Origin of the sequence: Brachybacterium sp. GCM10030252, assembly GCF_042666535.1 — a bacterium.
GTDB lineage: Bacteria > Actinomycetota > Actinomycetes > Actinomycetales > Dermabacteraceae > Brachybacterium.
The window spans coordinates 223,145-336,427 of sequence record NZ_JBHTDM010000007.1 but is presented as its reverse complement, the minus strand read 5'-3'; the positions used below and the strand labels follow the sequence as shown (position 1 = coordinate 336,427).

The 113,283-nt window shown below is 72.3% G+C and carries 91 protein-coding genes, 2 tRNA genes and 1 pseudogene (1 of these 94 running past the window's edge); 52 read left to right on the top strand and 42 right to left on the bottom strand.

Annotation, left to right across the window (positions count from 1 at the left end):
• Positions 1–101 precede the first annotated feature (101 nt).
• Positions 102–1,553 (bottom strand): NAD(P)/FAD-dependent oxidoreductase, encoded by a 1,452-nt coding sequence (locus ACFQRJ_RS07845; protein ID WP_377018425.1) that lies wholly within the window; start codon positions 1,551–1,553, stop codon positions 102–104.
• Positions 1,554–2,068: 515 nt separating this feature from the next.
• On the opposite strand from ACFQRJ_RS07845, the gene ACFQRJ_RS07840 reads away from it, so the two are divergent.
• The 3 genes from ACFQRJ_RS07840 (at position 2,069) to ACFQRJ_RS07830 (ending at position 9,012) form a co-directional block, all read left to right on the top strand.
• Positions 2,069–4,672 carry a 5'-nucleotidase C-terminal domain-containing protein gene (locus tag ACFQRJ_RS07840; RefSeq protein WP_377018424.1) on the top strand — a complete coding sequence of 868 codons (2,604 nt, stop codon included), beginning with the start codon at positions 2,069–2,071 and terminating at the stop codon, positions 4,670–4,672.
• A 176-nt stretch (positions 4,673–4,848) separates the two neighbouring features.
• Positions 4,849–7,599, top strand: coding sequence for an ExeM/NucH family extracellular endonuclease (locus ACFQRJ_RS07835; RefSeq protein ID WP_377018423.1), 2,751 nt, complete (start codon positions 4,849–4,851; stop codon positions 7,597–7,599).
• A 39-nt stretch (positions 7,600–7,638) separates the two neighbouring features.
• Positions 7,639–9,012, top strand: a complete 1,374-nt coding sequence (locus ACFQRJ_RS07830) for an APC family permease (protein WP_377018422.1) — start codon at positions 7,639–7,641, stop codon at positions 9,010–9,012.
• 96 nt (positions 9,013–9,108) lie between these two features.
• Here ACFQRJ_RS07830 and ACFQRJ_RS07825 read toward each other — a convergent pair whose 3' ends face one another.
• Together ACFQRJ_RS07825 and ACFQRJ_RS07820 are read right to left on the bottom strand one after the other, a co-directional pair.
• Positions 9,109–9,804, bottom strand: a complete 696-nt coding sequence (locus tag ACFQRJ_RS07825; RefSeq protein ID WP_377018421.1) for a hypothetical protein — start codon at positions 9,802–9,804, stop codon at positions 9,109–9,111.
• Positions 9,805–9,956: 152 nt separating this feature from the next.
• The gene (locus tag ACFQRJ_RS07820) at positions 9,957–11,459 is read right to left on the bottom strand and encodes a dihydrolipoyl dehydrogenase family protein (RefSeq protein WP_377018420.1); all 1,503 of its coding nucleotides are present in this window, start codon (positions 11,457–11,459) and stop codon (positions 9,957–9,959) included.
• Between the two features lie 118 nt (positions 11,460–11,577).
• On the opposite strand from ACFQRJ_RS07820, the gene ACFQRJ_RS07815 reads away from it, so the two are divergent.
• Together ACFQRJ_RS07815 and ACFQRJ_RS07810 are read left to right on the top strand one after the other, a co-directional pair.
• Positions 11,578–12,762 carry an exonuclease SbcCD subunit D gene (locus ACFQRJ_RS07815; protein WP_377018419.1) on the top strand — a complete coding sequence of 395 codons (1,185 nt, stop codon included), beginning with the start codon at positions 11,578–11,580 and terminating at the stop codon, positions 12,760–12,762.
• The gene (locus tag ACFQRJ_RS07810; RefSeq protein ID WP_377018418.1) at positions 12,759–15,857 is read left to right on the top strand and encodes an AAA family ATPase; all 3,099 of its coding nucleotides are present in this window, start codon (positions 12,759–12,761) and stop codon (positions 15,855–15,857) included. The genes ACFQRJ_RS07815 and ACFQRJ_RS07810 overlap by 4 nt, the downstream gene beginning before the upstream one ends.
• Positions 15,858–15,936: 79 nt before the next feature.
• On the opposite strand, the gene ACFQRJ_RS07805 is transcribed toward ACFQRJ_RS07810, so the two are convergent.
• Positions 15,937–16,605, bottom strand: coding sequence for a VanZ family protein (locus ACFQRJ_RS07805; protein WP_377018417.1), 669 nt, complete (start codon positions 16,603–16,605; stop codon positions 15,937–15,939).
• Positions 16,606–16,746: 141 nt separating this feature from the next.
• On the opposite strand from ACFQRJ_RS07805, the gene ACFQRJ_RS07800 reads away from it, so the two are divergent.
• From ACFQRJ_RS07800 to ACFQRJ_RS07760, 9 genes are all read left to right on the top strand, one after another.
• Positions 16,747–17,883, top strand: a complete 1,137-nt coding sequence (locus ACFQRJ_RS07800) for a VanZ family protein (RefSeq protein WP_377018416.1) — start codon at positions 16,747–16,749, stop codon at positions 17,881–17,883.
• 358 nt (positions 17,884–18,241) lie between these two features.
• On the top strand, positions 18,242–19,228 hold the full coding sequence (locus ACFQRJ_RS07795; RefSeq protein ID WP_377018415.1) for a beta-ketoacyl-ACP synthase III: 987 nt from the start codon (positions 18,242–18,244) through the stop codon (positions 19,226–19,228).
• Positions 19,229–19,343: 115 nt separating this feature from the next.
• Positions 19,344–19,856, top strand: a complete 513-nt coding sequence (locus ACFQRJ_RS07790; RefSeq protein WP_377018414.1) for a DUF456 domain-containing protein — start codon at positions 19,344–19,346, stop codon at positions 19,854–19,856.
• Positions 19,853–22,099 carry an ABC transporter ATP-binding protein gene (locus tag ACFQRJ_RS07785; protein WP_377018413.1) on the top strand — a complete coding sequence of 749 codons (2,247 nt, stop codon included), beginning with the start codon at positions 19,853–19,855 and terminating at the stop codon, positions 22,097–22,099. The genes ACFQRJ_RS07790 and ACFQRJ_RS07785 overlap by 4 nt, the downstream gene beginning before the upstream one ends.
• Entirely contained in the window at positions 22,096–23,988 is a 1,893-nt protein-coding gene (locus ACFQRJ_RS07780; RefSeq protein WP_377018412.1) for an ABC transporter ATP-binding protein, read from the top strand. Before ACFQRJ_RS07785 ends, ACFQRJ_RS07780 begins: the two co-directional genes overlap by 4 nt.
• Before the next feature lie 91 nt (positions 23,989–24,079).
• Entirely contained in the window at positions 24,080–24,415 is a 336-nt protein-coding gene (locus ACFQRJ_RS07775; RefSeq protein WP_377018411.1) for a hypothetical protein, read from the top strand.
• Between the two features lie 29 nt (positions 24,416–24,444).
• Positions 24,445–25,368, top strand: coding sequence for a class I SAM-dependent methyltransferase (locus ACFQRJ_RS07770; RefSeq protein WP_377018410.1), 924 nt, complete (start codon positions 24,445–24,447; stop codon positions 25,366–25,368).
• Positions 25,369–25,463: 95 nt separating this feature from the next.
• Entirely contained in the window at positions 25,464–26,168 is a 705-nt protein-coding gene (locus ACFQRJ_RS07765; protein WP_377018409.1) for a hypothetical protein, read from the top strand.
• 143 nt (positions 26,169–26,311) lie between these two features.
• Entirely contained in the window at positions 26,312–26,710 is a 399-nt protein-coding gene (locus ACFQRJ_RS07760) for a hypothetical protein (protein ID WP_377018408.1), read from the top strand.
• A gap of 91 nt (positions 26,711–26,801) precedes the next feature.
• On the opposite strand, the gene ACFQRJ_RS07755 is transcribed toward ACFQRJ_RS07760, so the two are convergent.
• Positions 26,802–27,479, bottom strand: a complete 678-nt coding sequence (locus ACFQRJ_RS07755; protein WP_377018407.1) for a DUF6318 family protein — start codon at positions 27,477–27,479, stop codon at positions 26,802–26,804.
• 140 nt (positions 27,480–27,619) lie between these two features.
• Between ACFQRJ_RS07755 and ACFQRJ_RS07750 the strand changes: the two genes are divergently transcribed.
• From ACFQRJ_RS07750 to ACFQRJ_RS07720, 7 genes are all read left to right on the top strand, one after another.
• Entirely contained in the window at positions 27,620–28,555 is a 936-nt protein-coding gene (locus tag ACFQRJ_RS07750) for a PfkB family carbohydrate kinase (RefSeq protein WP_377018406.1), read from the top strand.
• Between the two features lie 266 nt (positions 28,556–28,821).
• Positions 28,822–29,655: a DUF2306 domain-containing protein gene (locus tag ACFQRJ_RS07745; protein WP_377018405.1), complete on the top strand. Its 834-nt coding sequence runs from the start codon at positions 28,822–28,824 to the stop codon at positions 29,653–29,655.
• Between the two features lie 5 nt (positions 29,656–29,660).
• Positions 29,661–31,007 (top strand): sensor histidine kinase, encoded by a 1,347-nt coding sequence (locus tag ACFQRJ_RS07740; RefSeq protein ID WP_377018404.1) that lies wholly within the window; start codon positions 29,661–29,663, stop codon positions 31,005–31,007.
• Complete coding sequence (locus ACFQRJ_RS07735; RefSeq protein ID WP_377018403.1) at positions 31,004–31,720, top strand: response regulator; 717 nt, start codon at positions 31,004–31,006, stop codon at positions 31,718–31,720. The genes ACFQRJ_RS07740 and ACFQRJ_RS07735 overlap by 4 nt, the downstream gene beginning before the upstream one ends.
• 152 nt (positions 31,721–31,872) lie before the next feature.
• Positions 31,873–32,805 carry an ABC transporter substrate-binding protein gene (locus ACFQRJ_RS07730; protein WP_377018402.1) on the top strand — a complete coding sequence of 311 codons (933 nt, stop codon included), beginning with the start codon at positions 31,873–31,875 and terminating at the stop codon, positions 32,803–32,805.
• Positions 32,802–33,785, top strand: coding sequence for an amino acid ABC transporter permease (locus tag ACFQRJ_RS07725; protein WP_377018401.1), 984 nt, complete (start codon positions 32,802–32,804; stop codon positions 33,783–33,785). Before ACFQRJ_RS07730 ends, ACFQRJ_RS07725 begins: the two co-directional genes overlap by 4 nt.
• Complete coding sequence (locus ACFQRJ_RS07720) at positions 33,785–34,642, top strand: amino acid ABC transporter ATP-binding protein (protein WP_377018400.1); 858 nt, start codon at positions 33,785–33,787, stop codon at positions 34,640–34,642. Before ACFQRJ_RS07725 ends, ACFQRJ_RS07720 begins: the two co-directional genes overlap by 1 nt.
• Positions 34,643–34,837: 195 nt before the next feature.
• Here the strand turns inward: ACFQRJ_RS07720 and ACFQRJ_RS07715 are convergent, their stop codons facing one another.
• On the bottom strand, positions 34,838–35,143 hold the full coding sequence (locus ACFQRJ_RS07715) for an endonuclease domain-containing protein (RefSeq protein WP_377018399.1): 306 nt from the start codon (positions 35,141–35,143) through the stop codon (positions 34,838–34,840).
• Between the two features lie 1,005 nt (positions 35,144–36,148).
• Entirely contained in the window at positions 36,149–38,413 is a 2,265-nt protein-coding gene (locus ACFQRJ_RS07710; protein ID WP_377018398.1) for an HAD-IB family hydrolase, read from the bottom strand.
• 161 nt (positions 38,414–38,574) lie between these two features.
• On the opposite strand from ACFQRJ_RS07710, the gene ACFQRJ_RS07705 reads away from it, so the two are divergent.
• The 7 genes from ACFQRJ_RS07705 to ACFQRJ_RS07675 all read left to right on the top strand — a co-directional run bounded on the left by ACFQRJ_RS07705 (position 38,575) and on the right by ACFQRJ_RS07675 (position 45,237).
• Positions 38,575–39,351, top strand: a complete 777-nt coding sequence (locus ACFQRJ_RS07705) for an SDR family NAD(P)-dependent oxidoreductase (protein ID WP_377018397.1) — start codon at positions 38,575–38,577, stop codon at positions 39,349–39,351.
• 3 nt (positions 39,352–39,354) lie between these two features.
• Positions 39,355–40,275 (top strand): lysophospholipid acyltransferase family protein, encoded by a 921-nt coding sequence (locus ACFQRJ_RS07700; protein WP_377018396.1) that lies wholly within the window; start codon positions 39,355–39,357, stop codon positions 40,273–40,275.
• Positions 40,272–41,978 (top strand): FAD-binding oxidoreductase, encoded by a 1,707-nt coding sequence (locus ACFQRJ_RS07695; RefSeq protein ID WP_377018395.1) that lies wholly within the window; start codon positions 40,272–40,274, stop codon positions 41,976–41,978. The genes ACFQRJ_RS07700 and ACFQRJ_RS07695 overlap by 4 nt, the downstream gene beginning before the upstream one ends.
• Before the next feature lie 2 nt (positions 41,979–41,980).
• Positions 41,981–42,604: a histidine phosphatase family protein gene (locus ACFQRJ_RS07690; RefSeq protein ID WP_377018394.1), complete on the top strand. Its 624-nt coding sequence runs from the start codon at positions 41,981–41,983 to the stop codon at positions 42,602–42,604.
• The gene (locus ACFQRJ_RS07685) at positions 42,601–43,017 is read left to right on the top strand and encodes a hypothetical protein (protein ID WP_377018393.1); all 417 of its coding nucleotides are present in this window, start codon (positions 42,601–42,603) and stop codon (positions 43,015–43,017) included. Before ACFQRJ_RS07690 ends, ACFQRJ_RS07685 begins: the two co-directional genes overlap by 4 nt.
• A 248-nt stretch (positions 43,018–43,265) precedes the next feature.
• Positions 43,266–44,030, top strand: a complete 765-nt coding sequence (locus ACFQRJ_RS07680; RefSeq protein ID WP_377018392.1) for a ThuA domain-containing protein — start codon at positions 43,266–43,268, stop codon at positions 44,028–44,030.
• Positions 44,020–45,237, top strand: coding sequence for a Gfo/Idh/MocA family protein (locus tag ACFQRJ_RS07675; RefSeq protein WP_377018391.1), 1,218 nt, complete (start codon positions 44,020–44,022; stop codon positions 45,235–45,237). Before ACFQRJ_RS07680 ends, ACFQRJ_RS07675 begins: the two co-directional genes overlap by 11 nt.
• Positions 45,238–45,268: 31 nt before the next feature.
• On the opposite strand, the gene ACFQRJ_RS07670 is transcribed toward ACFQRJ_RS07675, so the two are convergent.
• Positions 45,269–46,402, bottom strand: coding sequence for a cation diffusion facilitator family transporter (locus ACFQRJ_RS07670; protein WP_377018390.1), 1,134 nt, complete (start codon positions 46,400–46,402; stop codon positions 45,269–45,271).
• Between the two features lie 90 nt (positions 46,403–46,492).
• Here ACFQRJ_RS07670 and ACFQRJ_RS07665 point away from each other — a divergent pair, with 90 nt between their 5' ends.
• Entirely contained in the window at positions 46,493–46,840 is a 348-nt protein-coding gene (locus ACFQRJ_RS07665; RefSeq protein WP_377018389.1) for an ArsR/SmtB family transcription factor, read from the top strand.
• A gap of 86 nt (positions 46,841–46,926) precedes the next feature.
• Here the strand turns inward: ACFQRJ_RS07665 and ACFQRJ_RS07660 are convergent.
• From ACFQRJ_RS07660 to ACFQRJ_RS07650, 3 genes are all read right to left on the bottom strand, one after another.
• A tRNA-Arg gene (locus tag ACFQRJ_RS07660) sits at positions 46,927–46,999 on the bottom strand.
• 109 nt (positions 47,000–47,108) lie between these two features.
• Entirely contained in the window at positions 47,109–48,032 is a 924-nt protein-coding gene (locus tag ACFQRJ_RS07655; protein WP_377018388.1) for an LppM family (lipo)protein, read from the bottom strand.
• 191 nt (positions 48,033–48,223) lie between these two features.
• A complete protein-coding gene (locus tag ACFQRJ_RS07650; protein ID WP_377018387.1) occupies positions 48,224–48,862 on the bottom strand; it encodes a cell division protein CrgA in 639 nt (212 codons plus the stop codon).
• Positions 48,863–48,977: 115 nt separating this feature from the next.
• Between ACFQRJ_RS07650 and ACFQRJ_RS07645 the strand changes: the two genes are divergently transcribed.
• Genes ACFQRJ_RS07645 through ACFQRJ_RS07635 form a run of 3 tightly spaced genes read left to right on the top strand, consistent with a single transcriptional unit; the run spans position 48,978 to position 50,829 of the window.
• Positions 48,978–49,784 (top strand): DUF881 domain-containing protein, encoded by an 807-nt coding sequence (locus tag ACFQRJ_RS07645; RefSeq protein WP_377018386.1) that lies wholly within the window; start codon positions 48,978–48,980, stop codon positions 49,782–49,784.
• Positions 49,784–50,635, top strand: a complete 852-nt coding sequence (locus ACFQRJ_RS07640) for a class E sortase (protein WP_377018385.1) — start codon at positions 49,784–49,786, stop codon at positions 50,633–50,635. The genes ACFQRJ_RS07645 and ACFQRJ_RS07640 overlap by 1 nt, the downstream gene beginning before the upstream one ends.
• Entirely contained in the window at positions 50,635–50,829 is a 195-nt protein-coding gene (locus ACFQRJ_RS07635) for a hypothetical protein (RefSeq protein WP_377018384.1), read from the top strand. Before ACFQRJ_RS07640 ends, ACFQRJ_RS07635 begins: the two co-directional genes overlap by 1 nt.
• Before the next feature lie 17 nt (positions 50,830–50,846).
• Here the strand turns inward: ACFQRJ_RS07635 and ACFQRJ_RS07630 are convergent, their stop codons facing one another.
• The 9 genes from ACFQRJ_RS07630 to ACFQRJ_RS07590 all read right to left on the bottom strand — a co-directional run bounded on the left by ACFQRJ_RS07630 (position 50,847) and on the right by ACFQRJ_RS07590 (position 61,519).
• The gene (locus tag ACFQRJ_RS07630; protein ID WP_377018383.1) at positions 50,847–51,506 is read right to left on the bottom strand and encodes an anthranilate synthase component II; all 660 of its coding nucleotides are present in this window, start codon (positions 51,504–51,506) and stop codon (positions 50,847–50,849) included.
• Positions 51,496–53,712, bottom strand: coding sequence for a Stk1 family PASTA domain-containing Ser/Thr kinase (gene pknB / locus ACFQRJ_RS07625; RefSeq protein ID WP_377018382.1), 2,217 nt, complete (start codon positions 53,710–53,712; stop codon positions 51,496–51,498). The genes ACFQRJ_RS07630 and pknB overlap by 11 nt, the downstream gene beginning before the upstream one ends.
• Positions 53,709–55,181 carry a serine/threonine-protein kinase gene (locus tag ACFQRJ_RS07620; protein ID WP_377018381.1) on the bottom strand — a complete coding sequence of 491 codons (1,473 nt, stop codon included), beginning with the start codon at positions 55,179–55,181 and terminating at the stop codon, positions 53,709–53,711. Before ACFQRJ_RS07620 ends, pknB begins: the two co-directional genes overlap by 4 nt.
• Positions 55,178–56,623: a peptidoglycan D,D-transpeptidase FtsI family protein gene (locus ACFQRJ_RS07615; protein WP_377018380.1), complete on the bottom strand. Its 1,446-nt coding sequence runs from the start codon at positions 56,621–56,623 to the stop codon at positions 55,178–55,180. The genes ACFQRJ_RS07620 and ACFQRJ_RS07615 overlap by 4 nt, the downstream gene beginning before the upstream one ends.
• Positions 56,620–58,032, bottom strand: coding sequence for an FtsW/RodA/SpoVE family cell cycle protein (locus ACFQRJ_RS07610; protein WP_377018379.1), 1,413 nt, complete (start codon positions 58,030–58,032; stop codon positions 56,620–56,622). Before ACFQRJ_RS07610 ends, ACFQRJ_RS07615 begins: the two co-directional genes overlap by 4 nt.
• The gene (locus ACFQRJ_RS07605) at positions 58,032–59,363 is read right to left on the bottom strand and encodes a PP2C family protein-serine/threonine phosphatase (RefSeq protein ID WP_377018378.1); all 1,332 of its coding nucleotides are present in this window, start codon (positions 59,361–59,363) and stop codon (positions 58,032–58,034) included. Before ACFQRJ_RS07605 ends, ACFQRJ_RS07610 begins: the two co-directional genes overlap by 1 nt.
• Positions 59,360–59,887, bottom strand: a complete 528-nt coding sequence (locus ACFQRJ_RS07600) for an FHA domain-containing protein (RefSeq protein WP_377018377.1) — start codon at positions 59,885–59,887, stop codon at positions 59,360–59,362. Before ACFQRJ_RS07600 ends, ACFQRJ_RS07605 begins: the two co-directional genes overlap by 4 nt.
• Positions 59,888–59,902: 15 nt before the next feature.
• Positions 59,903–60,616 carry an FhaA domain-containing protein gene (locus tag ACFQRJ_RS07595; RefSeq protein WP_377018376.1) on the bottom strand — a complete coding sequence of 238 codons (714 nt, stop codon included), beginning with the start codon at positions 60,614–60,616 and terminating at the stop codon, positions 59,903–59,905.
• 156 nt (positions 60,617–60,772) lie between these two features.
• Positions 60,773–61,519 (bottom strand): peptidoglycan-binding protein, encoded by a 747-nt coding sequence (locus ACFQRJ_RS07590; RefSeq protein WP_377018375.1) that lies wholly within the window; start codon positions 61,517–61,519, stop codon positions 60,773–60,775.
• A gap of 311 nt (positions 61,520–61,830) precedes the next feature.
• Between ACFQRJ_RS07590 and ACFQRJ_RS07585 the strand changes: the two genes are divergently transcribed.
• From ACFQRJ_RS07585 to ACFQRJ_RS07560, 6 genes are all read left to right on the top strand, one after another.
• Positions 61,831–62,634: a serine hydrolase domain-containing protein gene (locus tag ACFQRJ_RS07585; protein WP_377018433.1), complete on the top strand. Its 804-nt coding sequence runs from the start codon at positions 61,831–61,833 to the stop codon at positions 62,632–62,634.
• Positions 62,631–63,446 carry a serine hydrolase domain-containing protein gene (locus ACFQRJ_RS07580; RefSeq protein ID WP_377018374.1) on the top strand — a complete coding sequence of 272 codons (816 nt, stop codon included), beginning with the start codon at positions 62,631–62,633 and terminating at the stop codon, positions 63,444–63,446. Before ACFQRJ_RS07585 ends, ACFQRJ_RS07580 begins: the two co-directional genes overlap by 4 nt.
• A 140-nt stretch (positions 63,447–63,586) precedes the next feature.
• Positions 63,587–66,760 carry an alpha-mannosidase gene (locus ACFQRJ_RS07575; RefSeq protein ID WP_377018373.1) on the top strand — a complete coding sequence of 1,058 codons (3,174 nt, stop codon included), beginning with the start codon at positions 63,587–63,589 and terminating at the stop codon, positions 66,758–66,760.
• Positions 66,761–67,090: 330 nt separating this feature from the next.
• Entirely contained in the window at positions 67,091–68,239 is a 1,149-nt protein-coding gene (locus ACFQRJ_RS07570; protein ID WP_377018372.1) for an NAD-dependent epimerase/dehydratase family protein, read from the top strand.
• Positions 68,240–68,249: 10 nt separating this feature from the next.
• On the top strand, positions 68,250–69,368 hold the full coding sequence (locus ACFQRJ_RS07565; protein ID WP_377018371.1) for a glycosyltransferase family 4 protein: 1,119 nt from the start codon (positions 68,250–68,252) through the stop codon (positions 69,366–69,368).
• Positions 69,365–69,994 carry a GNAT family N-acetyltransferase gene (locus tag ACFQRJ_RS07560; protein WP_377018370.1) on the top strand — a complete coding sequence of 210 codons (630 nt, stop codon included), beginning with the start codon at positions 69,365–69,367 and terminating at the stop codon, positions 69,992–69,994. The genes ACFQRJ_RS07565 and ACFQRJ_RS07560 overlap by 4 nt, the downstream gene beginning before the upstream one ends.
• A gap of 27 nt (positions 69,995–70,021) precedes the next feature.
• Here ACFQRJ_RS07560 and ACFQRJ_RS07555 read toward each other — a convergent pair whose 3' ends face one another.
• Complete coding sequence (locus ACFQRJ_RS07555; protein WP_377018369.1) at positions 70,022–70,681, bottom strand: pentapeptide repeat-containing protein; 660 nt, start codon at positions 70,679–70,681, stop codon at positions 70,022–70,024.
• 59 nt (positions 70,682–70,740) lie between these two features.
• Positions 70,741–70,814: transfer RNA gene (locus ACFQRJ_RS07550), tRNA-Met, on the bottom strand.
• A 271-nt stretch (positions 70,815–71,085) separates the two neighbouring features.
• Between ACFQRJ_RS07550 and ACFQRJ_RS07545 the strand changes: the two genes are divergently transcribed.
• Positions 71,086–72,822, top strand: a complete 1,737-nt coding sequence (locus tag ACFQRJ_RS07545; protein ID WP_377018368.1) for an HNH endonuclease — start codon at positions 71,086–71,088, stop codon at positions 72,820–72,822.
• Positions 72,823–72,852: 30 nt separating this feature from the next.
• Here the strand turns inward: ACFQRJ_RS07545 and hemL are convergent, their stop codons facing one another.
• From hemL to hemE, 8 genes are all read right to left on the bottom strand, one after another.
• Complete coding sequence (gene hemL, locus ACFQRJ_RS07540; protein WP_377018367.1) at positions 72,853–74,166, bottom strand: glutamate-1-semialdehyde 2,1-aminomutase; 1,314 nt, start codon at positions 74,164–74,166, stop codon at positions 72,853–72,855.
• A gap of 97 nt (positions 74,167–74,263) precedes the next feature.
• On the bottom strand, positions 74,264–75,292 hold the full coding sequence (gene hemB, locus ACFQRJ_RS07535) for a porphobilinogen synthase (RefSeq protein ID WP_377018366.1): 1,029 nt from the start codon (positions 75,290–75,292) through the stop codon (positions 74,264–74,266).
• Positions 75,293–75,332: 40 nt separating this feature from the next.
• On the bottom strand, positions 75,333–76,112 hold the full coding sequence (locus ACFQRJ_RS07530) for a uroporphyrinogen-III synthase (protein WP_377018365.1): 780 nt from the start codon (positions 76,110–76,112) through the stop codon (positions 75,333–75,335).
• A complete protein-coding gene (gene hemC, locus ACFQRJ_RS07525) occupies positions 76,112–77,062 on the bottom strand; it encodes a hydroxymethylbilane synthase (RefSeq protein ID WP_377018364.1) in 951 nt (316 codons plus the stop codon). Before hemC ends, ACFQRJ_RS07530 begins: the two co-directional genes overlap by 1 nt.
• Positions 77,059–78,294: a ferrochelatase gene (locus ACFQRJ_RS07520; RefSeq protein WP_377018363.1), complete on the bottom strand. Its 1,236-nt coding sequence runs from the start codon at positions 78,292–78,294 to the stop codon at positions 77,059–77,061. Before ACFQRJ_RS07520 ends, hemC begins: the two co-directional genes overlap by 4 nt.
• A 42-nt stretch (positions 78,295–78,336) precedes the next feature.
• Complete coding sequence (hemQ, locus tag ACFQRJ_RS07515; protein ID WP_377018362.1) at positions 78,337–79,083, bottom strand: hydrogen peroxide-dependent heme synthase; 747 nt, start codon at positions 79,081–79,083, stop codon at positions 78,337–78,339.
• Positions 79,083–80,501 carry a protoporphyrinogen oxidase gene (hemG, locus tag ACFQRJ_RS07510; RefSeq protein ID WP_377018361.1) on the bottom strand — a complete coding sequence of 473 codons (1,419 nt, stop codon included), beginning with the start codon at positions 80,499–80,501 and terminating at the stop codon, positions 79,083–79,085. Before hemG ends, hemQ begins: the two co-directional genes overlap by 1 nt.
• Positions 80,498–81,532 (bottom strand): uroporphyrinogen decarboxylase, encoded by a 1,035-nt coding sequence (gene hemE, locus ACFQRJ_RS07505; protein WP_377018432.1) that lies wholly within the window; start codon positions 81,530–81,532, stop codon positions 80,498–80,500. Before hemE ends, hemG begins: the two co-directional genes overlap by 4 nt.
• Positions 81,533–81,796: 264 nt before the next feature.
• Between hemE and ACFQRJ_RS07500 the strand changes: the two genes are divergently transcribed.
• Positions 81,797–83,305, top strand: a complete 1,509-nt coding sequence (locus ACFQRJ_RS07500; RefSeq protein ID WP_377018360.1) for a glutamyl-tRNA reductase — start codon at positions 81,797–81,799, stop codon at positions 83,303–83,305.
• A gap of 105 nt (positions 83,306–83,410) precedes the next feature.
• Complete coding sequence (locus tag ACFQRJ_RS07495; RefSeq protein WP_377018359.1) at positions 83,411–83,950, top strand: MOSC domain-containing protein; 540 nt, start codon at positions 83,411–83,413, stop codon at positions 83,948–83,950.
• Between the two features lie 15 nt (positions 83,951–83,965).
• Here ACFQRJ_RS07495 and ACFQRJ_RS07490 read toward each other — a convergent pair.
• From ACFQRJ_RS07490 to ACFQRJ_RS07480, 3 genes and pseudogenes are all read right to left on the bottom strand, one after another.
• Positions 83,966–84,370: pseudogene (locus ACFQRJ_RS07490) on the bottom strand (LysE family translocator); the annotation flags it as partial.
• A 77-nt stretch (positions 84,371–84,447) separates the two neighbouring features.
• Positions 84,448–84,936: a hypothetical protein gene (locus tag ACFQRJ_RS07485; RefSeq protein ID WP_377018358.1), complete on the bottom strand. Its 489-nt coding sequence runs from the start codon at positions 84,934–84,936 to the stop codon at positions 84,448–84,450.
• Positions 84,937–84,943: 7 nt separating this feature from the next.
• The gene (locus ACFQRJ_RS07480; RefSeq protein ID WP_377018357.1) at positions 84,944–85,705 is read right to left on the bottom strand and encodes a uroporphyrinogen-III synthase; all 762 of its coding nucleotides are present in this window, start codon (positions 85,703–85,705) and stop codon (positions 84,944–84,946) included.
• 176 nt (positions 85,706–85,881) lie between these two features.
• Between ACFQRJ_RS07480 and ACFQRJ_RS07475 the strand changes: the two genes are divergently transcribed.
• Complete coding sequence (locus ACFQRJ_RS07475) at positions 85,882–86,148, top strand: hypothetical protein (protein WP_377018356.1); 267 nt, start codon at positions 85,882–85,884, stop codon at positions 86,146–86,148.
• 30 nt (positions 86,149–86,178) lie between these two features.
• Here ACFQRJ_RS07475 and ACFQRJ_RS07470 read toward each other — a convergent pair whose 3' ends face one another.
• The 5 genes from ACFQRJ_RS07470 to ACFQRJ_RS07450 form a co-directional block, all read right to left on the bottom strand.
• Positions 86,179–88,359 carry an acyltransferase family protein gene (locus tag ACFQRJ_RS07470; protein WP_377018355.1) on the bottom strand — a complete coding sequence of 727 codons (2,181 nt, stop codon included), beginning with the start codon at positions 88,357–88,359 and terminating at the stop codon, positions 86,179–86,181.
• Entirely contained in the window at positions 88,353–90,470 is a 2,118-nt protein-coding gene (locus ACFQRJ_RS07465; protein ID WP_377018354.1) for an acyltransferase family protein, read from the bottom strand. The genes ACFQRJ_RS07470 and ACFQRJ_RS07465 overlap by 7 nt, the downstream gene beginning before the upstream one ends.
• A gap of 15 nt (positions 90,471–90,485) precedes the next feature.
• Entirely contained in the window at positions 90,486–91,826 is a 1,341-nt protein-coding gene (locus tag ACFQRJ_RS07460; protein WP_377018353.1) for a M18 family aminopeptidase, read from the bottom strand.
• Entirely contained in the window at positions 91,823–93,826 is a 2,004-nt protein-coding gene (locus ACFQRJ_RS07455; RefSeq protein ID WP_377018352.1) for a DUF6541 family protein, read from the bottom strand. The genes ACFQRJ_RS07460 and ACFQRJ_RS07455 overlap by 4 nt, the downstream gene beginning before the upstream one ends.
• An 86-nt stretch (positions 93,827–93,912) precedes the next feature.
• Positions 93,913–95,925: an acyltransferase family protein gene (locus ACFQRJ_RS07450; protein ID WP_377018431.1), complete on the bottom strand. Its 2,013-nt coding sequence runs from the start codon at positions 95,923–95,925 to the stop codon at positions 93,913–93,915.
• Between the two features lie 743 nt (positions 95,926–96,668).
• On the opposite strand from ACFQRJ_RS07450, the gene tgt reads away from it, so the two are divergent.
• Complete coding sequence (gene tgt, locus ACFQRJ_RS07445; RefSeq protein WP_377018351.1) at positions 96,669–97,964, top strand: tRNA guanosine(34) transglycosylase Tgt; 1,296 nt, start codon at positions 96,669–96,671, stop codon at positions 97,962–97,964.
• A gap of 7 nt (positions 97,965–97,971) precedes the next feature.
• Complete coding sequence (locus tag ACFQRJ_RS07440; RefSeq protein WP_377018350.1) at positions 97,972–99,588, top strand: PQQ-binding-like beta-propeller repeat protein; 1,617 nt, start codon at positions 97,972–97,974, stop codon at positions 99,586–99,588.
• A 25-nt stretch (positions 99,589–99,613) separates the two neighbouring features.
• Here ACFQRJ_RS07440 and ACFQRJ_RS07435 read toward each other — a convergent pair whose 3' ends face one another.
• Complete coding sequence (locus ACFQRJ_RS07435) at positions 99,614–100,396, bottom strand: hypothetical protein (RefSeq protein ID WP_377018349.1); 783 nt, start codon at positions 100,394–100,396, stop codon at positions 99,614–99,616.
• A 115-nt stretch (positions 100,397–100,511) separates the two neighbouring features.
• Here ACFQRJ_RS07435 and ACFQRJ_RS07430 point away from each other — a divergent pair, with 115 nt between their 5' ends.
• Positions 100,512–101,054, top strand: a complete 543-nt coding sequence (locus ACFQRJ_RS07430; protein ID WP_377018348.1) for a nuclear transport factor 2 family protein — start codon at positions 100,512–100,514, stop codon at positions 101,052–101,054.
• Between the two features lie 97 nt (positions 101,055–101,151).
• Positions 101,152–102,699, top strand: a complete 1,548-nt coding sequence (locus ACFQRJ_RS07425; protein WP_377018347.1) for a DUF3375 domain-containing protein — start codon at positions 101,152–101,154, stop codon at positions 102,697–102,699.
• 32 nt (positions 102,700–102,731) lie between these two features.
• Here the strand turns inward: ACFQRJ_RS07425 and ACFQRJ_RS07420 are convergent, their stop codons facing one another.
• Positions 102,732–103,100: an MGMT family protein gene (locus ACFQRJ_RS07420; protein WP_377018346.1), complete on the bottom strand. Its 369-nt coding sequence runs from the start codon at positions 103,098–103,100 to the stop codon at positions 102,732–102,734.
• A 93-nt stretch (positions 103,101–103,193) separates the two neighbouring features.
• On the opposite strand from ACFQRJ_RS07420, the gene ACFQRJ_RS07415 reads away from it, so the two are divergent.
• Together ACFQRJ_RS07415 and ACFQRJ_RS07410 are read left to right on the top strand one after the other, a co-directional pair.
• The gene (locus ACFQRJ_RS07415; protein WP_377018345.1) at positions 103,194–104,264 is read left to right on the top strand and encodes a YeeE/YedE family protein; all 1,071 of its coding nucleotides are present in this window, start codon (positions 103,194–103,196) and stop codon (positions 104,262–104,264) included.
• Positions 104,265–104,354: 90 nt separating this feature from the next.
• Positions 104,355–104,585 carry a sulfurtransferase TusA family protein gene (locus ACFQRJ_RS07410; protein WP_377018344.1) on the top strand — a complete coding sequence of 77 codons (231 nt, stop codon included), beginning with the start codon at positions 104,355–104,357 and terminating at the stop codon, positions 104,583–104,585.
• Between the two features lie 153 nt (positions 104,586–104,738).
• Here the strand turns inward: ACFQRJ_RS07410 and ACFQRJ_RS07405 are convergent, their stop codons facing one another.
• Positions 104,739–106,181 (bottom strand): MFS transporter, encoded by a 1,443-nt coding sequence (locus tag ACFQRJ_RS07405; protein WP_377018343.1) that lies wholly within the window; start codon positions 106,179–106,181, stop codon positions 104,739–104,741.
• Between the two features lie 103 nt (positions 106,182–106,284).
• Between ACFQRJ_RS07405 and ACFQRJ_RS07400 the strand changes: the two genes are divergently transcribed.
• Positions 106,285–107,166 (top strand): helix-turn-helix transcriptional regulator, encoded by an 882-nt coding sequence (locus ACFQRJ_RS07400; protein ID WP_377018342.1) that lies wholly within the window; start codon positions 106,285–106,287, stop codon positions 107,164–107,166.
• 64 nt (positions 107,167–107,230) lie between these two features.
• On the opposite strand, the gene ACFQRJ_RS07395 is transcribed toward ACFQRJ_RS07400, so the two are convergent.
• Positions 107,231–108,415, bottom strand: coding sequence for a hypothetical protein (locus tag ACFQRJ_RS07395; RefSeq protein ID WP_377018341.1), 1,185 nt, complete (start codon positions 108,413–108,415; stop codon positions 107,231–107,233).
• Between the two features lie 169 nt (positions 108,416–108,584).
• On the opposite strand from ACFQRJ_RS07395, the gene ACFQRJ_RS07390 reads away from it, so the two are divergent.
• The 3 genes from ACFQRJ_RS07390 to ACFQRJ_RS07380 all read left to right on the top strand — a co-directional run.
• A complete protein-coding gene (locus tag ACFQRJ_RS07390) occupies positions 108,585–109,301 on the top strand; it encodes a DUF4194 domain-containing protein (RefSeq protein WP_377018340.1) in 717 nt (238 codons plus the stop codon).
• A 213-nt stretch (positions 109,302–109,514) separates the two neighbouring features.
• Positions 109,515–111,356, top strand: a complete 1,842-nt coding sequence (locus tag ACFQRJ_RS07385) for an SIP domain-containing protein (protein WP_377018339.1) — start codon at positions 109,515–109,517, stop codon at positions 111,354–111,356.
• A 73-nt stretch (positions 111,357–111,429) separates the two neighbouring features.
• On the top strand, positions 111,430–113,283 hold the 5' portion of the coding sequence (locus ACFQRJ_RS07380) for an ATP-binding protein (RefSeq protein WP_377018338.1). Its footprint extends 1,545 nt past the window's final position; only the first 1,854 of its 3,399 coding nucleotides appear in the window; it begins with the start codon at positions 111,430–111,432; its stop codon lies off the right edge, out of view.

The window sequence follows — 113,283 nt, the reverse complement described above, 5'->3', positions numbered from 1 at the left end:
GCGAACCCCGAGAAGCACCCCGTGAACGCCGAAGCGGGGGCACCCACCGGCCAGTGGATGCCCCCGCTTCACCCTGCACACTTGACAGAAGGACCTACATATCAGTCCTTGACGGGGTCAGAGACGTCGCGTGCGCCGTGCTCGCCTTCCTGCGCGGCGGCGATCCGGTCGGACTCGGAGGCGCCCTGGGCATCGCGGCCGAACTTGCGGTGCTTGGCCTGCTCCTCGAAGATCCGGGCCGCGCGCACCGAATCGACCTCGCCGACGACGGGGTTGGGCTGGTGGGTCGCGCGGGTGCCGCCGTACAGCGTCAGCAGGTTCATCGCGACCGCGCGCCGGTTGCGGTGGCCGATCATCTTGGCCACGTGCACGCCCAGCCACGCCGCCCAGCCGACCGATCCCGTCAGGCCCGGCATGTGCGGGATCTCCGCGATCGCGGCGTGACGGCCGATGGTGGCCATGGTGCCCAGATCGGTGTACTCGAACTTCTTGCGCGGCTTGCCGGCGACCTCCGCGGCGATCGCGGCGGCCGCGGCCTCGCCCATCTGCACGGCGGGCTGGGCGAGCTGGGGGAGCGGATCGTCCTGGGCGGCGATGTCACCGGCCGCGTAGACCCCCGGCAGGCCCTTGACCTGCAGGTAGTCGTCGACCTGGATGCGGCCGCGCTTGTCCTGCGGCAGCCCCCACTCCGAGACGATCTCCGGCACGGTGACGCCCGCGGCCCAGATGGTGATGTCCGATTCGAGGATGGTGTCGTCGTCGAGGACCACGTGGTCATAGCCCACCGACTGCACGCCCTTGCCCAGCTGCAGCGTGACCCCGCGCTCGCGCAGCTCCTCGGCCGCGTACTCGCGGAACTCGGGACGGAACTCCTTGATGAGGTCCTCACCGCGGTTCAGCACGGTGATCTGCAGCGTGCCCGGGTCCATCTCGGGGTAGAGGATGTCCAGCTCCTGCATGCGGAAGTCCGCCAGCGCGCCGGCGATCTCCACGCCCGTCGGCCCGCCGCCGACCACGCACACGTGCAGCCGGTCCACGCCGGCCTCCGCCTCGCGGCTCGAGCGCTCCAGCTCCGAGAAGACCCGGTCGCGGATCGCTATCGCCTGCGAGCGGGTGTACATCGGCATGGCGTGCTCTTCGGCGCCCGGGGTCCCGAAGAACGTGGTCGTGGCGCCGTTGGCGACGATCAGGTAGTCGTACTCGAGCTCATGGGTGCCCTGCTGGCCCTCGTCGATGGTGACGGTCCTGTGCTCGGGGTCCACGCCCGTGACATGGCCCTGGCGGTAGCGCATGTTGGGCACCTTCAGCGAGAGCCCGCGCAGGAACATGGTCACGTCGCCCGGGTTCAGGCCGGCGGTGGCCACCTGGTACAGCAGCGGCTGGAAGGTCTTGTACACGTTCCGGTCGATCAGGGTGACGCGCACGCGGGCGTCCCGCAGCGCCCTGACGGCGTGTGCCCCGGCGAATCCACCACCCAGGATGATCACGTGCGGCCAGCTGTGGCCATCCTTCGCGGGAACGGTGGGACGACGGCTGAGGAACGGCATGACCATGGTCAGGACTCCTAGGGCGACGAGGACGGCCACCCGGCCACCGCTCGTGCGAGCCGGGAACCGCGCCTGCATCTGGAACGGGGAGAGGCAGAGGAGCGGGCGGGCTGCGGGCGGGCCGGCGTGCGACTCGGGAGGCGAGCCCGAGGTCATGCCGGGCCCGGAGCCTGAGAAGGGTTCGCAGGGACCGGCTCGTCCGAAGTCCCCACCGATGCTACCCACTCCGGCGGCGTGCCGTCACCGCAGGCCGGGACAGTCGGTCGGGCACCACACGGGAAAACGGTCGCCGGCGACGAGGCAGCACGTTCGGGGCCGGTCCGCTGCGGGCGGCACTGTCAAGCGGCGGCAAAGCTGACATTACGGTCCCATCACAGCGCACAGCCGGATCGGGACGGTAGATGAACATCGGATGACATGTCGCGGCCCGGACGGGGAACGGATGGGCGTGTCTCGGCTCCGGTGCGGTGAGATGGACCGCAGCGTTCCGCGTTCTTCCACTTCTCCTTCAGGAGCCATTCATGTTCGATTCCTCCGCACGCCGCATCGCGCGCGGCGCGTCCGTGGGCCTGGGCACCGTCGCGATCGCGTTCGCGTCGGCCGTGGTGCCCCTCGGCGCCGCAGCCGCCGATCCCGGCGACCAGGTCGACCTGCTCACCTTAAACGACTTCCACGGCGCCCTCCCGGCCGGGGACGCCTTCGCCTGCACCGTCGCCAACACCCGCGCGGCCAGCGAGAGCGGCAACACGGCGCTGCTGTCCGCCGGGGACAACGTCGGCGGCTCGGCCTTCGAATCGGCCGTGCAGAACGACGAGCCCACGATCGACTTCCTCAACGCTCTCGGCGTCGACGCCGCGGCGATCGGCAACCACGAGTACGACCAGGGCTACGAGGACCTCACCGGCCGCATCGCCCCGCGCACCGACTTCCCCGACCTCGCCGCGAACGTCTACCAGTCCGACGGCACCCTCCTGCACGACGCCTGGGCCGTGGTCGAGGCCGGCGACGTGAAGGTCGCCGTGATCGGCGCGGTCACCACCAAGACGACCGGCAAGGTCAGCCCCGCCGCCATCGAGGGCCTCGAGTTCCGCGACCCGGTCGACTCCGTCAACGACGCCGTCGCCGACCTCGAGGCATCCGGCGAGGACTACGACGTCGTCGTCGCCTCGTACCACGAGGGCGCCAGCGGCAACGGCGAGGCCGGCCAGGCCCCGGAGAACAGCGACCCGATCTTCGACAAGATCGTCGAGGAGACCTCCCCCGAGGTCGACGCCATCTTCAACGGCGACTCCCACCAGACCTACGCCTACACCGCGCCGGTGCCCGGCCAGGACGGCGAGATGCGTCCCGTCATCCAGGCCGGAGCCAGCGGTGAGTTCCTGGGCTCGACGAGCCTGCAGCTGGGCGAGGACGGCGACTGGGACGTCACCGGCGAGCCCGAGCTGATCGCCACCGAGGACGCCGATCTCGAGGCCTGCGCCGACGATCCCGCCTACCAGGCCGCCTCCACGGTCGCCGCCGACGCCATCGAGGACGCCGCCGAGGTCGGCGCCGAGCCCGTCGGCACCATCGAGGACGACATCACCACCTCGTGGGCCGGGGACAAGGCCGAGTACGTCGACGGCGTCCGCAAGCCCAGCGACCCGGTCACCGACCAGGCCACCACCAAGGGCGACAACCGCTCCCGCCATTCGGCCGCCGGCAACATGCTGGCCGACTCCATGAAGTGGTACCTCGAGGAGCGCGGCACCACGGACGAGCACGAGGTCATCGGCTGGATGAACCCCGGCGGCATCCGCGCCGAGCTGTTCCACGAGGCGGCCGGGAACGAGGGCGACGGCGTGGTCACCTACGCCGAGGCCAACAACATGGTCCCCTTCGGCAACACCCTGAACTCCGGTGAGGTCACCGGTGCGCAGTTCGTGCAGATGCTCGAGGAGCAGTGGCAGCGCAACGCCGGCGGCGAGCCCACCAGCGAGTTCTACGCCTTCAGCGTCTCGAACAACGTCGAGTACGTCTTCGACACCGAGCGGGAGATGGACGACCGCATCGTCGAGGTGCGAATCAACGGTGAGCCCATCGACCCCGAGGCGACCTACACGATCGTCACCGCGAGCTTCCTGTTCGAGGGCGGCGACAACATGCACACCCTGGCTCAGGCGCAGAACGTCAGCGACACCGGCGTGCTGGACCGCGAGGCCTTCGTCGAGTACCTCGGAGCCCACGAGAACCTCGAGCCCGACTACTCGCAGCGACAGGTCGAGGCCCACATCCTCGAGGGCGAGCAGCCCACCCTGCGCCTGCGCGGCCTGGAGTCCGAGAGCCTCGGCGCCCCGCAGATCACGACGGTCTCCGTCGACGCCGGCGAGCTCGGCACGTTCGAGGCCCCGTACGAGCTGGATTCGGACAGCGGCCGCTACACCGCCGAGGTCGCCCTGGGCGAGGACTTCTGCGTGCCCGAGGGCGAGTCGGTGCCGCTGACCGTCACCGCCCAGCCCGACACCGGCACCGCCGTCACCTACGAGGTCACCGCCGTCGGCGGCGAGGACTGCGGGACCCTCGAGTTCAGCGACGTGCCCCCGTCGAACATGTTCTACGACGAGATCATGTGGATGGCGAACGAGGGCTACTCCACCGGATGGGACGACGGCACCTTCCGCCCGCTGGAGCCCGTCAACCGCGACGCGATGGCGGCGTTCCTGTACCGCATGGCCGGATCGCCGGAGGTGAACCACCCGCGCAGCGAGCCGTTCACCGACGTCGAGAAGGGCGACGAGCACTACGACGCGATCATGTGGGCCTACCAGCAGGGCATCACCACCGGCTGGTCGGATCGCACCTTCCGCCCGACCCAGCCGATCGCCCGCGACGCGATGGCCGCGTTCGTCTACCGCTACGCGGGCTCGCCCGACGTGGAGGCCCCGACCTCGCCCGTCTTCAGCGACGTGCCGGCCAGCACCATGTACGCCAAGGAGATCGCGTGGATGGAGTCCGAAGGCATCACGACGGGCTGGCCGGACGGCACCTACCGTCCGCTGAACCCGACCAACCGTGACGCCACCGCCGCGTTCCTGTACCGCATGAACACGGAGCAGGGCATCACCTACCTGTCCGAAGCGGACTGACCCCGCACGGCGGGCCGGGGAGTGATCCGCTCCCCGGCCCGCCGCTGTGTGCGGGTCGAGCAGCACGCCCGCTCCGCCAGCTCGCCGCACCATCAGAGCACCCGCACCCCCGATGCACCGCACCCCCAGTGCACCGCACCCCACCACGCATCCCGCCTCTTCAGGAGAACCCCGCCATGAGCATTCGTCCGCACGGCGACGGCCTGCGCCCGCGCCTGACGCGCGTCGGCATCGCCGCAGCCGCCCTCACCCTCGGGATGTCGGCCCTGCCCGGCATCGCGCCCACCGCCCAGGCCGCCGTGGTCACCCCCGGCGACCTCCAGATCAGCGAGGCCTACGGCGGCGGGGGCAACTCCGGTGCCAGCTTCCAGAGCGACTTCGTCGAACTGCGCAACACCTCCGAGGCCGACATCAGTCTCGACGGCTGGTCCCTCCAGTACGCCTCGAAGACCGGCACCTTCAACAACACCGTCTCCCTCAGCGGCACCGTCCCCGCCGGCGGCCCCTTCCTCATCGAGCTCGCCTCCGGCAACGGCAACGGCGAGCCCCTGCCCGCGGCCGACCTCACCGGCGGCATCAACGCCTCCGGCAGCGGCGGCGTGTTCGCCCTGTCCGACGCCGAGGGCAACCTCGAGTGCCACGGGACCACCTGCGCCGAGGACCCGGCCGTCGTCGACCTCGTCGGCTGGGGCGCGGCGGAGACCTTCTCCGGGGACGCCCCCGCTTCCGGCACCGACAACGCCACCTCCGTCTCCCGCGTCGAGGCCACCGGCGAGAACTCCACCGACTTCGTCGAGGGCGCCCCCACCCCGACCCCCTCGGGCGCGGAGGAGACGGACCCCGACGAGCCCGAAGAGCCCGGTGAGCCCGAGGAGCCCGCCGATCCCACCGAGGCGAGCATCGCCGAGATCCAGGGGACGGGCGAGGCCAGCCCCCTGGAGGGCGAAACTGTCGTCACCGAGGGCGTCGTGACCGCGGTCTACGCCACCGGCGGCCTGGACGGCTACGTCATCCAGACCCCCGGCACCGGCGGGGCGCTGGACTTCTCCACGCACACCGGCTCCACCGCCGTGTTCGTCTACTCGCCCGACACCGTCGGCGACGTCGCCATCGGCGACTCCGTGCGCGTGACCGGCGAGGTCTCCGAGTACTACGACGCCACGCAGGTCACCGTCGGCGCCGACGGGCTCGAGCAGCTGCCCGAACCCCTCGGCGAGGTCGAGCCCCTCACGATCGAGGGCGGCTTCCCGACCGAGGAGACCGAGCGCGAGAGCATCGAGCACATGCTCTACCTGCCGGGCGAGGGCGACTTCACCGTCACCGACGTCTACGGCACCAACCAGTACGGCGAGGTGGGCCTGGCCATCGGCGACGAGCCGCTGAAGCAGGCCGGCGACATCATGGAGCCGGGCGAGGAGGCCACCGCCTACTTCGAGCAGCAGGCCCAGAACCTGGTGCTGCTGGACGACGGGAAGTCGACCAACTTCAGCAGCAACCCCGAACAGCCGATGAGCTGGCTGACCACCGAGGAGCCCGTGCGAGTCGGCGCGTCCGTCGAGTTCACCGAGCCCACCGTCGTGGCCTACTCCTTCGACCAGTGGCGGCTGAACACCACCACCCCGTGGGAATCGGCCGAGACCGACGGGGTCGACTTCGAGAACACCCGCAGCGCCACGCCCGACGAGGTCGGCGGGGACCTGCAGCTGGCCACGTTCAACGTGCTGAACTACTTCACCACCCTCGGTGAGGACACGCCTGGCTGCGAGCCCTACACCAACCTCCACGGCGAGGGCACCAACGTGCGCGGCGGCTGCGACCTGCGCGGGGCGTGGGGAGCCGACGACCTCGAGCGCCAGCAGTCCAAGATCGTCGAGGCGATCTCGGGCACCGAGGCCGAGGTGGTGGGCCTGATGGAGATCGAGAACTCCGCCCGCCTGGGCGAGGAGCCCGACGAGGCCACCGCCACCCTGGTCGCCGCGCTGAACGAGCGCGACGGCGAGGGCACCTGGGACTACGTCCGCACCGGTGAGGCCTACGCCGAGCAGGGCCTGGACGGCGGCAGCGACGTCATCACCAACGCGATCATCTACCGCACCGCCGCCGTGGCCCCGCAGGGCCAGGCGCAGATCCTCGCCGGCGACGAGGCATTCGACAACGCCCGCGAGCCGATCGGGCAGGTGTTCGTGCCCGTCCAGGGCTCCGGCGAGGAGCAGGTCGAGGGTGAGCCGTTCTTCTTCACCGTCAACCACTTCAAGTCCAAGGGTTCCCAGGACGCCGAGGATGCCGAGCTGGAGGAGGACCCGGTCCAGGGCAACGCCCGCACCTCCCGCCTGCAGCAGGCCGAGGCGCTGCTGAGCTGGAGCGAGGAGACGGCCGCGGAGCTCGGCGTCGAGGACGTCTTCCACGGCGGCGACTTCAACGCGTACACGCAGGAGGAGCCGCTGCAGACGTTCTACGACCAGGGCTACATCGACCTCGGCGAGACCTACGATCCCGAGGGCTGGTCCTACAGCTACGACGGCATGGTCGGCTCGCTCGACCACGTCCTGGCCAATCCCGCCGCCGCCGAGCGCCTCACCGGTGGCACCCACTGGCAGATCAACGGTGCCGAGTCCGTGATGACCCAGTACTCGCGGTACCACAACAACACCGTCGACCTGTACGAGGACGGCGTGTTCGGCTCCTCCGACCACGACCCGATCATCGCCGGCCTGGATGCCGGGTTCCCCGCAGGCGGTGGGGACGACGAGGATGACCAGGATGACGACGAGGGTTCCGGTCACCCCGGCAAGGGCAAGGGCCACGGCAAGGGTCACGGCAAGGGCCACGACAAGGGCCACGGCAACGGCCATGGCAACGGCAACGCCCACGGTCATGACAAGGGCAAGGCCAACGGCAAGGCCAAGGGCCACGGCAAGGACGACTGACGTGCCACCTGCTCCGGCCGACGGCGCCGGGCTCATCTCATGACGAGCCCGGCGCCGCCCGGCCCGGATGCCCTGGCCCGCCGGCTGCGGCTGACCGACGCGGTCATCATCGGCCTGGCCGCGATGATCGGGGCCGGCGCCTTCGTCTCCCTCGGCGCCGCCCAGGACCTCGCCGGGGTGCTGGCACCGCTGGCGGTGCTGGTCGCCGCCGTGGTCGCCCTGTGCAACGCCACCTCCACCGCGCAGCTGGCCGCTCAGCACCCGGCCTCCGGCGGTGTGTACCACTTCGGGGGCAAGCAGCTGGGGCCCTGGTGGGGCTTCCTCGCCGGCTGGTGCTTCGTCATCGGCAAGACCGCCTCCTGCGCGGCGATGGCCCTGGTGATCGCCGCCTATCTGGTGCCCGAACCGGCCCAGCGCCCGGTCGCCGCCGCAGTCGTCGTGGTGCTGACCGGCGTGAACCTGGTCGGCATCACCCGCACCGCGGCGCTCGCCCGAGTGCTCGTCACGATCGCGGTGACAGCACTGGTGCTCACCGCGGCACGCCTGCTCGTCGGGCTCGGTGGGGGAGCGGACAGCACGTCCGACGGGGCCCAGGGCTTCGCCGCCGGAGCCCCCGGCCCGCTCGCCGGGGCCGACGCAGGACTGTGGGACGGCGGCCTCGCCGCGGTGCTCGGCGCCGCCACCGGAGGGCCCCTCGGCCTCGCACTCGTGGTCGCACAGGCCGCGGCGATCATGTTCTTCGCCTTCGCCGGATACGCGCGCATCGCAACCCTCGGCGAAGAGGTGATCTCCCCGCGCCGCACCATCCCGCGCGCGATCCTGCTGGCGCTCGCAGCGGTGTTCGTGCTGTACGTGGCGATGTCGATCGTGCTGGTCGCCGTGGACCCCGCCCCCGGCGACCAGGGATGGGGGCCGGCACCGTTCCGCACCGCCCTCGACGGGGTCGGAGCCGGCGCCGGCTGGCACCTCATCGTCACCGTGGGTGCCGTCGCCGCGGCCGGTGGGGCGCTGCTCGCCCTGGTCGCGGGGATCTCCCGCACCATGCTCGCGATGGCGCGCGAGAGCGACCTGCCCCGCCCGCTGGCACAGGTGAACCAGCGCTTCTCGGTGCCGCAGCGCGCCGAGATCACCGCCGCGATCGCCATCGTGCTGCTGGTGCTGCTGGCCGGCGACGTGCTGGTGGCAGTGGCCGCCTCGTCGTTCGGGGTGCTGCTGTACTACGGGGTCGCGAACCTCGCCGCCTTCACCCAGCGCGGCCAGTGGCGCCTGTTCCCCAGGGCCCTGCAGGTGCTGGGCCTGATCGGCTGCCTCGCGCTGGTGGCGGCGCTGCCGGGGCGGACGATCGTGGCCGGCGTGGGGCTCGTGCTGGTCGGCGTGGCGTATCGCGGCGCCGTGCTGGCCCTGCGGCGCTGAGCTCGCCCGCCTTCGCACTCGCACCCGCATTCGCACCCGCATCGGCGCCCGCGCCGGCACCGGCGCGGGCTCGGGCGGAGCACCATCCCGCCGGGCTCAGGTCCAGGCGGTCCAGGTGGTGTCGGCGTCGATCAGCCAGTGGTGGCGCAGGGTCAGGGCGCGTTCGGTCGCCGCGAGAGCGCCCGCGACGAGCAGTGTGGTGTTCGCCCACGCGGGCAGGCTGATCGGGGAGGTGAAGGTGCCGATCCGCTCTGCGACCACGTCCACGCTCGTGACCAGCTCCGCCAGCTGCGGGACCATCGTCACGAGGCCGATCAGCAGGATCACGATCGCGACCATCCCGATCGCGGCGCTGGCCCGCGGATGGCGCCGGTCGAGGCGTGCGCGCAGGCCCTCCATCGAGCGAGGGTGCGAGCGCAGGGGCTGCGACTGGGTGCCGTCCTCCGGCACGTGGTGCATCCGGGTCAGGCCGTACATGCTGGTGGCCACCTCGATTACGCCGCCGGGGACGTCGAACGCGACCGGCGGGTTCGCGATCTGGATCTGTCGGCCGTCACGATAGAGCTCGACCGGGGCGTGCCGCGCGCCCTCGGCGATCTTGCCGCCCTCGAGCTCGGCGGCGAGGTACCGCACGTCGACGGCGTACTGCGAGGTGCGTCCTGCCCCGTCGTCCGGATCCAGGAAGAACTGGGTGCGGGTCAGCAGCTGCCACCAGCGCAGCGTCGTGAGCGCCCTGCCGTCGCCGGGCTTCGCCCGACGCTGACGGAGCGAGCGCTGCAATCTCCTGAACATGATCCTCCCCGGGGCGGCGCGAGGCCGCGAGTCGTCGCTGCGAGGCGTCGTCGCCTCCATTCCAGCGGACGCCTCGCCCCGGGGCCAGTGCGATCTGTCATCTCCTCCCAAGGAAGGAGCCACGCGGCACCAGCCGCGCCCGAGTCCGAATCTCAGCCGGCCCGCATCTCCCGCGGCAGCTCTTCCAGCAGCTGCAGCCACAGCTCCGAGGCCGTGGGGAAGCTCGGCACCGCGTGCCGCAGCACGTGCACCGGCACCTTCCCGACGATCGCGATGGTGGCAGCGTGGATCATCTCCGAGGCGTCGGGGCCGACGAACGTCGCGCCGACCAGCTGTCTCGTGCTCGCATCGACCACCAGCTGTGCGGTGCCGGTGACATCGTCCCGCAGCAGAGCGGAGCCCGCCGCTCCGCCGAAGGGGACCTGCGCGGTGACCACGTCGATCCTCTGCTCCCGGGCCTGCGCTTCGGTGAGGCCGGCCGAGGTGACCTGGGGCTCGGTGAACACGACCTGGGGAACGGGCACGTGATCCGGGATGGGCTCGAGAGCTTCACCGGTGGCCCCGGCGCGAATGCGCTGGCCGATCACGCGGGCGCGGTACTTGCCCCAGTGCGTCAGCGGCGCCTGCCCGCTGGCATCTCCGACGGCATGCAGCCAGTCCGGCAGCGCTGTCTCGGCGGCATTGTCAGACGTGGGCTTCGCGGCGGAGGTGACGTCGTCGGCCGTGAGCCCGATCGCATCGAGTCCGACGCTGCTCAGCCGGGGACTGCGGCCGGTCGCGGCCAGCACCTCGTCCCCGGTGACGTCGCGCCGCCCGTCGGCATCCTCGACCTGCAGGGTCACCGCGCCGCCGTGCAGCCGGCCCAGCCCGGTCCGCCGTGCATCGGCGCGCTCGCCGGAGACCACGGACGTGCTCAGCTCCACGGTGACACCCAGGTTCCCCAGGGCCTCCAGCACGTGCTCGCCGGCGAAGGGCTCGTAGCCGCTGAGCAGTCCATCTCCGCGCACCAGCATCGTCACCTCGCTGCCCAGCGCGGCCATCCACGTCGCGGCCTCCACGGCCACCACGCCGCCGCCGACGATCAGCAGCTGGCCGGGAACCTCCCTCACCCCGGTGACGTCGCGCGAGGTCCACGGGGCCAGTGCCTGCAGCGGTTCGGGGATCCTCGCCTCCGAGCCGGTGGCGAGCACGACTGCCCGCTCGGCGTGGACGAGTGTCGGCCCGCTGCCGTCCTGGCCGTCGGCGGGCTCGACGAGCACCTCGCGCTCGCCGACGAGCCGGCCGTGCCCGCGCACCACCTGGATCCCGGCACCCTCGGCCCACTGCACCTGGCCGGAGTCGTCGTAGTTCGAGACCCACGTATCGCGTCGTGCCAGCAGGGCGTCGCGGTCGATCTCGGGATCGCCGACCCCGTCGAGATGAGCGGCGGCGCCGGCCACGGATGTCGGCCGCAGCAGAGCTTTCGAGGGGATGCAGGCGTAGTACGAGCATTCGCCGCCCAGCAGTTCACCCTCGATGATCACGGCGCTGAGGTCCGTGCCCTCGGTGGCGTACTGGGCGGCGTTCTCACCGACGGGGCCGCCGCCGAGCACGACGACGTCGGCGGTGATCTCTGTGGTCGGGGCGGCGTCGGTGGCGTTCGCTTCGTGGGCCATGACGGCACGCTACGCCGCCCGGCGGCCGACGTCACGGGGTGTTCCTCCCCAGTGCCGTCCGTCCACAGCGCCGCGCGGCGCGCCCGGGTTGTCGGCGGCGGTCCTTAGAGTCGGAGCCATGAGAATCCTGCACACCTCGGACTGGCACCTGGGGCGCACCCTCCATGAGGCCGATCTGCACGATCACCAGGCCGACTTCCACGACTGGCTGGTCGACCTGGTGACCGAGCGCGAGGTCGACGTGGTCGTCATCCCGGGTGACGTGTACGACCGCGCGGTGCCTCCGGTGCGGTCCGTGGAACTGCTGGGGCGGACTCTGCGGCGCCTGGCCGACGTCGCCACCGTGATCCTCACGCCCGGCAACCACGATTCCGCGAAGCGTCTCGGCTTCGGCTCGGCCCTGATGCGCGACGGGGTGCACATCCTCGCCGATGCCCGCACCGCGCTCGAGCATCCCGTCGTGGTGCCCGATGCCCACGGTGAGGTGCTGTTCTTCGCTCTGCCCTACCTCGAGCCCGACATCGCGCGCTTCGCCCTCGCGGCCGACGAGACCCAGCCGCTCGGCCGCAGCCACGAAGCTGTCACTCGCGCCGCGATGGAGCGCATCGCCACCCGGATCGCCCAGCACGCGGAAGCCGCCGGGCCGGGACCGAGGGCACGATCGGTGGTCCTGGCGCACACCTTCGTCGCCGGCGGCTCCGGCAGCGACTCCGAGCGGGACCTCAGCGTCGGCGGCGTCGACTCGGTGCCGGCCGATGCGCTGCGCGGCGTCGACTACGTGGCCCTCGGTCACCTCCACGGCTGCCAGGATCTCTCCGCCCAGGCAGGCACCACGGCCTGGTACTGCGGGTCACCGCTGGCCTTCTCCTTCTCCGAGAAGGACCATCGCAAGTCCGTGCTGCTGGTCGAGCTCGACGCCCCCGGGGAGGTGTCCGTCCAGCGCATCGCCACCCCGGTGCCGCGGCGCCTGAGCGAGCTGAAGGGCACCCTCGAGGAGGTCCTCGCCCAGGCCGAGACCCACGGCGAGGACTGGGTCAAGGCGGTGATCACCGACCCGCATCGGCCGCCCCACCTGCTCGAACGCCTGCGCGGCGCGTACCCGCATCTGCGCCATACCGAGCATCGTCCCCAGGGGCGCGAGGACAGCGACCTCACTCCCGTGGTGCGCCGTGAACAGGATCCGATGGAGGTCATGGGCCAGTTCCTGGAGTACGTCACCGGGACGGAGGCGACCGACGCGGAACGTGACGTGCTCGAGCAGGCCTACCAGAGCGTGCGCACTCAGCGGTCGGAGGCCTCATGAAGCTCCACCACCTGCGCCTGACCGGCATCGGCCCCTTCCGCGACACCGTCGACATCGACCTCGCCTCCCTCTCGACCAGCGGCATGTTCCTGTTGGAGGGGCCGACGGGATCGGGCAAGTCCACGATCCTCGACGCGATCGTGTTCGCCCTCTACGGCACCGTGGCCGGCAGCGAAGCCAGCGGCGAACGGATCCGCTCCCAGTTCGCCGACCCCACCGCCCCCAGCGCCGTCGACCTCGTCTTCGAGACCGGCCACGGGATCTACCGGGTGCGCCGCCAGCCGCAGTACGCCCGCGCCAAGCGCCGCGGCACCGGGACCACCAAGGAGAACGCCCGGGCCATCCTGTGGCGGCTCAGCTCGCCCGAGCTGATCCCCGCCGCCCTCGCCGACCGCGCCGGGGACGGGGCCGGCGTCACGCCGATCTCGACCCGGCTCGACGAGATCGGCGGGGAGATCACCCGTGCCGTCGGCCTCTCCCGCGAGCAGTTCACCCAGACCGTGCTGCTGCCGCAGAACGAGTTCGCCCGCTTCCTGCGCGCCGGCACGGGCGAGCGCCAGACGGTGCTGCAGCGCGTGTTCGGCACCGAGATCTACCAGAACGTCGAGAAGCAGCTCGAACAGATGCGGCGCGAGGCCGCCACGGAGGTCACCGCCGCCCGCAACGACGTCAGCAAGGCCGTCGCCCGCTTCGCCGAGGCCGCCGGCCTCGAGGACGAACAGCGCAGCGAGCTCGACGACCACGCCGCGAGCGGTCGCCGGGACGAGCTGAGCGTCGCCGTTACCAGCATCGAGAAGGCCCTCACCGCCCGGGCCGAGGTCGCCGCCGAGGCCGCCACCGCCGCCACTGGGCGCGAGACCACGGCCCGCGAGCACGCCGACCGCGCCGCCACCCACCGCGCACGGATCACCCGCCGCCGCGAGCTCGATACCCTGGCAGCGCGCCTGGCCGAGGAGGAACCGGCAGCCCGCGCGGCGCAGCGCCGACTGACCTGCGACGACGCCGCCCGGCCCGCCGCCGTCGCGCTGCAGCGGGCGAGCCAGGCCGCCCAGCGGCTGAGCGACCTGCGCGCTGCCCGGGAGGACGTCGCCGCGACGCACCGGGAGTCCCACCCGGACCTCGTCGAGCTGCTGGACGGTGAGGATCCGCTGGAGGCCCTGGCCGCCGCCGCCGAGGACGCCACCTCGGCCGCCGGGGCCCTGGGGGACCTCGTCGACCTCGAGAAGGCCCTGCCCCAGCGCGCGAGGGAGATCGAGGCCCGCCGCCAGGCCGATGCCGAGCTGGCCACGAGCATCCAGGCGCTGACCGAGCAGCTCGCCGCCCGCCCTGAGGCCCGCCAGGAGCTCGTCGCCGAGCGCACCACCGCCCAGGCCGCCGCGGAAGCACTCGGCGATGCCCGCGCCGCCCGCGTGACCGCCGCCTCGCACCTGGCCGCCGCCCGCGACGCGGACCGGCTCGCGAAGGAGGTCACCGCGGCGGAGAAGACCGCCACCGATGCGCTCGCGGCCGCGCGACGGGCCGCCGACGAGGAGAAGACGCTGCGCGATCGCCGCCACGCCGGCATCGCCTCCGAGCTCGCCCTGCAGCTCGCCCCCGAGGAGGCCTGCCCCGTCTGCGGATCCACGGAACATCCCGCACCCGCGGAACCCGCCGAGGACCACGTCGGCCCCGAGCAGATCGAGGCCGCCGAAGAGCACCGCCGGCGCGCCGACGAGGCCGCCTCCCGCGCCGCCGAATCGCTCACCGCCGTGCGCACACAGCGCGACAAGGCCCTGGCCGACGCCGGCGGGCTCACCCTCGAGGACGCCCGCACCGCCGACGCCGACGCCCAGCAGGCCGTCGAGAAGGCGCTGGCCGCTCAGAAGCGCGCCGAGACCCTGGAGAAGGAGCTCGAGGCGCACGACGCCGAGACCACCCGGCTGACCCAGCACCGCAGCGCCCAGGAGCGCGAGCTGGAGGGGCGAGCCGCCTCCCTGCGCGAGGCCGAGACCGCCCTGGCCAAGGACACCGAACGGGCCCGCGAGGCCCGCGGCGAGCATGCGAGCGTGACCGAGCGTCGCGCGGCCCAGCTGACCAGAGCCAGAGCCGCGACCGCACTGCGCGAGGCGCACCTCGCGGCGGACCAGGCCGCCGCTCGCCTCGCCGAACTCGAGGAGGAGGCAGCCGTCGCCCGCGCCGAGGCCGCCGAGCAGCTTACCGCCGCCGGGCACACTCCCTTCGCCACGGACGACGAGCTGCGCGCCGCCGTCCTGGCCGAGGGCGAGCGGGCAGAGCTGACGACGCTGCTCTCGGACCGCACCGTGAACCAGGCCCGATACACCGATGGCATGGCCGAGGAGGGCATCGCCGAGATCGACGCGAGCGAAGACGCGGCCGGCGCAGCGGACCAGACCGTCACGGCCGCAGCCGAAGCCCTCACCCTTGCCCGCACCGCCGCCCGGGAAGCCGGCGACCACGCCGCGAGGCTGCGCGCCTCCGCCGAACGCACCGCCGGTGCCCGCACCGCGCTGGACGGGGCGCTGGACCGCCTGGCACGTCTGGACAGCACCGCCGGGGCCATCGTGCGCGTCGCCGACCTCGCCACCGGGCGCTCCTCCGACGGCACCCGTATCCAGCTGTCGACCTACGTGCTCATGCGCCGCTTCGAGGAGGTCGTCGCCGCGGCCAACACCCGCCTGGCCCAGTTCTCCGACTCCACCCTGGAGCTGCTGCGCGACACCGGGGCCCGGGGCGCCAAGAAGACCGGACTGGATCTGCTGGTCATCGACCACCGCACCGACCAGCACCGGCTGCCCGAGACCCTCTCCGGCGGCGAGACCTTTTTCGTCTCCCTCGCCCTCGCTCTCGGCCTGGCCGACATCGTCACCGCCGAGGCCGGGGGAGTGCAGATGGAGACACTGTTCATCGACGAGGGCTTCGGCAGCCTCGACCCCGAAGCCCTGGAGCGGGTGGTCGCCGAGATCGGGCGCCTGGCCGAGCACGGTCGCACCATCGGCATCGTCAGCCACGTGAGCGAGATGAAGGCCCAGATCGCCGAGCAGATCCATGTGCGGCGCCTGCCGGACCGCTCCTCGACCCTGTCGGTGACCGCGTGACCGCGTGACCGCGTGACCGCGTGACCGCGTGAGGGCGTGACCGAGCCGCGCTACAAGGGGAGCGGCCCGCCGGTCGCCGTCACGGCCACGGGTCCTCATCCGCGGCGCCCTCGTGTCCACCCTCGCGGCCGCGATCATCGTCCAGCGGTCGCTCATGGACGAACAGCGGCACTCCCAGCCGGGTGAACACCGGGGCGATCAGCGCCCCCAGCAGTGCACCGAGGGAATTGGCCAGCACGTCGTCGATGTCCGCGATCCGCACCCCGCACGGATACAGCCCCCACGCCCCGGTGTACTGCGTGGCCTCGATGAGCACCGACAGCATCACCCCGATGGCCAGCGACGTCGTCGTATCCAGCCGGAACACCCCGCGCAGGATCGCCCCCAGCGGCACGAACAGCACGATGTTCATGCCCAGCTGCAGCACCGGCCAACTCAACAGCAGGCCCGGCCCGGTGGTGCCCTCGGCATGGACCGCGAGGATCTCGCCCACCGCGTTGAAGGGGTAGGGCCGCAGCTCGCCGCCCGCCCGGTTCTGGCAGGTGCTGGCCACCTCGTAGGCAGGAGCGACCGTCAGACCCGCCAGCGTCATCGTGTACACGCAGATAACCAGCACACCGACCAGCCGCAGCGGCCGCACCCGGCCGAAGCGTCGTCGCTGCAGCAGCACGGCGGGGAGCAGGATCGCGACGAACACCCCCACGCCGCCTGCGATGCCCACCAGGGCCAGGCGCACGAATTCGGTCACAGGAGCACGCTATGGCCAGTTGCTGGACGCTGCACAGGAACCGTCGGATGACCCTCCCGGGACCGGCTCCACCCACGGTAGGAGCGACGCAGACCCATGGGCCCATCCCCCTGGAGCCCCCTGCGACCTTAGGGTTCAGCCATGATCGACGCATGGGCCTGGCAGATCCCCTTCAGCCTGCTCGGCGGCACACTGTGCTTCCTCGCGGTCCTGCTGCCGATCCTGATCATCCAGTACTACGCCTACGGGCGCCTCAGCCCCGCCCGCCTCATCGGAGCCGCCGGCGTCGCGATCTACGCCGTCGCCCTGGTGGCATACACACTGCTGCCGGTTCCTGACCCCTCGGTCTGCGCGGGCGGCGGCGGGACCTCGCTGCAGCCGATACCGCTGGCGACCCTCGGCGACATCGGCCGGCTCGCCGGGCAGTACGGCCTGGGCTCGACCACCACCATCGCGGCGATCGCCCAGCCCATCCTGAACGTCGTCCTGTTCATCCCCCTGGGCGTGCTGATCCGCGTGATGGCCGGCCGCGGCATCCTCACCGCCAGCCTCACCGGCGTCGCCGCCTCGCTGCTGATCGAGACCACCCAGTACACTGGGCTGTGGGGCCTGTTCGACTGCGCCTACCGCGTGGCGGACGTCGATGACCTGCTGACCAACACCGCCGGAGCGCTGATCGGCGCACTCCTCGCCCCGGTGGTGGCCGGCTGGATCCCCGAACCCACCGCGCTCGCGACGCTGCCGCCGCGGCCCGTGACCCGGCTGCGCCGCCTGCTGGGGATGGCGATCGACGCTGCGGTGATCTCGGCCCTGCCCGGGCTGCTGCTGACGGCCGGACTGCTGACCTACGTCGTGGTCTGGACCCTGGCCAGTGATGGGGGCGAGGTGCCCAATCCGCCCGGCCATGCGGCGGTGCTGCCGCTGGCCTCCATCCTCATCGGGGCGCTGCTGAGCGTGATGCTGCCGGCGCTGATGGGCAGCGGCGCCTCGCCCGGGCAGCGGATGGTGGGGATCGTGCCGGTCTTCGACGGCCGACGGGGCAGCGCGGGCCGGCGGCTGACGCGCGCCCTGTCCGTGGCCGGCCTGTACGCGGCCCTGGCCCCGATCGGCGACGTGCTCGAGGGCCTCGGGGTGCCCGTCCTGCCCGTGCTGCTGCGCCTCGCCTCGGGCGGCCTCGTCCTCGCCGCTATCGCGATCGTGCTCTTCGTCGACCGGCGGGGCCTCTCGGGCCTGATCAGCGGGGCCGACCTCGTCGACCGCCGCGCCGCCCGCCGCTGACGACGCGGGGCACCCCGTCGACGCCCCGCGCTCCCTCACCCGCCGGCACCCAGCACTGCCGCCACCCCTTGCCGCCGCCACCGCTGCCGCCATGCTGTCCGCTCCCTCACCCGTCGGCCGCGTGCCGAGCCGGCAGCGGTAAGGTGCTCGGCGCGCTCGCCGCACCGACCACACCGCTCCTGCTCACCCCACACTCCGGACCCCAGAGCCCACCGGGCCGACCCACCCGCGTCCCGGCTGACCCGGCGCATCCGGGACCTGCTCAACGGGACCTGCTCAACGGGACCTGCCGGAGAGGCGTGAGGATGTCGATCCCCGGCGGGCGGCACATCTCGACACCAGAAAGCAGACCTTGCCGATGAGCCAGCCGGATACCCCCGCACCCTTCCACTCCCCGACCCCCGCTGCCGGGTCACGGATCATAGGGACCGGCCACTATCGCCCCGCCCGGATCCTCACCAACCATGACCTCGAGCAGCTGGTCGAGACCAGCGACGAGTGGATCCGCCAGCGCACCGGCATCGAATCGCGGCGGATCGCCGGCGAGGACGAGACGGTCGCGAGCATGGCCACCGAGGCCGCCCGCGCAGCCCTCGCGGACGCCGGCATCGACGCCTCCGAGATCACCCAGGTCCTCGTCGCGACCTGCTCGAACGATGAGCACTCACCCAGCGCCGCCGGCCGCGTGGCCGAGGCCCTGGGCCTGCCGGCCCCGGCCGCGTTCGACGTCGGCGCCGCCTGCTCCGGCTTCAGCCACGCCCTGGCCCTGGCCGATCAGTCGATCCGGGCCGGGGCCTCCACCACGACCCTGGTGATCGGGGCGGAGAAGCTCTCGACCTACACCGACTACACCGACCGCACCACCTGCATCCTCACCGCCGACGGGGCCGGCGCCGTGGTGCTGCGCGCGAGCGAGCGGCCCGCCGTCGCGCCCGTGGTGTGGGGGACGGTCCCCGACCTCGCCGATGCCGTGACGATCACCGGCCCCGGGCCGTACTTCGCCCAGCAGGGACGTGCGGTGCTCGGCTGGGCCCTGCGCGAGGCCCCTGCCATCTGCCACCGGATCGTGGAGGCCGCCGGGGTGACCATGGCCGATATCGACGTCTTCGTCCCCCACCAGGCGAACCTGCGGATGATCGAACCGCTCGCGAAGTCCCTCGGGCTGCGTGAGGACGCGGTGATCGCCGACGACGTCATCACCAGCGGCAACACCTCCGCGGCGACGATCCCGCTGGCGATCTCCCGGATGCGCGAGGCGGGCCGGATCCGCGCCGGGGCGACCGCCCTGCTGATCGGGTTCGGCGGCGGGTTCTCCTGGGCCGGCCAGGTGGTGCGACTGCCCTGAGGGCCCGACGGGCGGACGAGCGGCGGCGGGACGGCGCCGATAGGATGGTCACGGCCCGGCGCACCGCTTTCCCAGCGGTGCCGCGCCCCCACCCTCGACACTCCCCGGAGGACCCGTGGTCGACTCCCTGACCATCCAGATCATCGTGACCGTGCTGGTCTGCCTCGCCTACATCGTGGGCCTGGTGGGGATCGTCGTCCCCGTCCTGCCCGGCACGATCACCATCGTGATCGCCACGCTGATCTGGGCGATCGTCACCGGCGGCTGGATCCCGTGGATCGCCTTCGCGATCATCCTGGTCCTCGGGGCGATCGGCATGACCACCAGCTACGTGCTCACCGGGCGGCGCCTGCACCAGCACGAGGTGCCGATGTGGCCGATCTACGTCGGCATCGCCTCCGGCATCGTCGGCCTGTTCGTGATCCCCCTGCTGGGCCTGCCGATCGGCTTCGTGATCGGCCTGTACGTCTCGGAGTCGCTGCGCCTGCAGGACTGGAGGAAGGGCCTCGGATCCGCCTGGGTCGCCGTCAAGGCCCTGGGCATCGGGATCATCATCGAGTTCACCCTCGCCATGCTGGCCACCATCGTCTTCGCCATCGCCGTCGTGGGCCACTTCGTCTCCGTATGACCAGCACCGACGCCTCCGCCACGAACCGATCCGCCCACGAGGGCCCGGGCGCGACCCGCTCCGGCCACCCCCGCCCCGGCAACCACCCGCACGACGACCGCACGGGCAGCTCCCGGCCCGCAGGCACCGCGCCGCCCGCCGCACCCGCACCCCAGCACCCCGCCGTGCTCATCCCCGGCATGAAGCGCCTGCTCACCGGTGCCTGGGAGAAGCGCAAGTGGTTCATCCCCGCCGTCCTCGGGGCGCTGCTGTTCTCGGTGCTGCAGATCGCGACCTCCGCGATCATCGGCCGCGTCACCGAGGAGGTCATCGTGCCCTCCTTCCAGCGCGGCGAGCCCGTCATCCCCGTCGTCCTCGGCGGCGGTCTGGCCATCCTCGGCATCGGCGTCGCCCGCGCCGTCTCCGTCATGACCCGCCGCATCTTCGCCGCCGCCACGCAGTTCGACCTGTTCGGCCTCTACCGCCGGCGACTGGCCGCCGTGTACGCGAAGGTGCCGCTGCTGTGGCACCGCCGCCAGTCCACCGGCACCCTGCTCTCGGCGATGTACGCCGACATCGAGGCCACCTTCTTCGCGATGGCGCCGTTCCCCTTCGCCCTGGCCACGATCGCCATGCTGGTCTACGCGACCGTGGTCGTCGCCCGGATCGACCCGGTGATCCTGCTGGTCATGCTCGCCCTGATCGTCCTGCTGATCGTGGCGAACGTGCTGCTGCAGCGGTTCGCGACCCCCTTGGCGATGCGCTCCCAGCAGCTGCGCGCCGAGGTCGCGGAGATCGCCCACGAGTCCTTCGACGGCGCCAACGTCGTCAAGTCCCTGGGGCGGGAGGACGTCGAGCAGGAGCGCTTCGACCACTCCGCCGAGCAGCTGCGCCGCACCGGCATCCGCTTCGGTTACGTGCGCGGCTGGTTCGATCCCCTGATCGACGCCCTGCCCAACCTCGGGATCCTCGCCGTGGCCGTGCTCGGCGCCTGGCGCATCGGGGACGGGCACCTCACCACGGGCCAGCTGGTCGAGGTCTCCTACCTGTTCACGCTGATGGCGCTGCCGATCCGCTCCTTCGGCTGGGTCCTCGGCGACCTCTCGCGCACCGTCGTCGGCGGCGGCCGCGTCCAGCAGATCCTGGACGTGAGCGAGCAGCGCACCTACGGCCCCGACCCGCTGCCCGACGGGCCCGGTGCGTTCGAGATCGACCGGGTCTCCTTCGTCTACCGCGACGACCCCTCCCAGGTGATCCTGGGCCGCGACGTACGCCCCGAGGACCAGCAGCTGCGCGAATCCCGGGCCCTTGACCAGGTCTCCCTGCGCGCCGACCCGTCGGCCGGCACCCGCGTGCTCGCCGTCGTCGGGGCCACCGGCTCGGGCAAGTCGACCCTCGCGCTGCTGGCAGCCCGCCTCGTCGACCCCACCGAGGGCAGCATCCGGCTCGACGGGGCGGACCTGCGCTCGCTGACGGCCGACGCGCTGACCGCCGACGTCGCCCTGGTCCTCCAGCAGGCCTTCATCTTCGATGCGAGCGTGCGCGAGAACGTGACCCTCGGCGAGGACATCGACGAGGACACCGTGCGCTGGGCGCTGCGCGTCGCCCAGGCGGAGGGCTTCGTCGACGCCCTCAGCGACGGCCTGGACACCGAGCTCGGCGAGCGCGGCGGCTCCCTCTCCGGAGGGCAGCGCCAGCGCATCGCCCTGGCCCGCGCGCTCGCCCGCCGCCCCCGGCTGCTGATCCTCGACGACGCCACCTCCGCCTGCGACCCCAGCGTCGAGCTGGCCATCCTCGACGGCATCCGCCGCGAGATGACCTCCTCGACGCTGCTGTCGATCGCGTACCGCAAGTCCACGATCTCCCTGGCCGATCAGGTGGTCTTCCTCGACCACGGCCGCGTCGTGGCCACCGGCACCCACGAGGAGCTGCGCTCGACGAGCCCCGGGTACCGGGCCCTGGTCGACGCGTACGACGAGGCCGCGATCTCCCACAACCTGCTCGAATCCAAGGGGCCCCAGCCCAGCGACGGGCCGGACCCGAGCATCGCCGTGCCCGCCGAGCGCGCCCGCACCGTGGCCGATGCCGTCGAGCGTCACGGCGCCGGCCGCTACCGGCGCGAGGACGTCACCTCCGAGTGCGAGGAACCGGACACGAGCACGGGGGCGACGCCCGCCCTCGGCGCGGGCGAGGACCGCACCGCTCACGGCGCGGGCGAGGACCCCGCCGCACGCTCCGCCCGTGAGCAGGAGGAGGGACGATGACCGCCGCACCCGCCGCCCGCGCCGCTCAGAACTCCTCGGAGCTGGGCACCGAGACCACCACCGATGAGTCCGCCCTCCACACCATCCGCCGCGGTCTCTCCCTGACCCCGCAGCTGCTGCGCGGACTGTGGATCACCCTGCTGCTGGCCGTGGTCGCCACCGCCGGCAAGGTGGTGGTGCCCATCGCGGTCCAGTCCATCCTCGACCGCGGCATCATCGCCCCCGAGCAGCCCGACGTCGCGTTCGTCGCCGGCGCCGCCGGACTGGCCGCACTGCTGCTGCTGATCACCGCGGGCTGCAACGTCATCATGAACCGGCGCCTGTTCCGCCTGGCCGAGACGTCGCTGGCGACCCTGCGCAAACGCGCCTTCCGCCACATCCACGACCTCTCGCTGCTGACCCAGGGCACCGAGCAGCGCGGCGCCCTGGTCTCCCGCGTGACCAGCGACGTCGACACCGTCAGCCAGTTCATGAGCTTCGGCGGCATGATGCTGCTGGTGATGAGCATGCAGCTGGTGCTGGCCACCGGTGTGATGGTCTTCTACTCCTGGCCGCTCGCGCTGGCCGTGTGGCTGTGCTACCTGCCGATCCTGTTCATCATGAGCAAACTGCAGCGCCGCATCCGCGCCCGCTTCCAGACCGTCCGTCTCAAGGTCGGGCAGATGCTCGGGACCGTCTCCGAGGCCCTCGTCGGCTCCGCGACCGTGCGCGCCTACGGCATCGAGAACCGCACCCGTGACGACCAGTTCGACCGGATCGACCAGGTGCGCAACGCCCAGTTCGCCGTGCTGCGGCCGCAATCGGCCTCGATGTTCCTCTCGGAGACGGCCGACGGTCTGGCCACCGGCGTCGTCGTCGTGGTCGGCGTGCTGCTGGGTACCCAGGCCCTCGGTGCGAACCTGCCCGGCGCGGACCTCACCGCCGGTGGCGTGATCGCGTTCGTCTTCCTGGTCTCCCTGTTCAGCCAACCCGTGCGGATGGGCATCGAGATGCTCTCGGAGGCCCAGAACGCGGTGGCCGGCTGGCGGCGCGTGCTCGGCGTGCTCGACACCCCGGCCGACGTCGCCGACCCCGGCGGCGCCATGGACCCCCACACCGGCCGGCGCCTGGAACCGACCGACGGGGCGACCGCGCTGCCCGAGGGTCTGCTGGACATCGAGGTGCGCGACCTCCACTACCGCTACCCCTCCGGCCCGGAGGTGCTCCACGGCATCAGCGTCGACATCCCCGCCCGCAGCCGGATCGCGATCGTGGGGGAGACCGGCAGCGGCAAGACCACCTTCGCCAAGCTGCTGACCCGCATGATGGACGCCACCAGCGGTGAGCTCACGATCGGCGGTGTGCCCCTGCACCTGATCACCTATGCCTCGCTGCGCAAGCGCGTGGTGATGGTCCCGCAGGAAGGGTTCCTGTTCGACACGACCGTCGCCGGCAACCTGGCCTACGGCAAGCCCGACGCCACCGCCGAGGAGATGCGCCGCGCGCTGGACGAACTGGGACTCGGCGGCTGGGCCGACGACCTGCCCGAGGGCCTGGACACGCCCGTCGGCCAGCGCGGCGAGTCGCTCAGCGCGGGGGAGCGGCAGCTGGTGGCCCTGGCCCGCGCCTACCTCGTCGACCCCGACGTGATCGTGCTGGACGAGGCGACCAGTGCGGTCGATCCCGCGGCCGACGTGCGCCTGCAGCAGGCCATCGACGGCCTCGCCCGTGGTCGAACCACCATCACCATCGCCCACCGGCTCTCCACCGCCGAGCGCGCGGACCGGATCATGGTGCTCGATGAGGGGCACCTGGTCGAGCACGGCACCCACGACGAACTGGTGAGCCTGCCCGACGGCATCTACGCCGGCCTGCATCGCTCCTGGGTGGCGCACCGCCAGGCGCGGTGAGCGCGGCAGGAGAGGACGGGATATGAGTTCCGGGCGGTCGCAGAGGCCTTCGGCATCGGCTGCGGGTGGGCGCCGCCGCGCCATTATCGCCGTGCTCTCCATCGCCCTCGGCGTGCTCGGCGCCGTGGCGGCAGGTCTTGTCACCGCGTACGTCATCGCCTCCGCCCGGATCACCTACTACCTGCCGCCGGCGCCCGGCAGCACGGAGCCGTCGACGCACCACGACGTCCACGAGCCGATGCTGATGCTGGCTCCGGTCGGCGGGCTCGGCCTCGCTCTCTCGATCATCGCGATCGCCCTGGGTGCGTGGGGGCTCGCACGCCGGCGGGGCGCGCGGGCCTGGACCCTCGCCGTGCCCTGCGCGGCGCTGCTGATCGTGCTCATCGTGCTGGTGATCGCCGGCAGCATGACCATGCCGGTCTACTGAGCGTGCCCACCGGCCCTAAGATCCTCGGCGTGGCCGATTCGCTTCACCCGCCGATCCCTCCGGTCTCCTCGCGTGAGGAGCCCCGGTTCGCCAGTGCGGCGCGCAAGCGGGCGCTGGCCGCCGCCTTCGAGGAGCAGGGCGGGGAGTACGACCGGCTGCGTCCCGGCTATCCCGATCCGGTGCTCGAGGCGATGCTCGCACCGGTGCCACGCCCGATGAGCGGAACCCCCGCCCGGGCGATCGATCTGGGCGCCGGCACCGGGAAGCTGTCGTGGGCGCTCGTCGCTCGGGGCCTGGACGTCATCGCGGTGGACACCAGTCGCGCCATGCTCGAGACCGCGCTGCGCCGGGGGCCGTCGGCCGGCTCCGGGCCTCCGCGGCCAGGCGCGGCCTCGCCTACCCTCCCGGCCGGCCACGACGTCGACCAGGTGCCATCCGCCGCGCCCGCACCCGACCTCACCACGCACCTCGCCCCGGCGGAGGCGACCGGCCTTCCCGACGCATCGGCCGACCTGGTCACCGTCGCCCAGGCCTGGCACTGGTTCGACGCCCGCGCCGCCTCCGCCGAGGTCGCGCGGCTGCTCGCACCCGGCGGGGTGCTGGCGCTGGTGTGGAACACGCTCGATGTGCGGATCCCGTGGGTCCACCGCCTCTCGCGGATCATGCACGCCGGGGACATCCATCGCGAGGACTTCCGTCCGACCGTCGGCGCCGAGCTCGCGCTCGTCGAGCGCAGCGTGCACGAGTGGGAGGACCCGATGCCCACCCACGACGTCATCGACCTCGCCCGCACCCGCAGCTACGTCATCACCGCTCCCGAGGAGCGCCGCGCGAAGGTGCTCGCGAACCTCGACTGGTACCTCCACGACCATCTCGGCCATGAGCGCGGGGCCGTCATCGGCGTCCCGTACCGCACCGACCTGTTCCTCTACCGGAGTGGGCGCGCGTCGTGACGCGAGGGCGGCCTTGGGAAGCGGAACGCCTTCTGCGGCTCCGTCCGTTGCGACAGCTAGTGTCGATGTCCGAGCCTGGCACGGGAGGGGTGGAGATGAGCGGAGAAGCTGGCTTCCGCGCCGCCCGCCGTCACGCCGGCGAACTCGGCAGGCCTCTCGAGGTCTACGCGGACCGTCCCGGCACCGTCGTCGTTGGCGCAATCGTGTTCGTCTGGCTCATCTTCACGGGGCTCACGCTGATCAACCCGGCGGAATCCCCCGTGCTCATCGCGGCACCCGGCATCATCTTCGCGCTGCTCGCAGCGGGCATCCTGGTGCTGATCAGCGGCGAGCGGCTGATCGTGTGCGAGCGAGGACTGCTGGTCGGGAGCGTCGCGCCGGGGATGCGCCCCTACATCGTGCGCTACGAACAGATCGTCCCGGGCAGCCTGGTGCCCGTCACTGGGGCCGGCCGCTACGCTCGCGAGACCGGGACAGGTGGGTTCCCGCAGTCGACGGTCCGGCGTTCGGCCTGGACCCGGCAGGGCATCCACTTCGTCGGTCCGTCGGCCCAGGCAGCCCGCCGGCGTCCGGCCCTGATCGCGGCTCTGCAGGATCCGCCGCCGCGTTCCGTCGACGGCCGCTGGGTCTGGTTCGCCGGCACCGGGCGCACGTCCCCGGAAACCGTCACCGCGCGGATCGCGCAGGCCGCGGGCGCATCCGGAGCCCAGCAGCTTGCCCGGGCGACGGCCTCGGCTCCGGTCCGCACGCTCAGCGGCGACCCGGCGGAGGCCGCTGCCCATCTCCCCGGATTGCCGTAGCCCAGGGTCTCTGCCGACGGCCGGTGGCGCTTCGCGGGCAGGGGCTGCGATGGCCGGCCCCGCGGCTGCCCGGTTCCAGAACCGCAGAGCACCTGGCCGGCTACGCGCCACGCCTGCTACGTCGCCGTGGCATGGTGAAGTCCATGAACGCCCGTCCGCGCACTCGCACCCGTCGCACGGTCCTCGACCGTGTCGCCGTGGTCCTGGGTGCTCTGTGCCTGGTCGCGGCGGTGCTCTCGGGGATCAGCATCGTGGCCTCGAGCCACGTCGGCCCCGACGGTCCGGAGTCACCGTTCGTCGTGGGTTCGTGGGATCTGCGGCGCTCGACCCCTTTCCTCGGGGTGCCGGTGGCAGCGTTCCTCGGTGCGTGGGCCGTGCGCCGAGGCGCGGGCCTTGGGGATCCTGGCCGCCCGCACGGTCGTGCCGGCGACGCTGCGCACGCGAGCCGCCTTCATGTCGGCCTCGCGCTGGTCGGTCTCGTGATCGCCTTGCGCATGGCGATGTACGCTGGCGGGTTCGGCTTCTTCGGCCTCACCTTCTGATCGGGGGACCGCCCTGACGAGCGCGCGCTCCGCCCCGATTCCCTCGTGAGCTCCGCACCGGGACCGGCAGGTGCGCGGCCGCCCGCGCCGCTCAGCCGCCGACGCCCGCGCCGCCGGCGTCGCTGGCCCCGCCCGCGTCGCTGGCGCCCGTGCCCTCGGGGGCGATGCTCATATCGGTTACGCGCCAGCGCTCGCCGTCCCAGGCGATCTGGGCCACGAGCTGGCCGGAGACCTCGGGCAGCTCGTTGGCCTGGAGGTTGGGATCGTCGACCAGGATGCTGGCCTCCTGGGTGAAGTCCGCGACGACCTCCCCGCTCGCGGGCGGGTCGCCCTTGCCCTCGAACGTCGTCGAATGCACCGCGAAATCGCCATCGACCAGGTAGCCGTCCTGCTCGGCGAGCAGCTGGGCGTTGTCCAGGAAGGACATGCAGACCTGGCACTGCGGGTCGATGGAGCTCTCCCACACGGAGACGTCACCGGTGGTCATCATGTAGGTGTACGACTCGAGCAGGTAGGTCACCGTCTCCTGCGCACCCTCATCGGTCTGCTCGGTCAGGCCCGCGGGTTCCTCGGGGCGGGGCACCTCGGGCTGCGGCGGCTGGTCGGCGGGGTCCGCCGTCGGCCGGTTGTCCGGGTTCTCGACCGCGGTCGGGTCGGCCTGCTCACCGCCGTCGTTGCCCAGCAGCTGGCCGATCCCGATCACGCCGATCGGGACCACGAGCACGAGGGCCAGGACGATGATGATGATGCGTTGGACAGGTCGGTTCACGCGGGCCACGGTAGACGACGCGCCTCCGTGGGCACTGGACCGCGCCGTGACCACCGCGCGGCGGCCGGACCGAGCTCAGCGCCACCCACCATTCGGTCCGAGGTGCGGTGCGGGAGCCGAGCTGGTGGTAGGCAGAAGACATGGTCCACAGCCACGGCGCGCACAGCGATCCGGCACACGCCACGACGGCCGGCGGCGTCCTCGTCGTCGGCCAGATCGGGCGCGACCTGGTGCTCTCGGCCGACCGGGTTCCCGAGCCCGGAGCGAGCGTCGACGTCTCCGAGCGCCTCGAGATGTGGGGCGGCAAGGGCGCGAACCAGGCCGTCGGCATGCGCCAGCTCGGCACGCCGGTGGGGCTGCTCGGCGTGGTCGGCGAGGACGAGGTGGGGGAGCGGCTGCTCGCCTCGGCCCGCGCAGACGATATCGATGTCCGCGCCGTGGTGCGTCGTGGTACCAGCGTCCTGCTGGTCGACGTGGTCGATGCCGAGGGCCGGCGTCGCCTCTTCGAGCACGTCCCGGCCGAAGCGCTGCTGACCGGGGGTGACGTGTACAGCGCCCGGGAGGCAGTGGCACGGGCCGACACGGTGTGCCTGCAGCTGCAGCAGCCTGAACCGGCTCTGCTGGAGGCGGCGCGGCTCGCGACCGCGACCGGCGCCGACCTCGTCCTGGACGGCGCCCCGCAGACGCCCGAGGTGCGTGCACTGGTCGGGCAGGCCCGCGTGGTCCGCGCCAACGCCCACGAAGGCGAGCTGCTGACGGGGTTCGCACTGGACACCGAGGAGGCGGCACTCTCCGCGGCACGCGGGGTGCTCGAGGAAGGCGTCGAGGTGGTGGCCTTCGGCGTTGCCGACGCCGGTGACCTGGTCGTCTGGGCCGAGGGGCACCGCTTCCTGCCCCACGGCACCCAGCGCGTCCTCGACCCGACCGGGGCGGGCGATGCGTTCCTCGCCGGGCTCGTCACGGGCCTGCGGAACGGAGCCGCCCCGGCGCGGGCAGGCGAGCTCGCCGCTGACTGCGCGGCCTCGACGGTTCAGCGGTTGGGAGGCCGGCCGGACCTGTCCGCGCTGCGACCATGACGTCGTCTCGGTAACGGCCCTCGTCGGCCGTACCCGAGCCCATACACTCCAAGAATGACCCCGGGCCCGCCTCGCCGCCGCGCAGCAGCCCCTCGCCCTGCAGCAGCCCCTCGCTGTGCAGCAGCCCCTCGCTGTGCCGCGGCACCGCACCGCGCACCGGCCCCTCCTCGGCCTGCGCCCCCGGATGCACGAGCAGCGGCGGTTCTCGTCGAAGTTCGGCCACATGGCCGAAGCGGGCAGGGCCCGTGCCGGGGGAGCGTGGCCGCATGGACACCACGCCGCCCCTGCCCGACGCGACTCCTGCAGCCGACGCAACGCCCACGGCCGGCCCGATCCCCACGCCCGCTGCCCGCACGCCTCGCAATGGGCCCCGAAAGTCCAGGCGGCCGCGGATCCCGCGCCGTGAGTGGCTGCTCGGCGCCGGCCTCGCCCTGCTCGCGGCCATCCCCTCCATCGCCGGCGCCGTGAAGCTCGAAGGCCTGGCCACCGGCGTGCCTGCGACTCCCGAGACGGCGCGCTTCGTCGAGATGCCCACGCCCGTCGCGATCCACATCGTCGCGGCCATCGTCTATTCGTACGTCGGCATCGGACAGTTCCTGCCCACCGTGCGCCGCCGCAACCTCGGCCTCCATCGCGCGATGGGCCGGTATGTCCTGGTCCCGGCCGGATTCGCCGTCGCGCTGACGGGCCTGTGGATGAACGTGGCCTATGAGTTCCCGGCGATCGACGGTGTGGGTCTGCTGATCTCCCGCTACGTGGTGGGGATCGGCATGGCCGTGGCTCTGGTGCTCGCGCTGGTCGCGATCGGCCGACGGGACGTTCCGACCCACGCGGCCTGGATGATCCGCGCCTACGCCCTCGCCCTCGGCGCCGGCACCCAGGTGCTGACCTCCGCCCCGCCGATGATCCTGTTCGGCCCGCCCGACGAGCTCGGCCGGCTGCTGCAGATGGACGCCGGGTGGCTGATCAACATCGTGGTCGCCGAGCTCGTGATCGCCCGCTGGATCCGCCCGCGCCGCCGACCCTCGACGACCTCCGGCCACCGCACGAAGACGTCCCGCCGTGCCGGCACGGCCCGCCCCAAAGCCGCGCAGGCGTGAGCGCGATGCCCCCGTCCGTGCCCTCGACATCGGCGTCATCGGCCGCGGATCCGCCGGGTCCGGGCGTCTCGAGCGCGGGCTTCTCGAATCCGAACTCCACAGGCCCGGCCCCGTCACCGAGTCGCGCTCTCCCGCCCTGGGCGGACGGGCTGGTCACGACACCCGCCGCCGGTCCCCGACCCCGCGACGCCCTGCTGCTGATCCCCTTTACTCTCATCGCCCTGGCCGAGGGCATGCTGCGCACAGACCTCCCTCTGCCCGCGCTCACCACGGCCGCGGCGATCGCCATGATCGCCGGACTGCCGTGGCGTCGCCGCCATCCGCTGCTGGTGCTGACCTGGATCACCCTGCTCGGCGCTGTACTGGGCATCGTGCAGGCCGCGTCCGGGCACGTCGCGGTCGGTATGGGAGCGATGGTCGTGCTGCTCACCGTGCCGTACGCACTGTTCCGTCACGGAACTGCTCGCATGCGCGTCGTCGGCGGGACACTGCTGGCCGCCGGCCAGGCGCTGACCCTGCTGCAGAGCCGCGCCGCGCTCGCCGACGTCGTCGTGGGGATTGCCGTGCTCGGCGCCACCGCGCTGAGCGGTGCGCTGGTGCGCGAGCGCGTCCAGGCCCGCGCCCGAGAGATCGAGATGGCGCGATCGCGGGAGCGTGAGGCCCTCGCGCGGGACCTGCACGACACCGTCGCCCACCACGTCACCACGATCGCCATCCGCGCCCAGGTCGCCTCCGCCATGCCGGAGGACCGCAACCAGGTCGCCGAATCCCTCGCCGTCATCGAACGCGAGGCGCAGAACGTGCTCGCCGAGACCCGCGCCCTGGTTCGCGCGCTCCGGGAGCCGACGGGTGGTTCCGGGGCCACGGGGAGCCCGGCCGCCGGGGCTGCCGCCTCCGATCCCATGCCCGCCGACGTCGACCTGCCCGAGACGGAGCTGGCCCCCGCCGCCGGCCTCGCCCAGCTCGAGGCGCTCGCCGATCCCGGCCCGCCGCAGGTCACCGTGCGGATCACCGGCACCGACCAGCTCGCGGGCGAGATGCCGCAGATCGTGCAGTCGACCCTGTTCCGCATCGCCCAGGAGGGCGTGACCAACGCCCGGCGCCACGCCCGCGGCGCCCGCGCGATCGACGTGAGAGTGAGCGTCCGCGACGCCCGCACAGTGCTGGAGGTGCGGGACGACGGCCCCCGGGACGTGGCCCCGCACCGGGCCGACGGATCCGGTGGCGGTCACGGTCTGCTGGGGATGACCGAGCGCGTCACCCTGCTCGGCGGCACCCTCGAGGCCGGCCCCGTCCCCGACGGCGGATGGCTGCTGCGCGCCCAGGTCCCGTCCACTCCGGAGGCGGCATGACCAGTCCTGATGACGCGTCAGGAGCCGACGCACCGAGTCCGGCCGGCTCGCCCCGCCCGCTGACAGTCCTGATCGCCGACGACCAGGAGCCGGTCCGCACCGGGCTGCGCCTGCTGCTGGGCACCCGGCCCGGCATCGACGTGATCGGGGAGGCGGCCGACGGGATCGAGGCTGTGACCATGGCCCAGCAGCTGCGCCCGGACGTGTGCCTGGTGGACATCCGCATGCCCGGGCTCAACGGGATCGAGGTGACCAGGAAGCTCTCCGGGCCCGCCGTCTCCGACCCGCTCGCCATCGTCGTGATCACCACGTTCGACCTCGACGAATACGTCCACGGCGCCCTGCGCGCCGGGGCACGCGGATTCCTGCTCAAGGACGCCGGCCCCGAACTGCTGGGCGAGGCGGTGCGGGCCGCCGCGGCCGGGGACGCCCTGATCGCGCCGAAGATCACCGCCCGGATGCTGGGGGAGTTCTCCCGTCGGCCCGTCGCCCCACCCCGCGCCCCGACCGACCCGCTCTCCCCGCGCGAGGAGGAAGTCCTCGCCCTGCTCGCCGCCGGCCGCACCAACACCGAGATCGGCGCCCAGATGCACCTGTCCCTGGGGACCGTGAAGACCCACATCGGCGGGATCCTCACCAAGCTCGGCGTGCGCAACCGGGTCGAGGCCGCGATGTGGGCGCACGAGACCGGGCGCGTGCGTGCCGAGGACTGATCATCCGCGCGACGGGGCACGGGCACGGGGCACGGGGCACGGGGCGCGGGCACGGGGTCCGGGGCAGGGGCGCGAGCCGCGCCCGCATGCCGCATCGGTGAGCCATACGACAACGATTGGTTTTCATGCAGTGGCATGAATAGTATTCACGGGTGACTTCCACTCGTCCCCGTCGGCGCAGCCTGCTGCGTGCCGCGCCGCTCGCACTCGCCGTCGGCGCCCTGACCCCTGCGCTGGCCTCCTGCACCCGCGCCTCCGAGCGCCTGGACGCCGAAGCGAACGCGGTGCCCGAGGTGGACCTCTCGGAGATCACCGAGATCCCGGAGCTCGCCGAGCTGGTCCCGGCCGACATCCGCGAGCGCGGCGAACTGATCAACGGCGCCGCCCTCAACTACGCGCCCGGCGAGTTCGTCGGCTCCACCGGCGAGGCCGTCGGCTACGACATCGACATCCTCGCCGCGATCGGCGGGGTGCTGGGCCTGGCCACACGTACCGAGGCCGCGGTGTTCGCACAGATCATCCCCGCTGTCGGCTCGAGCTACGACGTGGGTATCTCCAGCTTCACGATCAACGAGGAGCGCCTGGCGACGGTCACCATGGTCTCCTACTTCCAGGCGGGGATCTCCTACGCGGTCAAGGCCGGCAACCCCTTCGACATCCACCCCGACGACCTCTGCGGCAAGCGGGTCGCGGTGCAGGTCGGCACGTATCAGGAAGAGCTCTCGAACGAGCGCTCCCAGCAGTGCCGAGAAGCGGGGAAGCGTGGCTACGACCTGCTGGCCTACGCCTCCAACTCCGACGCCGCGACCAACGTCGCCGGCGGCAAGGGCGACATCCTCATGGCCGACTCCCCGGTGACCGCCTACGCCATCGCCCGTTCCCGCGGGAACCTCGAGGCGATCGGCGAGATCGAGGAATCCGCCCTGAACGGCATCGTCGTCTCCCCGGACCAGCCCGAGCTGGCCGAGGCGATCCGCGCCGCCGTCCAGCACCTCATCGACTCCGGCCACATGCAGCGCATCCTCGCCGCATGGGGCAACGAATCCGGCATGATCCCGACCGCGGAAGTGAACCCCCAGCCGTGACCAGCACCGAGACCGCCCCCACGCCCGCGCCCGCCGGCCCGGACGGCTTCACCCCGATCCGTGCCAAGGCCGCCCCGCGCCCGGGCACCTGGATCTCCGCGATCATCGTCGCCCTGCTGGCCCTGGGTCTGCTCACCTTCCTGGTGCGCAACCCGGTGCTGGAATGGGGCACCGTCGCCACGTACCTCTTCGACATCAAGGTCGTCCAGGGCGTCGGCTGGACGCTGCTGCTGACGGTGCTGTCGATGGTCCTCGGCACGATCGTCGCCCTGCTGGCCGCGGTGATGCGCCGCAGCGACAATCCGGTCCTGCGTGGCGTCTCCTGGGTCTACATCTTCGTCTTCCGCGGCATCCCGGTGTACACCCAGCTGGTGTTCTGGGGCCTGTTCACCGTGATCGTGCCCAAGATCGCCGTCGGCGTGCCCTTCGGGCCGGAGCTGCTGAGCTTCTCCACCCGTGACCTGCTGACCGCGTTCTGGATGGCGGTGATCGGCCTGGGCCTGAACGAGGGCGCCTACCTCGCCGAGATCATCCGATCCGGCCTGAACAGCGTGGACCGTGGCCAGAGCGAGGCCTCCAAGGCGCTGGGCATGAGCAACGGGACGATCCTGCGGCGCATCATCGTGCCCCAGGCCATGCGGGTGATCGTCCCGCCGCTGGGCAACGAGACCATCGGCATGCTCAAGACCACCTCGCTGGTGCTCGCCGTGCCGTTCACGCTGGATCTGACCTTCGCCACCAACGGCATCGCCAACAAGCTGTTCACCCCGATCCCGCTGCTGATCGTCGCAGCTCTGTGGTACCTGGCGATCACCAGTGTGCTCATGGTCGGCCAGTACTACCTCGAGAAGTACTTCGGTCGCGGCTTCGACGACCGCACCCCGGCCGCTCCTCGCCGCGGTTCGACCGCCTCGCGCCAGGCGGCGGTCAACCGCGCCGGCACCACCCCGCACGACCCGCTCCCGGAGGTGGAGCTGTGATGACCCAGAACCCCGCTGCTTCCGGCTCCCCGGAGCCCGCACCGTCGGACCCCGCCGCCCCGTCCCACCCCACCGGCGCGCCGGACGCCCCGCCGGTGATCGAGGTCGAGGGCCTGCACAAGGCCTTCGGCGACCTCCACGTCCTCAAGGACTGCGACCTCACGGTGCGCTCCGGTGAGGTCGCGGTGCTCGTCGGCCCGTCGGGCTCCGGCAAGTCCACGCTGCTGCGCTGCCTGAACCAGCTCGAGGACGCCACCGCCGGCACCGTGCGCATCGAGGGCGAGCTGCAGGGCTACGCCGAACAGCCGCTGCCCGACGGCAGGCTGCAGAGGCTCTCGCCCAAGCAGATCGCCGCCCAGCGCTCCCGCATCGGCATGGTCTTCCAGCGCTTCCACCTCTTCCCGCACCTCACCGCGCTGGGCAACGTCATGGAGGCACCCGTGCAGGTGCGCGGCGTGTCCAAGGCCGAGGCGGAGAAGAAGGCGCGAGAACTGCTGGCCCGGGTCGGACTGGCAGATCGGGCCGACCACTACCCCTCGGAGCTCTCCGGCGGTCAGCAGCAGCGGGTCGCGATCGCGCGCGCCCTGGCCATGGACCCCGAGCTGATGCTCTTCGATGAGCCCACCAGCGCCCTGGATCCCGAACTGGTCTCCGAGGTGCTCGCCGTGCTCAAGGATCTGGCGGCCGACGGGATGACCATGGTCGTCGTGACCCACGAGATGGGCTTCGCCCGCGAGGTGGCAGACCAGGTCGTGTTCATGGACGAGGGCCGCATCATCGAGCGCGGCACCCCCGAGCAGGTCATCGACCATCCCCGCTCCGAGCGACTGCAGGGATTCCTCGCCTCGGTGCTCTGAGCCGTTCCCCGCAGCAATCAGCCGCGGCACTGCAGCTGCGCCCCGCCGCTCGGCAACTCTTGCACTCCGCCGCTCCGCAACTTTCACCCGCCGCTCCGCAACTTTGTGGACCCCAGCGCCGAGTCAGCGCACTCAGCGGGGTCGAGGATGCGCAGACGTCCAACTAGTTGCGGCCTGCCCCGCAGCCGTCCCGGTTCAGATCAGCTGAGCAACCTTGCGTCGCCCCAGTGGGCCCACCTGCTCGATGGTCTCCAGGAGAGCCTTCAGCGTGTGCTCCCATGTCCGCCAGGTCTGGGCGTAGCTGAGGCGGATCAGCTGCAGACCGTGCCGCCGCACCGCGAGGTCTCGCTGCCGGTCCGCCTCGAAGGCTTCGGGGGAGCTGTGATGGGCGCGTCCGTCGATCTCCAGGAATACCCCTGCGACGTAGGCGTCGACGTATCCCGCGCCCTCGACGAAGACCTGCTGCTCGACATGGAACCCGCGCCGTCGGAGAGCTCGCACCACACGGGTCTCCGAGCCCGAGTCGCTCGCGGTGGAGATTCTTCCGACGCGCGAACGAGGCCGGGTGGGCAGCTCGTCGAGGAGCCCCTGCACCGCGGCCGGCTCCTGCAGCCCGCGTTCGATCGCTGACTCCAGGAGGATCGCTGCCGATTCGCCGTCCAGGCAACGGACGACGTGCTGGAGAGCAAGAGGGAGGGATGCGACCGGGTCCGGCTCGGGCCACGCGCGAAGCCCGGCACTGTGATCGACAGCCCACGGCGGGCACGCGACGCATCGCCGGTTCCGGTACACGTGGAGTCGGCGGGCGTCGGCGCCCGCTCGGTGAGGCGTCCACAGGCCGTGCATCTCCACCGCGTCGAGACAGGTCAGGCGGTAGCCCGCGGAGAGTGCGCGAACCAGGCGGGACTCTGCGTCGGGGTGTGCGTACCACCCGGGGGCTATGCGCCGGAGGGACGTGTTACCCGCTCTCGCGCGCAGCTGGGACCTGGAGAACCCTGCATCCAACAGCTGCCGACGGCTGATCACCGAGGTGCTTCGCGGAGGAAGGCGAAGGGTTCCGCGCACCTGACCGCGAGGCCGACCGGGCGGGTGCGCACCGGCGGGGACGACGAGGTCGCTGGCCGTGTGCATGGGGCCGAGCCTGCCCGGGGACGGCCGGGTGTCGCCACCACGGACTCCCGGCTGGGGATGGCGGATCGATGGGGAGGAACCGTCCAGGGCGCAGACGCGCCACGAGGGTCGGGGGAGTCGGCGCCTGGTTCCTCACGGGCGGGGCCGGCGCAGCTTCCTGGATCCCGGCGCCTGGTTCCTCACGGGCGGGGCCGGCGCAACTTCCTGGACGCCGGCGCCGAGTCACGCGGCCTCAGCTCGTCCGGCTCGCGCTGGCGTCCATAAAGTTGCGCGTCCCCACGGGCCGGCACTCACCCGGCACCCACCCGGCACCCCCGGCACCCACCCGGCCCGGACCTGGTGAGGCGGGGCCCTGTGCCGGCCGGTGGGCGCGGCTCACCACTCCAGGATTTGCCACCGCTTCTTCTTGGCCACGGCGTACAGCCCCAGGTCGGGCGAGATGGCGGTGGGGGTGCCCATCAGGTCCAGCCAGGCGGCGTCGGCGTGGGAGTCGCCGTAGCCGTAGGAGGCGGACAGGTCCGAGTCGTGGGAGGCGGCGTACTTGCGCAGCCAGTTCCCGCGGGCCTCGTCCACCAGCGGGGGAGTGGCCAGGAAGCCGGTCATGACCCCGGCGGCGTCCTCGTCCATGTGGGTGGCGACGACCTCGTCGAACAGGTCCGCCAGCGGCTCGACCAGCACGTCCAGCGCGCCGCTGACCAGCACGGTGCGGTGCCCGGCAGCCCGGTGGCGCTCGATCACCTCGAGGGCCTCGGAGCGGATCGAGGCACGGATGCGCCGGCCGGCCTCGCCCCGCATGAGCTCGCGCAGCTCGTCGGCGCGGTAGCCCTTGTAGCGGCGGTTGACCAGGCGGATCAGCTCGGAGCGGTCGCGCTGCTCGGCGCGCAGGTAGCCCGGCACGGCGGCCAGCAGGCCACCGATCTCGGCGGGCCACACCCGGCGCGGGCGCGTCGCCCGGACCACGGCGAAGTACTGCTGGACGATGTTGGTGGCCAGCACGGTGCCGTCGAGATCGAACACGGCCAGCGCGTTCGGGTTCTGCGTCAGCTCCGGCGTGGGGCGGGAGGCCCGCTTGCGCTGGGCGGACTTCGCCCGGGAGTACGCCTTGGTCAGCTCGGTGACCGCCGGCAGGTGCTGCTGCTGGAAGTATTCGCGCCAGGAGATCTCCGTGACGTCGAAGTCGTGCTCGGCGAGGAACTCCGCCGGGAGCTCCTCCCGCAGCGCACGGGTGTTGGCGTCGTCGAAGACCATCTCGGTCTTGGTGTACTGCCGGTACAGCTCGATGTACTTGCGCAGCATGGTCAGCCCGGAGGTGGCCTTGTGCAGGTCGGAGGTCCACTGCCGGGTGCGCTTGGTCGCGGGCAGGTAGGCGACCGCGGTGGCTCCGGCCTTGGCGACGATCTCCTTGGCCCGGAAGCGCTGCTCGACCATCTCGACCGCCGGGAAGTTCCACTCCGGGATCTGGACGGGCTGGCCGTTGTCGTCCTCCAGCGGGTGCTCGAGGAAGTACTCCCGCACCGCGCTGACCATCTCGTGGAAGGCCAGCGGATTGGTCGCGCCCGAGACCACCTGGAAGTAGGCGTCATCGCCGCGGCGGGAGACGTCCTGGGTGGCCAGCGCGACGATCACGTTGACCACGAAGTCGACGGGGATGATGTCCAGGACGGAGTCGGCCAGGCCCGGGAACTCCGGCAGCGAGCCGCGGCCGTAGGCCATGATCAGCGGGTCGGCGACCTTGTAGCCGTCGATCCAGCCGGGGTAGGGCCGACGCATCGCGGATTCGATGATCGATGGACGCACGAAGGAGACGCGGTGGCCGGCGTCGGCCCACAGCTCCTCGGCGACCTGCTCGGCCATGGCCTTGGTGAAGGTGTAGATGTCGGTCCAGCCCACGGACTGGGCGCGGGTGCGGCCGAAGTCGATCAGGCGCTGATCGACCCAGTCGCGGCGGGCCTCCTCGGTGGCGGAGGCGACGGCCTTGGGGCCCATCCTCCCGTCGCGCAGCTTCGCGGTGCGCATCTGGGAGCGCAGCGTCTCGGGCCGGCGCGACTCCGCCTCGACCCGGGAGCGTGCCTCGATGGCGGCCTGGTATTCATCGCGCCAGTTCACGTCGGCCCCGAGCCGGCCCTCCTGGCGCAGCCCCTTGGAGATGCCGCCGACGTAGGCGGTGGAGACGTGGATGACGTGCGGGTCCTGTCCCGACTCCAGCAGCGCCTCGTAGAGGTTGCGGGCGCCGCCGACGTTGGTGCGGAAGGCCTCGTCGATAGGCGGGTCGAAGGAGACGGAGGAGGCCGAGTGGATGACGACGTCCAGCGGCTCCTCGATCACGGGCATGTCGGTCAGGTCACCCTCGAGCACGCCGACGCGCGCGTCGAAGACGGCCTTGGCCTCGTCCTTGCCGATCTTCTCGACCCAGGAGGCGAACACGGGCTTGCGCAGCAGCTGCTCGAGGCGCTTGCGCCCGTCGACCGAGCCCTTGGGGCGGATCACGGCGGTCACGTGCGTGTCCTGGGTGGTCTCGAGCAGTGAGCGCAGCACCGCCTGCCCCAGGAAGCCGGTCACGCCGGTCAGCAGGATCCGTCGGCCCCCGCTGGTGGATCCGCCGGAGGCGGACTGGTCGGCGGGCGTGGTGCTGTTCGACATGGATTCCCTTTGTGGACGGGTACGGCAGGAGCTGACGAGGAGCCGGGGAGCGAGAACGGAGGTGGAGGGCGGATCCGGGCGGCGGCTCACGCGCCTCGGGGTCGCCTCGCGAGGGGTCGTCCCAGCGCTGGTCAGGGCGGCGCTAGTGTATCGTAGCCGCCATGCATAGGGCCCTGATCACCGGCGGCACCGCGGGCATCGGGGCCGCTTTCGCCAGAGCATTCGCCACTCGTGGAGCCTCTCTCGTGCTGGTCGCACGGGATGCCGAGCGGCTCGACGATGCCGCCCAGAAACTGCGCGATGACTACGGGGTCGAGGTCGAGACGCTGGTCGCCGATCTCGCCGACCGCGAGGCGCAGCAGCGTGTCGCGGACCGTCTGGAGACCGGCACCGATCCGGTCGACGTGCTCGTGAACAACGCGGGCTTCTCGGTGCGGGCGAGCCTGCTCGATGAGGACCTCACGCCCCACGACCTCGGCTTCGAGGTGATGATCCGCGCGGTCCTCAAGCTCGGCGGCGCCGCAGGACGCGGCATGCGCGAGCGCGGCCAGGGCTGGATCATCAATGTCTCCTCCGTCAGCGGCCTGGTCACGCAGAACAACTACTCCGCGATCAAAGCCTGGGTGAGCAACTACTCCGAGTCCCTCGGCGTGCAGCTGGCCGGCACCGGTGTGCAGGTGACCGCGCTGATGCCGGGCTGGGTGCGCACCGAGTTCCACTCGCGCGCCGGCATCAAGGGCTCCTCGATCCCCGGGGTGCTGTGGCTCAGCGCCGATCGCCTGGTCGAGGACTGCCTGCGCGACGTCGCCCGCGGCAAGCCCGTGTCCGTGCCCAGCAAGCGCTGGAAGCTGATCGCCGGCATCCTGCGCACCACGCCGCGCGGTGTCGTCGCCCGGCTCAGCGCCGTGCTCAGCCACCGCCGCAGCCGGGAGCGCTGACGTATGACCCCCACGACCTCCGCCGGCGGTCCGGCCGACGACGAACCCACCGCCGCCACGCCCGAGTCCGGCACGCCGTCCAGCGGCACGCCCGGCCCCGGCAAGCCCACCCCGAAGGCGGCCGACGGCACCTCCCGCTCCCAGCGTCTGCTGCACTCCCTCTCGGCCCGCTCCCGCGGCCAGGGCTGGGAGAAGCCCGAAGGGGACCTGGCCAAGTACCGCTCGCGCTGGCGCGCCGGCATCCGCTTCGTCCTCCAGCGCATCTTCTTCCGCAGCGTGGTCGGGGCGAACCTCACCACCACCGCTGTCGTCCACCGCCGGGTGCGCACCGTGCGCGGACCGTTCGTCCTGGTCGCCAACCACTCCAGCCACATCGACGCCCCGATGCTCGCCGCCGGCCTGCCCTGGGCGCAGGCGAGGTTCCTGTCCACCGGGGTCGCCGCGGACTACTTCTTCACCGTCTGGTACCGCCGCTGGTTCGTGCGCTGGATGTTCAACGCCTTCCCGATCGATCGCGGCGGCAGCCGGAAGTACTCCGGCTACTCCCGGCGCCTGCTGCGCTCCGGGGTGCCGATCCTGGTCTTCCCCGAGGGTAGCCGGCAGAAGACCGGCAGGATGGGCGAGTTCAAACCGGGTGGGGCGGCGCTCGCGATCGGCGTCGGCGTCCCGGTGATCCCCGCCGCAATCATCGGCGCCTATGAGGCGATGCCCAAGGGCCGCAGCTGGCCGAAGAAGGGCCGCCCGCCGGTGGCCGTCGTCTTCGGCGAGCCGATGATCTCCCACGAGGACGAGTCCGCCGTCGAGTTCTCGGCCCGCATCCGCGCCTGCGTCAAAGACCTGTACGACCAGCACTACGACGACGTCCTGGGCAACGCTGCCGGCGAGGCTGGCGGCACCGCCCCGGACGAGGAGGAACCCGCATGAGCGCACCCCTGAGCGCCCGCGAGGTCAAGCGCCACAAGTGGTGGGGCTGGGGCCTGGACGACGTCACCTTCAACTGGCGCAACAAACCAGGGTTCGCTCCGCTGGCGAAGGAGAAGATCGGCCTGGACCTGCTCTCCAAGCCGGATCCCGTCGCCCCCGATCTCTCCGAGCACCAGGTGCCCGCCTCCCGCCTGGGCGCCGCCCAGCGCGACGGCCTGGCGGCGATCGTCGGCCCCGAGAACCTGCTGGACGATGACGAGTTCCGGGTCCTGCACTCCTTCGGCCGCTCCCTGCCCGACCTCTTCCGTGCGCGGGCCGGGGACTTCACCCGCCTCGTCGACGCCGTGGTCTACCCCGGCAGCGAGGAGGAGATCGCCGCGATCCTGCGCCTGGTGATCGAGCACGACCTGGTGCTGATCCCCTACGGCGGCGGCTCGTGCATCTCCGGCTCCCTCACGCCCGACGAGGCGGAGCAGCGCCCCATCCTCACCATGAACCTCGGCCGGCTGCGCGAGGTCGTCGAGATCGACGACACCTCGGGCCTGGCCCGAGTCCAGGCCGGCGCCTACGGGCCCGACCTCGAGGAGCAGCTGAACGAGCTGGGCTGGACCATGGGTCACTTCCCGGACTCCTTCACCTACTCCACCGTCGGCGGCTGGGCGGCGACCCGCTCCTCGGGCATGCAGTCCGACCGCTACGGCGACATCGAGCAGATGGTGCGCGGGCTGCGCATGGTCCACCCCGACGGCGTGGCCGTGACCAAGGCGATCCCCGGCCGCGACGCCGGGCCCAGCGTGCACGAGATGATCCTGGGCAGCGAGGGCCGCCTGGGCGTCATCTCCGAGTGCACCGTCCAGGTCCACCGCACCGCCCCGGTGCGGCAGGTGATCGCCTACATGTACCCCGACTGGGAGCACGGCATCCGCGGCATGCACGCGATCGCGCGCTCAGAGGTCAAGCCCACCTTCACCCGTCTCTCCGATGGCCCCGAGACCCGCTTCAGCCTGGCCCTGGTCAAGGAACCCACCTCCACCAAGAGCAAGCTGATGGGCAAGGCCCAGGACGGGCTGTTCGCCTTCCTGCGCTCCAAGGGCTGGGACACCACCGAGGGGATGTGCATCTCCTACGTCTGCTTCGAGGGCACCAAGGAGCGCGTCGAGCGCGAGAAGGCGATGGTCAAGAAGATCGTCTCCCGCAACGGCGGCATCACCCTCGGCGCCGGGCCCGGCGCGGTCTACGACCAGAAGAAGTTCGACACCCCCTACCTGCGCGACTTCCTGCTGAACTACCAGGTCTTCGGCGACGTGTGCGAGACCGGCGCGAGCTGGTCGAACCTCAACGAGGTCCACGCCACCGTCTACGACGCCTTCCACGGGGTGCGACAGGCGGCCGACGGGCCCGGCTTCATGTTCTGCCACATGTCGCACAGCTACCACGGCGGCGCCTGCCTCTACTTCACCTTCGCCTTCCCCTACGCCAGCGACGAGACCGCGCTGGCGGAGTACTACGACGCCAAGAACGCCGTCCAGCAGGCGTTCGTGGACCTCGGCTCCGGCGTCTCCCACCACCACGGCGTGGGCACCGAGCACCAGCCCTGGATGGTCCAGGACATCGGCGAGGTCGGCGCCCGCATGGTCCGCGGCCTGTTTGCGGCGGGCGACCCCGGCCGCAACCTCAACCCCGGCAAGGTCCTCGCCCCCTGACCATGAGCGACATCTGGGTGCTGCGGCACGGCGAGTCCACGGCCAATGTCGAGGGGCTGATCGTCTCCGCGCCCGGCCCCAGGGCACTGGTCGAGGTGGGGCTCACCGAGCTCGGCCGGGAGCAGGCCCGCCGCGCCGCGGCCGATGCCGCCACCCACGGGCTCGGGCCCGCCACGATCGTCGTCTCCAGCGACTTCGCCCGGGCCCACCAGACCGCCGAGGAGTTCGCCGCCGGGATCGGGGCGGCGGCGCCCCGGCTGGATCAGCGCCTGCGTGAGCGCAGCTTCGGGACGCATGACGAGGGGCCGGTCAGCTCCTACGACCTGGTGTGGGCCGTGGATCGCGGCCGCGGGGAGCACGAGCACGAGGTCGAGCCGGTCCGCGCGGTCTCCGAGCGGGTCGATGCGGTGCTGCGCGATGCGGACCGGTGGGCCGCCGAGGCCCCCGTGGTGCTGGTCGCCCACGGCGACGTCCTCCAGATCGCCCTCGCCCTCGGCAGTGCCGAGGACCCCCACGACCACCGCGACGTCCCCCACCTCGGCAACGCCGAGCTGCGCCGCATCGGCCCGGCCCGGCTCGCGGACGCGTCCGGGGCCCGTAGCGCGCTCCGCCCCGGGACCCCATGAAGACGCCGTCGGGCAGGAACCCAGCCGAGACGGGCCCCTCGGACCAGGTCGTCTACGTGGTCCGCGGAGACCACGACGACACGCGCGAGAGCGTCGAGAGTTTCTTCCGTGAGCACGGCTGGAGCCCGCGCGAACGCGGACCCGGCCGGGTCGACTACGAGCGCGGCAGCCGCCGGCGGACCATCCTGCTCGGCGCCCTGGCAGGCCGGAGGTTCTTCCTCACCGCCCAGATCGAGATCCGCGAGCGCGACCACACCACCGACGTCCGCTACCGGTGGGGCGCCGGGGCCGGTCTCGCGCTCGGCGGCACCGTCGGCCGCGATCGTGCGGCCCGCGCGCACCGGGAGACGGCCGCCGCGCTGGAGAAGCATCTCGAGGCCGACGGCCGGCTGGTGAGCACGCGCGAGATCTGAGGCGGATCGGGGCCGAACGAAGAAGAGGCTCCCTCGCCATTGAGGGAACCTGCGTCGACCATAGTCGGCTTCCGGTGAGTAACAGGTCACATCCGGGTCACGGTTGTCTGCACGTATGGACGCCGGGACGGCGCGCGGTTTCCCTTCCGGCGAGTCGCGGACAGGACTGCGTCGGCGCCGGGCCGCGTGCCTACGATGGATCGGCCGCCCGCACGGGTGCGGCCACAGCCAGACAACAAGGGACTGACATGACACTGCGCATCGCCGTCTTCGGCGAGAACCGGCACGAGAAGGTCGATCCGAAGGTTCAGGAGATCTACCCGGAGGGTATGCACACCGTCATCGCCGACGGCCTGCGCGAGCACCTCGCGGCCGACGGCGTCGAGGCAGAGGTGCGCATCGCCCTGCTCGACGACATCGAGGACTCCCTCTCCGAGGAGGCCCTGGCCGAGACCGACGTTCTCACCTGGTGGGGCCACATGGCCCACGGCGACGTCCCCGACGAGGTCGCCGCCCGGGTGGCGCGCCGCGTGCACGAGGGCATGGGTCTGATCCCGCTGCACTCGGCGCACTACTCCAAGCCCTTCAAGCTGCTCATGGGCACCACCTGCAACCTGCTGTGGCGCAACGAGGCCGAGGAGGAGCGGGTCTGGACCGTGAGCGGCTCCCACCCCATCGCCCGCGGCGTCCCTCACCCGATCCTGGTGCCCGAGCAGGAGACCTACGGCGAGATGTTCGACATCCCCGCGCCCGATGAGCTGGTCTTCGTCTCCTCCTTCACCGGGGGCGAGGTGTTCCGCTCGGGCTGCGTGTTCCGCCGCGGCAAGGGCAAGGTCTTCTACTTCAGCCCCGGCGACCAGGAGTACCCCGTCTACTTCCAGCGCGACATCCAGCGCGTGCTGGCCAACGCCGTGACCTGGGCCCGCCCCGAGCATCACGACCAGGCTCCGGTGAAGATCGCCAACGCGCCGCGCGACTGGTTCCGCGGCGAGGAGGTCACCCATGTCATCTGACGTCCTCAGCGTCCCCGGCACGGACACCTCGGCGGCTCCCGTCCTCGACCCCGAGCTGACCGGCTTCCCACGGCTCCCGGCCGACCGCCCCGCCCGCGTGGTCGTGGTCGGCGCAGGCGGCATGGGCAGCTGGTGGGCCCGCGAGATCGTCGCCAGCCCCGTCGCCGAGCTGGTCGGCGTGGCGGATCTCGTCGAGGGCGCCCCGCAGCGCGTCATCGAGCAGTCCGGCATCGCCGATCCGTCGGCGGTGAGCACAGGGGCCGACGGCACCGACCTGGCCCTGGAGGTCGGTGCGGACCTGATCGTGAACCCGACCGTCCCGGTCGCGCATCATCCCGTGACCGTCAAGGCGCTGCACGCCGGGATCCCCGTCCTCGGGGAGAAGCCGGTCACCGAGACACTGCCGGAGGCCCTCAGCCTGCTCGCCCACGCCGAGCTGACCGGGGTGCCGTTCATGGTCTCCCAGTCCCGGCGGTTCTTCCGCCAGGTCCGGCAGCTGCGCAGCTTCGTCGCCGCCCACGGGCCGACGGTTCTGACCAGCGCCTTCTTCTCCCTGTTCACGGAGATGGAGGGATATCGGCGCACCCAGCTGCATCCGCTGCTGCGGGACATGGGCATCCATGCCTTCGACACCGCCCGCTACATCATGGACGCGGACCCGGTCGCGGTCACCGCCCGGGGCGCGCAGCCGGAGTGGAGCGTGTACTCCCACGACGCCACCGTGACGGCGACGTTCGAGATGTCCGACGGCTCCCTGTTCGTCTACAACGGCACCTGGAACGCCCGGGGCCTGCCGACGTACTGGAACAGCGAGTGGCGGATCGGGGCACAGCTCGGCTCGGCCACCTGGGACGGCAAGGGAGCGCCGGTGCTGGGGACCGACGACGAGGAGGCCACCGCACGCCTGCAGGCCGAGGTCGACTCGGAGACGGGGGAGGAGCCGGACCAGATCGCGGCCTCCCTGATCGAGTTCGTCAGCGCGCTGCAGGAGGGCCGCACCCCGATGTGCGAGGTCCACGAGAACCTGCTGAGCTTCGCCATGGTGGAGGCGGCCGTCGCCTCCGTCGACCGGGGCGAGCGGGTCGAGATCGACGACCTGCTCGAACTGGCCCGCACCGACGCGATCGCCGCGGAGACCCACCCCGAGGCCCGGGACCTGATGCAGTCCTGGGGTTCGGTGCGCGAGGTGCTCGCCGCCGCACGCTGAGGCATCCCGCGCGATCCAGGAGCCCGGCCGGTCACGTGGTGGCGGCCGGGCTCCGGCGCGTTTGGTGCTCTGTGCTCGTGCTCCCGTCGGCCGCGCCCGGGTGGGCGGTGCCCTGGCGGGCAGGAAGCACCCGGACCCGTGCGCGTTCGAGGTGGGGGAGCCGGAGGCGCAGCTGCTCCTCGACGGACGCGGCGAGCGCCTCCGCCTCCTGCAGACCGAGGGACGGGCGCGCGGTCACGGCGAGCTCCGCCTCCAGGCGGTGCCCGATCCAGCGGGCGCGCGCCTCGCCGACCGCGATCACTCCACTGACCTCACCGGCCGCGGATTCCACGGTCTCCAGGGTTCTCGGGTCGATCCCGTCCATCAGTCGCTGCAGCACCGTGCGCATCGAGCCGATCAGCACCGCGACGACGACAGCGGCGATCACCAGGCCGATCAGGGGATCGATCCAGGGCAGCCCGCACCAGGCGCCCATCACCCCGATCACCACGGCGAGCGAGGTGAGGGCATCGGTGCGGGCATGCTGGCCCTCGGCGATCAGCGCCGCGGAGCCGATCCGCCGGCCCGCGCGGATGCGGTAGATCGCGACCACCTCGTTGCCGGCCGCGCCGATCAGCGCGGCCGCCAGCACCCAGCCGAGGTGGGTGAGATCGCGGGCCGAGGTCAGGGCACGGACCGATTCCCCGACGATGAGCACGGCGGAGAGGGCGATCATGGCCCCGATCAGCAGGCCGACCAGGTCCTCTGCGCGCCGGAACCCGTAGCTGTAGCGGCGGGTCGGGGCGCGCCGTCCCAGCCGGAAGGCGAGGATCAGCGGGATCGTCGTGGCGAGATGGCCGAGGTTGTGCACGGTGTCCGCCAGCAGTGCGACGGACCCGCTGAGCGCAACGATGGCGATCTGCAGCAGCGCCGTGGCGCCCATGCCGGCCAGCGAGATCCACGCCGCGCGGATGCCGATGGAGCTGGCCTCCTCCGCGGTGCGGATGGCCTCGCCGTGGTCGTGGCTGTGCGGAATGAGCGCGTGCTGCAGGCGGCTCCGCAGCCCACCGGAGCCGCCCTCGTGGCCGTCACCGTGACTGTGAGCCCCACCGTGGTCGTGAGCGTGGCCGTGAGCATGGGCGTGCTCATGATCGTGACGGGCCTTGCGATCGCGACTCTGCACCATCTGGAGAATGTATCTGCGTATACATGCAGATAGCAAGATGTGTCCCGGCAGGCGCCGTGGACCAGAGCTCCCACCCCATAAGGTAGGGCCATGCATGACGAGCCCGTGCGCCGCGTTCCCGACGACGAGCATGCGCAGATCGCCGTCGGCACCTTCCGGATGCTCTCCGATCCCACTCGGGTGAAGATCCTCTGGGCCCTGTTCCACGAGGAGTCCAGCGTCAATGCTCTGGCCGACGCGGTGGGTGCCAGCCCGGCTGCGATCAGCCAGCATCTGGCGAAGCTGCGCCTTGCCGGGCTGGTCCAGAGCCGCAGGGAGGGGACGTTCGCCTTCTACAGCGCGTCGGACACCCATGTGCGGCGGCTGCTGGCCGAGTCGCTCTCGCACGCCGAGCACGTCACCGGTGTGGCCGAGGGGGAGGACCCGCACGGCTACTGAGCCGCGCCGGGACCGCCCAGCTCGCCCGCCGACGCGAAACGGCCCTGATCAGCGAATTCTCGCTGGTCAGGGCCGTTTTCCTGAAGTGCGCCCGGAGGGATTCGAACCCCCAACCTTCTGATCCGTAGTCAGATGCTCTATCCGTTAAGCTACGGGCGCCTGCCGGTGAAACCGACCTGGTCGAGTCTAGTACCCCGGCCAGATCGGCGCCAATCGTGCGCCCATGAGCCTGCTCACACGGTGCACGACCGGCCCGTCGGCCGGGCGATCACCAGCTCGGAGCCTGCGGCGGCTGCGGAGGCCGGTTGTCGCCCTGCGGGTTCTGCGGATCGCTTCCCGGGTAGCCATAGCCCTGGTTCGGCTGGCCCCACTGCTGACCCTGGCCGCCCTGCGGAGGCGCGGGCGGCGGCGAGGCCTGGCCCCACGGCTGGCCCTGGCCGCCCTGCGGAGCTGCTGCGGGCGCCTGGGACCCCGGGCCGCCGAAGGCCGCCGGAACGCTCGCACCACCGGAGCCGCCACCCTTCTTGCGTCGCGACCGGATTACGAAGAACGCCACGGCCGCGAGCACGAGAAGCAGGAGGAAGCCCAGCACGAGCGCGATGACGATGACGATCCACCAGGGGAACCCGCCGGCTTCTGCCGTGATGTCCACGCCCTCGGAGAACTCGCTGACGTCCGTGTAGGTGACGGTGTTGCCGTCGATCGTGCCGCCGCGGGACTCGAGCACCTTGCCCGGGAAGGCGAAGGTGGCCCGGAAGTCGAATTCGTTGATCTGGTCGCCGTAGGCGAACTCGAGATCCTCCTGGCTGAGGGACTCCCCGTCGGTCCCCAGGTCCATCGTGAGGTGGAACTGGCCGTCCTCCTCGGTCAGCTCCATGCCCTCGGCGAACTGTGCGCGCTCCAGGACGCCCGACGCGCGGCAGCCCCAGTACCCGTCCTCTTCGTACGGAGTGACCTCGGCCTGGCCGAAGGTGGCTTCGCCCTCCTGCTGCGAGTCGCTGCACATCTCCTCGGCGCTGGCGTACTCGCCTTCGATGAGCTCCGACTCGATCCCGAAGTCGACGGACACGTTCATCGTGTCGACGTCCTGGATCTCGTAGTCGGCGTGCAGACGCCCGCATCCGGCGAGGAGCAGGACGAACGGCAGGACGAAGACGGCGATCAGCCGGCGCCGCGCCGAGATGGTGTTCATGGTTCCCCCGTCGGATCATGGGCCCCAGCTGCCTGTCGGCCCCTGGAGGTGGTCGGTCGAGGTCAGACTACCCGGGCGCGACCCAGCGCGCGGTGGGGAGAACTCCCCATCGCGCGCGGGTCCGGCAGTGCTCTGTGCGGCGGAGCTGTGTCCGGCGGAGCTCTGTCCGGCGGAGCTCTGTCCGGCGGCGCCTATTTCCAGAACATCAGCATGCCGCCGCCGACGAGCATCACACCGAAGCCGGCCGCGAGGTTCCAGTCGCCGATCGGCAGCGGCAGCTGGCCGCTGGAGAGGTAGTACGTGACCAGGTAGAGCAGGCCCAGGATCAGGAACACCACCGCGGCGGGCGCCAGCCACGGGGGATTCGGCGCCTCCGCGGCGACCCGGCGCCGCGTGGTGCGAGCGGTCTCCGCCGCCGCGGCCTTCTTCGCCGACGGAGTGCGCGTGGCGTCCTTCGCCTTCTCGGTGACCTCGCTGCCCGCGCTCGTGCTCTTGCCGCCGGAGCGCTTGCCCTTCGTCGCCACCGGGTCCTTCGCCCCCGCGGCGCGTGAGCGCTTCACGGGCTCCTTGCCGCTGGCGCTCTCGGGGCTCGTGGCTTCCGAGGCATCGTCTGCGTCTACGTCTGTCCCGGCGTGGTCTGCGCCGCTGCCGGCAGCGCTGTCGCCGTCGGCCGCGTCGGACGTGGCCGTGCCGTCGGCCTCGGCCGCATCCGTCCCGCTGCCGTCGGAGCCGAGCTCGTCGAGGTCGTCCGTCTCGGGCGCGACGGGCGTGTCCCCAGCTTTCGCCTTCGACGTCGCGCGCGCGGACGACTTCTTCCTGCTCCTGGCCATGAAACGGTGCTCCCTCGAGGCGGCCGATCGCGCGGCGGTGCCGCACGGGCCCGCGGACGCGGACCTTGGCCTAGGGTAATGGTCGTCGACTGAGGGCGCGAAGCGAGGAGTGACCATGGCGGAAGATCCCGCGAACCGCGCTGACGGCGCCGACCCCGTCGAGTCGGCCGAGCATCCCACTCCCGCCCCCGGCCCCGCCGGGCCTGCGGCCCCGTCGTCGCGTCGGGTCCGGGGCCGGATCGGGGTCGTGGCCGTGATGATCCTGTGCGGTCTCCTGTTCGCCACCACCGGCCGGCTGGCCGGCGGAAGCTCGCTGCGTGACGAGAGCGGCGACGTCGCCGGGGTGCTGCAGGAGCGCGGGCGGACGATCGAGGAGCTCACCGAGGACGCGGAGGCCAAGCGCGCGGAGATCGAGGAGCTGACGCAGGAGGGCGGGAACGCCGCGGCCGACGAGCGCACCACGGAGGTCTCCGACGCCGTCGGGCTCAGCGAGGTCAGCGGGCCCGCCCTGCGCATCACCCTGACCGACGCGCCCAACAGCGCGCTGGGTTCCGTCCCGGACGTCGAGCCCGATGATCTCGTGGTCCACCAGCAGGACATGGAGTCCTACATCAACGCGCTGTGGGCCGGCGGGGCGGAGGCGATGATGCTGCAGGACCAGCGTGTGATCAACGGCAGTGCCTTCCGCTGCGCCGGCAACACGCTGCTGCTGGAAGGCCGCGTCTACTCCCCGCCCTTCGTGATCACCGTCATCGGCCCCACCGAGGAGATGCTCGCAGCGCTCGACGAGTCGCAGGGGGTCTCGGTGTACCGTGAATGGGTGGACTACGTGGGTCTGGGGGAGCGCATCGAGACGCTGGACTCGCAGACCCTGCCCGCCTTCTCGGGGTCCCTCACGCTCGACGTCGCGCAGGCCGCATGATGGCCCGACGTTCCAGGCACCGCGCGCGGCCGCAGCAGCGCGGGCCGGGCGTCGTCGGCGGCGTGATAGGTGTCCTGGGGGAGCTGCTGCTGACGGCGGGCGCGCTGCTGCTGCTGTTCCTGGTGTGGCAGCTGTGGTGGACCGACGTCATGGCCGATCGCGAGCAGTCCGGCATCATCGCCGGCCTCGACTCCGAGTGGGGTCAGGTCGACCAGGAGCGCATCGCCCCCGCCCAGGAGGGCCCGCCCCCGGTGCCCGAGATCCCCGGCGAGAACATGGTGTGGGGCACCATGCACGTGCCCGCCTTCGATCGCGACCGCTTCCCACTGGCCGAGGGCGTGAGCCTCGAGGACGTCCTCAACGTCAAGGGCGTGGGCCACTATCCCGAGACCGCACTGCCCGGCCAGGTCGGGAACTTCTCCGTGGCCGGGCACCGCAACACCTACGGTCGACCGTTCGAGGACATCGCCCGGCTCGAGGCGGGCGATCCGATCGTCGTCGAGACCGCCGAGGCGTTCTACGTCTACGAGGTCACCGAGTCGCTGATCGTGATGCCCCAGGACGTCGAGGTGATCGCCCCGAACCCGGCGGATCCCGAGGCCGAGCCCACCGAGCGGATGCTGACCCTGACGGCCTGCCACCCGATGTACTCGGCGCGCGAGCGCTACATCGTCCACGCCGAGTTCGCGTACTGGACCGACCGTGCCGACGGGATCCCGGAGGCCCTCGCCGCGCAGGGCGGGGCGTCCGACGGGGCCGGCGCAGCGGAGAGAGCGACCGACGGGAGTGACGAGGAGGACGCGACCGCGGCGGCCGTCACCCTCCCCGTGGCGCGCGAGGAGGAGAGCTGATGTACGCCTGGCTGTTCCGGCACCTGCCCGGCCCCCGCTGGGCGCGCATCGTGATCACCGTGCTGCTGCTGGCTGCGATCGTGGTGGCCCTGTTCGGGTGGGTCTTCCCCGCGATCGCGCCCTACGTGCCGCTGAACGACGGACTCGTCGGCTCCCGCGGAGCCCCCGGCCAGACCGGTGCGCCGGCCGTCTGACCCGTGCCGCCGCGTGCTCAGCCGGCGGTCATGAGGGGCTTCAGCCCCGCGGAGCGCTCGGCGGCGTCGATGCCGTCGCACAGCTCGAGGAACCGCGCCAGCATCAGGTGCCCGTTCTCGGTGAGCACCGACTCGGGGTGGAACTGGACGCCGTGCAGCGGGAGCTCGCGGTGGACCAGGCCCATCACCATGCCATCGGCGGTGCGGGCGGTGATCTCGAGGACCTCGGGGATCGTCTCGGGCACGACGGTCAGCGAGTGATAGCGGGTCGCCGTCATCGGCGACGGGGCCCCGGCGAAGACGCTGCGCCCCTCATGGGTGAGGTCGCTGGTGCGCCCGTGCATGAGCTGCGGGGCATGGCCGACGGTGGCCCCGAAGTACTGACCCAGCGCCTGATGGCCCAGGCAGACTCCGAGCATCGGCACGGATCCCTCGGCGCAGGCGCCGATCACCTCGAGGGTGCGGCCGGCCGTGGTCGGGTTGCCGGGACCGGGGGAGATGAGCACCCCGTCGAATCCGGTGAGGTCGACGGCGCCCGCCTCGTCGGCGGGGACCTCGTCGTTGCGCACCACGACGGTCCGGGCGCCCATCTGCTGGAGGTACCCGACGATCGTGTAGACGAAGCTGTCGTAGTTGTCGATGACCAGCACGCGAGCCGGAGAGGTATCAGTCGCCACCGTTTCCTCCTCCGACGGCCTCGTCGACGTTGCCGCCGCCGTTTCCGCCGCCGCCATTGCCGTTGCCGCCACCGTTGCCGTTGCCGCCACCGTTGCCGTTCCCGCCGCCGGTCTCCTCACTCGGCGTCTCGCTCGGCGTCTCGCTGGGCGTCTCGCTCGGGGTGTCGCTGGGCGACGGGCTCGGTGAGTCGCTGGGGGTCGGCGAGGGCGTGGCCTCCGGCCCGTCGGAGACCACGATGGTCACGGTCGAGCCGCGCTCGGCGTCCTCGTTGGCCTCGGGGTCGGTGCGGATCACCCGTCCCTCCTCCACGCTGTCGGAGTTCTCCCGCTCCGTGACGGTGCCGAAGCCCTCATCGCCGAGCACCTGCTGGGCTTCCTCGAGCGTGCGGCCGGTGACGTTGGGAACCGCCACGGGGCCGGGCGCCGCGGCCACCACCAGGTCGACCCGGGAGCCGTACGGCGCGGTCCCGCTCTCGGCGGTGGGCGTCTGGGTGAGCACCGTGCCCGGGTCCGCCTCGGCGTCCTCCCGCTCGGAGGAGGCGACCTCGAAGCCGCGCGCCTCCAGGGACTCCTGGGCCTGCTCCAGGGCGACGCCCTCGACGTTGGGGATCTCGACGTCGCCCGAGGCGACGGTCAGCTGCACCACGGTGCCGCGCTCGGTGCTGGTGCCGCCCTGCGGATCGGACCGCAGCACGGTGCCGCGCTCCTTCGCCGCATCCTCCTCGCCGGCGACCTCGGAGTCGAGCCCGGCGTCCTCGAGGGCCTGTTCGGCCTCCTCGCGGCTCATGTCCGTGACGTCGGGGACCTCCACCGCCTCCGGACCGGCGGAGACGGTCACCGCCACGGTGGAGCCGACCTCGACCTCCTCGCCCTCCGGCGGATCGGTCTCGATGACGGTCCCGGCCTCCACGTCCTGGGAGGCGACCTGGCTGAACTCGGCCTCGAGCCCGGCCTCGTCGAGGATCGTGCGGGCCTCGTCCTCGGTCTCCCCGGCCACGGCCGGCACCGCCACCGTCTCCGGCTCGGAGGGTCCGAACGGATTGAAGTAGACCAGCGCGGCGGCGATCAGGGCGAGGACGGCGAGCAGGACCAGGATGATCAGCCACCAGGGGCGCTTGCGCTTCGGCTCCTCCTCGACCTCCGCGGGGGAGTGGGGAGTGAGACCGGTGGGCTCAGCGGGCGCGCCGCTGCTCCAGTCCGCGGCCCGCGTGGTCGTGGCCGCTCCCGCCCCGGCGGCCGCGCCGGCAGCGCTCATCGCCGGCAGGGCCTCGGTGGCGTCGCCGACCGGGCCCAGCACGGTGGTTGCCTCGGCGTCGGACCCTGCCGGGACGGCCCCGGCGACCAGTGCCGGGGTGCGGCCGGAGACGGCGGCGGCGATGTCGCGGGAGAACGCGACGGCGCTGGGGTAGCGCTTCTCGCGGTCCTTGGCCAGGCCCGTGAGGATCACGGCATCCAGCGCGGGCGTGATCGCGGGGTTGTAGGCCGACGGGGGCTGAGGCTCCTCGCGCACGTGCTGGTAGGCGATGGAGACCGGGGTGTCGCCGGTGAACGGCGGGCGCCCGGTGAGCATCTCGTACATCACGCACGCGGCGGAGTAGATGTCCGAGCGGGCATCGACCAGCTGGCCGCGGGCCTGCTCCGGCGAGAGGTACTGGGCGGTGCCCATCACGGCCTGGGTGGCCGTCATCGCGCTGGTGGCGTCGGCGACCGCACGGGCGATGCCGAAGTCCATGACCTTGACCGCGCCCGAGTCGGTGATCATCACGTTGCCCGGCTTGATGTCGCGGTGGACGATCCCGGCCCGGTGCGAGTACTCCAGGGCGCTGAGCAGCGCGGCCATGACCTCCCCGGCCTGATGGGCGTCCATCGGGGGGTCGACGTGCTCGCGCAGCGTGGTGCCGTGGACGTACTCCATCACGATGTAGGGGATGGTGACGTCGGCGCCGGTGACCGTGCTCTGGTGCTCCTCGCCGGTGTCGTACACGGCGACGATCGAGGGATGGTTCAGCGAGGCGGCGCTGTGCGCCTCACGGCGGAACCTCTCCTGAAAATTGGAATCCCGGGCCAGATCGGAGCGCAGCACCTTGACGGCGACCGTGCGGTGCAGGCGGGTGTCCTCCGCCAGGAACACCTCGGCCATGCCGCCTGTCCCGAGGATGCGCCCCAGCACGTAGCGGCCTCCCAGGACCACGTTCTCTTCGCTCACTCCACACCTGTCCTCGTGCCGTGGCCGACACCGACCGATCCGTTCATCGTACGTGCTGACACCGTCTCCCCGGGCCCGACCTGGTCGAACCGGTCGAACTGGTCGACGGGGCCGAGCCCCGTCGCGCCCAGGGGCAACCATCCCATTCCTCCGGCGACCGCGACCGCGATGACCACCACCACGAGGATCACCAGGATCAGCCCGGGCAGGGACAGTGGCCCGATCCGTCGGCCCGTCGAGGTGCCCCGCACGGTCCGGGCCGAGGCGGCGGTGTCCACCCCGCCCGGCGTCCCGTCCCGGGACGACCGGTCTGCGGTCCGCTCCCGCGACGAGGTGCGCGGCGCCGGTGACGGGGACGCCGCGGAGCGCGCGGACCCGGCAGAGACAGCCGACGCAGCGGAACCGGCCGACGCAGCAGAGCGCGCCGAGGTCGCCGACGCGCCGGAGCGGTGCCGGACCCCTCGGCCCCGGCCCGACAGCGGCAGCGGCATCGCGGCGGTCCGGGTCCCCGTCGGCGAGGCGCCCGGCCCGGTGCGCGGACGCTCCCCGGTGCCGCCCTCGCCGCGCACGGCGTTCTCACCGGTCCAGTCGTGGTCCTCGACCCGGGTGACCGGGATCGCGCCGGTGGTGAAGCGCGGCTCCACGCCGCGCTGGATGGCCTCCAGGATCCGGGCCACCGCCGCCGCCGAACGGGGGCGGTTGGCCGGGGCCTTGGCCAGCGTCATCATCACCAGGCGCCGCAGGTCCTCGTTGATCGACTCGGGCAGCTCCGGGGGCTGCTGCTTGACCTGGGCCATGGCGATCTCGACCTGGCTGGAGCCGGTGAAGGGCCGGTGGCCGGCGAGCATCTCGTAGGCCACGATCCCCAGGGCGTAGATGTCCGAGAGGGAGGTGGCCTGCTTGCCCATCGCCTGCTCGGGGGAGAGGTACTGGGCGGTGCCCATCACCAGGCCGGTCTTGGTCAGCCGGGCCTGGTCCTTGCTGCGGGCGATCCCGAAGTCGGTGATCTTCATCGACCAGCCGTTGTCCTCGTCGACCAGCACGTTCTCCGGCTTCACGTCGCGGTGGACGACCCCTTTGGAGTGGGCGGCATCCAGCGCGCGGGCGAGCTCGATGAGGATCGAGATGACCCGCTTCTCGGGCAGCCCGCCGGGGTTCTCCTCGATGATGTCCGACAGCGGCCGGCCGGGGCAGAGCTCCATGACGATGTAGGCGCGCCCGTCCAGCTCGCCGTAGTCGTACAGGGCGGCGATCGCGTCGTGCGAGAGGGCGGCGGTGTGGCGGGCCTCGGCGCGGAAGCGCTTGAGGAAGCCCTCGTCCCCGGCGTACTCCTCGCGCAGCACCTTGACGGCCACCTTGCGATCGAGCTCCTGGTCCTGGCCCTTCCAGACCTGTCCCATGCCGCCGGTGGCGATGAGCGAGGTCAGCTCGTAGCGCCCTTCGAGCACGAGTCCTGGTTCGGTCCTCATGGATCGATCACCGCCTCCATCACGTCCTGGGCGATCGGTGCCGCCGTCTGCGACCCGTATCCGCCCTCCTCGACCACGACCGAGAGCGCCACCTTCTGCTCGTCGGTCTGCCCGTAGCCCACGAACCAGGAGTGGGCCGCGCGGTCCTGGCCCCACTGCGCGGTGCCGGTCTTGCCGCCGACCTCCACGCCGTCGACGGCCGCGGCCGTCCCGGTCCCGTCCTCGACGACGCCGACCATCATCTGGCGCATCTGGGCGGCGTTGGCGGCGCTGACCGGCTGGCCGAGCTCGTCCGGGGTCAGCTCGGCCACCGTGGAGAGGTCGCTGGTGCGCACGGCCTGGACCAGCTGCGGCTGCATCACCACCCCGTCGTTGGCGAAGGTGCCGGCGACCATGGCCATCTGCAGCGGCGTCACCCGGGTCTCGAACTGCCCGATCGACGTGGTGGCGAGCTGGGCGGGATCGAGATCGGTGCCGATCGAGGACGGCGTGACCGACAGCGGGATCTCCAGGCGCTGACCGAAGCCGAACTCCTCGGCGGTGCTTCGCAGCTGGTCCTCGCCGACCTTCTGCCCGAGCAGCGCGAAGGAGGTGTTGCAGGACTGGCGCAGGGCGTCGGCCAGGGTGGACTCTTCACCGGGCCCGCAGGGCTCGGTGCCGCCGCCGGCATGGTTGTTCATCACCGACGACGAGTTCGGCAGCTGGTACGTCCCCGGCCCCGGGATCACCGAGTCCGCGGTGGCCGTGCCGGATTCGAGGGCGGCCGCGGCGACGACGAGCTTGAACGCCGAGCCGGGCGGGTAGAGGTCCCCGCCGATGGCGCGGTTGGTCAGCGGGCGCTGGGGATCCTCGTTCAGCTCCGTCCAGGCGTCCTGGACCGCCCCGATGTTGTGGGAGGCCAGTCGGTTGGGGTCGTAGCTGGGGGAGGAGACCATGGCCAGGATCGCCCCGGTCTCCGGGTCCAGCGCGACCACGGAGCCGCGGCGGCCGTCCAGCGCCTCCCACGCGGCCTCCTGGGCGCCGGAGTCCAGCGTCAGCTCGACCGTCGCCCCCCGGCCCTGCTTGCCCGAGAGGATGTCGGAGATGCGGTGGTAGAACAGCGCATCGGCCTCACCGGACAGCGTGTCGTTCAGGGCCCGCTCGATGCCGGAGAAGCCGTAGACCACCGAGTAGTAGCCCGTGACCGGGGCGTACATGGCTCCGGGGTCGTAGCCGCGCAGGTACCCGTAGGTGTCCCCGGACTCCTGTGAGCTCGCGATCACCTCGCCGTCGACCACGATCGGGCCGCGGTGGCGGCCGTACTCGTTGTAGCGGGTGCGGTCGTTCTCGCCGTGGGCGTTCAGCCGGTCCTGGGCGACGACCTGGAAATAGGTGGTGGAGGTGAACAGCAGCACGAACAGCACGCTGATCACCAGCCACACATGGCGCAGGGGCCTGTTCACGCCATCACCTCCCCGCCGGTGCCGTGCGGGACCGGCCGTGCGGTCTCGCCGCCGGTGCCGTTCGCCCCGGGCACGTTGCGGGCGGCGGGCCGGCGGGCGGCGTCCGAGAGCCGCACCAGGATGCCCGCGACGATCCAGTTGCACACCAGCGAGCTGCCGCCGGCGGCCAGGAACGGCAGCGTGAGGCCGGTCAGGGGGATCACCCGGGTGAGGCCGCCGACGACGACGAACACCTGCAGGGCGAGGACGAAGCCGAGACCGCCGGCCAGCAGGGTCCCGAACCCGTCGGAGATGCCGACGGCGGCGCGCACGGCGCGCTGGACCAGCAGCAGGTACAGCAGCAGCAGGGCGAAGGCGCCGACCAGCCCCAGCTCCTCCGCGAAGGAGGCGAAGATGAAGTCGGACTCGGCGAAGGGCACCACGTCGGGCCGTCCCTCACCCAGGCCGGCGCCGGTGATCCCGCCGTTGGCGAGCCCGAACAGGCCCTGACCGATCTGCTCGCAGGTGCTGAAGTTCGCGCTGGAGAGCGGGTCCAGCCAGCAGGTGATGCGCGTCTTGACGTGGCCCATCTGGGTGGCCGCGAAGATGGCCGGCGGCAGGAACAGCACGGCCCCGATCACCAGCCAGCTCAGACGGTCCGTGGCCACGTACAGCATCACCACGAACAGGCCGAAGAACATCAGCGAGGTGCCCAGGTCGGTCTGGAACACGAGCACCGCCATCGCGAAACCCCAGGCCACCAGGATCGGGCCGAAGTCGGACCAGCGGGGCAGGTGGATGCCGAGCACCTTGGGCCCGGCCAGGGCGAGGGTGTCGCGGCGGGAGACCAGGTAGCCGGCGAAGAAGATCGCGAAGGCGATCTTGGCCAGCTCGGCAGGCTGGAAGCTGTAGCTGCCGATCGAGATCCAGATCTGGGAGCCGTAGCGCGCGGAGCCGATCACCGGCAGCAGGGGCAGCAGCAGCAGCACGGCACCGGTGACCGCGGAGATCCATGAGTAGCGGCGCAGGTGGCGGTGATCGCGCAGGAGCACGAGCACGCCCACGCACAGCATCACCCCGATCGCGGCCCACAGCATCTGCCGGTCGGCGCTGCCGGAAGAGCGCACCGAGTAGATCTCATGGGCGGCGTGGACGCTCTCGATCACCGCGATGCCCAGCAGGTTCAGCAGCACCACCACGGGCAGGATCACCGGGTCCGCGTACGGTGCGCGCCACATGACCGCGATCTGCAGCGCCCCGGCGAGCACCACGGCGCCGATGGCGTACTGCGGCAGGTTCGCCGGCAGCTCCTCGTAGCGCCCCAGACCCACCAGGGCGTAGGCGCCCAGGCCGATCACGACCGCGAACGCCAGCAGCGCGGCCTGGGTCAGCCGGCGCGGGCGAGCGGTGTAGGACACGATGGTGGCCACTAGGTCTCCTCACCCGGGCCGGGGCTCGCGCCGCCGCCGGTGCTCCCGCCGATCCCTCCGCCGTCGGAGGGGCCTCCACCGTCGGAGGGGGCGGGAGAGCTGGGAGGCGGCCGGTTCGCGGCGGCGACCTGCTCGAGGCGGTCGATGATCGCCTCGGCCGAGTCCCGGTCGCTCGCCGAGATCGTGTTCTCGACCTGCTGACGGGTCGCCTCGGGAAGATCGTCCAGGGCCACGTCGGTGACCTCCACCGGGTCGGACATCGAGATCGGGCCGAGATCCTGGGACAGGCCCTGGTAGAGGACCACGTCGGTGCCGTCGGTGCCCACGTAGTACTGCCGCTGGGACCAGGCGTACCCCGCCCACAGCACACCGCCCAGCAGCGCGACCAGCAGCACCATCGCCACCAGCGCGGGCCAGGGGCTGCGCCGCGGCGGCTCGTCCTCGGAGAAGTCCTCGTCCTCGTAGGGGACCTCCGGCTCCTCGCGGGTCAGTGCGGCCGCCTTCGCGGCGGGGCCGGAGGCGGCGGTGGGCTGATTGCGGTTGCGCGCCGCCGAGCCCACGATCTGCGGGGCGGAGGACGGGGCCTCCTCACCGCGGGGCAGCTCGTCGAGATCGATGACGTCGGCGACGATGCAGGTGATGTTGTCGGGGCCGCCGCCCTTCAGGGCCAGCTGGACCAGCTCGTCGGCGCACTCGCCGGGATCGGCGAACTCCTTGAGGGTGGCGTCGATCGTGTCCAGCGAGACCAGGCCCGACAGGCCGTCCGAGCACAGCATCCAGCGGTCGCCCGGATGGGCCGGGCGCAGCGACAGATCCAGCTCGGGGTCGGCGTCGACGTCGCCGAGCACGCGCATCAGCACCGAGCGCTGAGGATGGCGCTCGGCCTCCTCCTCGGTCAGCCGGCCCTCGTCCAGCAGGCGCTGGACGAAGGTGTGGTCCTTGGTGACCTGGGTGGTCTCCTCCTCGCGCAGCAGGTAGGCGCGGGAGTCGCCGATATGGGCGAGGGCGAACTTGCCCTCGGCGCGCAGCAGGGCGGTGATGGTGGTGCCCAGGCCCCGCAGCTGCGGCTCGTCGCGCGCCCGGCGCAGGATCTCCTGGTTGGCATCGAGCACGGACTCCTCGAGGGTCGCGACGATGTCCGAGGCGGGCGTGTCCGAGTCGAGCCCGGCCAGCCGCCCGATGGCGACGGAGGAGGCGACGTCGCCGCCGGCGTGGCCGCCCATGCCGTCGGCGACCACCAGCAGGTGACTGCCCGCGTAGCCGGAGTCCTGGTTGTTGGACCGCACGAGGCCGACGTCGGAGCGGGCGGCGTACCGCAGGGCGATGCTCATCGCGGACCTCGTCTCAGCTCGATCTCGGTGCGGCCGATCCGCACCTGAGCACCGGGCCTGAACGGTACGGATCCTTCGATGCGCCGGCCGGAGACCAGGGTGCCGTTGGTGGAGCCCAGATCCTCCACCATCCACTCGCCCTCGCGCTGGAAGACGCGGGCGTGGCGGTTCGAGGCGTAGTCGTCATCGAGCACGAGGGTGCACTCGGGGGCACGTCCGATCAGGATCGGGGTGGAACCCAGCGTGAGCGAGGTCCCGCGCAGGGGACCGGCGGTGACGACCATCGCGGTGGCCGTGACCTCCGGGTCGGTGCGCAGCGCGGACGGGTCGGCGTCGGACCGCGAGGAGTTCCCGCCGGGAGCGGTGGAGGCAGGGCGCTGCTCACGGCGCGGATCGCGGCTGGAGCGGGTCACGACCGTGGTCCCGAACAGGTCGTTGCGCAGCACCAGCACCGCGATGATCACGAACACCCACAGCGCCAGGACGAAGCCCAGGCGGAGGGCGACGAGGGTCAGTTCGCTCATGTGATCGTCACCCGGTCACCAGCTGACCGGGCCGGCGGCCGGGAGCAGCACGGTCAGGCGGGTGCGGCCGATCTTGATCAGCGAACGGTCCTGCAGGGTGACCGGCGTGCGGATCCGCTCGCCGTCGACGAAGGTGCCGTTGGTCGAGCCGAGGTCGGTCGCCACCAGCGCGCCCTCGCCGTCGGTGCGCAGCTCCAGGTGATGGCGGGAGACCCCGGTGTCCTCGAGGATGATGTCCGCGTCGCCGCCGCGGCCGATCACCGTCACCGGCCCCGTCAGCAGGTACTGCTGGCCGTCGATCTCGACGATGGGGCTGGATCCTGCCCCGGAGCGGGCGGCGCCGGTGGCGGGGGCCACGCTGCCGCGCTCGGTGCGGGACTCGGTCTCGAAACGGCCGGGGCGGACCTCGTCGTCGCGCTCCAGGCCCACCACGACGCCGCCGGCGAACATGTAGCGCTGCTTCTCGGCGTGCTCCATGAGCAGTCGCTGCAGCTCGTCGATCAGGGTGTCCTGCCAGGAGGCGAAGCGGTCGAAGTCCTGGGAATGGAGATAGATCGTGTACACGTTCGGCGCCAGGGTCCGGGTGCGGTCGAGCACCTGGATCTGGTCGTCGCACTCGCGCTTGAGCCCCTGCGCGAGGTCGAGGGGTTTCAGCTGCCCGCGCCCCGGCGAGAACACGCTCGTCACGCCGCGGTCGAGGCCGCGCTCGATCCGATCCAAGATCCCCACGGTGGTCCTTCGCTGTCGCTGTCCCTGCACCCCGCCGGCCGACGGGGCTGTTCGCCCTCCCGATCGTAGCGCGTGGCCAGGTCATCGACCCGCCGACGGAGCGGTGGGGCAGCAAGGGATTCGTGCAGGAACCGTAAAGGACTCCCGGCGGGCAGGTCAGGCGTGGACGTGGACGCGACGGCCCTCGACCATCCAGCCGCGCGACCACAGCATGTCGGTGGCGGCGGTGGAGATGCGGCAGCAGCCGTGGGAGGCCGGGTAGGTCGGGATCGACGTGGATCCGTGGATGGCCCAGCCGCGGTCGTAGTACCCGGGGCGGTACAGGTCCCCCAGCGAGCCGGACTGCCAGCCGTCGGGGTAGAAGGAGTACATCTCAAAGTCGCCCTCCGGCGTGGTCGCCGTCTTCCAGCGCCCGTCGGAGTAGTACTCCTCGCCGCTGCCGGTGGAGGTGTTCAGGATGTACCGCAGGTCGCTGTCCCAGGTGGCGGTGATCAGCTGCGTGCTGAGATCGACCTCGAAGCTGTACCCCTCGGTCTGCTCCCGGCTCGGCTGGACGCCGTCCGCGATCGCGCCGTACGTGTCCGGGCCGACGACGCCGTCCGTGGCCAGGCCTCCCGCCTTCTGCAGGGCGAACACGGCCTGCTCGGTGATGTGCCCGAAGCTGCCGTCGGCCTCGCCGCACCAGTAGTTCAGCGAAGTCAGGTCCTCCTGCAGGGCCGTCACGTCCGAGCTGCGGTCCCCCTTGCGCAGCGTCGGGGCCGCGGCGGCGGGGCCGGCGCCCACGGCGAGCCCGGCGCCCAGCGTGCCCACCCCGAGCAGCAGGGTGCGGCGGGTCGGTGTCCTGGAACGGCCGGGCGCGGCCGGGCCGCTTGCTCGTGCACTGCTTCTGGTGATGATCGACATGATCTCTTCCCCTCTGTTCTCCCCTGACGGACTGATTTTCTGGGCACCTGTACGAGATGTGGGCTTCATCCTGCACGGGTCAAGGAAGTGCAAACAAGGGGAAAAGTCGACTGGTCTCCGAGATTCTTGTGAGGGTTCTGTGACGCCGCAGGTCGGCACCTGGTTTCCAGTGGGTCAGCAGCGCGGGCCGGTCCGTCGGGCCCGCGGCGGACGGGCCCCCGTGCCATATTTGAGGCGTGGAGACCGCGAGCCAGCCCCCGCCCGACCAGCCCCGCCGGCCTGACCGGTCCGGCCAGGCCCGCCGGCCCGAGATCCCGGTCGACGCCGATTTCGAGCACGCCCTCGGCGTCACCGACGCCGGCGCCACCGTGCACACCCAGGGCGATGTCGAGCGGGTGTGGGATCTGGCCAGCGTCTCCAAGCCGCTCGCCGCGCTCGGCGTGCTGGTCGCCGTCGAGCGCGGGCTCGTGGACCTCGACGAGCCCGCGGGACCCGAGGGCGCCACCGTCCGCCACCTGCTGGCGCACACCGCCGGCTACGCCTTCGACGGGGAGTCGACCGTCGCCGCGCCCGGCACCCGCCGCATCTACTCCAACACCGGCTTCGAGGTCCTCGCCGCCCACGTCGAGCAGTCCACCGGGTACGAGTACGAGGACTGGATGGAGCAGACCGTCGTCCAGGGGCTCTCACTGCGCGACGTCGAGGTCACCGGCTCCCCGGCGGCCGGATACCGCGGCAGCATCCGGGACCTGCTGGCCGTCGGCCGGGAGCTGCTCGAGCCCACCCTGATCTCGCGGGAGCTGTGGCGCGAGGCGAGCGCCGTCCAGTTCCCGGGGCTGGCCGGCATCCTGCCCGGCTACGGGCGCCAGAAGCCCAACGACTGGGGCCTGGGGTTCGAGATCCGGGACGGCAAGGATCCGCACTGGACCGGCACCGCCGCCGCCCCCGAGACCTTCGGGCACTTCGGCCAGTCCGGCTCCTTCCTGTGGGTCGACCCGACGCGCTCCCTGGCCGCCGCCTTCCTCGGCGCCGAGCCCTTCGGCTCCCGGCACGTGGAGATCTGGCCCGGCCTCAGCGACGAGATCCTCGCCCGCTTCGGCGACTCCGCGCGATGAGCGCCCTCGATCTGCTGGAGGACTTCGGCTTCGAGGCCGCCGCGATCGTGCTCGGGCCCGACGGGGTGCGTGAGCAGCGCGGCGACCTCGACCTGCCGCGCCGCTGGCGCTCGGTGACCAAGACCCTCACCGGGTACGCGAGCGCGATCGCGCTGCAGGAGGGGTACGTCGGCCTCGACGACGAGGTGGGCCCGCCCGGCGCGACGCTGCGCCACCTGCTGGCCCACGCCTCCGGGTACTTCTACGAGTCCGACGGGACGCTGCAGGCGCCCGGGCAACGTCGCCACTACTCCAACTTCGGCATCGACGAGGCCGCCCGCCACATCGAGCGAGCCACGGGCTGTGACTTCGGGGACTGGGTGGGGGAGAAGGTCGCGCGCCCGCTGGGGATGAGCCGCCTGGAATGGGGCGGCTCGGCCTCCGTCGGCGCCCGCGGCCCCCTGAGCGACCTGGCGCGCTTCGCCGCGGAGGTGCTGCGCCCGACGCTGCTGGAGCCGGAGTGGTTCACCGCCGCGACCACCCCGTCGTTCCCGGAGCTGGTGGGCATCATGCCGGGCTTCGGCAAGCAGAGCCCGAACCCCTTCGGGCTGGGGTTCGAGGTGCGCGGGGCCAAGTCGCCGCACTGGACGGGGACCGCCAACAGCGAGGAGACCGTCGGGCACTTCGGGATGCGGGGCACCGCGTTCTGGGTGGACCATGCGGCCGATCTCGCCCTCGTGGTCGGCACCTCCCACGACTTCTGCGACGCCCACCGCGAGGTGATGCCGCGCCTGGCCGACGCCGTCCTGGCCGCCCACGCCCGGCGAGCCTGAGCCCGCGGACGTGACGCACGGCTCATGCGGTCGCTAAGCTCGGCCATCGGCGGCGGCTCGGCCCGCCGCCCCGCGAACCCGTCTGCCGGCACCGCCCGGCCCCATCAGCTGGCGCCGAGCGCGCCCTGAGGAGCACCTTCATGTTCGACGACAGGGAACTCACCGAGGCCAGGATCCGCCGCGTCACCCGCGACCACCTCGTTCCCGGCATCTACCAGGAGACCGCCCCGGTCCGGATCACCGCCCACCGCCTCCCCGGCGAGCCGGTGCCCCCGCACGAGGCCATCGGCGCGGATGCGGCGGAGGACTCGCCCTACGCGCCGATCGAGATCGGCGCGCCGCTGGGCCGTCCCTGGTCGACCACCTGGCTGCACATCACCGGCACCGTCCCCGCGGAGTGGGCCGACGACGACGCCTCCGCGCCCGAGCTCCTCGTCGACCTCGCCTTCACCGGCATGCCCGGATTCCAGGCCGAGGCGCTCGCCTTCACCCCCGACGGGGTCCCGCTGAAGGCCATCAACCCCTTCAACCGGTACCTGCCCCTGGCCGCCGGCCAGGAGGTCGACCTCTACCTCGAGTGCGCCGCGAATCCCACCGTCTCGGGCGGATGGTCGTTCGCCCCCACCCCGCTCGGTGACCTCGCGACCATCCCCGAGGAGGAGCTGTACTCGATCTCCCAGCTCCACCTCGCCCGCCGCGACACCCGGATCTGGGAGCTCGTCGAGGACGTCCGCGCCCTCAGCGGGCTGATGGCCGAGCTGCCGGAGACCAGCCAGCGCCGCCACGAGATCCTGCGCGCCCTCGAGGCCGCCTGCGACATCGTCGACCCGGACGACCTGCCCGGCACCGCCGAGGCCGCCCGGGACGTGCTGAGCCCCGCGCTGCAGCGACCGGCCGGCTCCTCGGCGCTGACCGTGCTGGCCACCGGCCACGCCCACATCGACTCCGCCTGGCTGTGGCCCGTGCGCGAGACCGTCCGCAAGGTCGCCCGCACCTTCTCCAACGTCGCCACGCTGCTCGAGCAGGACCCGGACCTCACCTTCTCCGCTTCCTCCGCCCAGCAGTACCAGTGGCTGAAGGACCGCTACCCCGAGCTGTTCGCCCGGATCACCGAGCACGTCGCCGAGGGGCGCTTCGTGCCCGTCGGCGGCATGTGGGTCGAGTCGGACACCAACATGCCCGGCTCCGAGGCCATGGCCCGCCAGTTCATCGCCGGCAAGCGGTTCTTCCGGGAGAACTTCGGGGTCGAGACGCGGGAGACGTGGCTGCCGGACTCCTTCGGCTACTCCGCCGCGCTGCCGCAGATCGCCGCGCTCGCCGGCCAGGAGTTCTTCCTGACCCAGAAGGTCAGCTGGAACCAGACCAACACCTTCCCCCACCACACCTTCCGCTGGGAGGGCCTGGACGGCACCAGCGTCTTCACCCACTTCCCGCCGGCCGACACCTACAACGGCGACCTCAGCGGCGCCGAGCTTGCCTACTTCGAGCGGAACTTCAAGGAGAAGGGCCGCGCGAGCATCGGGATGGACCTGTTCGGCCACGGCGACGGGGGCGGCGGACCCACCCGCGAGATGCTGGCCGCCGGCCGCCGGGCCTCCGACCTCGAGGGCTCCCCGCGCGTCGAGTTCGGCACCGCCGAGGACTTCTTCGAGCGCGCGAGGGAGGAGTACCCCGACGCCCCGGTGTGGAACGGGGAGCTCTACCTCGAGCTGCACCGCGGCACCTACTCCGCGCAGCTGGGCACCAAGCAGGGCAACCGCCGCAGCGAGCACGTGCTGCACGAGGCCGAGTTCCTGGCCTCCCTCGCCGCGATCCGCGCCGGGTACGACTACCCGTACGACGAGCTCGAGGCGCTGTGGCACGACACGCTGCTGAACCAGTTCCACGACATCCTCCCCGGCTCCTCGATCGCGTGGGTTCACCGCGAGGCGGAGCAGCAGCACGCCCGGATCGCCGAGCGCGCTGAACGGATCATCGAGCAGTCGCTGTCCGCACTCGGCGCCGGGGACGCGGAGAGCGACGCGAAGGGCACAGGGCCCGAGACGCCCGCTGACGGACCCGATGCGGAGGGCGGCTGCCCCTCCCGGACGCTGCTGAACACTGCGCCCGTCGCCCGCCGCGGCGTTCCCGCCTACTCCGCCGGGACGGTCAGCAACGGCCAGGAAGCGGTGGTCGTCATCCGCGAGGGCGGGACCATCACCATCGAGAACGCCTCGGTGCGCGCGGTGCTGGATCCCTCCGGGGCGATCTCCTCGCTGGTGGACCGCGCGAGCGGCCGCGAGGCCATCGCCCCCGGCAGCCGCGGCGCGCTGCTGCAGCTGCACCGCGACACCCCCAACGCCTGGGACGCCTGGGACATCGACGAGTTCTACCGCCACGTGGTGCGGGACCTCGAGACCCCCACCGACGTCGAGGTCAGCGAGGCCGACGCCGGCGTGCGGGTCTCCTTCACCTACACCACCGCGCTGGCCGACGGGGCCGAGACCTCCGGCGTCACCGGCGCCGGGTCCACCATCGTCAAGACCTACCGGCTGCGCCCGGACGACGAGTCGCTGGAGATCATCCACGACATCGACTGGCGCGAGCGCAAGAAGGCCCTCAAACTCGCCTTCCCCCTCGACGTGCGCGCCGCCCACCTCAGCAGCGAGATCCAGTTCGGCCACCTCGACCGGCCCATCCCCGTGAACACCAGCTGGGACTTCGCCCGCTTCGAGACCTGCGCCCACCGCTGGGTCCACCTCGCCGAGGGCGACTACGGGGTGGCCATCGCCAACGACTCCACCTACGGCCACGACGTGCTGCGCACCGTGCGCGAGGACGACGGCGGGACCACCACCACGACCCGGCTCACCCTGGTGCGCGCCCCGGAGTACCCCGACCCCGGCGCCGACCACGGGACGTACACGCTGCGGGTCGCGGTGCGGCCCGGGGCGGGGATCCGCGAGGCCATCGAGGAGGGGTACCGGATCAACCTGCCCGAGCGCTTCCTCGGCGGCGCCGGTGCGCCGGCCGCCGCCGCGCCGCTGGTCGCCGTCGATTCCCCGAGCGTGCTGATGGAGACGGTGAAGCTGGCCGAGGACCGTTCCGGTGATCTCGTGGTGCGGCTGTACGAGTCCGAGGGCGCCCGTGCGTCGGCGACGGTGAGGCTGGACGGGGCGCTCGGGACGGCCGTCTCGGTCGTCGACCTGCTCGAGCAGCCCTTCGGCGAGGACGCCCCCGCTGTCCGCTCGGCGCTGACGCGCGGTGAGGACGGCAGCGTGGAGCTGGCCTTCCGCCCCTTCGAGATCAAGACGCTGCGGATCGCGCGCGGGTGACTCGCGGCGTTGGCTCGCGCGGGGTGACTCGCGCGGCTGACCCGCGGCGAGCGAGGGCGACCGGGAGGTAGGTCTCCGGCCGTCCGCGGGGCCCGCGTCAGAACTGCCCGGCCAGGGACGCTACAGTGGCGTCCGCCGTGGTGAATCGGGCCGCCGGTCCGTCGTCGGACGCGTTCGTCACGGCCTGTTCCCCGGCTGTTCACCGCGGGCGGCGGCCGTCTTTGAGCGGCCTGCGTCCTCGGCTACGTTTAGAGCCGACTCGCTGTTGCACCATCCGGATGCGGACCCCATCCGCAGGCCGGGACCTGGACCTTTTGGAGGACTCTCGAGATGAAGATCGTCGTCGCCGGTGGAGACGGATTCTGTGGCTGGCCCACTGCCCTGTACCTGTCGCAGAAGGGTCACGACGTCACGATCGTGGACAACCTGGTGCGTCGCGAGATCGACGAGGAGCTGGGATCGAACTCCATGACCCCGATCCTCTCCCTCGAGGAGCGGGTGGCGGCCTGGAAGGAGGTCTCCGGCAAGGACATCGCGGTCCGGATCGCCGACCTCACCGACTACGACGCGGTGACCTCCCTGTTCGAGGACATCCAGCCCGAGTCCTTCGTGCACTTCGCCGAGCACCGCAGCGCCCCGTACTCGATGATCGACCGCGAGCACGCGATCGAGAACCACCGCAACAACGTCGAGGGCACCCTGAACGTCCTGTGGGCCATCAAGGACCACGCCCCGGACTGCCACCTCGTCAAGCTCGGCACGATGGGGGAGTACGGCCAGCCCAACATCGACATCGAGGAGGGCTGGATCGAGATCGAGCACAAGGGCCGCACGGACCGTCTGCCCTTCCCCAAGCAGCCCGGCTCGTTCTACCACCTCACCAAGGTCCACGACAGCGACAACATCATGTTCGCCTGCCGCATCTGGGGCATCCGCGCCACGGACCTGAACCAGGGCGTCGTCTACGGCCTGGAGACCGACGAGACCCGCCTGGACCCGCGCCTGGTCAACCGCTTCGACTACGACGCGGTCTTCGGCACGGCCCTGAACCGCTTCATCATCCAGGCGGCCATCGGCCACGACCTCACCGTCTACGGTAACGGCAGCCAGACCCGCGGCTACCTGGACATCCAGGACACCGTGCGCTGCATCGAGATCGCCTGCGAGAACCCGGCCGACCGCGGCGAGTTCCGCGTCTACAACCAGTTCACCGAGCAGTTCTCGGTCAAGGAGCTGGCCGAGAAGGTCCAGAAGGTCGCCCGCGACCTGGGCCTGGAGGCGAACCTCGCGACCACCGAGAACCCGCGCGTGGAGAAGTACGACCACTACTACAACGCGACCAACACCAACCTGCTGGACCTGGGGCTGGAGCCCCACCTGCTGACCGACGAGCACCTCGTCGAGGTCCTCAAGGTCGCCCAGAACAACACCGACCGGGTCAAGCGCGAGCTGGTCATGCCCACCGTGACCTGGAAGTGACGCGGCGACCGTGAAGATCGCGATCGTCACGGAGACGTTCCTGCCGTCCGTCGACGGCGTGGTCACGCGCCTGCGCCACGCCGTCGAGCGGTTCGTCGACCACGGGCACGAGGTCATGGTCGTCGCCCCGGACCTCGGGGTCACCAAGCACCACGGGGCCCGGGTGGTGGGCATCCGCCCGGTGACGCTGCCGTTCTACAAGCACCGGCGGTTCACCCTGCCCAGCCCCAACGTGGACGGCATCATCCGTGGCTTCCACCCGGACGTGGTCCACGCGGCCCAGCCGATCCTGCTGGCCTCCTCGGGGGCCTACGCCGCCCATCGCCAGCGGATCCCGCTGGTGGCCAGCTACCACACGCACATCCCGCGCTATCTGGATCTGTACCGGGCGTGGTCCTGGGGCAAGCCGGCCGTGTGGTGGCAGATCAAGCGCAACCACGCCCTGGCCGACATTAATCTGGCGACCTCCGAGTCGATGCGGTCCGAGCTCGCCGAGAAGGGCCTGGCGAACCTGCACGTGGTGCGCCGCGGTGTGGACACCCGGACCTTCCATCCCGGCTTCGCCTCCGGGGCGATGCGGGAGCGGCTCACGCAGGGGCATCCGGAGAAGAAGCTGCTGGTGTTCGTCGGCCGTCTGGCCGCGGAGAAGGAGATCCACACGCTGCGGCCGATGATGGAGCGCCGGGACGACGTGGCGCTCGCGATCATCGGCGACGGGCCCTACCGCAGCGAGCTGGAGAACCTCTTCGCCGGCACCTCGACGCTGTTCCCCGGCTTCATGGAGGGCGAGGAGCTCGCCTCGGCCTTCGCCAGCGCCGACGCGTTCGTGTTCCCCTCGGTCACCGAGACCCTGGGGCTGGTGATCCTCGAGGGGATGGCCTCGGGGCTGCCGGTGGTCGCCGCCCGCTCCGGGCCGACGATGGAGCAGGTCACCGACGGCGTCAACGGCCTGCTGTTCGACTCCGGGAACGAGGAGAGCCTCGACGCGGCGCTGAGCCGGCTCTCGGATCCGGGCCTTCGCGGAACCATCCGCGAGGCCGCCCGCGCCGAGGCGGAGAAGTTCTCGTGGGAGAACGCGTCGGACGACCTGCTGCGGTACTACGAGATGGCCATCGAGCAGCACGGGTGAGCGAATCCTCGACCCGGCCGGTGCCCACCACGCCGCTGGCCGCGCTGGAGCCGGTCATGCTGACCGGAGAGCGGGTGCGGCTCGAGCCGCTCGCCGAGGAGCATGCGGACGGCCTGCGCGCGGCGGTGGCCGACGGGGAGATCTGGCGCCTGCCCTATGCGCCGCACATCCCCGCACCCGCCGAGGTCGACGCCTCGGTCGCCTCCCTGCGCGGGGACGTCGACGCCGGCCGCCGCCTCGCCTGGGCGGTGGTACGGCCGGCCGACGGGCGGGTGCTGGGACTGACCACCTTCATGAACCTGGCCCTGGCCGACCGCGGCCTGGAGATCGGCAACACCTACCTGGCGGCCTCCGCCCACCGCACCGGGGTCAACGCCGAGATGAAGCTGCTCCTGCTCACACACGCCTTCGACACGCTCGGGTGTCTCCGCGTCGAGTTCCGCGTCCACCACCTCAACCACGCCTCGCGCCGGGCAGTGGAGCGGCTCGGCGCCCAGCAGGAGGGCATCTTGCGCGCGCATCGGATCCTGCCCGACGGCACGGTTCGCCACACGGTCGTCTACTCGATCCTGGCAGGGGAGTGGCCGGGCGTGCGCGCCGCGCTGAGGCATCGTCTGGGCGGTTGAGGCCGGTCCCGTGCCGCCGGCCGCCGGCTATTCGACCCGCACCCCGAGATGCGCCGCGAAGGCCGGGGCGAGCGCGGTCAGCTGGGCGTCATCGATCGTCGCGCCGGCCATCCCCTCGAGGTTGCTGATCGGGCCCATCTCCAGGCCGCGTAGGTCCACGTCGCGCAGGCGGGCGTGGGCGAGGGCGAGGCTGCCGGCGCGGCAGTTGACGAAGGCGACGCGGGTGGCGGTTACGCCGGTGAGGTCGAGCTCCTCGATCGTGCAGTCCTCGAACAGGACGTCCTCGAGCGTCGAGGAGCGCAGGTTGATCCAGTCGAGCTTGCTGCCGGCGATGCGGGTCGAATGGATGCCCGCGTCGTAGATGTCGAGTGCGCCGATCCGGGAGCCGCTCAGCTCGACCTCGCGCCACGTCGAGCGCGAGGCGTTCAGCACGGGGGCGTTCAGCCGTTCGATCCGGCTCTCGATGAGCCGCGCCGATTGCAGGCTGGTCCCGTGCGCGGTGAGCCCGATGAGCTCGCATTCGGTGAAGGTGGCTCCGGCCAGGGTGCGGCCGCTGATGTCGCCGCCGTCGAGGCGGAGCGCCTCGTAGCTTCCGTGCTCGGCGAGGTCGGCGGCGTCTGCCGGCTCCAGGTCAGGCAGCGCGAGGTGGCTCAGGACGGGGTGCGTGGTCGTCGGTGTCTTCCGCATCGGCGCGAGGCTCCTTCGGGGAGGGGACCTCCAGTGTGCGCGGTCGGGGTGACGCCTCGACGCTCCGGCAGGATTCGAACCTACGACCCACTCCTTATGGGGGAGCTGCTCTTCCGGGCTGAGCTACGGAGCGATGCGCCGGTCTCGGCTGACGGCGCCCCTTCACTGTGCGGCGGTCGAGCTGACGTTGTCGAGTGCGCCGTCATGAACTGTCAAAGGCCGACGCGGAGCGTCAAGGGCGTTCTTGTGGCCGATCACGAAGATGGCCTTCTATACGGCTCGTGCTGGCGCAGGATCCGGTCCGCCTCCGTCCTCACACCGGTGAGGATTCCTCCACAACGGAAGTTCTCCACATTCTCGGCGGACAGCTTCTCCGCCGTACCGCAGCGCTGCACTGTGGACGCATGACTACTTCCGAGCCGGGACAGCCGGGCCGCGATCAGACCGCCGGGGGTTACTCCGAGCGGCTGGTCGAGACCGTGCGCGCAGGTGGTCCTCGGCGGCTCGCGACAGAACTCGGCGACATCGTCTACCTGCTCTCCTCCCTCGCCACGGAACCGGGAGAGATCTTCGAGCCAGGGACGCACCCGGCGACCGAATTCAGGGACGTGATCGGGCGGATCCATGAAGCGACGGGCGCTCTCGACGCTCTCGAAGCCCGCGCCGTGGTGGCCCTGGCGGACTCCCTCAAGCGGGATCGTCACGCCGAAGCTGCCGCCGACGCGGCGAATGAGCCGGGGGCCGCCCCGTCGGACCGCGTGCTCGACAAGCAGGCGGAGCGGACCGCGGCGCGAGAGGTCTCGATGGTCACACGCCGATCCCCCTCGACGTCGGGCCGAACTGTCGCCTCCAGTCGGCGACTGGTGGAGTCCATGCCCAACATCCTCGAGGCGCTCGCGACGGCACAGGTCAGTTCCAAGGCCGCGCAGGCCACCGCCACCTCCGTCGCGCCCCTGTCACCGACGCAGCGGGAGAAGGTGGATGAGCACCTCGGTGAACGGCTGCCGGATCTGGATGCCGCAGGCCCTGAGCGGTGGAAACGCGAGGTCGACGCCGTGATCGAGGAAGCGGATGCCGGTGGCGAGGAGCGCAGACATCTCACGTCGCGCCAGAAGCGATACGTCACCGTGCGTCGGGGCGAGCACGGCATGGCCACCGTCTCGGCCCGCGTCCCCGCGCTGGATGCCGCCAAGATCCGCAAACGGCTCAGCCTCGACGCCGAACGCCAGCGCGCCGACGGGGACAAGCGCGGCCATGCAGCGATCCAGGCCGACTCCTTCGTGGCCACGCTGCTCGGCGACGACGGTGCGATGGAGTCCGACTCGCTGGACATCGGCGTGATGATCACCGACCGCGCTCTGCTGCATCCGCACAGCGGGGACCTGGCTCGCATCGAGGGGTACGGACCTGTTCCCGCCGAGGCGATCCGCGAGGAGCTCAGGACTCTCTTCCGCCCGCCCGGCGAGGGCGCCCGGGATGCCCTCGGCCCGGACGGTCCCGAGCTGCGGGCTGTTCTCCGTCGGCTCTACACCCACCCCACGACGGGCGAACTGGTCGGGGTCGATTCGGTGGCCCGTACCTTCCCCAAGGCCCTGGCGCGATTCGTGCTGTGGCGGGATGCGACCTGTCGTGGGCCGTTCTGCGACGCACCGATCCGCCAGACCGACCACATCACCCCGCACGCCACCGGTGGCCACACCTGCCTCGAGAACGGTCAGGGCCTCTGCGCGCTGTGCAACGGCAAGGAACAGCAGCTGCGCAGCGTCCGACGCGACCCTGGCGCGCCCGGCCACCGTGTCACCTGGACCACCCGCACCGGCACCACTCGCACGACCACGGCCGAGGCCTTGACGCGCCCGATCCCGGATCGCGCTCCCGCCGGGAGCGTCCGCTCCGCGAAGGCGGCAGCGGAGCGAGCGAAGACGGGGAAGACCAGGAAGGCACGGCCGAGGAACGGCCGGCGGCCGAGGCCGAGGCTAAGGCAGAGGCTGAAAGCACCGCGCAGCGATGATCAGCGCACAGACGACCGGCGGACGCAGGGCCCGGGCCGACGGCGGGAGCACGCCCGACGCAGCCCGCATCGGAACCGCCGACGAACACGTATCGGACGCGCCGCCCGCGGTCGCGGGCCCCGTGCCTGAACCCGCCTGCGCCCGCGGTTCCCCCTCAGCTCACACCGCGGCCGCAGCCTTCGCCGCGCCCGGCAGAGCCTCCGCGATGCGGTCCAGCACGTCCTGCGTGTGGGCGGTCGAGACGAACCAGGCCTCGAAGGCCGACGGAGGCAGGTAGACGCCCGCCTCGAGCATGGCGTGGAAGAAACGCGTGAACGCCTCGGTGTCCTGCGCCTTCGCATCCTCGTACGTCGTCACCGGCTCCTCGCGGAAGAACACCGAGAAGAGCGTGCCGGCCGTCTGGATCACGTGCGGCACACCGGCGGCGGTCAGCGCATCGGCCACCAGCTGCTGCAGGGTGCGGGATGCGGCGCCGAGCCTCTCGTAGGCGGCCTCGTCCAGCCCGGCGAAGGTCGCCAGGCCCGCCGCCGTCGCCAGCGGGTTCCCCGACAGCGTGCCGGCCTGGTACACGGGCCCGGCGGGGGAGAGCAGGTCCATCAGGTCCCGGCGCCCGCCGAAGGCACCCACCGGCAGACCGCCTCCGATGACCTTGCCGAACGTCATCAGATCCGGCGCCCAGCCCTCGCCGTCGATCCCGTAGTAGCCCTCGCGGCTCGCGCGGAACCCGGTCAGCACCTCGTCCGTGATCAGCAGAGAGCCCGCCGCGTGCGCGGTCTCGGACAGGAAGCGGTTGAAACCGGACCCGTCGGCCTCCAGCGGCGGGACGACGCCCATGTTCGCCGGCGCCGCCTCGGTGATCACCGCGGCGATCTCGCTGCCCCGCTCGGCGAACAGGGCCGCCACCGCCTCGCGGTCCCCGTACGGCAGAACCACGGTGTCGCGCGCGGTCGCCGCGGTCACTCCGGCCGAGTCCGGCATCGCGAACGTGGCCACGCCGCTGCCGGCCTCGGCCAGCAGGGCGTCGACGTGCCCGTGGTAGCAACCGGCGAACTTCACGACCACGTCGCGTCCGGTCGCGGCCCGTGCCACCCGCAGCGCGCTCATCGTCGCCTCGGTGCCGGAGTTGACCAGGCGCAACTGCTCGATCGGTCCCACCCGCGAGGCGACCTCCTCGGCGAGCGTGACCTCGCCCGGCTGCGGGGCGCCGAAGGAGAGCCCGCGACCGGCCGCCTCGCGCACCGCCTCGACGACGCCCTCATGAGCATGGCCGAGGATCATCGGGCCCCAGGATCCGACCAGGTCGACGTACTCGCGGCCGTCGGCGTCGTGCAGCAGGGCACCGGAGGCGCTGGTGATGAACGGCGGGGTGCCGCCGACGGAGCCGTAGGCACGCACGGGCGAGTTCACGCCGGAGGCGATCACCTTCTGGGCGCGGGCGAAGAGGTCGGCGGAGACGGGGGAGGAGGTGGTCATCGAGGACTCCTGACGGGTGCGGGGAATGATCCGAACGGGTGCGGGTGCGGGTGCGGGTGCGAGAACGGCAACGGGTGCCGGTGCCGGCGTGAGCGGCTCAGAAGAACTCGCGCAGGTGGGCCGGGAGGCCGTCGCGGTACCACCCGGCGACCTCGCTCGCGTAGTAGGTCAGCACGGTCGAGGCGCCGGCGCGGCGGAAGGCCAGCAGCGACTCCAGCACGGTGCGGTCGCGGTCCACCCAGCCGTTGGCGGCAGCCGCCTCGATCATCGCGTACTCGCCGGAGACCTGGTAGGTCCCCACCGGTACCGGGGACTGCTCGGCCACGTCGCGCAGCACGTCGAGGTAGGGCAAGCCGGGCTTGACCATCACCAGGTCAGCGCCCTCGGCGAGGTCGAGGGAGAGCTCGCGCAGCGCCTCACGGCCATTGGCCGGATCCTGCTGGTAGGTGCGCCGATCGCCCTGCAACGTGGAGTCGACGGCCTCGCGGAACGGCCCGTAGAACGCCGAGGCGTACTTGGCGGTGTAGGCGTACAGCGCCACCTCGAGGTGGCCGGCGTCGTCCAGCGCCTCGCGGATCGCGGCGATCTGGCCGTCCATCATGCCCGAGGGCCCCAGCAGGTGCGCGCCGGCCTCCGCCTGGGCGAGGGCCATCTCGCGGTAGCGCAGCAGGCTGGCGTCGTTGTCGACCCGGCCGTCGGCGTCGAGCACGCCGCAGTGGCCGTGGTCGGTGAACTCGTCCAGGCACAGGTCCGCCATGATCACGGTGGAATCGCCTAGCTCGGAGCGCAGCCGCGCCAGGGCCTGGTTGAGGATGCCGTTGGGGTCGGTGGCGCCGGAGCCGATCGCGTCCTTGTGCTCGGGCACGCCGAACAGCATGAGCCCGCCCACGCCGCGCTCGACCGCCTCGGTGGCGGCCGCGACCAGGGAGTCCAGAGAGTGCTGCTGGACTCCGGGCATCGAGGTGATGGGCGTGGGCTCGGTGGCGCCCTCGCGCACGAACATCGGCAGCACGAGGTCGGCGGGGCGCAGGGTGCTCTCCCGGACCAGCGACCGCATGGCCGCGTTCGAGCGCAGGCGGCGAGGCCGGTCGATCGGGGTGGGGCCGACGGAGGACGGGGTGGTCATGAGAACTCCTGGAATCGTGAGCGGTGGATTCGGTGGCGGGTCAGGGGCGAGCCAGCACGGCTCTCACCGCGTCGGCGAGGTCCGCATCGGTGGGCGCGGCGGCCTGCTGGGTGACGTCGAGGCCTGCCGCGCGGGCGGCCTCGCTGGTGGGATCTCCGATGGTGACGACGGGGATCGAGGCGTGGACGCCGAGCTCCGCGGCCAGACGGGCGGCCATCGGGGACGTCAGCACGATCGCGCCGACGTCGCCGGCGGCCAGCGCGCGGGCGAACTCGGCGGGCGGCTCGACCGGCTCGGGACGGTAGGCGATGACGTGCTCGACCCGATAGCCCTTGGCGCGCAGGCCGTCGGGCACGACGGGGGAGGCGGCGGCCGAGGCCGGGAACAGGACCGTGGCGGGCCCGGCAGTCCCGGCCGCACCGGCGGCGCCGGGAGAGACGTCGGCCGGAGGGATCTCTCTCACCAGCGCGGCGCCGGAGCCGGAGGCGACCAGGTCCGGTGGGGCACCGGCTGTGGTGAGAGCCGACGCGGTGCCCTCGCCGACCGCGACCACCTGGGTGTTCGGGTGGACGGTGACGCTCGGGCTGCGGACGAGCATCGCCTCGACGGCGGTGCGGGAGGTGACCACCAGCTGCGTGAAGGCTCCGGCGGCCAGGCGGTCGAGCGCCGCGGTCAGCTCCGGGCCGCCCTCGAGCACGAGGCGGACCAGCGGCTGGTGCCGGACGGTCAGACCGAGTTCCTCCAAGAGCGCGACCAGGCCGTCCGCGCGTCCGGCCGGTCGGGTGACCAGGACGGGACGGCCGCGGGACGGGTGGGTCATCAGGCCTTCGCCTCCGCGAGGATCTCCCCGGCTCCGCGCTCGAGCAGGTCCGCGGCGAGATCCTCGCCGAGCCGGGCCGGGTCCCCGAGCGCCCCGACGGCCTCGCCCTCGACGACGTGGGATCCGTCGGGCCGGATCGCCAGGGCCCGCAGCCGCAGTGAGGACCCGGTGACCTCGGCGAACGCGGCGACCGGGGCGGAGCAGCCCGCCTCCAGGGACCCCAGCAGAGCGCGCTCGGCGGTGATGGCGGCGCGGGTGCCGCCGTCCTCGACGGCGGTCAGGGCGGCGGGGAGCCAGGAGTCCGTGCCGGGCTCCGCTGCCACCTCCGCTGCGTCCGCCCGCACCTCGACCGCCAGGGCGCCCTGGGCGGGCGCGGGCAGCATCACCTCGACGGGCAGCAGCTCGCTGATCACCTCGCCGCGGCCCACGCGCTGCAGGCCGGAGGCAGCCAGCACCACCGCGTCCAGATCCGCGTCGGGCCCGAGTGCCCGGGCGAGCCGGGTCTCCACATTGCCGCGGATGTCGACCACGTCGAGATCCGGGCGGGCGCGCAGCAGCTGCGCCCCGCGGCGGGGGGAGCCGGTGCCGACCTTGGCCCCCTGGGGCAGCTGCGCGAGGGTGAGCCCGTCGCGGGCGCACAGCGCGTCGCGCGGGTCCTCCCGGGCCGGGATGCAGGCCAGGGCGATCTGCGGCGGCTGCGCGGTGGGCAGGTCCTTGCAGGAATGGACCACCACGTCGACCTCGCCGTCCAGCAGCGCCTGGCGCACGGCGGTGACGAACACGCCCGTGCCGCCGATCTGCGCCAGCGGACTGGTGCGATCCACGTCCCCGTGGGTGCTGACGTGGACCAGCTCCAGCTCGTGACCGCTGCCGGCCACGAGTGCTCGGCCCACCTGCTCGGACTGGGTCAGGGCCAGCTGGGAGGCGCGGGTGCCGATCCGCAGGCTCACGAGGCCGCTCCCGCCGGAGTCGCTCCCGCCGGTGCTGGCGCGGCGCTGTCCCGCTCGCGCAGCTCTGCCGCGATCTCCTCGAGGGAGTCGATGCTGTGCTCGGCGGGGACCGCCCGCTCGGCGTGGAGCTGACAGCAGTTATGGCCGCACAGATCGTCCACGGGCCCGAGCTCGGTGACCGCGGCGCGCTCGCGGGAGGGATCGAGGTGCTCGGCGACGACATCGGCCAGGGCCGCGATGAACCGTTCGTCGGTCCCGGAGGTGGCGACGCGGCGGAAGGCGAGCCCGTGCTCCTCGGCGGTCTCCTTCGCCTCGGTGTCCAGATCCCAGATCACCTCGACGTGGTCGCTGACGAAACCGATCGGAACCACGACCACGGCGTCGGCGCTGTCCTCGCTCGCGACCTGCTCGATGACGTCGTTGACGTCGGGCTCGAGCCACGGCACGTGCGGGGAGCCGGAGCGGGACTGGTAGACCAGCTCCCAGTCGGGAAGGCCGGGCAGGTCCTCCTCGATCTGGTCCATGACGTAGCGGCAGGCCGCCAGGTGCTGGGCGACGTACCAGCCCCCCTGCTCGTCGGCGCCCTGCTCGTCGGTGCCGGGCACGGCAGGGGCCTCGGCACCGGCCGGCCCGGAGGCGGCGGCCATCGCCAGCGGGATGGAGTGGGTCGAGAACAGCACCCGCACCCGGTCGGCGTCGTGGCCCTCGCGCTGGAGCTCGGCCAGCGCGGAGCGGACCCCGTCGACCACGGGCTCCAGGAAGCCGGGGTGGTTGAAGTAGGCACGGGACTTCTCGATGCTCATCTCGCCCAGCAGGCCCGCCTCGTCCAGCCGTCGGGCGAAGTCCTCGCGGTACTGGCGGCAGCCGGAGTAGGAAGAGTAGGCGCTGGTGATCAGGGCGAGCACCCGGCGGTGGCCGTCGGCGTGCAGCGAGGAGATCGCGTCAGCCGTGTACGGCTCCCAGTTGCGGTTTCCGAAGTAGATCGGCAGGTCGATGCCGCGGCCGGCGAGCTCCGTCTCCAGGGCGGAGATCATGGCGCGGTTCTGCTCATTGGTGGGGGAGCGGCCGCCGAGAGCGCGGTAGTGCCCGGCGACCTCCTCCAGGCGCTCGTCGGGCACGCCGCGGCCGCGGGTGACGTTGCGCAGGAACGGGATCACGTCGTCCTGTCCCTCGGGGCCGCCGAAGGAGGCGAACATGATCGCGTCGTACGGCGCGGGCTGGGTGGTGGTCATCTGGGTGTTCCTCCGGGAACGGGTGGAGCGGATCTGGGGGATTCAGGCCAGCAGGGCGGCGACGTCCTCGAGCGCTGCGAGGCGGCGACCGGTGTGGAAGGGCAGCTCATTGCGCACGTGCAGGCGGGCCTCGGAATAGCGCAGGTGGCGCATCATGTCGACCAGGTCGTGGAGGTCGTCGGCCTCGAAGGAGAGCAGCCACTCGTAGTCGCCGAGCGCGAAGGCGGCGACGGTGTTGGCACCCACCTGCGGAAAGTCGCGGCCGAGCTTGCCGTGCTCGATGAGCATCTCGCGGCGCTTGTCATCCTCCAGCAGGTACCACTCGTAGCTGCGGACGAAGGGGTAGACGCTGATCCACTGCTTGCGCTCGGCGCTGGGGACCATGAAGGAGGGGACGTGGGCGCGGGCGAACTCGGCCTGGCGGTGGACGCCGACGGACGCCCACTCGCGGTTCAGCCAGGTCCCCGGCAGGGAGGTCTCGAACTCGCGCAGCGCGGCCTGCAGCGCCTCGGGCCGGTCGGCCGCCATCCACAGCAGGAGGTCGTCCTCGGCGCGGAAGCCGGAGGCGTCGTAGAAGCCCAGGATCTCCACGCCGCTCTCGTGGGCGGATTCCATGAGCTGGACGGTCTCGCCCAGGGCCGCGGTGATCTGCTCGGCGGTGACCTCGCCGTCCTCGGTGAGCCCGGCGAGCCGACGGAAGACCGTGTAGCTCGTGTACCGGGTGACCTGGGCGGGGTCGGACGGATCGGCGGGCGCCGTGGCGGGCGCGGGGTGGTGGGTCTCGGTCATCAGGAGTGTCCTTCCGGTGCAGAGGAGGCGGAGGAGTCGGCACGCACGATCGCGTCGATGCCGGTGCCGGCCCGCCAGGAGCCGACGAGTTCGAGGGTGGGCCCGTCCGCGAGGGCCGCGAGCAGATCGGGGAGTGCATCGAGGGCGGCACGGTGGCCGGGCAGGGACTGCCGCATGGCACGGTCCCAGTCGATCACACGTGAGCCCAGCAGCTGCTCCCGGGTCAGGGGAGCGCCGAGGATCCGGGAGGCGTCGGCCAGGGCCAGATCCACGATGGTCTCCAGATCCGGGAGCTGCTCGCCGGGCCGCCCGTAGGAGAGCCGCACCACGTGCGGGGAGGCGGCCGACGGCAGGGCCTCTCGGGCGAGGGCGCGCACATGCTCCCACTTGGCGGTCGCGTGGGTCAGGGCCTTCGCGCGGATCCCGGCCGTGCCGGGCGCGACCAGTGCGCCGGTCCCGGAGGGGAAGCCGTCCAGGACCGGCGCATCCAGCACCAGGGCGACCAGTCGGACCGCGGCCGACGGGGCCTGCGGAATGGCGTCGGCGATCTCGGGGGCGGCACCGGCCAGCAGCTGACGGGCGGTGTCCGGCGGGCAGGCGAGGACGAGGTGGTCCGCCTCGAGGCTCTCCCCGCGGGAGGTGCGCACGGTCCAGGTGGTGGCGGTGCGCTCGAGCGCCGAGACCTCGACACCGGTGCGCAGGAAGCCTCCGGCGGCGAGGATCCGCTCGCGCAGAGCCTCGGGCAGGACGGCCATGGTCGGCGTCAGGGAGTGCACGCGGGTGCCGGCGCTCTGCGTGGACCCGCCGCGCAGGCGGGCGACGGCGCGGGTCAGGGAGCCGTGCCGCACGAGGCCCGCCGCGAGCTGAGGGGACGCGGCGGCGAACTCGAGGGTGGCCGGATCGGCCGAATGCACCCCGCCGACGACGGGGGCGACCAGCCGCTCGAGCACTCTGGGTCCCAGCCGCTTGCGCACCAGTGTGGCCACGGTGGCCCCGGGCCGGTTGCCGTAGGAGGCGGGCAGGAGACGCTCGAGGCTCGCGCGCAGGGACCCGGCGAGGCCGAGCACGGCACGGACGTCGGCCGCCAGGGGCCGGGCCGGGATGCCGAGCAGGGCGGTGGCCGGGGCCCGGTGGACCCCGGCGTCGGAGACCACGCGACTGCCGAGCCCCTCCCTCGGGGCCACGACCTGCTCGGCCAGCCCGAGCTCGCCGACCAGGTCGTCGACCGCGCCGGAGCCGGTCGAGTACGCCTCCGCGCCGGCGCTGAGGGGGACGCCGGCGACCTCGGTGGCGGCGATCGCCCCGCCGACGGTGTCCGCGGCCTCGACCAGCACCACCCGGCGTCCGGCGCGCTGGTGCCGCACGGCGGCGAGCAGCCCTGCGAGGCCGCCGCCGACGACGAGGGTGGATCCGCTCATGGCCGCTGCTCGTGCAGGAAGCTGACCAGGTCGGTGAGCACCTGCGGGTCCGCGTCCGGGGGGACGCCGTGGCCGAGGTTGACGACGTGTCCGCTGGCGCCGGAGCCGGCCGCGAGCACGGCGCGGGCCTCGGCGAAGCGGGCCTGCTCGGAGGTGAACAGCACGGCGGGATCGATGTTGCCCTGGACGGGCGTGCCGGGCGGGAGGATCTCGAGCGCCTCGTCCAGGCGCAGACGGTGATCGACGCCCATCACGCTCGCCCCCGCCTCGAGCATGGGCGTGAGCAGATGCGAGGCGCCGACGCCGAAGTGGATGCGCGGCACCGGCAGGTCGGCGATGCGGGCGAGGGCCGCGGCCGAGTGCTCCTGGACATGGGTGCGGTACATGTCGGCTCCGAGCGCCCCCACCCACGAGTCGAACAGCTGGACGGCGGAGGCGCCGGCGAGGACCTGGGCGCGCAGGAAGCGGCCCGAGAGCTCGGCGACCCACGCGGCGAGCTTCGCCCACACCTCGGGCCGGCCGCGCATCAGGGCGCGGGTGCGCAGGTGGTCGCGGCTGGGGCCGCCCTCGACCATGTAGCTGGCCACGGTGAACGGGGCGCCGGCGAAGCCGATCAGCGGCGTGGTGCCCAGCTCGGCGACGGTCAGGCGCACCGCCTCGCGGATCGGCTCCAGCGCCGCCTCGTAGGCGTCCCCGAGATCCGGCAGCGCGTCGACGTCGGCCTCGGTGCGGATCGGGTGGTCGAAGACGGGGCCGACGCCGGGCCGGATCTCCACGCCCAGCCCCGCGAGCCGCGCGGGCACGACGATGTCGGAGAAGAACACGCCGGCATCGACCCCGTGGCGCCGCACGGGCTGGACGGTGATCTCGGCAGCCATGTCGGGGCGCACGCAGGCATCGAGCATCGTGGTGCCCTCGCGCAGAGCCCGGTACTCGGGCAGGGAGCGGCCGGCCTGTCGCATGAACCACACGCTGGGGTGGGTGTCGCCTCGCTCACCTCTGAGCTCGCGCAGCAGGGCGGCGTCGGCCACACCGCCGTCGGCCACCGGGCGGCGGGCAGGGTGCCGCGACGGCAGCTCTTCGAGCGCCGCAGCGGGCGTGAGAGGGGAGCGATCGGGGGGAACAACAGCGTCGCTGCCTGCGGTGTTCCCGGTTTCTGACGCGCCCGGCGAGGTATCTGACGCGCTGTCGGCAAAAGTGGGCTCTGACGTGCTGTTCTGTGTCATGACGCAACTATTGTGCACATCATTCCCGGGAGCGTCGTGCACGCCCCGGAGCAGGCCTAGACTGGCTGCATGCTCGCTGCTCTCCGCGCCACCCACGAGCACCTCGACCTCGATGTGCTGGACGCCCTCACCCGTGGTGCAGAGACCCTTCCCGCGGTGATCGACCAGCTGCAGGCCGAGCGGGCCGAGGCCGTCGGCGCCGCCCCCGTCATCTCCGGCCACGTGGCCGTGAGCACCTGCAACCGCCTCGAGGTCTACCTCGACACCGACCGCTTCCACGAGGGCGTGGACCTCGTCATCGACGCCGTCGCCCGCACCAGCGGGCTGGACCGCGAGGTGGTCACCCTCTGCTTCGACGCCGCGATGGACACCCCGGTGCCGCGGCACCTCTACGAGGTCGCCTCCGGGCTGCGCTCCCTGGTGGTCGGCGAGGCGGAGATCACCGGCCAGGTGCGCCAGTCCTTCGAGACCGCGCGCCGCGCCGGGCGCACCACCTCGATGCTCCACGACCTGTTCCAGCACGCCTTCCGCTGCGCCAAGCAGGTCGCCACCCAGGCTCCGGTCGGCGCCGCCGGCCGCTCCGGGGCGGCGGTCGCACTGGACCGCGCCGGCGTCGAGCTGGGCGGCTTCGAGGGGCGGACGGTGCTGATCGTCGGCACCGGCGCCTACGCGCGTCTGGGCCTGGCCGAGCTCGCGCGCCGGGGCGTGGGGGATCTGCAGGTGTACTCGCCCTCCGGCCGCGAGACCGGGTTCGCCGAGCGCCACGGGGCGGTCATGGTCCCGGCCGACGGGATCGACCGCGCGCTGCGCGAGGCGGACCTCGTGCTGGCCGCCTCCGGCCGCGGCACCTCGCTGTTCCCCGAGCAGTTCCTGGCCGCCGGCCGCACCGTCGTGCTGGACCTGGCCCTGCACTCCGACCTGCACCCGCTGGTCCCGCACCTCAAGGGCGTCACCGTGCTCGGCCTGTCCGATCTCGCGGTGGGCGTGGAGGCGAGCGACGACCCTGCGCTGGTCACCGCCCGCCAGATCGTCGAGGAGAACGTCGAGGCCTTCCGCACCCAGCAGCAGGTGCGCCGCATCGACCCGGCGATGGCGGCCCTGCGCCGTGAGGTCTCCGAGGCCGCCGATGACGAGGTCGATCGCCTGCGCCGCGAGGTCTCCGGCGAGACCGCGGACCAGCTCGAGCGCAGCGTCCGCAAGATCCTCGCCAAGGTCATGCATCAGCCCGCCGAGCGCGCCCGTCACCTCGCCGAGACCGGCTTCGCCGACGCCTACGTCGAGGCGTTCCACACCATCTTCGGCATCGACATCTCCTCCGCGCGGGAACCGGCCGACGCCGACGAGAGCGCGGAGGACGACGTGATGCCGGCTGGCTGGATGCGCGTGGACCGCACCGTCCCGCCGACGCTGACGGACGCCGACACCCTCGCGAGCGCGGGCGTGCCGAGGGTCGGGGCACCGACTGCAACCACCGGTTCGGCGCCGGCCGGCAGCACCGCTCCCCACACCGTGTCCGACGCCACGATCGCTCGCCTGGCCATGCGCGAGCAGCACAAGGGGACTGCCGCCTCGAGCTGAGGTCCATAGGGCCGGGGGCGAATGCAGCTCCTGCCGGCGCCCCGGACCAGTCTCTGTCCCTGACCGTCTCTGTCCCGGGAGGCTCCGTGCTGCGATCGTGGTCGCATGAGTCCGACGGTCGAGTCAGTCCACCTCAGCGCGGCACACACGTTCAGCAAGACCCCGGTTCCCGAGATCCAGCTCCTCGAAGGAGTCGGCGTCGCGGGGGATGCGCATTCGGGACGGACCGTCAAGCACCGCAGCAGGGTCGCCCGTGACCCGGACCAGCCGAATCTGCGGCAGGTGCACCTGATCCACGCAGAGCTCCTCGAGCAGCTCGCCGCCGAGGGGCACCACGTCGCCCCGGGGCAGCTGGGCGAGAACATCACCACCGCAGGCATCGATCTGCTCAGTCTGCCCGTCGGGACCCGTCTGCACGTCGCGGAGGCGATCATCGAGGTCACCGGCTTGCGGAATCCATGCTGGCAGATCGACGCCTTCCAGCCGGGGCTGCTCAAGCAGGTGGTCCGCAAGGACGAGTCGGGCCAGGTGCACAAGCTCGCGGGAGTCATGGGCGTCGTGGCCTGCGGCGGCACGGTCCGCCCCGGCGAGGGGATCAGAGTCGAGCTGCCTGCCGAGCCTCACCGCCGGCTCGCCGGCGTGTAGTCGAGGAGTTCCCGCTCAGGGACGGTGCGAGGTGGCGAGGTACGCGCCGAATCCGAGGAACGAGGCCCCGGCGACCTGATCGAGGCGGCGACGGGGACGTCGCAGCTCGCCGGACGGTCGGCGCATGGCGAACCCGGCCGCGATGTATGCGGCAGCCGCCAGCGCCTCCACCCCGATGTAGACCGCGGCGAGGACGAGAAGCAGCGACGCGGGAGCAGACGTCGGCATGAACTGGGGGAGGAAGGACGCGAACAGCAGGAGCGCCTTGGGGTTGGTCAGTGCTGTGATGAACTCCCGCCGCGCGGCCACGGCGCCGCGCTCCTCACATCGGAGGTCGGGGTGTCGCTCTCCCGCCCCGGCGTTCCTGATGGTGCTCACGCCGAGCCAGACCAGATAGACGACGCCCGCCCAGCGCAGGACCTCGAAGGCGACCGCCGCACCCTACAGCGTTCCCGCGAGGTTCCACCCCGCGATGGTGCGTGTGACCTTTCGACGGGTCAGCGGCGTCGGCGGAAGGGATTCCAGCGGAAACGGCGGAGTGCGGGCTCGTGGCGGGCAGTGTCGGCCGCGTCCGCACCGGCGTCGTCGTCTGCGCCGTCCTCGCCCAGGGCGACGTCAGCGAGCTCGGCGGGGTCGTCCTCGAGGTCGGTCGTCTCGACGTGGTCCTCGGCGAGCTCGATGCTGGCCAGCGCCTCGTCCTCGATCCGGTGGCCGTTCTCGTCGACCCACGTGTCGGTCCAGCCGACGTCGGACTCGTCGCGCGGCCGGTACTCCGTGCGCGGGCCCAGCGAGTCCCGCACGTCCTCGAGCTCGATCTGGGCCGGAGCCTTCACCTCTTCGCCGCGGTGGGGTACCGGGCAGGTCCAGAAGTACGGACATCCCGGGCAGCCGGCGGTCTCCTCGTCGGGAGTCGCCTCGCGCTGCATCTGCACGCCGTCGAACTGCTGCAGCATGCGCAGACGCGACTCGTAAGGATTGATCTCCATGTCGTGATCAGACTACTGCCAGAGCCCGCCGCACGGCCTCGGCGAGGCTCGCCTCGGTGGGCTCCGTCGCCTCGCCGTGGACCACCAGTCCCCGAGCCTCGGCCGCCGCGGTGACCGCGGCATCGCGCGTGAGCACGCGAATGTCCCGATGGATGCCCAGGTGACCGGCGAGCGAGGCCAGCATCGGCGTGGTCAGGGCGAGTGCGCCGTAGCCGCGCAGCCGCAGGTCCCGGACCAGCTGTGCGTCCAGGCTCACGCTGCGGGGCCGGTACGCGGTGGCCTGGGTCACCGTATAGCCCTTCGCCTCGAGAGCGGGGCGCACCGACGCGTCGGTCGCGGCGCCGCACACCAGCAGCAGGGACTCGCCGGCCGTGGACGCCTCCGGCAGGTCGCGGGCGATCGCCGCGTCGGAGTCGGCGGCGACCCGGGCCGCGAACACGCCCAGCTCGCGCAGGGCCGTGGCGGTCTCCTGGCCGACGGCGGTCACTGCCACGGGGACGGCGAAGGTGACCTCGTGACGGGAGTCAGTGGAGCCGTCGTAGGAGGCGAGGACCTCCGCGGCGCGGCGGCTGTCGACCACCAGGTGCGCGAATTGGCCCGCCGCCAGGGCTTCGACGGCGCGGCGGGTGTCGGTGTCGCGCTGGGCGCGCAGCTCGAGGAACGGGGAGTGGTCGACGCTCAGACCCATCTCCCGCAGACGCGCGATCAGCTCGGTGGCGCTGCCGGCGGGAGCCGGAACCAGCACGGGCAGAGTGGTCGCGTCGTTCATGCATTCCTCCAGCGTCACGGGACCGGTGCGGACTCACGACCGGCACGGACTCATTCTGCCCGACGGGCCGTGCGGTGGCTGACGGGCAGTGCGGTGGCCGACGGGCGTGGTGGGTGATGGGGTCGCAGCGCCGTAGGATCGTGCCCGCGCCCGACCACGCCCCACGAGGAGTCCCGATGAGCACACCGCAGCAGCGCGTCCACGACGCCACTCTCCGCCTGCTCGAGCTGCTCGAATCCGGCGACCCCCTCAGCCCGGAGGCGATCGAGCTGCGCGCCGAGCTGACCGAGGCCACCGCGGAGGCCGGGCAGCTCGAGGACGCGCTCTACCAGATCGACCAGCTCTTCAAGGACACCAGGCGGGTCCACGGCCCGGACCATGAGACCGTGGCGAGGGCGCGTCGGGCGGCGAGCGTGATCGAGGAGATCGCGCAGCGCGGCTGACCCCGACCCGCCGTGCGCCGGTCGATCCGGTCACCAGGTGAAACCGGCCTCCTGCAGCTGCGCGTCGACCGAACCGCCGAGCGATGCCATGTAGGTCGCCGTGGCGTGGTCCTCATCGAACATCACGTGCATGTTCCCGATCAGCGGAGGGCAGCTGCCCTCGGGACACATCAGCGGCTGGACGTCCACCGGGTAGAGATCGCCGCGAGCGGAGAGCTCCTCGAGCACCGCAGCATCGGGTCGCTCCGGCGGCATCTCGGCGGGATCGAGCTGCTGGGTGCACTCCTCCTCGCTGCCACCGGCCTCCAGGCACGCCACGGGATCCTCCTCCAGTCGCGCCCCATCGCGCAGGGCGATCACGTCGAAGCCCTCGTCCAGCAGCTGCGGCACGGTGTCCTCGACCACCGGGGTGACGACCTCGGGGCCCTCGTGCGGGACGGTCGTGGTGGCGACGGCGACCGCCTCCGGCTGGAGCTCGCGGATGTAGTCCATCGCGGCGAGGTTGTGCGCATCGCAGTCGGGACCCTTGTAGGACTCGATGCCCGGGGTGAAGATGCAGCTGGGCCGGCGCAGGATGATCAGGCGCCACCCGTTCTCGCGCGCAGGCTCCGAGAGCGAGACCGCATGCTGGGCGAGCCGCGAGTTGCCGACCGCCACGATCACCGGGCCGTCCTCGGGGCCGGCGGTCATCCGGCAGCTCTCCGCGACCGCGTCGTCCGCCGGGGCGAACCGCCCCGAGCATCCTTCTTCCAGGTGCTCCCAGTCCTGCTTCAGCGTCGCGGCCGACGGCAGGGGAGCCGCGTCGGGGTCTGCGTCGGGATGCTGCTCGTAGCCGGGCTCGAGCACCCTCCCGCCGGGGTTGTCGGCCACGGCGCGTCGCTCGGCCTCATCCGCGGCGCGCTCGAGCGCGACGTGGGCGCCGACGCTGGGCGCGAGGCCCAGCACCAGCACCGTCACGGCGATCCCGCCGGAGCGCAGCGGGCTGAGGTTCGCCCACCGCCAGCCCCGGATCGGCCAGTCCACCAGCCGGGTCAGGCCGTAGGCGAGGATCAGGCTGGCCGCGATGATGGTGGGACCGAGCACGAATCCGGCGTGCTCCCGCCCGGTGGCCGCGAGGGCGATCGCGAGGATGGGCCAGTGGATGAGGTAGAGCCCGTAGCTGACGTCGCCGAGGAATCGGAAAGGAGGGGAGGTCAGCACGCGGTCCGCTCCGAACCGGGAGCCGCTGACGCCCGCCAGGAACACGCCGGACGCCCCGAGCAGGGGGACGGCCGCGATCCAGCCCGGGAACATCGAGCGGCCGTCGATCAGGGCTCCGGTGGAGATCAGCACCGCCAGGCCGGCCCAGCCCAGCGCCACCCGGGCGGGGACGGACAGCCGGGCAGGCCGGCGCCGGCTGGCGGGGGTGGGCCGGTCGGAGGCGAGGCTCCCTGTGCCCCGGGCCGCGGGCAGCAGGGCGAGCAGCGCTCCGGCCGCGAACTCCCACAGGCGGGCGGTGGTGTCGAAGTAGGCCGTGGGCTGCTGGACGGCCGTGGAGTACAGCGACCATCCGAACGACCCCAGCGCGATGGTCCCGAACAGGACGGCCACCACCGTGCGCGGGGAGCGGTGCAGAACGCGGGCGAGCCCGGCGCACAGGGCGAACAGCAGCGGCCACAGCAGGAACACCTGGCCCTGGATGGACAGCGACCAGAAATGCTGCAGCGGGGAGGTGGCCACCGTGGCGGCGGCTTCGTAGTCCGTGCCGCGGTGGATCAGCAGCCAGTTCTCCGCCTGCAGCATCGAGGCGATCGCGTCGTTGATCGCCGGCATCCAAGTGCTGGCCGGCAGGAAGATCCGCACGGCGGCGAGGGTCGCCAGGATCACCACCGCGGCCGGTGGCAGCAGCCGCTTGAAGGTGCGCGCCCAGTAGGCCAGCGGCGCCGTCGGCCGCCCTGACTCCAGGCGCCGCATGAACGTGCCGGTCAGGAAGAAGGCCGAGATGAACAGGAAGACGTCCACGCCCCCGGAGACCCGGTCGAAGAAGACGTGGTAGAGCACCACCAGGGCGATGGCGAGGCCGCGCAGCCCGTGCAGCTCCGGGCGGTGACCGCCGGTGGGCGGCGGCGGTGCTGCGGCCGGCGCCGCAGCCGGCGCCGCGGCCGCGGTGGCACGACGGCGACCCCGCGTCAGGTGGCGGGGCGGCAGGGACGGCTCTCGTGCGCTCACCATGAGAAGCCCGCGTCCCGCAGCTGGGCGTCGATGCCGGTCTGCATGGACTCCGCGTAGGTGCCCGTGAGGTGGTCGCGGTCCAGGGAGACCAGCACGTTGCCGACCACCGGGGTGCATACCTGCTCGGGACAGACCAGCGGGTTCGGATCCACGGCGTGGACCTCCTCGCCGGCCGCCTCCAGAAGGGCGGCGTCCGGACGGTCCTCGGCCAGCGGTGCGGGCAGCGGGCGAGCGCACTCTGAGGCATCGGCGCCGTGCTCGGCGACGCACGCCGCCGGGTCGATCTCCAGCCGCGGCAGGGCGCGCACCGCGATCACGGCGCTGCCCGCACCGGTGAGCTCCGAGACGGCTCGATCGGTGCCCTCGAGCACGCTCTCGCTGCCCTCGCGGCCGTAGGCGGTGGTGGCCGCGGCGACTGCCTCGGGCTGCGTGCGCAGGAGGTACTCGTGGGCGGCGTCCCCGAAGGCGTCGCACTCGGCGGAGAGGGAGGTGTAGGGGGCGTAGGTGCATCCGCCCTTCCAGAGCGTCACCACCGTCCACCCGTGCTTCTGGGCGAGCGCGATGAGGGAGGCGGAGAACTGCTCCATCCGGGAGTCCCCGACGGAGACGAGCACGGGCTCGCCGGGATCACCGGGGACCACGCGGCAGGCGGCATCGAGCTGCTCCGCCTCCCCGGCGGCAGGGGCCAGATCGCCGGTGCACTTCTCCTCACCGCTGACCCAGTCCTTGCTCGCCAGGGCGGCCGTGGGCAGAACCTCGGCATCGGGGTCCGCATCGGGATGCGGGGTGTAGTCGGGCTCGAGCACCCGTGCACCGGGATTGTCCGCCACGGCCCGGGCCTCCGCCTCGCGCTGCTGGCCCAGCAGGTACTGCTGGGCGCCGGCCACCGGGGCGAGGCCGAGGACCAGGCAGGTCGCGGCGACCAGCCCGGCGCGCCACGGCCGGGCGCCGGCCCAGGGCCAGCGCCGGATCGGGGCGTCGACCAGACGGGTCAGCAGCCAGGCCAGCAGCAGCGAGGCGAGGATCAGCGCGAGCCCGTCGGCGATCCCGGCGCGGGGCTTTCCGGTCGTCGCCAGGTACAGCGCCAGCAGCGGCCAGTGCACCAGGTAGAGCCCGTAGGAGACGTCTCCCAGCCACGCGGCGGGCCGGGTCGAGAGCACGCGGTCCACGCCGAACCGGTGCCCGGTGGTTCCGGAGACCAGGACCAGCCCGGCGGCGGCCAGCGGCCAGGCGGCGATCCAGCCCGGGAACGCCCCCTGCACGTCGACCAGCAGGCCGCAGGCGACCAGCGCGATGATCCCGACCCAGCCGGCGAGCACCCACACCGTGGTGCGCTCCGGCGCCGGGCCCCCGGCCCGGTGGGAGCCGCGGGCCGTGCGTCGTGCCCGCCACTGCTCCCATTGCGGCAGGGCGAGACCCAGCAGGGACCCCGCGGCGAACTCCCACAGGCGCGCCGCGGTATCGAAGTATGCGACCTCCTGCTGGGTCGCCGTGGAATGCACCGACCAGGCGAAGGAGGCCATCAGCACGAGGGAGATCACGACGGCGAGCACAGTCCGCGGCGAGCGGCCCAGCCGGCGCGCGACCAGCACGGCCGCGGCGATCAGCAGCGGCCACAGCAGGAACACCTGGCCCTGGATCGACAGGGACCAGAAGTGCTGGAAGGGCGAGCTGCCGGAGTCGTCGGCCGCGTAGTAGTCCACCCCGCGCTGGACCAGCACCCAGTTCTCCACGTGCAGCAGCGAGCCGATCGCGTCGGTGAGCGCCGGCATCCAGCGCTCCGGCGGCAGGAGGAGGTACACGCCGCCGAGCGTGGCCAGGGAGACCACCGCCGTCGGCGGCAGCAGACGCTTGAACGTGCGCGCCCAGTACGCCGCCGGGCGCGCGGGCTCACCGCGGTCCACCTTGCGCAGGAAGGTGCCCACCAGCAGGAACGCGGAGAGGAAGAGGAACACGTCCACCCCGCCGGAGACCCGGTCGAAGAAGACGTGGTAGAGGACGACGAGGCCGATCGCGAGGCCGCGCAGTCCGTGCAGCTCCGGGCGGAAGCGGCCGGCGTGGGTGGCGGCGGGAGCCTCCCGGGAGGCGCTGGTGATCGCAGGTGCAGTCATCGGGCAGGGGCGGTCTCAGCCGCGCAGGAACGCGGCGCACGCCTGCTGCAGCAGCAGCGGGTCGGTGCTCGCGCACATCTCCCTCGCGGAGTGCATGGACAGCAGGGTGATGCCCACGTCGACGGTGGTCATGCCCAGCCGGGTGGCCGTGATCGGGCCGATCGTCGAGCCGCACGGCATGGCGTTGTTCGAGACGAACTGCTGGTACGGGATCCCCGCGTGCGAGCAGGCGGCGGCGAAGGCGGCGATGCCGACGCCGTCGGTCGCGTACCGCTGCTGGGCGTTGATCTTCAGGATCGGACCCTCACCCAGGCGCGGGCGGGAGACGGGGTCGTGGCGCTCGGGGTAGTTGGGGTGGGCGGCGTGGCCGGCATCGGCCGAGAGCACCATGGAGGAGGCGAAGGCGCGACGACGGGAGGCCTCGTCCCCGCCGATGGCGGCGTGCATGCGCACCAGCACGTCCTCGAGGAAGGGGCCGGCGGCGCCGGAGCGGCTGGCGGAGCCGACCTCCTCGTGGTCGTTGGCGACCATCAGCGCGATCGGCGCCTCGTGGTCCGCAGCGAACCCCCGATGCTCCCGGGCGGTGGTGAGCAGGGCCTCCGTCTCGGCGTGCACGGAGGTGAGATTGTCCAGCCTCGCCGAGGCGAGGAACTCCTCGCGGGCGCCGAACAGGGCGGGCGGCTGGGCGTCCACGGTGACCACGTCGAAGCCGACGATGTCCTCGAGGTGGAGCCGATGGCCGTCGGCCCGTGCGTGCTGGAGCAGCACGTCGAGCACGTTCAGCGGGCCCAGGCCGAGGATCGGCTGCATGTGCCGCTGGGGGTCGAGCCGGAGCCCGTCGGTGTTCACGGCACGGTCCAGGTGCACCGCCAGCTGTGGAATCCGCAGGATGGGCGAGGTCTGCACGAGCACGGTGGAGCCGTCGGCCAGGGCGAGTCGCCCGGCCAGTCGCAGCTCCCGGTCCAGCCACGAGTTCAGCAGCGGGCCGCCGTAGACCTCCACGCCGGCCTGGGCCAGACGCTCGGCACCCAGCTGCGGGTCCGGCTTCAGCTTCAGCGCGGGGGAATCGGTGTGGGAGCCGACGATCCGCCACGGGGTGTCGGCGTCGGTGCCGTCGGCCGCGGACCACGCGATGATCGAGCCGTCACGGATGACGTAGCGGTCGCCGATCACGTCCTCGGCGCCCCACGCGGCCGTCTCCTCCAGGCGGGTGAAGCCCCCCGCTTCGAGCCGGCGGGCCGCCTCCGCCGCGGCGTGGTAGCTGGACGGGGAGGCGGTGACGAACTCCCCGAGGTCGAGGGCGGCGGCGCGGGCGGGCCGGGACGTGGCGACGGAGGAGAGGGAGGAGGGGGTCATTCGTTCATTGAACCATCGGTGCCGCGGCACGGGAGCATGCGCAGCAGGGCGGCGTCACCCACGCGCAGCACTTCCTCGGCCGCCCCGGTCTCGGAGATCTCGTTGAGGCCGGTGTAGGTGGCGGTGCGCCCGTGGAGCTCCTGGGGCCCGAAATCCAGGGCGTACTCGACGTCGAGCTCGTCGGCGGCATCGCACACCTCGGGATCGGTCCGTGCCTCGTCCAGCTTGGCGTTGAGCAGGTGGACCTCCGGCTCCGCCTCGAACCCCATGAAGGTGTTCAGCACCGGCCGGTCCGAGATCGCGTACGCCAGCGCGCTGCCGTTCCACGCATTGGTCGCGATCACCGCGTCCTCGGGGACGACCTCCGGCACCTGCTCGAGGAGCTCGCGCTCGTCGTCGCTCAGCAGAACGGGGTACTTCCAGTTGTCGGCGAGATAGATCGAGTTGACCCGGGTGCTCGGCGAGACCAGGCTCAGTACCAGCAGCGCGGCCGCGAGAGCGCCGGCGGTGACGGGGCCGGCGGCGGTGCGCAGCCGGGGGCTGCGAGCAACAAGCGACCGGCCCAGCGCGTCCAGGCCGACGGCCAGCAGTGGGATCGCCACCACGGTGGAGACGGCCACGATGCGATAGTTGTCGCTGTACCAGTTGCCCGTGAGCAGGTAGCGCAGGTCCCCGGTCGGGGTGGCGCGGGTGGCGACCGACAGGCCACCCGCTGCCAGCCACGAGGCCACCATCCACCGCGAGTCGGTCCTCACCAGCACGGCGACCAGGCAGATCAGCATCACGACGCCGAGCGGGATCCAGGTAGGGCTGGCGTTCGGGGCCAGCGAGCCCACCTGACCGATGGCCTGCCGGAGCGTGGCGTTGGGTTCCCACACGGACGAGCTCTGGGGAGGACGCGCGGCGGTCCACAGCCAGAGCGAGGCGGTCGTCGCGATCACGGTGAGCGCGGCGACGGGCCACAGTCGCGCCAGGGCGCCGGGGACTCGCCGCGCCAGCTCGGAGATCCGGACTCCGCTCGCCCAGAGCAGGATCGGCACGCACAACACGATTCCGGCGAACACGCCCTGGGGGTGGGCGAGCGCCACGGCGCCGCAGGCAGCGGGAAGCAGCAGTGCGAGCTGGAGGGGTCGCAGCCGGTGGGGACCGTCGGGGGCGAAGCCGACCAGGTGCGCGACGGCGGTGACCACCACCGGGATCAGGGCGATCGAGAGCAGATAGGGCGCCAGCAGGCCCCATGACATGAGCGACAGGGGGAACGCGCCGGTGATGCCCGCGAGGCCGCCGGCCAGCCACCAGCCGAGCGGCCCGGTGCGCGTGGTGGTTCGCACCAGGGAGACCAGACCCAGCGGCCACACGACGGCGCCGAGCAGCAGCATCAGCACGTTCGAGGTGAGGATGATGTCGTTCTGCCCGGCCAGCTGCACCGCCAGGCTCGTGGCCTGATGCCACAGCGCCGGGTAGTACACCCCCTCCCCGGGCAGCGCCGTCATCCCGCCGACCACCCAGGCGGAGGCGTCGTGGGAGCGCAGGACATGGCGGACGGCGTTGTAGTGGAAGACGGCGTCGTACGTCTGGCTGACGGCCTGGATCGACCCCATCATGTGCAGAGCTCGCGCCACGATCACGCCGCCGCCGACCACGAGGCCGGCCAGGATCGCGGTCGCACGGCCCCGGGGGCGCGCGAAGAACTTCTGCACCTCGGTGCGATCGCCGGGGTCTAGGGGTGTCTCCGCGGCCGCTGCGGGGCGGCGTCTCGCGGTGAGATGCAGAACCGCGCCCAGGAGCAGTCCGAGCACGAGCGCAGAGAGGATGGTCCAGGGGATGCCGAGCACATGGCCCAGTTCGGCCGCGATCGCGATCAGCAGCAACGAGAATGGGGCGACCGCGGCGGCAGCGGTCAGCAGGCGCAGACGCAGCGCCAGCACAGCGGGCAGGCCCGGCAGGACCAGCACCCCGAGGGCGGCGAGAACCGTCCAGAGCACCCCCAGAGACTCCACGCGGGTGCACCTGCTTCCTGGAACGGCCGGGCACGGAGATGCCCTCGGATCGGGCACATCGTAGTCCGGGTCGCGCCCGGATCCGTTCAGGTCGTGCGGCTCGACAGCTCGCGTGTCACCACGGGGGCCAGGGTCTCCTCGACGAAGAGCCGGCTGAGATGGTCATCGTCCATGTACACGTAGACGTCGCCCAGGACGGGGGAGCAGCGCCCGTCCGGACAGATCCGGTCGGAGACGTCCAGAAGGGTCACGGACGCGTCGACACCCGTGAGGTCCCCGAGCGGAGCGGCAGGATTGGTGGCTGCGAGTTTCTCGTCGGCATCCGCACCGCACGCCTCGTCGGCCTCCACCGGTGTGCCACCGTCCTCGATCACCGACTCGGCGCACTGGTACTGGTCGTGGGGCCATCGCGGCGTGTCGCGAGCGGCGATCACGTCGATCCCGCGGTCCAGGAGTGCCTGCACCGCGGTGTCGGAGCCCTCAGGCAAGGTCTCTGCGCTCGACTCCGCGTCGGTGAGTGTCATCGTCGTCAGCACCGTGTCCGGCTCGACCGCATCGAGATAAGAGAGCACGTACTCGTCGTAGCCGTCGCAGTAGGCGGCGCGTTCCACCCCGGCCAGGAACTGACAGCCGTCCATGGAGAGGTTGACCACCTGAGCACCGCGCTCGTCGGCGGTGGGCAGCAGGGCCGGGATGTACTGGCGGGAGTGGGAGCTGCCCACCACCACGATGGTTTCCTCCGCGGCGGCGTCGCCGGGCAGCAACTGCTGGCAATGGACGTGTGGGAAGTTCGTCGACGGGGCCCAGGGGCCCGCGCAGCGCTCCGGCAGATCGGGCCACTGCCCACCCAGCTGCCAGCCCTGGGGTCGTACCTCGAGGGGGGCTTCGCTGGCCACCTCATCGGTGGCGACGCCAGGATCGGAGGCGGCCGGCGTTTGAGCCTGGTCGCGGGTGAGGACCAGCCACCAGCCGCCCGCGCCCGCGAGCACCAGCGCGAAGCTGGCGGCGACCGCGGTCAGCGCCCGCCACGGCCGCGCCTCGAGCCACCGTGAACGGCGCACCGGGGCATCGACCATCCGGGTCACGAGCCAGGCGAGCAGGATCGCGCCGGCGAGGACCGCGAGCCCGTCCAGCAGCCCGGCGCGGTCCTGACCGCTGTAGTGCAGCCACATCACCAGCACCGGCCAGTGCAGGAGATACAGCGCGTAGGAGATGTCGCCGACGAAGGCGGCGGGGCGTGTGGAGAGCAGCGCATCCACACCCCAGCGCCGGCCGGAGTACCCGGCGACCACCACGACGGCCGCCGCGGCCAGCGGCACGATCGCGATCCAGCCGGGGAACATGGTCGAGACATCCAACACCAGGCCGACGGCCAGCAGCCCCGCGATGCCCGCCCATCCGGCCAGCGCGCGCAGGGCGCCCAGGCGCGGGGACTGCCCGTCCTCGGGGCGCGTCGCCCCGGTGGCACGATCCAGGGCCGGCAGCGCGACGGCGAGCAGCGACCCGGCGGCGAACTCCCACAGCCTCGCCGCGGTGTCGAAGTAGGCGATCTGCTGCTGGGACTGGGTGGACAGGACCGACCAGGTCAGCGAGGCCGCGCCGATCAGCAGCAGCACGGCCGCGAGCGGGCGGCGCACGGGCCTGCCGCGCCGTGCCCGGCGCAGCACGAGCAGGAACAGCAGCGGCCACACCACGAACGCCTGCCCCTGGACGCTGAGGGACCAGAAGTGCTGCAGCGGCGAGGCCCCGCCCGCGTCCCGGGCGTGGTAATCGACCTGCAGGAACACCAGCAGCGCGTTCTGCACGTACGCCGCGGAGGCCACGGCCTCCTGCATCACCGTCGGCCACAGCGAGGAGGGCAGGAAGGCGGCGGTGCCGCCGAGGGTCAGCAGGATCGTCACCGCTGCGGGCGGCATCAGCCGTTTGAAGGTGTGCAGCCAGTAGCGCGGGATCGCCAGCGGCCGGCCGCTCTCGAGACGGCGCACGAAGGTGCCGGTGAGGAAGAAGGCCGAGAGGAACAGGAAGACGTCGACGCCGCCGGAGACCCGGCCGAGCCAGATGTGGTAGATCGCGACCAGACCCAGGGCGACCGCGCGCAGCCCGTGCAGCTCACGGCGGAAAGCGGGCCTCGAGCGCGGGGTCTCGGTGGGTTCCCCGGCTTCGGTCCCGCCGGTCCGGGTGGGCTCGGCGCCGGCCGGGGCCGAGGGGACGTCCGACGGGGCGGGGGCGGCGGCACCGGCGGGGCCTGCCTGCTGAGTGCGCGAGCGGGCGCTCTGACCGTAGGGCTGCCAGGTCCCGGAGACCGAGCCCGCGGTGGACCAGGCGTCCTCCGCCTCCCGCTCGGCGTGCAGCTCGATGGGGCCCTGCAGCCAGTCCTCCAGCGAGGAGGTCTCCGAGGGCAGGGGGCCGGTGGTCCACTCCGAGAGGTCCGAGGCGGGTGCGGGATCCGCCGACGGGAGATCTGCCGACGTCGGTGCCGGATCCTGGAGCCAGTCCTCGAGATCATCGACCGGGGCTGCGGCGGGCCGCTCCTCTCCCCGGTGCCCGTCGCCGTTCGCCGCGGCCTCCTTCGCCGCGGCCTCGGCGGCCAGTGCGTCGGCGATCGCGCGCTGGCGGGCCAGCTCCTCCTCGCTCAGCGGGCGGGCTCGCCGGCCACCGCGACGCGGGGTCGGGGGATCGCTGGGCGAGCTGATCGTGATCCCCTTCCGCGGTGGCGTGCCGACCGGCCGCCCCGGACCGTCCCGGCGTCGTATCGCTGCGGATGGATACTAGTCGATCCGGCGACGGCTTCTGAGCGTGCGCACCGGCGTGATCCGCGCCGGGCGCCGCAGCGGGCCCCGGGATGCCCGGGGCGCCGTGGCACCATGTCCCGGTGACCGCACAGCTTCCCGCTCCCGCCGAGACGCACTTCGAGATCACCGCCCGCGCGGAGGGTGCAGCGCGTGCCGGCGTGCTCGAGACACCGCACGGCACGATCGAGACTCCCGCGTTCGTGCCCGTCGGCACCAAGGCGACGGTCAAGGCGGTGCTGCCCGAGACGATGGACGAGCTCGGCGCGCAGGCGCTGCTGGCCAACGCCTATCACCTCTACCTCCAGCCCGGCCACGAGCTGATCGACGAGGCCGGCGGCCTGGGCGCCTTCATGAACTGGCCCGGACCCACCTACACCGACTCCGGCGGGTTCCAGGTGATGAGTCTCGGCGCCGGATTCAAGAAGGTGCTCTCCAGCGAGTTCTCCGGCGGCGAGACGGCGCGGACCGCGTCGGGGGAGGACGACGACGTCGCGGCGGGGAAGGAGCGTCTGGCCCACGTCGACGACGACGGCGTCACCTTCCGCTCCTTCATCAACGGCGACACGCACCGATTCACCCCCGAGATCTCCATGCAGATCCAGCACGGCCTGGGGGCGGACATCATGTTCGCCTTCGACGAACTGACCACGCTGATGAACTCCCGCCGCTACCAGGAGCAGGCGCTGGAGCGAACCCGGCTGTGGGCGCTGCGCTGCCTCGCCGAGCACGCCCGTCTCACTGCCGAGCGCACACACCGGCCCTACCAGCAGCTGTGGGGCGTCATCCAGGGCGCCCAGTACGAGGACCTGCGGCGGCAGGCCGCCCGCGACCTCGGCGCGATGGATGTCGAGGGCTGGTCCTTCGACGGCTTCGGCATCGGCGGAGCGCTGGAGAAGGAGAACCTCGCGACCATCGTCGGCTGGGTCACCGACGAGCTGCCCGAGGACAAGCCGCGCCACCTGCTCGGCATCAGCGAGGTCGACGACCTGTTCGTCGCGATCGCCGCGGGCGCCGACACCTTCGACTGCGTCTCGCCCTCGCGCGTGGCGCGCAACAGCGCCGTCTACACCGCCACCGGCCGTGTGAACCTCACGGGCTCGAGGTACCGCCGCCAGTTCGCGCCGATCGACGAGACCTGCGACTGCTACACCTGCACCCACTACACCGCCGCGTACATCCACCACCTCTTCCGCGCCAAGGAGATGCTCTCGGCGACGCTGTGCACCATCCACAACGAGCGTTTCGTGGTGCGCCTGGTCGACCGGATCCGCGCCTCCCTCCGCGACGGCGAGTTCGAGGCGCTGCGGGAGGAGACCACCGGCACCTACTACGGGGCGCCGCGGTGAGCGCCCCGTGACCGGCGAGCCGGAGCACCCCCAGCTCGCCGGGCAGCCCGCGACGGAGCCGCCCGACGAGCAGGGCACTGATGCCGCCACCGCGCTCGGGGTGGCGGTGGTGCTGCTGGCGCTCGCGGGGATCTGTGCGCTTCTCGGTGCCCATGTCCTGGTCGGGGCGCTGCGCCTGGCCGCAGGAGTCCTGGCCGGCGCCGCGGTGGCGGCCGCCGTCTTCGCCGTGCCTCTCCCGTCACCGGAGCGTCTGCCCCGGCTGCGTCGTCCGCGCGTGCTGCTCGCCGCAGCTCTGGCCGTGCTGGTGGCCGGCGCGCTCACCGTGCCGGCCGTGCTCTCGACCCGGGTCGGATCACTCGAGGCCCGCGCGTCGGCGAGCATCGACGCGCTCGCCGAGGGGGACCGGGTGCATTCGGTCCCGGGCGTCGACGCGCCCGTGCTGGTGCGGCGGGCCGAGGGCACCGCCGAGCTGCTCAGCGGCACCCGGGTCGAGACCGTGGAGGCGGCCCCGGAGGACGTCGTCGCCCTCAGCGCCGACGGCAGCCGCCTCGTGCACACCACCGGGACGACCACGCGGGTGCTCACCCTCTCGGCCGATGCGCCGCCGGTCGAGGAGGCCACGGTGGACGGTGCGCCCCTCGCGCTGAGCGGGGACCTCCTGGTGGTGCGCTACTGCGACGGGGTCGCGGCGGCCTGTTACCTCGAGGCCCACGACGTGACCGCCGACGACCCGGCCGAGGCCGTGTGGGCCCTCTCGGCGTCGGGGGAGGCGCGCGGCAGCGACCCCGCCGCCGTGGAGGTCGCCGCCCGCTCCTCCGAGAGCCCCGACCTGCTCGATGCGGTGCGGGCCACGGGAATCCTCCCCGCGGTGCCGCTGCGCTTCGATCCGGCGCAGGGCTGGGTCCAGCTCGACCCGGAGACCGGGTTCCCCGTCGGCCAGGTGCTCGCCGCACCCGAGGCGGACTGCCGGATCGCCGCGACCGGCGCGGCGCCCGACGCGGCGGACGGGCTGGTCGAGCCCGAGCCGGTGGTGCTGACGGTCTGCTCCGGGGACGACGGTGCACTGACCGCGACCGCATACCGCGACGGGGAGGTGCTGTGGGAATCCGAGCCGTCACCGGCCGGCGACTGGCGCGTGCGACTGGACCGGGGTCGCGTGATCGCCACGGGAACGGAGGACGGATCCGACGTCGCCGGCGAACTGGTCGCCTCCCAGCAGCGCGCGGCCTGGACCGCGCCCGGGGGCGACGGGCTCGAGCAGGTCGCGCCCTTCACCACCCGGATCGGCATCGACGGCGCGCGGATGGTCGTCACCAACGACCAGGGCCAGCTGCTGGCCTACGACACCGCCGACGGGACGAACCTGTGGACGCAGCCGTCCTCACCCACGGGCGACGGGGTCCGCGGGTCGCTCGAGGCGTCCACCGCAGTGGTGCTCGACCCTCTCGAGCGGACCCGTGCGCTGGACCCCCGCGGAGCGCAGCGGCTGCGGATCCTCGACGCCGCCACCGGCGAGGTCACCCACGAATCGGTGGTGGACCGGGAGGTCGACGCCATCCATCCTGTCGGCGCGGGACGCGCGCTCGTGACCACCGGCGACAGCACCCTGCTGCTGGGGCCCTGATGCTGCCGCCGGGGCCGATACGGGCTCAGGCGCTCTGCTTGCCCCACCGCTGCACGATGACGGAACCGGCGATCAGCAGGGCACCGACCACCAGCACCCGCACCGCCTCGACGGTGCCGGCGATCGCGTAGTAGGCGGAGCCCGTGAGGTCGCCACCGCTGATCAGTGCACCGACGAAGCCGGCGATGAAGCCCAGGATCCACGAGAGGGGGACGGACAGCACGATGGTCGCGATCACGACGATCGCGCCGATCCGGCCGCGGCCGCTGAACTGGATGGCGGCCACGATGGCCAGTGCCAGCAGGACGAGGGAGAGCAGCAGATTGAGCACTGCCACCACGATCATCCCCAGCCCGGACAGCCCCGCTGCGACCGAGATGTCATCGGGGTTCGTGGCCGCCATGCTGCCGGAGGCGCCGGCGAGGAACGTGCCGATCGGCAGCCCGAGACGCACCAGGAAGACCAGCACCGCAGTGATGACCATCCCCAGACCGATCTTCGTGGCCAGGTCGCGCTTGCCGGGATCGGACGCGGCGCTTGCCGACGGCCCGCCGGAGCCGGCCCCGCCCGGGTAGCCCCCGGCCGGGGAGCCGAAGGCGCTGGGCGCCTGGCTCCAGGAGGGCGGCTGCTGGCCGGGCTGCTCCTGGCCCGGCTGCGGCTCAGGGGCCGGCGTGGGCTGACCCCACTGGGGCTGCTGGGAATTCTGCGGCTGGGAGGCGGGTGAGGGCTGGCCCCACGGCGGCTGCTGTCCCGGTGGCTGGGCCGGCTGCTGCCAGTCGTTCCCCTGTGGTCCGTACCCCTGAGTCATGGTTCTCCCTCGCATGATGATTCCGGGCGCGGCCGCACCCGGGATCAGCCTATCGATCGTCACGGCGGGGCTCGAACTCCACGTGCGCTCCCGTCCCGGCCGGTACGCTCCAGGCATGACGATGCCCGGGAGCCCCTACGGCCCGCCGCCGGCGACGCCGGGTGGGCCGGCCGTGCCGGCGGCCGGTGGCCGAGGCGGCAGCCGTCGACGGGTGTGGTGGATCGTGGGCGGCTGCTCGGCGCTGGCAGTCGCCGGCATCGCCCTGATCATCGCGGCCGTGCTGGTGTGGGCCCTGCTGCTGCGCGCGACCCCGCAGGAGACGGTCGAGAACTACTATGAGGCGTGGGAGACCCGCGACTGCCAGGGCTATCTGGACTCGGTCACGGATGGCTACCGCGAGGAGAACGGCGTCACGTGCGAGGACGTCGAAGCGGAACACCCCCGCGACGTCTCCGAGGACGAGATCGAGATCCGCGATGTCACCGTCGACGGCGACGCCGCGACGGTCCAGGCCTACGAGACGGTCCAGGCCTACGAGGAGTTCACCGACCAGGAGGGCACGCGGATCAGCGGCGTGGCCGAGTTCGACCTGGTCCGCCAGGACGGTGACTGGCTGATCGACAGCGTGCGCATCGTCGAGGACTACGAACCCGTCTGACCCGGCCGCCATGGTGGCACGTCGCCCCGGGCGGCTGCATCCGGCGCTGACGCCTGCCGTGCCCCGTCGGGCCGATCCGGAAGTAGACTCCCCCCTCGTGACCACGACCGAGCCGAACCGGTGGACCGACCGCCGCAGCGACGCCGTGTCCGCGCGCAAGGAGGCCTACGAGCAGCTGCGGCGGGCCAGCACCTGGCGCCTGCTCGCCGCGACCAAGGCCCCCGCCGTCCTGGCCATCCTCCAGTCCGTCTTCCCCGCCGGCGACCGCCGGCTGCCGCGCAGCGAGCTGATCGCGCGCGTCGGGGCCCACCTCGAGCTGCTGCACGACGACGACCACCGTGAGCTCTCCGGAGCCGCCGAGGACGAGGTTGAGGCGGGGGAGGGCCGCAGCGGCCGCAGCGCCGCGGAGTACGTGGACGGCTGGGTGCGCGAGGGCTACCTGACCCGGCGTGATGACCCGCAGCTGACCGAGACCACGTTCGAGCCGTCCCCGGCGACGATCGACGCCATCCAGTTCATCGCCTCCCTGGAGGAGCACCGGCCCACCACCACCGAGTCGCGCCTGCAGCTGGTGGTCCAGCAGTTCGAGCGCCTCGCCCAGGAGACCGAGACCGACCGCGACGTGCGCCTGGCCGACCTGCAGCGCCGGCGCGAGCGGATCGAGGCGGAGATCCGGGACCTGGCCGAGGGCGAGCTCATGCTGCCCAGCGCCGAGCACTCCGTGGACCGGCTGCGGGACATCCTCCAGATCGCCTCCGAGCTCTCCGGCGACTTCCTCCAGTACCGCGAGGACCTGCGCGCCGTGGACCTCCACCTGCGCGAGCAGATCCTCTCGCCCGAGTCCTCGCGCGGGGAGATCCTCGAGCAGCTGCTGGCGGGCGATGACCTGCTGGGCCAGTCCACCGTCGGCCGCACTTTCACGGCCTTCTTCCGCATGCTCAACGATCCGGTCCAGACCCGCACCGCGCAGGAGCTGGTGGACCGGCTGCTGGAGCGCGACTTCGCCCATGCCCTCAGCCGCAGCGAGCGCGAGCGCCTGGCCAACGTCTTCAGCGATCTCTACGAGCCGGCGCAGGAGGTCCTGGACGTCAAGACCGAGCTGTACCGCTCGCTCGCGCGGTTCGTGCGCTCCCAGGACTTCCGTCAGCACCGCGTGCTGCTGGAGGCGCTGCAGGAGGCGCAGGGCGTGGCGCTGGCCCAGAAGGACGAGATCTCCACGCGGGCGCCGTTCCCGATGGGCCTGGATCTCTCCCGGGTCCAGCTCTCCTCGGTCGCGCAGCACCGTCTGAAGGACCCCACCGACCCCGGGGCGCCGGCCGAGGCGGAGGTGCACGACGCCACCACCCTCAGCATCGACGTGCTGCAGGATCTCGTGCGCACCAACGACATCGACATCGTGGGCCTGACCGACCACGTCAACGATGTGCGCGGGCGCAGCGGCCAGGCCTCCATCGCCGACGTGCTGCGCGAACGACCCGCCCAGCAGGGTCTGGCCAGCGTGATCGGGCTGATGTTCCTGGCCACCCAGCACGCCCAGGAGCGCGAGGGCTCCACGGAGATCGTCACCTGGCGGGAGCTGGACGGCAACGACTACGCCGCGAAGGTCCCCTCGTTCTACTTCCTCGACGACGTGCCGGTGGAGTGAGCGCGGATAGGTGAGTGCCGCTGCGGCTGCCGTCAGCCCGAGAGCCCGCCGAGCTCTGCCAGCGGTTCCCGCGCCGCAGCGCGCAGCTCCTCGAGATCCGCACCGAACTGCGCCATCCGGCAGCCGCGACCGTTGGGCTTGACCTCGATGCCCTCGGTCTCCCAGTGCGGGAGCGCCCGGGCGAGCAGCGGATGGTCGCCGGAGGCATTGGTGACCCGCCACCACGGAACCCCCGAGCCCCACGTGCGCATGATCCGGCCGACGAGCCGGGGGCCGACGCCGGCAATCGCCCCCACCTCGCCGTAGGCGGCCACCCGGCCCGGCGGGATCGCCTCCACCACGCGCAGCACGCGCTCGACGGTGACGTCGTCCATGCGGGTCCGCGAGCGATCGGTGGACATGCGCGTCAGTGTGCCACGCACGGGCCGTGACGCACCTCGCCATTGACCGGACAGGGGTTCTGCTTATGGGACTCATTAGTTAGCCTGCTGGGCATGATCCTCACCGGCCTCCTCCTCGGCGCCGCGCTCGGCTACGTCCTGCAGCGGTCCCGGTTCTGCGTCACCGGCGCGTTCCGCGACCTGTACATGGCCCGCTCGGCGCGCTACTTCATCCCGTTCCTGCTCGCCATCGCCATCCAGGCCGTCGGCGTCGCCGCGCTCACCGGCGCCGGCGTCATCGCGCCGGAGCCCTCCACCTTCGCGCCGCTGGCCGTCATCGGCGGCGGCCTCATCTTCGGCATCGGCATCGTCATGGCCGGCGGCTGCGCGACCGGCACCTACTACCGCGCCGGCGAGGGGCTGCTCGGATCGTGGGTGGCGCTGATCTTCTACGCCCTCTCTGCCGCCGTCATGAAGTTCGGCCCGCTGGGCGGCTTCACCGAGGCCGCCCGCGCGCCCGCACTGGGCGACGCCACCATCCAGGAGACCCTGGGCGTGAGCATGTGGGTCCCCACGATCGTCTTCGCCGGACTCGTCGGCGTGCTCGTCGTGCGCCAGGTGCGCCGCAGCGCCGGCCGCGCCAAGGCCGCGTCCCTGCCCGCGCGCCGCACGGGCATCGGCCACTACCTCGCCGACGTCCCCTGGACGCCCTGGGTCGGGGCCGTGCTGCTCGGGCTCATCGCGATCGCCGCCTGGGTGCTCTCGACGGCCTCCGGCCGCAACGGCGGGTTGGGCATCACCACCCCCTCGGCCAAGATCGTCACCTTCCTGACCACCGGCGACATCACCCTCGTGGACTGGTCGGTGATGCTCGTCCTGGGCATCCTGGTCGGCTCCTTCCTCGCCGCCCGGCTCTCCGGCGAGTTCCGCTGGCGGGTGCCCGATGCCCCCACCATGCTGCGCAGCGCCGGAGGCGGCGTCGCCATGGGCATCGGGGCCGCGCTCGCCGGCGGCTGCACCATCGGCAACGCCCTGGTCGAGACCAGCCTGTTCAGCTACCAGGGCTGGGTCTCGCTGGCCGCGATGGTGATCGGCACCTGGGCTGCCGCCTGGTTCTTCATCGTGCGGCCCCAGAAGGCCGCCGCCGCGAGCCGTCCCGCGCCGGTGCTCACTCCCGCCGCCTGAGCGGCGCGGCCCTGCCCCTCGCCACCCCTCCCGCACTACTCCCGCTTCGTCGACCGACCGACGAACCACCCCGACGAAAGGAAGCGCCCCATGGCCACCTACACCCTCGAGACCGGCGGCGACGTCTGCCCCTTCCCCCTGATCGACGCCAAGAACGCCATGCAGCAGCTGACCACCGGCGACGACCTCGTGATCGGCTTCGACTGCACCCAGGCCACCGACTCCCTGCCGCAGTGGGCCTCGGAGTCCGGCCACGAGGTGGTCGCCTTCGACCGCGTCGGCGACGCCGGCTGGTCCATCACCGTGCGCAAGGGAGCCTGAGCGCGCAGCAGGATGCCTCAGCGTCCAGTGGCGCCATGACGGCGGCGCCATGACGATGCGTGCCTGAGGACGGCGGGCCGGGAACCCTCCGCGAGGAGGTCCCGGGCCGCCGGTGTTCCCGGACTCTCTCCGATCTCGGCCTGCCAGTCGTCCTCAGGCGGCCGCGTCCTCCGCGCGATGCGCGGCCAGGGAGCGGGCCAGCAGCGCGAACGCCACCGCACAGACCGCGTGCACGCAGAAGACCACCATCAGGGAGCGGTCCATCCGGGCGGCGTCGCCGGCGGATCCGGCGAGCGACCAGAACAGCCCGCCCAGCAGCGCGACGCCGAGGCTGAGCCCCAGCTGCTGGCAGGTGGTGAACAGCCCGCTGGCGACCCCCGCCGCCCACTGCGGGGCCCGGGAGAGCACCGTGTGCAGCACGGGCCCGTACATGCACGCCTGCGCGACGCCCAGCGGGATCAGCGCCCACTGCAGCGAGGCCAGGTCGTCGTGCCCCGTGCCCGCCAGCACGGCGATCAGCAGCAGGATCACCGTCTGGGCCATCGCCGCCCGCAGCATGGTGCGCTGCCCGGCGCCGGGCACCAGGCGGGGCAGCGCCACCGAGGTCGCCACGAACGTGATCCCGAAGCCGAGCACCAGCAGAGCGGGCCCCAGCGGCCCCATGCCGTAGCGGGTCTGGGCCAGCGAGGAGAGCTCGTACAGGAACGCCCCGTAGGTGGTGAAGAACAGCAGCGCCATCAGCAGTCCGCGCCGCACCACCGTGATCCCCAGCACCGACGGCGGCACCACGGGCATGATCCCGGAACGCTCCGCGCGCCGCTGCTGTGTCCAGAACAGCGCCAGCAGCACGATCCCTGCGCCGAAGGCCAGGAACGCCCACAGCGGCCACCCGGCGGAGCGACCGATGGTCAGCGGCACCACGATCAGCAGCAGGCTCGCGCCGAGCAGGAAGGCTCCGGTGGCATCCATCGCCAGCGGGGCCGAGGACCGCGAGCGCGGCACCCAGCGCAGCCCCAGCACGCCGACCAGCGCGATGAGCCCGGTCAGCACCTGCACCGCGCGCCATCCCAGGTGCTCGGGCAGCGTGGTCGCCACGACGCCCGAGACGAGCTGTCCCAGCACCGTGCTCACCCCCGCCATCGCGGCGAAGATCATCACCCCACGGGTGCGCATGGCCCCGGTCGAGGTGGACTGGATCGTCGACAGCACCTGCGGGGTCAGCAGGCCGGCGGCGATCCCGAGGGCCACCCGCAGCACCACGGTCGAGACCAGATCCGGGACGACGGCCGCAGCACAGCTCAGCGCCGCCATGGCCAGGGCGCCGATCAGGAGCAGGCGCCGCCGGCCCCAGCGGTCCCCGAGGCGCCCGGCGATCACCAGCGTGGCCGCGAAGGTGGTGGTGTACGCCGCGAGCACCAGCTGCTGCCCGGCGCCCCCGACACCGAGATCGGACCCGATCGCATCGGCCAGCACGTTCAGCGACCCGAAGGTGAAGTTCACCGGCATGTAGGCGATCAGCAGCACGGCCAGGCCGCGTGAGGTCAGTTCCTGAGGCGTGGACGGCGCGAGGCGAGCGGGGGAGGAGGAGACGGTCATGGAGTACACCTTCACGAGATCCTGATCCTGTGACCAGGAGTCCATTCATACTGGTACCGCCACCACCTGGCTAGCCGGCGCGACGCGGCGCACACTGGAGCTCATGGACCCCTCCGACGGACGACGCAAGGAGCTCGGCGCGTTCCTGCGCGCCCGGCGCGAGAAGGTCAGCCCCCAGCAGGCGGGGCTGCCGGCCCTGGGCCGCCGGCGCACGCCCGGCCTGCGCCGCGAGGAGGTGGCCCAGCTCGCCGGCATCGGGACCACCTGGTACACCTGGCTCGAACAGGGGCGCGCGGCCGGAGTCTCCGACCAGGTGCTGGAGGCCGTCGCCAGGGTGCTGGACCTGACCGAGGCCGAGCGGCGTCACATGCTGGTCCTGGCCGACCGGGCCCCGGTCCACCGCGCACCGCCGATCACGGTGGGGCCCGAGCAGATCGCCGTGCTCGAGCAGCTGCTGCCGTTCCCGGCCGCGATCCAGGACGACGCCTACGAGATCGTCGCCACCAACCGCAGCTACCGGTACCTGTTCAGCGATCTGGATGCGTACCCGGTCGAAGAGCGCAACTGCGCCTGGCTGATGTTCACCGACCCCGTCTGGCGGGGAAGCCTCGTGGAGGAGGAGCGCGTGCTGCCGGAGATCGTCGGGCGGTTGCGGGCGCATCTGGCCGAGCACCACGACGACCCGCGCTGGAGCACCCTCGTCGAGCGGCTGCGCGAGAAGTCCGAGGACTTCCGGCGCCTGTGGGAGCACCACGAGGTGGCGGACGAGCGTCCCCGCCGACGGGTGTACGCCTCACCCAGGGCGGGCTTGCTGACCGTGCACTTCCAGAGCCTGTGGATCGATCGGCGCAGCGGGGCGCGCCTGGTGGTGATGTCTCCGGCCGACGCCCTCACCAGGGAGAGGCTCGAGCGGCATGCCGCTCTGCTGGAAGCCGCCCCGGCCTGGACGGCCCGCGAGGACGTCGTCACCTCGCTCGCGGGCTGAGGCCGCGGCCGGGGCCCGGCGCGAGGGCGCCGCCTCTGCCGCCGGCGTCCTCGCCGACGCCGCGTCAGCGGCGCGTTTCAGGTCCCGTGCCGTCCTCCGGTGCCCCGTACTCGGGTGCTCGCGGTGGCCGTCCGCCCTCCTCCTCGGGGCCGGGCTCGCCGGGCGCGGGCTGCTCGGGTGGGCGGACCGACTCGGTCCCCGGGCCGTCCTGCTGGGCGGGATCGTTCTGCCCAGCGGGATCGTGCTGCGCTGCGGGATCATGCTGCGCAGCGGGCCCGACCCACGTGGGCTGGCCGCCGTCACCGGTCTCGACGTGCGAGAGCTGTCCGTCGGCCCCCCGTCGGTACTCGGCCGGCTGAGCTCCGTACTGGTAGGTGGCGTCCTCCGTGGATTCGGGGCCGTCCTGGGCCGGACGGACCGGTGCCGGGCCGCTCCCGGACGGCGTCGTGCCGTCGGGCGTCCTCGCAGCATGGCGGCCGTGCCCGAAAGGATCCTCTGTCCGCTCGGTCCGCTCGGTCGGCTCTGTCCGCTCGTCTTCCGGAGCGGTCCCGTCGGCGCGAGCGCGCTCCTGGGAGAAGCTCGAGGTCGCAGGATCGTCCCGGTGAACCGGCTGGCCGGGTTCCCCGCGGCCGGGAGAGCCGGCCGTCGCGCCCGCCCCCACACCGCCGACCCGGGCGGCGTCGGCCACCGCCGGATCGGTCGAGCTGCGGCGCCGGTCCAGGTCCTCCGACTCGCCGTCGCGCCAGCGATCCCCGTCCGCCTCGCTGCGGGGCGAGCCGCCGTCCTCGCCGTCCTGTGGGAACGACGACGGGGCGGAGTCCCGCGAGCCCTGAGCGTCCTGAGCGCCCTGCGAGGCGTCGGGGTCCAGGCGGTCCGCCTCGGCCAGGCGCTCCTGGACCGAGTCGCGGGAGGACTCGACCTCCTCGCGCTCCCTCTCCGCCTCGGCGCGACGACGCTCGGCAGCGGCTTTCTCCTGCTCGACCGCCTTGGCCTTCCTCTCCGCGTCCAGACGCGCCCGGTCGGCCTCGATCTCCCGCTCCCGGGCCTGCAGGTCCCGCTCCTGGACCGCCTGCTCCTCGCGTGCGGCCTCCTCCCGCAGCTGTGCGGCCCGCTGACGGTCGTCCTCCTGCTGCTTGGCGCGGCGTCGCCGTGACGCGGCGGTGCCCAGCACGATCAGCAGGATGATCACCAGGATCACCGCGACGGCGATCGCGATGAGCACGGGCACTGAGACTGGCAGGTTGTTCATGATCGGCTCCTTGCCGTCGGATCCGCCGCCTTGATGGCGGGGAGAAACGTGTTCCCGGTCACGATTTCACCAGATACGGGGCCCGGATGCACAGAGCCGGCCGGCACCGCAGGCCCCTGGCACGGCGGGTTCGCGGCGGATCGTGCCGGCGTCGGTAAGGTAGGTCCCCGTGATCAGCTCAGCACTCAGCACCCCGGCCGACGAGTCCCGGGAGGACGACGGCGAGGGCGCTCCCTCCGTCCCCGGCGCCGCGCTCGTGGACGAGTCGCGACGAGTGCTCGTCCATCTCCTGCAGGGCCCCTATCTCGACGGCCGCCGCGATCCCGCCCGCTACGCGCAGCTGCTGCGCGACCGCACCGCGCTCGAGGCGCGGCTGGCCGATCTGTTCCTCGAGCTCGTCGTCGACGACGACGCCCAGGTCGCCTTCGTGCGCCAGAGCGAGGACGATCCCGACGCCCCCAAACTGCTGCGCCGGCTGACGGGCCTGAACCGTCTGGACTCCGTCCTTCTGCTGGTCCTGCGCCAGATGCTGCTGACCCAGTCCTCGCGCGGACAGCGCACCGTGGTCTCCGAGGCCGAGATCCAGCAGGCGCTGGCCGCCTATCGACGCACCACCTCGACCGACGAGGCCGGCTTCGCCAAGGACGTCCGCGCCTCGATCGCCAAGATCCAGCGCGCCGGGCTGCTCGACGAGCAGGGCGACGACTACGAGGTCTCCCCGGTGCTGCGGCTGATGATCGGCCCTGACACGGCGCGCGAGTTCATCGCGCTGTACCGCCAGGCGGGCGTGGGAGGTCTCGAGGACCCCACCGACGACGAGAGCGCCGCGGCCGACGGCGACGCGGCCGGCGGCACGGTCGAGGGGTCCGCACCGAGCGAGGACTGACGCCGGCGCGCGGACCGGCCGCGGGGCCGATCCGTGATCGACCGACTGGTCGAAGCCGCTGCGGTCCGTCGGCCGGCGCTGCCTTCCGTAGGGCTCCGGCGCAGTGGCCAACGCCTCCCTGGGCCGCAATTGTGCGCGTTCGGTATTGCGCAATACAGTGAGGCTCACCTGACTACGGTGAGGCTTACCTGACCACGGAGCGTACGGAGGAGCATGGCACTGATCAGCGCCCAGCACCTCCACCTCGCCTACGACCGCCGCGAGATCGTCCACGACCTCAGCCTGTCCCTGCCGGAGGGGCGCATCACCGTCATCGTCGGCGCCAACGGCTGCGGGAAGTCCACCGTGCTGCGAGGGCTCTCGCGCCTGATGCCGCCCCGCCACGGCTCCGTGGTCCTGGACGGCAAGGACATCCACAGCCTGCGCGGCAAGGACCTCGCCCGGCGGCTGGGGCTGCTGCCGCAGTCACCGATCGCGCCCGACGGCGTGACCGTGCGCGAACTCGTCTCCCGCGGCCGCTTCCCCCACCAGGGGCTGCTGCCGCAGTGGAGCGAGGACGACGAGCTCGCCGTGCGCGAGGCACTGACCGCCACGCGCACCGATGAACTGGCCGACCAGCGCGTCGAGGAGCTCTCCGGCGGGCAGCGCCAGCGCGTATGGATCGCCATGGCCCTGGCCCAGCAGACCGAGGTGCTGCTGCTGGACGAGCCCACCACCTTCCTCGACCTCACCCACCAGCTCGATGTGCTCGACGTGGTCCGCGAGCTGAACCGCACGCGCGGCACCACGGTCGCGCTCGTCCTGCACGACCTCAACCTCGCCGCCCGCTACGCCGATCATCTGGTCGCCGTCAAGGACGGCCGCATCCACTCCGAGGGCCCACCGGCCGGCGTCATCACTGAGCAGATGGTGCGCGAGGTCTTCACCCTCGACTCCCGAATCGTCCCCGACCAGGTCACCGGCACCCCGATGGTGCTCCCCCTGGGGCGGGAGCGCACCGACCCCACCACCGAGGAGGACATCATGTCCGCCACCGCCACGGCGACCGCTCCGGCGCACCAGCTCGTCCCCGCCCTCGAGCACAGCTCGATGATCGCCTTCGAGCTCACCGTCGCCGCGAAACGCTCGCTCGGCAGGTCGCTGGTGCGCTTCACGTTCACCAGCCCCGACCTGGTCCACTTCGGCGCCAACTGCCACCCGCTGGACCTGCGGATCAAGATGATCATCCCCGGTCCCGAGGCGAGCGCGGACCACTTCGCCGCGGTGCGCCCCGGAGCGGTGCTGGACCCGACCACGCACGCCGAGTGGTACCGCAGCTGGCTCCAGATCGATCCCGCGGACCGCGGCTGGATGCGCACCTACACCGTGCGTGCCGTCCGCGCGGCCGGGCACCCCGGCAACGTGGGCGCCGACCCCGAGATCGACGTCGACTTCGTCCTCCACCTCGATGACGAGGAGGTCCCGGGCAGCGGGGTCGCGGCGCGCTGGGCGCACGGTGCCGAGGTGGGCGAGCGGATCTCCATGCTGGGTCCCAACAAGCACCTCGTCGGCCCCGACTACGGCGGCATCGAGTTCCGCCCCGGCACCGCCCGCAACGTGCTGCTGGTGGGCGATGAGACCGCGGTGCCCGCGATCTGCTCCATCCTCGAATCGCTGCCGGAGACGATCAGCGGCCACGCGATCCTCGAGGTCCCCGACGCCTCCGACGAACAGCAGATCCTCACCCGATCCGGCGTGCAGGTCAGCTGGCTGCCGCGCGGGCAGCGCCCGCACGGCGAGCTGATGACCGCGGCCGTCCAGCAGCTGATGAGCGAGAACGCCCAGGCCTTCCGCGGTGGCGCGGCCGACGTTCCGGCGGCCGAGCTCGAGGACGTCGACGTGGACGAGACCATCCTGTGGGAGACCACCACCGGCCACGGCACCTTCTACGCCTGGCTCGCCGGAGAGGCGGGCGTGATCAAGTCGCTGCGCCGCCACCTCGTCAGCGACCTCGGCCTGGACCGCCAGCAGGTCTCCTTCATGGGCTACTGGCGCCAGGGCCGGCCGGAGAACTGAGCGCGCACTCAGTCCGCACTGAGTCCGCACTGAGCCCGCACCGAGCCCGCTCCGCTCTTAGTACCCTCTACGGGTGACCTCCGCGACCGACACTGCTCAGGACGGGCTCGACCTGCCGGGCATGCCCCAGACCGACGCGCCCACCGACCAGGTGGCCAGCAGCCCCGATCACCCCCACCCGGGGCAGTGGCGCCTGGTCGCGGTGCAGATCTCCAACTGGGGCACGTTCCACGGCACCCACGAGCTGGAGATCTCCCCGAAGGGCTACTTCCTCACCGGCGGCCCCGGCACCGGCAAGTCGACGCTGCTGGACGCGGTCAGCGCGCTGCTGACCCCTCCGCGCACGCTGCAGTTCAACGCGGCCGCCTCCGACGCCGGCCCGGCGCGCTCGAAGTACCGCCGCACCGTGGCCAGCTACGTCCGCGGCGCCTGGGCGATGCACTACGACCAGGCCACCGGCGAGTTCAGCCAGGAGGTGCTGCGGGAGAAGACGACCCTGTCCGTGCTCACCCTGCGCTACGCCGACGGGCTGGGCGGCACCGTCCAGCTCTCGCGTCTGCTGCTGCTGCACGCCGGCCATACCTCGGATTCGGACGTCAAGAGCCTCTACGTCATCGCCCGCACCCCGCTGGACGTCACCGACCTGCGCCAGTTCGTCTCCAGCCAGATCGAGGGCAAAGCTCTCGAGGCGGCCTACCCGGGGACCGAGACGTTCCGTCAGTTCCGCGAGTACCGCGCCGCGTTCAGCCAGCTGCTCGGCATCCCCGACGAGAAGGCGCTGGGACTGCTGCACAAGATCCAGTCCGCCAAGGAGCTCGGCGACGTCAACGCCCTGCTGCGCGACTACATGCTCGACGCCCCGCGCACCTTCGAGCTGGCCGATCAGGCCCTGGCGAACTTCCACAACCTCTCCGAGGTCTACGAGGCCCTGGTCACCGCCCGCGAGCAGCGGGACCTGCTGCGCGGGCTGCGGGAGAACCACGAGAACTGGTCGGCCATGCGCGCCCGCGGCGCCGAACTCGTCGACCGCCGCGCCGACATCGACGTCTACGCCGCCCAGCACCTGGTGCGGCTGCTCGGGGACGAGTCCGAGCGCCTCCAGCTCGAGCGCGACCGGCTCGGCGCCCAGCAGCGCCGCCTGACCCAGGACGTGGCCGAGGCCCGCTCCGACCTGGCCCAGCTCAAGGAGCAGCGGCGCCGCGCGGGCGGCGGTGAGATCGACGACTGGAAGCAGCAGATCGCCGGCCTCGAGGTCGAGCGCGAGCGCCGCCGCGAGCGGGCCACCGAGTTCGGGGCCCTGCTGGCCACCGTGGAGCTGGGCACGCCCGCCGGCGAGGACATGTTCCTCGCCCTCCAGCGCGAGGTCGCCTCCCTGCGCGAGTCCCTCGAGGCGGAGGAGAAGGGGGCTGATTCCGCCCGCTGGGAGGCCGAGGCGGAGGTCCGGGAGCTGACCACCACCCTGAACCGCACCCGGGAGGAGCTCGCCTCCCTCACCTCCCGCGCCTCGAACCTCCACTCCGAGGATGTCGCCCTGCGCGACCACATCGCCTCCGAGGTGGGCATCGCCCCCACCGAGCTGCCCTTCGCCGCCGAGCTGCTGCAGGTGCGCACCGGGGAGGAGGAATGGACCGCCGCGGCCGAGCAGGCGCTGCGGGGACTGGCACGCTCCATCCTGGTGCCCGACCGCGTCTACCGCGAGGTGGCCGCGGTCATCGACCGCACCAAGCTGCGCCGTCGGATCTCCTACAACCGGGTCAACACCGACCTGCGCCGCCCCGCGAAGAACATCGAGGAGCGCTCACTGGCCGCCAAGCTCGACGTCAAGGACGGCGAGTTCCACGTCTGGCTCAGCCACGAGATCGCCTCCCGGATGGACTACACCTGCGCGGACAGCCTCGAGGAGTTCACGCGTCTGAACCGCGCCGTG

Coding starts and splice junctions, on each gene's coding strand:
- ACFQRJ_RS07645 (WP_377018386.1), top strand. CDS start 48,978: ATGGCGGAAGATCCCGCGAACCGCGCTGACGGCGCCGACCCCGTCGAG.
- ACFQRJ_RS07495 (WP_377018359.1), top strand. CDS start 83,411: ATGAGTCCGACGGTCGAGTCAGTCCACCTCAGCGCGGCACACACGTTC.
- ACFQRJ_RS07840 (WP_377018424.1), top strand. CDS start 2,069: ATGTTCGATTCCTCCGCACGCCGCATCGCGCGCGGCGCGTCCGTGGGC.
- ACFQRJ_RS07385 (WP_377018339.1), top strand. CDS start 109,515: ATGGCACTGATCAGCGCCCAGCACCTCCACCTCGCCTACGACCGCCGC.
- ACFQRJ_RS07680 (WP_377018392.1), top strand. CDS start 43,266: ATGACACTGCGCATCGCCGTCTTCGGCGAGAACCGGCACGAGAAGGTC.
- ACFQRJ_RS07420 (WP_377018346.1), bottom strand. CDS start 103,100: ATGTCCACCGATCGCTCGCGGACCCGCATGGACGACGTCACCGTCGAG.
- ACFQRJ_RS07475 (WP_377018356.1), top strand. CDS start 85,882: ATGAGCACACCGCAGCAGCGCGTCCACGACGCCACTCTCCGCCTGCTC.
- ACFQRJ_RS07670 (WP_377018390.1), bottom strand. CDS start 46,402: ATGGTGCAGAGTCGCGATCGCAAGGCCCGTCACGATCATGAGCACGCC.
- ACFQRJ_RS07675 (WP_377018391.1), top strand. CDS start 44,020: ATGTCATCTGACGTCCTCAGCGTCCCCGGCACGGACACCTCGGCGGCT.
- ACFQRJ_RS07460 (WP_377018353.1), bottom strand. CDS start 91,826: ATGACCCCCTCCTCCCTCTCCTCCGTCGCCACGTCCCGGCCCGCCCGC.
- ACFQRJ_RS07620 (WP_377018381.1), bottom strand. CDS start 55,181: ATGAGGACCGAACCAGGACTCGTGCTCGAAGGGCGCTACGAGCTGACC.
- hemB (WP_377018366.1), bottom strand. CDS start 75,292: ATGACCACCCCGTCCTCCGTCGGCCCCACCCCGATCGACCGGCCTCGC.
- hemQ (WP_377018362.1), bottom strand. CDS start 79,083: ATGACCGAGACCCACCACCCCGCGCCCGCCACGGCGCCCGCCGATCCG.
- ACFQRJ_RS07815 (WP_377018419.1), top strand. CDS start 11,578: ATGAGAATCCTGCACACCTCGGACTGGCACCTGGGGCGCACCCTCCAT.
- ACFQRJ_RS07695 (WP_377018395.1), top strand. CDS start 40,272: ATGAGCGCACCCCTGAGCGCCCGCGAGGTCAAGCGCCACAAGTGGTGG.
- ACFQRJ_RS07705 (WP_377018397.1), top strand. CDS start 38,575: ATGCATAGGGCCCTGATCACCGGCGGCACCGCGGGCATCGGGGCCGCT.
- hemG (WP_377018361.1), bottom strand. CDS start 80,501: ATGAGCGGATCCACCCTCGTCGTCGGCGGCGGCCTCGCAGGGCTGCTC.
- ACFQRJ_RS07485 (WP_377018358.1), bottom strand. CDS start 84,936: ATGGAGATCAATCCTTACGAGTCGCGTCTGCGCATGCTGCAGCAGTTC.
- ACFQRJ_RS07430 (WP_377018348.1), top strand. CDS start 100,512: ATGACGATGCCCGGGAGCCCCTACGGCCCGCCGCCGGCGACGCCGGGT.
- ACFQRJ_RS07735 (WP_377018403.1), top strand. CDS start 31,004: ATGACCAGTCCTGATGACGCGTCAGGAGCCGACGCACCGAGTCCGGCC.
- ACFQRJ_RS07750 (WP_377018406.1), top strand. CDS start 27,620: ATGGTCCACAGCCACGGCGCGCACAGCGATCCGGCACACGCCACGACG.
- ACFQRJ_RS07780 (WP_377018412.1), top strand. CDS start 22,096: ATGACCGCCGCACCCGCCGCCCGCGCCGCTCAGAACTCCTCGGAGCTG.
- ACFQRJ_RS07685 (WP_377018393.1), top strand. CDS start 42,601: ATGAAGACGCCGTCGGGCAGGAACCCAGCCGAGACGGGCCCCTCGGAC.
- ACFQRJ_RS07470 (WP_377018355.1), bottom strand. CDS start 88,359: ATGGTGAGCGCACGAGAGCCGTCCCTGCCGCCCCGCCACCTGACGCGG.
- ACFQRJ_RS07655 (WP_377018388.1), bottom strand. CDS start 48,032: ATGAACACCATCTCGGCGCGGCGCCGGCTGATCGCCGTCTTCGTCCTG.
- ACFQRJ_RS07400 (WP_377018342.1), top strand. CDS start 106,285: ATGGACCCCTCCGACGGACGACGCAAGGAGCTCGGCGCGTTCCTGCGC.
- ACFQRJ_RS07500 (WP_377018360.1), top strand. CDS start 81,797: ATGCTCGCTGCTCTCCGCGCCACCCACGAGCACCTCGACCTCGATGTG.
- ACFQRJ_RS07650 (WP_377018387.1), bottom strand. CDS start 48,862: ATGGCCAGGAGCAGGAAGAAGTCGTCCGCGCGCGCGACGTCGAAGGCG.
- ACFQRJ_RS07665 (WP_377018389.1), top strand. CDS start 46,493: ATGCATGACGAGCCCGTGCGCCGCGTTCCCGACGACGAGCATGCGCAG.
- hemL (WP_377018367.1), bottom strand. CDS start 74,166: ATGACCACCTCCTCCCCCGTCTCCGCCGACCTCTTCGCCCGCGCCCAG.
- ACFQRJ_RS07830 (WP_377018422.1), top strand. CDS start 7,639: ATGACGAGCCCGGCGCCGCCCGGCCCGGATGCCCTGGCCCGCCGGCTG.
- ACFQRJ_RS07835 (WP_377018423.1), top strand. CDS start 4,849: ATGAGCATTCGTCCGCACGGCGACGGCCTGCGCCCGCGCCTGACGCGC.
- ACFQRJ_RS07580 (WP_377018374.1), top strand. CDS start 62,631: ATGAGCGCCCTCGATCTGCTGGAGGACTTCGGCTTCGAGGCCGCCGCG.
- ACFQRJ_RS07785 (WP_377018413.1), top strand. CDS start 19,853: ATGACCAGCACCGACGCCTCCGCCACGAACCGATCCGCCCACGAGGGC.
- ACFQRJ_RS07845 (WP_377018425.1), bottom strand. CDS start 1,553: ATGGTCATGCCGTTCCTCAGCCGTCGTCCCACCGTTCCCGCGAAGGAT.
- ACFQRJ_RS07545 (WP_377018368.1), top strand. CDS start 71,086: ATGACTACTTCCGAGCCGGGACAGCCGGGCCGCGATCAGACCGCCGGG.
- ACFQRJ_RS07465 (WP_377018354.1), bottom strand. CDS start 90,470: ATGACTGCACCTGCGATCACCAGCGCCTCCCGGGAGGCTCCCGCCGCC.
- ACFQRJ_RS07765 (WP_377018409.1), top strand. CDS start 25,464: ATGAGCGGAGAAGCTGGCTTCCGCGCCGCCCGCCGTCACGCCGGCGAA.
- ACFQRJ_RS07415 (WP_377018345.1), top strand. CDS start 103,194: ATGATCCTCACCGGCCTCCTCCTCGGCGCCGCGCTCGGCTACGTCCTG.
- ACFQRJ_RS07795 (WP_377018415.1), top strand. CDS start 18,242: ATGAGCCAGCCGGATACCCCCGCACCCTTCCACTCCCCGACCCCCGCT.
- ACFQRJ_RS07520 (WP_377018363.1), bottom strand. CDS start 78,294: ATGACCACCACCCAGCCCGCGCCGTACGACGCGATCATGTTCGCCTCC.
- ACFQRJ_RS07760 (WP_377018408.1), top strand. CDS start 26,312: ATGAACGCCCGTCCGCGCACTCGCACCCGTCGCACGGTCCTCGACCGT.
- ACFQRJ_RS07530 (WP_377018365.1), bottom strand. CDS start 76,112: ATGACCCACCCGTCCCGCGGCCGTCCCGTCCTGGTCACCCGACCGGCC.
- ACFQRJ_RS07600 (WP_377018377.1), bottom strand. CDS start 59,887: ATGAGCGAACTGACCCTCGTCGCCCTCCGCCTGGGCTTCGTCCTGGCG.
- ACFQRJ_RS07710 (WP_377018398.1), bottom strand. CDS start 38,413: ATGTCGAACAGCACCACGCCCGCCGACCAGTCCGCCTCCGGCGGATCC.
- ACFQRJ_RS07395 (WP_377018341.1), bottom strand. CDS start 108,415: ATGAACAACCTGCCAGTCTCAGTGCCCGTGCTCATCGCGATCGCCGTC.
- ACFQRJ_RS07740 (WP_377018404.1), top strand. CDS start 29,661: ATGCCCCCGTCCGTGCCCTCGACATCGGCGTCATCGGCCGCGGATCCG.
- ACFQRJ_RS07590 (WP_377018375.1), bottom strand. CDS start 61,519: ATGTCGATCATCACCAGAAGCAGTGCACGAGCAAGCGGCCCGGCCGCG.
- ACFQRJ_RS07605 (WP_377018378.1), bottom strand. CDS start 59,363: ATGAGCATCGCCCTGCGGTACGCCGCCCGCTCCGACGTCGGCCTCGTG.
- ACFQRJ_RS07640 (WP_377018385.1), top strand. CDS start 49,784: ATGGCCCGACGTTCCAGGCACCGCGCGCGGCCGCAGCAGCGCGGGCCG.
- ACFQRJ_RS07690 (WP_377018394.1), top strand. CDS start 41,981: ATGAGCGACATCTGGGTGCTGCGGCACGGCGAGTCCACGGCCAATGTC.
- ACFQRJ_RS07745 (WP_377018405.1), top strand. CDS start 28,822: ATGGACACCACGCCGCCCCTGCCCGACGCGACTCCTGCAGCCGACGCA.
- ACFQRJ_RS07570 (WP_377018372.1), top strand. CDS start 67,091: ATGAAGATCGTCGTCGCCGGTGGAGACGGATTCTGTGGCTGGCCCACT.
- tgt (WP_377018351.1), top strand. CDS start 96,669: ATGCCCGGGGCGCCGTGGCACCATGTCCCGGTGACCGCACAGCTTCCC.
- ACFQRJ_RS07800 (WP_377018416.1), top strand. CDS start 16,747: ATGATCGACGCATGGGCCTGGCAGATCCCCTTCAGCCTGCTCGGCGGC.
- ACFQRJ_RS07575 (WP_377018373.1), top strand. CDS start 63,587: ATGTTCGACGACAGGGAACTCACCGAGGCCAGGATCCGCCGCGTCACC.
- ACFQRJ_RS07480 (WP_377018357.1), bottom strand. CDS start 85,705: ATGAACGACGCGACCACTCTGCCCGTGCTGGTTCCGGCTCCCGCCGGC.
- ACFQRJ_RS07700 (WP_377018396.1), top strand. CDS start 39,355: ATGACCCCCACGACCTCCGCCGGCGGTCCGGCCGACGACGAACCCACC.
- ACFQRJ_RS07435 (WP_377018349.1), bottom strand. CDS start 100,396: ATGACTCAGGGGTACGGACCACAGGGGAACGACTGGCAGCAGCCGGCC.
- ACFQRJ_RS07405 (WP_377018343.1), bottom strand. CDS start 106,181: ATGACCGTCTCCTCCTCCCCCGCTCGCCTCGCGCCGTCCACGCCTCAG.
- ACFQRJ_RS07555 (WP_377018369.1), bottom strand. CDS start 70,681: ATGCGGAAGACACCGACGACCACGCACCCCGTCCTGAGCCACCTCGCG.
- ACFQRJ_RS07635 (WP_377018384.1), top strand. CDS start 50,635: ATGTACGCCTGGCTGTTCCGGCACCTGCCCGGCCCCCGCTGGGCGCGC.
- ACFQRJ_RS07820 (WP_377018420.1), bottom strand. CDS start 11,459: ATGGCCCACGAAGCGAACGCCACCGACGCCGCCCCGACCACAGAGATC.
- ACFQRJ_RS07825 (WP_377018421.1), bottom strand. CDS start 9,804: ATGTTCAGGAGATTGCAGCGCTCGCTCCGTCAGCGTCGGGCGAAGCCC.
- ACFQRJ_RS07810 (WP_377018418.1), top strand. CDS start 12,759: ATGAAGCTCCACCACCTGCGCCTGACCGGCATCGGCCCCTTCCGCGAC.
- ACFQRJ_RS07720 (WP_377018400.1), top strand. CDS start 33,785: ATGACCCAGAACCCCGCTGCTTCCGGCTCCCCGGAGCCCGCACCGTCG.
- ACFQRJ_RS07410 (WP_377018344.1), top strand. CDS start 104,355: ATGGCCACCTACACCCTCGAGACCGGCGGCGACGTCTGCCCCTTCCCC.